Source organism: Thalassospira lucentensis MCCC 1A00383 = DSM 14000 (genome assembly GCF_000421265.1).
In the GTDB taxonomy this organism is placed as follows: Bacteria; Pseudomonadota; Alphaproteobacteria; order Rhodospirillales; family Thalassospiraceae; genus Thalassospira; species Thalassospira lucentensis.
Window position 1 is genome coordinate 230318 of the sequence record NZ_ATWN01000001.1, and the last position, 115343, is coordinate 345660.

The window sequence follows — 115343 nt, forward strand, 5'->3', positions numbered from 1 at the left end:
TTCTGCCGGTGTCTGCTCCTTTCCATTGCTCGTTGATGCAGCCAGCGGCTGATCGTATGGCCGAGGCCCTTGCCGAAGTGGCGATGAATGCGCCCGGTAAGCCGGTTGTTGCGAATGTTACGGCAGAAAAAACTGACAATCCGGAAACCATTCGTAAACTCCTTGTGGAGCAGGTTTGCGGGACCGTGCGCTGGCGCGAGTCTGTTCTTTATATGAAGACACAGGGTATTACCGATCTTGTCGAGATTGGCGCGGGCAAGGTTTTGACGGGAATGGTACGTCGTATCGACCGCGACCTGACCGGCACTTCGGTAAATGGACCGGCTGATATCGAAGCATTCCTCGGCACTTTGTAAAAGTGTCGTGACCACGACGAACCCAAAAAGGGAAAGAAAGTTTATGTTTGATCTTGCAGGGAAAACCGCACTTGTAACTGGTGCCACGGGTGGCATTGGTGGCGAAATCGCCAAGGTTTTGGCGCAGGCCGGTGCGAAGGTTGCTCTGTCGGGGACCCGTGCGGAACGTCTCGAAGCGGTTGCCGCCGAGATCGGTGAAAACGCCGTTGTTGTTCCAGCGAACCTTTCGGATACAGAATCGGTTGACGGTTTGATCAAGGCGGCTGAAGAAGCCCTTGGTGGTCAGCTGGATATTCTGGTCAATAATGCCGGCATTACCCGCGATCAGCTTGCGATGCGTCTGAAAGACGAAGACTGGCAGGCGGTTCTTGATGTGAACCTGACATCTGCATTCAAGCTTGCACGGAATTCTTTGCGTGGCATGATGAAGCGCCGTCATGGTCGTGTCATCAACATTACGTCGATTGTTGGCGTCACGGGGAATCCGGGACAGGCAAACTACGCGGCGGCGAAGGCAGGCATGATTGGCTGGTCAAAATCGATGGCACAGGAAGTTGCTGCGCGCGGTATTACGATTAACTGTGTTGCACCGGGGTTCATCACCACGGCAATGACCGAAGAGCTCGGTGATGCGCAGAAAGAGAAACTTTTGGCAGGCATTCCTGCCGGTCGCATGGGCGACAGCAAAGAGATCGCAGCAGCGGTTCTGTTTCTTGCCAGTGACGAAGCTTCATATGTCACAGGACAGACCTTGCATGTGAATGGCGGAATGGCGATGATTTAACCCGTTGCGGGTTGCTTGCTTTTCTGTTTAAAAGAGGCCGCTATAAAAAATCTTGAAACCGGCAATGGGTATTGTCGGTTTCCGGTCCCAGGAAGTTCCTTCAATAGGGGGAGCAGACCGGGACCACGCAAACGATAACTGACAGAAAACCTATTGAAGGATTTGAGCTATGAGTGATGTCGCAGATCGCGTGAAGAAGATCGTTGTCGAACACCTTGGTGTTGAAGAAGACAAGGTCACTGAAAACGCCAGCTTCATCGACGATCTGGGCGCAGACAGCCTGGACACTGTCGAGCTGGTTATGGCGTTTGAAGAAGAATTTGGTTGTGAAATCCCTGATGACGCAGCCGAGAAAATTCTGACCGTCAAAGACGCGATTGACTTCATCGAAAAAGCTAACAGCTAATTTTGCTGTGAGACATGGGCGCCAGAGGGCATCCTCAGGCGCCCTTTTCGTCTTTGCTGGATTCATAAAATAAAGGCGTAGTGCGGGATGAGACGCGTAGTTGTTACCGGTATTGGTGCTGTTACACCGCTTGCAAGCGGCGCACAGAACACGTGGCAGAAACTGCTGGCTGGCCAATCTGGAATCAAGAACATCGATACTTTCGATGTGTCCGATATCCCTGCAAAGATCGCGGGACTTGTGCCACGTGGTCAGGGTGACGGACTTTTCAACGCGGAAGATCATGTCTCAGTTAAAGACATGAAGAAAATGGACGATTTTATCGTCTATGGGATTGCTGCGGCCGATCAGGCTCTTGCCGATTCCGGTTGGAAACCCGAAACCGACGAAGATCAGGAAAATACTGGTGTTCTGATTGGTTCAGGTATCGGGGGTCTTCCAAAGATCTCTGAAGCCACCGAGTTGGTTAATAACGGCAAAACCCGCCGCGTCAGCCCATTCTTCATTCCGTCTTGCCTGATCAATCTGGTCTCTGGCCAGGTATCGATCAAACACGGTCTTAAAGGCCCGAACCACGCTGTTGTTACAGCATGTTCGACCGGTGCACACGCCATTGGCGACGCATCGCGCATGATCATGCTTGGTGATGCCGATGTGATGGTTGCTGGCGGTGCAGAAGCTGCAGTTTGCCGTCTTGGCATGGCTGGCTTTGCTGCTGCCCGTGCACTTTCAACCGGTTACAACGATACCCCGACCGAAGCGTCGCGTCCGTGGGACGAAGGACGCGACGGTTTCGTCATGGGCGAAGGTGCTGGTTGTGTGGTGCTTGAAGAATACGAGCACGCCAAGGCACGTGGTGCACGAATTTACGCCGAAGTCGGCGGTTACGGCATGTCGGGCGACGCCTATCACATCACGGCTCCGGCTGCGGATGGGAATGGTGGTTTCCGCTCGATGCGCAATGCGTTGCGCAATGCCGGTGTGAACCCGGAAGACGTCGACTATGTGAATGCTCATGGTACGTCGACTCCGTTGGGTGATGAAATTGAACTGGGTGCGGTCAAGCGTCTGTTTGGTGATCACTCATCGAAACTTTCGATGTCATCGACGAAATCGGCAACCGGTCACCTGCTGGGTGCGGCTGGCGCGATTGAAGCTGTGTTCTCGATCCTTGCGATCTACGAAGGTGTGGTTGCACCGACCCTGAACCTGCAAAATCCGTCTGAAGCCTGCAAAGGTATGGATCTGGTTCCGCTTGAGGCCAAGCAGCGTAAGGTAAACGTCGCATTGTCGAACTCGTTCGGCTTTGGCGGTACCAACGCATCGCTGGTGTTCAAGGGCGTCTAAAACAGCAGATCCAACCTTACCGGGAGCTATCCCTTGAAGCGTTTTCTGCTTGTTCTTGGCTTTTTATGCATCACCGCCGCTCTCACCATTGGTGGGGCGGCGGTGTATGTTTATGTGCAATACACGTCACCAAGCAAACTTGTGCAGGGCAGCGACATCATCATCCCGCAAGGGACGGGGGTGCGCGGTATTGCCGAAATTTTCCAACGTGAACAGATTGTCGAAGAACCTTTGATCTTTTTGGCCGGGGTGCGTGTCGCCGGGCTGGATCGTTCTTTGCGTGCGGGCGAATATCATTTTCCCGCCCGGGTCAGTCCCCGTCAGGCCGCGGAGATTCTGGCAAGTGGTGAGACCGTTCGACGGTTCGTTACCATCCCCGAAGGGTTGAGATCAGGAGAAATCATTGACCGGATCAATCTGGTCGATGGTCTGACCGGTGATATCGCCGATATCCCCAAGGACGGGACCCTGTTGCCCGAAACCTACCAGTTCTCATACGGTGATACGAAGCAAAGCATCATTGATCGGATGCGAGCTGCGCATGATGCGCTGGTCGATGAACTATGGCCGGGCCGGGATTCGGAGCTTCCATTCGATACCATTAACGAAGCGATTGTTCTGGCGTCGATTGTGGAACGCGAAACAGGAGTGGCGGCCGAACGTGGACGCGTGGCGGGGGTTTTTGTCAACCGCCTAAACCGCAACATGCGGCTTCAATCTGATCCGACGGTGGCCTATGCGGTTAGTCCGAAAAAACGTCTTGATCGCGCTTTGACCCGTAACGATCTTCGTTTTGAAAGCCCGTATAATACTTATGTCACCGCCGGGTTGCCGCCATCGCCGATTACCAACCCGGGCCGTGATGCGATTTATGCGGTTTTACATCCGTCGGAAACAGAAGATATTTATTTCGTGGCGGATGGCACAGGCGGTCATGCCTTTGCCCGCACCCTTGACGAGCATAATCGCAATGTTGCCAAATGGCGGCGCCTGCGTGACAGCCAGTAAGGTAATCTAGTCTAGTCTTCGTCAAACGATGTTCGATGCTGAAAATCGATAAAAAAAGGCGGTCTCTTAAAAAGACCGCCTTTGTCATTTTCGAATGGTTTTTGCATAAGTCTGCCGGGCGGGACTTAGTTTTCGATTTGCTTAATGCCTGACGTTTTCTTTGGGATGCGTGACGCTGCCAAATCAAGCACCCATTGCGGGGCCATTTTAAGCATGCCGATCAGAATATTCATCGGCCACGGGAATGCGATCATGCCTTTGTTTCTTTCCAGCCCGCGAACGATTTTACGTGCGGCTTTGTCTGCCTGCATGAAAAAGGGCATCGGAAAATCATTGGCATCGGTAATCCGGCTTTTAACGAACCCCGGACAAATGACGTTTACCTTGATGCCCGATGGGGCCAGTGCACCACGCAAGCCTTCGCCATAGGTGCGAATGGCGGCCTTACTGGCACAATATGCCGGGGCGGATGGCAATCCCCGCCAGGATGCCTGTGAGGCAACGACAGCGATTTGACCGTGCCCACGGATGCGCATCTTTTCAATCGCCGGATCAATGGTGTTAAGCACGCCGGCAACATTGGTAGCAAAGATATCGCGGACCTGTTCGGGGCTTTCGCCGTCGCCCCCTGTGCCGGCTGAGATGCCTGCATTAGCAATGACAAGGCTGAGTGCCGCGATCTCGTCGCATTGCGACACATAGGCCGCCATGGTTTCGCGCGCAGTGACATCAAGGACGTCTGCGAAGACGTTAGCACCGGCAGCACGGCATTCATTTTCAACCAGTCGCAGGCGTGTCTGATCACGGCCACTGATGAACAGGGTGACACCCGTACGGGCAAATTGACGGGCAAGGGCTGCACCGATACCGGAACTGGCACCGGTGATCAGGATGGCATGGTATTGAAATGACATGGTTGCTCGTATGCAGTTCGGATGTGTCGATGTGTTATTTTGGCGGAACATGCTGCAGCATTGGGGCAGCATTATGAAATACTGCTCAGACATACCATATTGTCGGGACCTGTTTGGTGTTATCTCAATCGGGGCCGTGTTCGACCTTGGCGTGGCTGGGGGCAACCGTTATAAACACGCAAACATGAAATCAGACTGGATGAAAATATGACCGTATCAAGCATGACCGGATTTGCGCGCACAGATGGTGCTGCGGACGGCTTTGGCTGGACCTGGGAACTGCGCAGTGTCAATGGCAAGGGCCTTGATGTCCGTGTGCGCTTGAATGGCGGTTTTGAACGCCTTGAAGCCAAGGTCCGCGATGCGGTGTCAAAGCGGTTCAAACGCGGCAATATGGGCGTTACCCTCAATGTTGTACGCGCGTCGGACGGAAGTACCTATCAGGTTAATCGGGAACTGCTTTCTGAACTGGTTTCCCTTGCCGAAGAATTTGACAACACCAGCAGCCTTTCAGCCGGAACAATTGCGGATTTGATGAACGTACGCGGCGTGCTTGAGACCGTTGAAACGCAGGAAGATGATGCAAGTCGGGACGCCCGTGATGGTGCGGTCCTTGCCAGCTTGAGCGATGCGATTGATCAGATGGATGCACATCGTGCAGAAGAGGGTGCCAAACTCGATGCGATGCTGCGTGGGCATGTCGATAATATCGAGGCGACTGTTACCCATGCGGAAAGCTGTGCATCGGCGCGCGGAGATGCGATCAAGGAACGACTGAAACGCCAGATCGACGAACTGATGGATGCTGGAAAATTTGACCTGGAACGCCTCCATCAGGAAGCGGCCCTTCTGGCGACCAAGGCCGACATTCGCGAAGAGATTGACCGTCTTAAGGCCCATATCATTGCCGCACGCGACATGTTGACCAAAGGTGGAGCCATTGGCCGTAAACTTGATTTCCTGTGTCAGGAATTCAATCGGGAAGCCAACACGCTGTGTTCCAAAGCCAATGACATCGAACTGACCAATTGCGGGATGGAGCTTAAAGTGATCATTGATCAGCTCCGCGAGCAGGTCCAGAACGTCGAATAAGCGGGTAGGGAAGGAAACGCGATATGACTGAACAGGCAAGCCGCCGTGGCCTTATGCTGGTCTTCTGTGCGCCGTCCGGGGCCGGGAAAACAACTATTACCCGCCAGCTCCTTGAAAAAGACCACAAGATTTCGCTGTCGGTTTCGGCGACTACCCGTGAATCACGGCCCGGTGAAGACGAAGGCACGCATTATTTCTTTAAATCGGTTGATGAATTTAAGCACATGATCGCCGATGACGAGCTTCTTGAGTGGGCCGAAGTGTTTGGCAACTACTATGGCACGCCGATGGCCCCGGTCGAAAAGGCGCTGTCAGAGGGGCACGACGTTCTTTTTGATATTGATTGGCAAGGTGCTCGTCAATTACGCGAAAAGGGCGGTGATGATGTTGTTTCGGTGTTTGTCCTACCACCGTCGTCAGGCGAACTCGAACGTCGTCTTCGCGATCGCGGACAAGATGCCGATGATGTGATTATGAAGCGCATGGCAAAGGCCGGTGCAGAAATCAGTCATTGGGAAGAATTCGACTACGTCCTGATCAATGATGACCTTGAACGCTGCCTTGCCGATGTGGAACATATCATTGGGGCAGAGCGCGTGAAACGGGCGCGGCAAACCGGGTTGCCGGGCTTTGTCAAAAAGCTTCTGACAGATTGATCTATGACCTGGAAAATGGCCGCCTTACGAAGCGGCCATTTCGTCATGGATTTGCGTTAGGCGCACGAAATCTGCAACGCTGAGTTCTTCGGCCCGTGATGTTTCCGTAATTTCGGCCTTTGCCAGCAATTCACCCACATTGATGTTGAGCGTTTTTAAGCTGGCGCGCAGCATTTTACGGCGTTGGCCAAATGCGGCTTGTGTGATCTTTGCCAGACTGGTCAGGTCTATTTTCGTTCCGCGATCTTCTTTGGGGCGCAATTGCACCACAGCGGACGTCACTTTTGGCGGTGGGGTAAAGGCACTACGATGAACATCAAACAGAATGTCACAATCACACAGATACTGACACAGTACCGAAAGGCGCCCGTAAGCTTTACTCTTGGGGCGGGCGACGACGCGTTCGGCAACTTCTTTCTGGAACATCAAGGTCAGGCTGGTGAACTGGTCAATCTGCATGAGCCAGTTAATCAAAAGCTGTGTTCCAACGTTATAGGGCAGGTTGGCGACGATCTTACGAGGGGCAGGGCCAAGTGTGGTGACATCTACATCCAACGCATCGCCGTCAATCACATGCAACGCATCGGGATAATGGTTGCTGATCTGTTCAAGAACCGGTTGGCAGCGTGGATCGCGCTCAATCACGGTCAGGTTGTTGGCACCATTGAACAGCAAGGCCCGTGTTAAGCCGCCGGGCCCCGGTCCGATTTCAATGACGGTCGCATCGTTAAGCGGTGCCGCAGCCCGGGCAATCCGGCCCGTCAGGTTAAGATCAAACAGGAAGTTCTGACCGAATTTCTTTTGCGCTGACAGATCATGGGTCGCAATGACCTCACGCAGCGGCGGTAAACCGTCATTGGCAAGTTTGCCAGATGGTGTGTTGTCTTCTGACACGTTTGGTCAGGCTCCTGTTGAAATACGTTTGTGCGCCATGTCAGACGCCATTTTAAGCGCCGCGATCAAGCTATCAGGACGTGCAATGCCCTTGCCTGCGATGTTAAGGGCGGTGCCATGATCGGGCGATGTTCTGATAAATGGCAATCCCAAGGTGACATTTACACCACCATGGAAATCAAGGGTCTTGACCGGAATAAGCGCCTGATCATGATACGGACAAAGTGCCACGTCGTATTGCGCGCGGGCTTCTTCATGAAACATGGTGTCCGCTGGCAGCGGGCCAATGACATCAAGGCCTTCGTCCCGTAGTTTTTTGATGGCGGGTATCATGATGGTTTGTTCTTCAATGCCCATGGTACCGTCTTCACCAGCGTGCGGGTTTAGTCCCGCAATCGCAAGGCGTGGGTGCATAATCGCGAAATCGCGTTGTAGCGCCTTTGCCGTGATGTGACAAAGGATACCAATCAAAGCGGCCGTCAATTGCTTGGGGACCTCTGCAAGTGCAATATGGATTGTCAGTGGCACGACACGCAGTTTTGCGTTCGCCAACATCATAACTGGGACCGTGCCCGGACCTGCGAGTTCCGCAAGAAATTCTGTGTGACCGGGATGTTTGAACCCGGCCGTATAAAGGGCACTTTTCTGGAGCGGGTTTGTCACAACGGCACTTGCCGCACCTGATCTTGTTAACTCTACCGCGCGCGTGATGCTGTCAATCACGATTTTTGCCGTCGCGGGCGACGCTGTGCCGGGAATGATTGACGCGTTTGTATCTTCAATATCAAGAACTGGTAGTGCGCTTGTAAACGCAGTGGTCGTTTCTGAAATGTCGGAAAGACGAACAAGCGGGATATCAATTCCTGTTTGATCTATCGCCTGTTTTAAGATTCTGATCGGGGTCAACACGCAAAACGGCGACAAGGCATCATCGGTTCGGCGTTGCCATGCCTTCAGGGCAAGCTCCGGGCCGATGCCACCGGGCTCGCCGATGGTTAAGGCAATCGGCGCGATCTTGCTCATTGAAATATATCCCAGAGACCAGATTATATCCGAATATCGATGAAGGCTTCACGACGAAGTTCGCGAAGTTTCCGACGTGCCAAGATATCAAGTCGTTCCATCAGCAGCCTGTTTTCGACACTTTTGCGATCCGGAAGGTTGCTTTTTTCGATCTTGTCGCAAACCATTACCAGAAGCGCACCACCGTCGACACGGATCACATCCGAAATTTGGCCTTTGTCTAGGCCACCAACCGCGCGGCTTACCGGACCGGAAAGGTCATTTGGTGAAATGCCTTTCATCTCGCCACTGAGATCAGAACCAAGATCAACAGCAACATTTGCCAAGGCCTGACAGCTGTCAGCAGTTTTTTTCGCATTATCCATGACTGCGAGTTTTGCATTCAATTGGTCTTGTGGTGTGTCGGCGGCAACCGGAACAAACAACTGGTAAAGATCAAGTCGGGTATCGGTAATGGCTGCGGCGTCACCGCGGCGGCGATCCAGAAGCTTGATGATGTAGTAGCCGCGTATGGTTTGGATCGGTGCGCTTACGTCACCGGGTTCAAGCTGATTGATGGCCAGTTGTAGTTCGCTTGCTACTTCACCGGCATACAGCCAACCCAAGTCACCACCTGCTGGCGCACTCGTGCTGGCGGAAATCTGTCGGGCAAGACCACCGAAATCAGCACCTTGATCCAGCGCCTTGAGGACTTCTTGTGCTGTTTGATAGACTTTGCTGCTGTCTTGCTGATTATCAACAGGAAGGAAAATCTCCTGTACCCGGTTGCGCGGCTTTCCCTGGTTGCTTTCGATGCGGGCAAGGTTCTCATCAATTTCAGCATCGGAAATCTGCACATCACGGCGCATCGTGCCCAGCAGTTTTTGCCACGCGACCTGCGGTTTGATCTGATCTTCGATGGTGCCTGCTGCGACCCGACGTTGTTCAAGGAATTTATCAAGCATCCCGCTTGCCAATCCGGCATTTTGCTCGATCGTTGATTTTGCAAGGTCGATATCGCTTTGCGTCACTTCAATGCCGCGACGTTCCGCCTCCTGCATTTGTAGCTTCTCATTGATCAGCTGTTGCAGAATTTGCGGAGCCATCTCATTGCTTTTTTGTGGCGTCATTTCGATGTTTGACGAAACGGCAATCAATTTAATGCGTTCGACAAGATCGATGATTGAAATCGGTTGGTCATTAACGACGGCAGCAACGCCAACTGGTGATTGGGCGCGTGCAATACCACCGGCAGACACCAGTATGACTGTGCTTAGAATGAAAAGGACGTTCTTGAATGCTACGGTCGAAAATTTTGAAATCATTCTATCTTACAATCCGGCTGCAGATGCAAATTCGCCCAGGGTCTTGAATACGAGGCGGAACAAAAATTCGTCGGACTCACCCAAGTCCTGATCCTGATAGAAGGTACGACGAACCCGACCATCAAAGATGAAGCATTCATCCTCGTACACAAAGCCGACACCGTACTCAAGTGGGTCATCCTGATCAATGTCATAACGGCTATAGGCCATGCCGGACCAGAATTCACTAAATTGGCGCTCTGCTTTGAAATACAGTTCTTCGCGCTCGTTGAACTCTTCACTGCCGGCATCGTCGGTGAAATGTACGTAGGTCGTGTTGAGGCGTAGTGTATCTATCGAGCCAACAGTGGCCGACACTTGATTACGTCTAGCAGAAAAATCATCGTTATCGAGACGATAGCGATAGGTGAGGTCAAGGTATTTACTCGGCGAGACGGTTACGCGGCCCACGTAGTCAGACAGATGTTCGTCAAGGCCAGACCCTGGGGCAAAGGTATTGTTGTCATTTGCGCGATAGCTTTGGCCAAACATGGCACTGGTGTAACCACCAGACTGACCATATACGCCCCATTCCAAGCCGTAACTTGCGCGGAAACCATCTTCTGCCCGGTCAAGTCCACCGAAACGGTCATGCGCCATCAGGTTAATATCGTCAAATTCAAACGACTGGGAATCTTCGTTTGAAATTTCGTCGGGGTTGCCGCCATTGGGCGACCATGCGGCCATGGCCATTGGTTTGATGATATGGTGGTATTCGCCCTGATCACTGACGAAAGGCATACTCCAGTCAATCGCAGCCAAGGGCAACAGCCGCCCAGTATATCCGCTATAGTCACTTTTTCCGTCTCGTTCGACGTCTGAGACAATATAGTTGTCGCTACGCACGGATAAGCTAAGTTTGGTGACGTCGCCCATTGATCCGATATACGGAAGAGCCCATCCAGCTTTGGCGGAGACACGGTGCGAATCTGCACCATCTTCGCGGGTCAGTGAAAGCCCATCAAGGTCCAATGTTGTGTAGCTGCCATATTTCGCGGGCTCCGTTTGGCCGTGGAACTCCATATGGGGCAAGATGATAGGCGTTGTATCGCGGTCATCATCTTCCTTCAGTCCCTGGAAATAATATCCGTCAATACGACTGTAACTGGCACCCCGGAATCCCTCCGTGAACAGGTTGGAGGTTAAGACAGACGGCGAATCAAATCCGTAACGTGACTGATATGTTTTGTTAGATGCCTGCTCTGCATCAAAGCCCCAGCGCCAAGTCTCATCAATGTCAAACCGGCCCTCGGCGTCGATATGGCCTTGGAAACGGTCATCGCTGTCACGTGTTACACTGCCATCAAATTCCATCTCACCACTGTCAAACCGTTGACGGTATTCTGTCGCCAGAACAGGACCTTCATCTGTGGTATAGATCGGTGTTAAAGTTACGTCTTTGCTTTTGTCTATGGCGACGTAGTAGGGCTGCGCAAAGAAAGAGCCAACATAGCTCGTGCTACCAAAGGATGGCGCAAGGAGGCCTGATTGGCGCTTTACTGTCGGGTCCGGATGCTGCAAATACGGGGTATAAAGGATCGGAATACCGCCCACTTCCAATCTGGCGTCTTCGTATTCAACAGTCTTTGCGTCGGCGTCGTGCATGACGCGCGCAGCGCGAATGCGCCAAAGAGGAGGGCTGTCGCTGTCGTCTTCGCATACCTTGCAAGGCGAATAGACGGCTTTGGCAATTTCAGTAAAGTTTCCGCCACTGCGCCGTGCGCCGGTGCCCGCAATGCGCGTGTTTTCATCCAGTAGAATGTAAATGTCTTTGACAATGCCGTTTTTAAAATCGCCGCTCAGCTCAACATAACTTGCAAACGTCACTTCGCCGTTTGGTTCTGTGATGCTGACGTTTCCTGAGGCGGTCATGACGTCTTGGGATTGATCATAGCTGACAGTATCAGCGAGAAGAATACGGCCTTCGCGCGATATTTCGACGTTGCCGCGTGCGGTTACAGTTTGAAGCTCGCGGTTATAATCTACTTCATCGGCACTAAACAGAAGTGCCGGTTCTTCCTCTCCTGCTTGGGAAGATGTCGCCTGCGCCTTGGCTGTGCTGATGCTGAACCCAACAAAAAACATTCCGCATCCCAATATGGTACCGGCGGCGAGTTTTTTGATCATTCCCCCTGTCATGGCCATTTAACTAGCCATCCTCAAGATGTAGCAATGTTGAAACCCCTAGCAACAAAGAAATACCGGCAGGTGCCCATGCCGATAAAATTGGTGGAATGCCGCCTGATACACCCAGTGCCGAAATGACATCCGTACAGAAATAAAGAATGAAGCCGGTAGCAACCCCCCCACCGATAACAAGAGACACACGCCGCCGTCGAGAAAATTTAAGGCAAAAGGCCGCTGCAATCAGGACCATAGCACATAAAAGTAGGGGGCGTGAGAGTAGGCTGTGGAAATGAATTCGGTGGCGGGTCGCATTGAAGCCTGCACGTTCCAGCAAATTGATGAACGGCTTTAAGTCCCAGAACGACATGGTTTCAGGTGATGCAAAACTATCTTGAATTTTACGTGCGGTAAGGTTTGTGGGCAGCATCAATTCACTGTTAAACGTACTTGCTTGTCCCGGATTAAACGTCCAGACATCATAAAAATGCCAAGTACCCGGCTCCAGCATCGCACGTTTCGCATCAAGGCGCGTTGTAAAGTCATCGGAATTTTCAAACCGGAAAACAGTCACATTACGCAGATCAATTTTGTCACCTTCCTGACTACGCACTTCGCGGGCATAGATCACAGCTTGGCCATCTTGAGTGCCTTGGCGCAACCAAAGCCCGCTTGATGACAGGTTCATCACGCTAACATTGTTCTGAAGGTAACGTGCCTCAAGCATCTCGTAGCGCTGCAGCAATATCGATGACAGCGGGTTAAGTGCCGCAACCTGCAGCGTACCAAGGATCAGTGCGCACATAAATGGTGGTAGTAGAAACTGCCACGCAGAAACACCTGCTGCGCGGGTGACGACAAGTTCCTGATTGCCCGTAAGTTTCCAGAACGAGAACATTGAGCCAAATAAAACCGCAAACGGCAAAACCTTTTCCGTCATGAACGGAATGCGGCTTGCTGCCATTTGAAAGACGATACTGACTGTTGCATCCGGCTTTCCACCCGCACGGCGCAGCAATTCGATGCTGTCGCCAATCATGATCAAACCGATCAGAAGGGCGAGGATCGCCAAAATCGAAAGCAGAACATGTTTGCCAAAATACCACGTCAGCGTTGGAGATATTCTCATGCCTTGGCCTCTTCACTGGCCGCGCGGCTGGCGCGAATTTGTGGTCCGCGGAATGTCCAGTAAAGCCCTAAAATAATTGGCAGCAGAGCGTTGGCATACATCAGTGGAATAAGTGCCGGGTTCTTTGCTGCCAAGTTTTTCATGGCAATGGCCACAGCCTGACTAAGAACCATAACCCCGATGGCGCCCAGTAGGCGCCCGCTTTGCCCGCGTCGCGAAAAACTACTCGAAACGAGAACAGCCAACGCAATACTGGCAAACCCGATAGCATAAAGCGGCGAAATCAAACGGTCATGACCTTCGGCACGGAATGCGCCAATATCGTTTGATGAAATGTTTGGCGGTACACCCGTCAGAAGATTGAATACATTGCGTTCGCGCGCTTCGCGATAGCGCAAGGCCGGATCTTCTGTACTATGGGCAATATCTACGGCATAGCGATCAAAATACAGGATCGACATTGTGCCGTCGTCCGGGTTTACTTCCTGCCGGTTACCGTCAAGGAGGACAATGCGGGGGCCTTCATCGGTGCGAACAAGCGCACCATGCTTTGCCATCATTGTCGTTTGTTTTTCGGGATCGCGGGAGTCATGGACAAGAATGCCAAGAAGCTCGTTATCACGGCCCACTTCACGGACATAGACAGTCAATCCATCAAGATCGGTGAAACTGCCTTCCTGCAACAGGACTGATGAAAAATCATTGCGGATCGAGAATTGCAGTTCCTTGAACTGTTGATAGCTGTAAGGCAAATAGAACAGTGTCAGGAAGTAACCAAATCCAGCGGTCATAACGGCAAGCATCAAGGTCGGCTTTACAAGCGCCCATTGGCTTAGACCTGCAGAGCGCATTACAATCAGCTCACGATCTTGAATAAGTTTGTTGTAGGTAAACACCACAACAAAAAACAACGAGATCGGCAGAATGATGGCCAGAAAACTTGGTAGCAGCAATGACGTCAGCTGCAAAAACACCGAGACGGATAGGCCCCGGTTCACAATCATTTCCACAAAACGCAGACTTTGCGACAGCCAAATGACACAGAGGAGCCCCAGTGTCACAAAGACCATCAAAATTAGCTGCTGTTTTAGCATATATCGGGTTAAGCGATTCATCGGGCGGATTATAGACAAGCAATCAGAAACCGAAACAGGAAATTGTTCTCAAATGCCTTCAAATCGTATGGAATTTCCGAATGCAGGCAATTTGTGTGCGGGGATGAATAGGCTGGGTGGAAACCAACGCGCCATCGTCATCTTGCAATAACGATGGTGCAGCTGACTCTGGGAAATGAGTTTGTCAAAATAGTGGCTGGGGTTCATGGAGTTCGCTTTCGCTGCAATTAGCGATTTGAGCTGCCATGAAAGCCGCTTCCGGCAAGAGTTGGGAAAAGAAGAACTGACAGGATTTGACCTTGCCCGACAGGAAATCAGTTGCCTCAGGGGAACTGTTGGCAGTCATCAACGCGCGCAACATCAACCAGCCAGAAACACAAAGGGCAGCTTGACGCAAATATGGCGATGCCAAAGCCTGAACCATGGCCGCATCACTGCTGCAGCGATCAAGAACAATGTTGGTGCTTTCTGAAAGTTGTTCAAGTGCGGTTTGCACTTGCCGCGCTGCTGTTTGTACTTTGCCGTTTTGATCACCGGAAAGCGCTGTTTTGACGGTATCATGTGCCTCAGCAATCAAGATGTTTAATGCGTTTGCCTGATCGCGCAAAACTTTTCTGCCGATAAAGTCAAGCGCCTGAATGCCATTGGTGCCCTCATAAATCGGGGCGATGCGCGCATCCCGTAAATGTTGGGCGGCACCGGTTTCTTCGATAAAGCCCATGCCTCCATGAACTTGCACCCCAAGTGATGCATTCTCGACACCAAGGTCAGTTGACCATGCCTTGACCAGCGGGATCAGAAGATCTGCGCGGGCCTGTGCCGCCGCGCGTTGGTTCTCATCAGGCTGGTGATGGGCAAGGTCAAGCTGAGCGGCTGCATACAGTGAAAGCGCGCGTGCTGCTTCGGTGGAGGATCGCATACGCATCAACATGCGCTGCACATCGCCATGCATGATGATTGGGGCATCGTCGATTGTTAGGGATTTGCCCTGCTTGCGTTGTTGGCTATAATCAACTGCTTGCTGATAGGCACGTTCTGAAATTGCCACACCTTGCTGGCCAACGGCCAAACGTGCGTTGTTCATCATGGTGAACATGCAGGCAAGGCCTTTGCCTTCTTCGCCGACAAGGTATCCGGTTGCACCACCTTGGTCCCCAAAGGATAAAACGGCTGTCGGGCTGGCATGAATGCCAAGTTTATGTTCAAGCGAGACACATGAAACATCGTTGCGTGGACCAATTTCGCCGGTTTCCGAGGCAAGGAATTTTGGAACGATAAACAGCGATATGCCTTTGACACCATCAGGCGCGTCAGGTGTTCTGGCCAAAACGAGATGAACTATATTTTCCGTCATCTCGTGATCGCCGTAGGTGATAAAGATTTTTTGGCCGGTGATGGCATAGGTGCCGTCCTTTTGGGGGACAGCAAGGCTGCGTACTTTTGAAAGATCCGAACCGGCCTGCGGTTCGGTCAGGTTCATCGTGCCTGTCCACTTGCCACTGACCATCCGCGATAGATAAAGCGCACGTTGCTGATCTGAACCATGAATTGTTAGGGCCTCAATCGCGCCTGCGGTCAACATCGGACATAGCGCAAAGGCCATATTCGAAGCATGCCACATTTCCGCAACTGCGGCGCTGAGCAAAATTGGCAGGCCCATGCCGCCTTCGGTCTCTGGCGCGGAAATACCTTGCCAGCCACCTTCACAAAACTGTGCATAGGCTTCTTTCCATCCGGTTGGCGTACGAACAGTGCCGTCATCAAGAAGTTTCGCACCTTCCTGATCGCCGATACGGTTCAGTGGTGCGAGGACCGATGACGCAAGTTTGGATGCTTCTTCAAGGATGGCATCGACAAGATCCGGGCTGATCTCCGCGAAAGCGGGCAGGTTTGCAACCGTATCAAGCCCGATCACGTCGTGGATTAGAAACCGAAAATCCTGAATTGGTGGCGTAAAGTCAGTCATGAAAAAAGACGTCTCCCTGAGATGTGAGCCGCCCGCTCGGAACAGTCAGCTTTTCGCCAACTTTGTTTGTTAGAAAGCAGCATAACGGGGCGAAGTCACAAGAGCGAGTCTGTTTCGCAAAGATGCATTAAAATGCGTCTCAGACATTGGTCGCAAAGGTATGTAAACGGTTGCCACTGGCAAAGAGAGTAAAAGCATCCGATATTAGGCTCAGACCCTAATCAGACGATAAAGCAAGTCGAGGGCTCGCCAATCTGAAAAAGGCAGGCTAGACTTGGAAATTATGAAATCGGATTTCGATCCGTAAACCAGATGATAAAAGACAGGAGTGGGCTGTTGCTGCGCAAAGGAATATTACCGATTTTGTTTGCGGTGCTGATTTCGTTCGCCGGGACAAGGTTGGTCGCCTGTGCAGGGCCTGCATGGCCCAGCGGTGAAGAGCGCGTGTTTCTTGACGCGTATCGCGATCACGTGACGGTCAATGCGACGGAAGATCAGTTTGCGCGCGCCGACAAACTCTATACCGAAGCGCTGCAGGTTCTTTCTGAAACCTATGTCGAAAACATTGATACGCCAGTCTTTGTCCAAAATAGCATTGCCGCACTTGATGGGCTGGAAGTCGATGATATGTCGCCGACCGGCATCGTTGGTGCTGTTCTTGATGACAGCTTGCATGAACTCGATCCACATAGCGCCTATATGACCGATGACATGTTCCGTCGTTTACAGGAAAGTACAGAAGGCAGCTTTGCCGGTGTTGGTATTGTGATTTCGCTTGATGACGATAAACGCATTCGGATCGTCTCGCCGATTGACGACACTCCGGCTGCACGCGCCGGGCTGCAACCCGATGACCGTATTACCCATATTGACGGTTATGAAATGAATGGCGAACCGATATCTGAGGCCGTGCGCCGCATGCGTGGCAGGATCGGGGATCCCGTGACCTTAACGATTTTGCGCACCAAGGACAGTTTCGATGTCACGGTAAAACGGGCCCGGATCGAGGTGCCATCCGTGACAGCCGGAACAATCGATAATGATATCGGGTACATCCGGGTTTCACGGTTCGATGCGACAACGCTTGAACAAACGCAGGACTATCTTTCGCAGCTCGAAGATAAAATCGCGTCACCGCGTGGGATCATTGTGGATCTACGTCGCAATCCGGGTGGGTTGCTTGATAGTGCTGCCGACATTGCCGATCAGTTCCTAAGCGACGGTTTGATTGTTGCGACAGAAGGTCGGGGCGAACGTAAATTGCGCCGCTACGAAGCGGATCGTTCAGACTTCTTTGATGGTGTGCCGATGGTGATCTTACTGGACCGTGGGTCCGCATCGGGGGCTGAGCTGATGGCGGCTGCGTTACGTGAAAACGGGCGGGGGGTGATCATCGGGGAGCGTTCATTTGGCAAGGGCTCGATGCAACGTATTATGCCGCTGACATCGGGTGGTGGTCTTAAAATCACCACTGGATATTACACCACGCCGGAAAACCACATTGTTCAGGGACACGGCGTTATTCCTGATATTGAAGTGCACCGCAAAGATGTCGAGGAATTTGAGCGCGAGATTGATCTTGCCCATGCCTTGCCATCCCGTCGTCGCGATCCACGTCAATCATTGGCTTCGATAGAAGCACAAACCTGTGAACGCGATATCAAAATTGATCGTTTTGGTGCACAGGCTGACCGTGAAAGCCTTGATGCGGAAAATGAAGACGATGAAACGCCAGCCGAAGCATTCAGGGACTCGGTCCTTGAATGTGCCGTTGGCTATTTCAGCAATGGGCCGCTTGCCAACTATCGTGATCAGGTTGAACCGCTTTTGCGTGCCGGGCTTTAGGTCCACGCAAAAGGTTCTGTCGATAAAGAAAAACGCGGCCCTTGGGCCGCGTTTTTTGTTTGGCGTCTGATTGGTCCAGTTACCCGCGTGAAAGCAGGTCAATCAAGCTTGACGTATCCCAACGCTGGCCGCCACGTTCCTGCACTTGGGCATAGAACTGATCGACCAGTGACGTCACCGGCAGGCGGGCGCCATTGCGTTTGGATTCTTCAAGGCAAATACCAAGGTCCTTGCGCATCCAGTCAACAGCAAAGCCGAAATCAAACTTGTTCTCGACCATGGTGCTGCCGCGATTTTCCATTTGCCAGCTGCCTGCCGCACCCTTGGAAATCACATCAAGAACTTTTTCCATATCAAGACCGGCTTTGACGCCGAAGTTAATCCCTTCGGAAAGTCCCTGAACAAGCCCGGCAATGCAAATCTGGTTGACCATTTTGGTCAATTGACCCGAACCGCTTTCGCCCATCAATTTACATGATTTGGCGAAGGCATCAATGACCGGGGCTGCGCGGTCAAATGCAGCCTGATCGCCCCCGCACATAACGGTTAAAACACCGTTTTCAGCACCCGCCTGACCACCTGATACCGGTGCATCGATCAGTGAAACGCCTTTTTCCTTGGCCGCAGCATGAAGTTCGCGGGCGACATCTGCGGATGCGGTGGTGTTATCAATCAGGATCGAACCACTTTCCATGGTTGATAGAATGCCATCACTGCCCGTGGTGACACTGCGTAGGTCATCATCATTGCCGACACAGGAAAAGACGAACTCGGCCCCGTTGGCGGCTTCTGCCGGGGTGGCTGCCGATGCGCCACCATATTCGGAAACCCATTTTTCTGCTTTTGCCGCAGTACGGTTATAGACGGTAACGTCGTGGCCCGCTTTCTGCAGGTGACCGGCCATAGGATATCCCATGACACCTAAACCGATAAATGCACATTTAGCCATTGTTTGCCTCCCAAATATTTGATGGTGCAAGTAAAGGTGGCAAGGCTTGTAATGTCAATGAGCGCAAATGTTACCGGGACAATGTTTTCACGATCTGGAAGGATTTTGCCCGAATACATCGTTTTGGGCTGAAATCACCCTTCTTCGAGCTCTTCGGCGACGTTGTGGATGATCCGGCGATCATAGGTCAAAAGTTCGGGGCGCTTCCCCGGATAATCAAAACCCGACAGGTAATATCTGATGGCGTTAATCCGCGCGCGTTTCTTGTCGTCGGATTTCACAATCACCCACGGGCTATCTGTGGTTGACGTATGATAGAACATGTCGCGTTTGGCTTCTGCGTAAGCATCCCAAAGATCCTGAGACGCCAAATCAACCGGGCTGAGCTTCCATTGTTTTAGCGGGTCGTTTTTGCGTTGCTTAAACCGTTTGGCCTGTTCTTTCTTACTGACCGAGAAGTAAAATTTGGTCATATGAATGTTTGACCGGATCAGCATGCGTTCAAGGTCCGGGGCAGAGCGCAGAAACTCTGTAACTTCAAACATATCACAGAACCCCATGACCCGTTCGACCATCGCACGGTTATACCAAGATCGGTCAAAAAGAACGATTTCGCCGCCACTTGGCAGATGTTCGATATACCGCTGGAAATACCATTGGGTGGCTTCGCTATCGTTGGGTTTGGCCAATGCGACAATCCGCGCACCACGCGGGTTGAGATGTTCGGTAAAACGCTTGATTGTACCGCCTTTACCCGCAGCATCACGACCTTCAAAAATGATCAATGATTTGACGTTTTGCTCTTTGATCCAGTTTTGAAGCCGCAACAATTGAATGTGCAGCGGCGTGATCAGTTGCAAATACTGTTTCGATGGCATTCTTGACGCGCGTTCTTGCGGGTCAAGGCTGACGTCAGGGGGAAGGTCAGCCGTTTCCGGCTGTGCAGAAAGCTGGGCCGCAATGCTTGATGGGAGGGTGCTTCCAGCATCTTTGCCGGGAGCACCGTCGTCCAATTTTGTGTCGTCTATTTTTTTGGATTTGTCATCCGATGCCATCGCGCCATGCCCCTGCAGCTTAATGATAAATTCCAGTAACAAGAGTGCGCGATGATTGCTGGTGGCGCAAGGGGCATCAAAACTCTTGCCGGGATGCTACAGGGGCAATGCGATGGATGGTGGGGTGAGCGCCTTTTGTCGGTATCTACAGCAGGGGGAAAGAATTGCGATATTCTTCTTCTGCTTGTGCGCGGGTAAGGCCGATATCTGCCAGTGCTGCATCGCTCAGGCGCATAAGAGCACGGCGTTGTGCGCGACGTTGCAGCACAAGTGCGAAGAAATTGGCAAAATTGTTGATCTGTTTCATCCAGTTTGTCTGATGTGGTGTGACACGTCGCTGCGTGGATGAAGACACTTCACAGGATGCTGACAGGCATTGGGTCGGATGTGGGGTATAAGACATTGCGACCTCCTTGATGTAATTTCGCTAATGCGTTGTTTCGTGTTGTCACCATAGTCCTTGTAAAATATCGCCGTGACAAACGAGTAATTCTGCAGTTATGTATTAGAAAATCTAATTCGTACCCTGTCAGGAAGGCCTCATGCGTTTACCCCCACTGCAATCTTTGCGCGCCTTTGATGCGGCGGCGCGCCATCTAAGTTTTACCCGCGCCGCCGAAGAATTGTTCGTGACCCAGGGCGCGATCAGTCAGCAGGTAAGGCAATTGGAAGAATATCTTGGGTTTCGGTTGTTTCACCGGTTGCCAAGGCAAATTCATCTGACCGAAGAAGGGGCCAGACTGTCGCACGCCACCAGTGCCGGGTTTTCCAAAATTGCTGATGAAATCGAACGGTTAAAGGCGGTGGAGGACACAGGCGTTGTGACGGTCAGTGTGCTGCAAAGCTTTGCGGTCAAATGGCTGGTGCCGCGTCTGGGGCATTTTCGCGAAGCTTACCCCGATATTGACGTGCGGATTCATGCCGATGACCGGTTGGTCGACCTGCATACAGAAAGTATTGATCTGGCGGTACGCTTTGGGAACGGGGAATATCCAAACCTGCATTGCGAGTTGCTGATGCATGATGAATCGTTTCCGGTGTGTAGTCCGGCATATCTGGCGGCTCATCCGCCATTGAATACCCCAACTGATATTGCAGGGCATCAGTTGCTGCACGACGCAACGGTGGTGATGGATCATCCCCATGCCGCGGACTGGGAATTCTGGCTTGATGCTGTTGACGTCACAGACGTCGATGTTAGCCGCGGGTTGCGGTTTAATTCCGGTGATATGGTCATTCAGGCGGCATTGATCGGGCAGGGGCTTGGCATGGCGAGAACAAGTCTGGCTGCCCTTGATCTTAAAGCAGGAAATCTTGTCCGACCCTTCGCGCAAAGTGTGGCGTCAAATGGTGCCTATTACCTTGTCTATCCCGAAGATCATCTAAAACGCCCACGGGTTCTCGCCTTTGTCAGCTGGCTTAAGAACGAAGTTGCTGCGACCTTAAAGGATATTGACGAGGACGGAACTGGCCCGGTGGCATAAGCCACGTTTTCGTGGAAATGTCAGATCAAGCCAAGATCGCGCAATTCATCTGCCATGTCATCGGGCAGGGTTTCTGTGCCGCCGCCCTGTTTATCGTCAGGCGGGCATTTATCCTCTTTCAGATAACGCCATCCCTGAAATGCGCGGTGGGGGTAAGGGCGCGTTTCGATCAGTTCGGGGTCAAGGACGATCCGGCAATATTTCGTGCCTTCTTCATTCACAAACTCTTCAAGGTCAAGAACCTCCTGCCGACAGCGTATTGCGCCTTTGAAAACCCAATAGATTGATCCGCCGTCCAGAATCTCGGCCTTGCGTTTCGGTGTCATGCGGGTGGTGTGATAGACCCGCCCGTAAGTCGCCTGAAAATAGGTCTGCCATTCGCGCAGACCTTCTGGCGTTTCGGTTCCAACGCTGAGTTTGATGATGTGAAGGGGCATTTCCAAGGCGGCTTTTTATTGCTGCGAAACAGTCAGTGCCCTGACCTAGAACCAGTACGTTCGCCGGTCAAGAGCGGATTAATTAAACACAATAAATTGTGTTGTTAAGTCTATTTAACAAAAAAACTTGACCAATAGGGGGTAATCAGCCAAATTCTGAAGCAGAAATGGTCCGCCCGCAGGACCAAACCCGAGAGATTTACAAGCTGAGAGAACCGAATGTCCCTGCAAGTTGTCACGGCAAACCGTCTGGATGACGGGCTGGTGGTGTTTCTGACTGCTGATGGCGGTTGGAGCGAAAACATCCACGATTCCCGCGTTGCCGATGGAAAAGAGGCTGCTGCTGTTCTTCTTAAAGAGGCAAGCGCACCTGAACTCGACGTCGTCATTGTCGGGCCGTATTTGATCGATGTTGAACAGGGCGACGGTGGACTGGTTCCGACAAAATACCGTGAAGTTCTGCGCACCAAAGGTCCAAGTGTGCGCGAAGACCTTGGTTATCAGGCGGTATAAGGAGAGACCCCATGTATCGTTACGACGATTTCGACCGCCAACTTGTTCAGGAACGTACCGAACAATTCCGTGAACAGGTAAAGCGCCGTCTGGCCGGTGACATCACCGAAGAACAGTTCCGCCCGTTGCGTCTGATGAACGGTGTGTATCTACAACTGCACGCCTACATGCTGCGCGTTGCCGTCCCATACGGTACGCTGCGCGCAGATCAGTTGCGTGAGCTTGGCGGCATTGCGCGTAAATATGACAAGGGCTATGGCCATTTCACCACGCGCCAGAATATTCAGTATAACTGGCCGAAGCTTGACGAAATTCCCGATGCCCTGCTTGATCTTGCCAATGTCGAGATGCACGCCATCCAGACATCGGGCAACTGCATTCGGAATACAACGACCGATCAGTATGCCGGTGCTGCGGCCGATGAAATCGAAGATCCGCGCCCTTATTGCGAACTGATCCGTCAGTGGTCGACATTCCATCCTGAATTCACCTATCTGCCGCGCAAATTCAAAATTGCCGTGACCGGTTCGCCCAATGACCGTGCGGCGGTCAAGGTCCATGATATCGGCCTTCGCATGCATCAGAACGATGCGGGTGAAACCGGGTTTGAAGTCATTGTGGGTGGGGGGCTTGGCCGCACACCTTTCGTTGGCAAGACTGTGCGTGACTTCATTGGCAAGAACGATTTGTTCTCCTATCTCGAAGCCATCCTGCGTGTGTATAACCGCTTTGGCCGTCGCGACAACAAATACAAGGCCCGCATTAAGATCCTTGTTCATGAAGAAGGTGTCGAAGAAATTCAACGCCTTGTCGAAGAAGAATGGGCGCAGATCAAGGATGGTTCGCTTCGTATTGGCGACGACGAAATTGCGCAGTACATCGAACAGTTCGCGCCACCTGCCTTTGAGCCGTTGTCTGACGATGATGCCGACTTTGAGCGTCATAAGGCTGAAAATCGTGGGTTTTCAAACTGGGTGCGTTCGAACGTTATCGAACACAAACAACCCGGTTATGCGATTGCCAGTGTGTCGCTCAAGCCGATTGGCGGTATTCCAGGGGATGCAACCGATGTTCAGATGGAACTGGTTGCCGATTTGTCGGAAAAATACAGCTTCTCGGATGTGCGTGTGACCCACGAACAGAACCTTGTTCTGCCGCACGTCAAAAAGGCTGATCTGTTCGCACTGTGGACGGAGCTGGACAAGGCCAATCTCGGGACGGCAAACCTTGGCTATGTGACCGATATTATTGCCTGCCCGGGACTTGATTACTGTGCGCTGGCAACTGCGCGCTCGATCCCGCTGTCACAGCGCATTTCGGAGCGTTTCGGTGATCTGGATCGTCAGCATGATATTGGCGAACTGAAAATCAAGATTTCCGGCTGCATCAATGCCTGTGGGCATCATCATGTCGGACATATTGGTATTCTTGGCCTCGATAAACGTGGCAAAGAGTTTTATCAGATTACCCTTGGTGGCGACGCCAGCGAGAACGCATCAATTGGTAAAATTGTTGGTGCCGGTTTCTCCGAGGCCGAAGTGGTTGATGCCATCGAAAGTCTGGTCACCAAATATATTGATATCCGCGATGCAGGCGAACGCTTCATCGACACGTACCGTCGTGTTGGCACGGACCCGTTCAAGGAGGTGCTTTATGGCGATCGTTAAGAATGACAGCGTGATCGAACAGGAATGGATTACGGTTGATGCCGAGGGTGGCCTTCCGGCCAGCGATGAAAACCTGATTGTGCCGTTGGCAAGGTTTAAGGATCAACGTGATGATCTGATCGGTCGCAATGGTGGGCTGGGGGTGCAACTTAATCCCGGTGACGCCCCCGAAGATCTGGCCGATGACCTTGATCGCCTTTCGATCATCACGGTCAACTTCCCGGCCTATACCGACGGTCGTGGTTATTCATATGGCCGGGTCCTGCGTGAACGCATGGGCTTTAAGGGTGAATTGCGTGCCATTGGGGACGTTTTGCGCGATCAGGTGCTTTATATGCACCGTTGCGGCTTTGATTCCTATGACCTTAATGTTGACGATGAAACGGCCCTGACAAAGGTCCGTGCCGCGCTCAAGGAAATGTCGGTTTATTACCAGCCGACTGGCGATGGCCGGGCAACGGCCGCATCGCTACGCGATCGTCGCCGTGTGGCACTGGATTAGTCAGCATACTGATGTACTCACATCCTATACAGTTGGACATATCTCTTATGATCTAATTGCCGGGCGCCCAATTGGGCGCCCTTTCTTTTGTCTGAACACCGCACGACACCATGGCTAACTATATGATCTATAATGTTTATCGCGTGGGTGTTTGTTAAGTTTCCCGTCACGCACCATCTTATTCTTAGGTAGCATGTCTCAGTGGGACTTTTGCCAAAGGAGTAGCCTTCGGTACGAAGAACCGCTATACACTTAATAGCTGTTTTGACTTGAACATAAGACAACCATAAAGTTGTCATGGTTGTCGGAGAATTTAATCCAATGCCGTCTGTGGTTCGTGCAGATCGGTGTTACCGACACGAAAAGTGGCTTTCACCTCGGCAACACATCAGGGGTACATATGTCGTCAGTTCTGCATTTGGCAAATACTGTAGATGGATGCGTCATCGCCCGGGATTTCACCCGGTATGATCGTGCCTATCACGACAAGGTACAGCGATATAACGACCATCTTGGTGTTATGGCAGCAATTTTGCGCCGGTTTAGCGAATATAGCCGAACCATGCTGGCATCCCAGCAGCTTTACATCTATGCAAAATGGCTGGCGCGCTATACAGCATATTGGCCACGCTTGGACGATCTTGTTGAAAAGCTTGAAAGCAGTTTTGACGAAACCGATCAAAGCTATGTCGCACGACAATCGGAAATCGATGGGTCGTGGGGCTGGCAGTATACCGAATTCCATCACAAATTTGATGCAACCATTGTGCGCCTGCATGAGCTTGCTTCTGAAAAACGCGCGCCACGATATCCGCTTCATTTTCTTGAGCCGGTCTCGACCATTCCTAAAATGCAGGCTTATCTTGAAAGCCTTTTGATCTCGGACGTTGCAGCAACCGGTCGCAATCAGCGCGATGAACTGGGCAGTGTTCTGTGCTGTTTGGCCCAGCTGTGTTTTAAGCCACGATTACGCAATTTTGCCCGTGAAAACGTTCAGGGCATTGCGCTTGATGATGCCTACATCGCGGCATTCACCGATTTTCTGGATGATATTCAGAACCCTGAAACCGGCTATTGGGGCCCGTGGTATTCATCCGATGGTGAGATCCACCGATTTGATGATTTGAGCTATACGTTTCACATTGTGTCCTATCGCAAGGGGAATGTGCGGCAATGGCCCCATATCATCCGTACAACCCTTGCCCGACGGGATGCGGAGTATCCTCTGGGCTGGCTTAGTCGGGGACAGTTTAACAACCATAACAATTATGATGTGGCAAAGCTGTTTCGCCACGGATGGCCGCATATGACACCGTCCGAGCAGGACTTTGCATCGGGCCAGCTCGACAAGATGCTCAGCTGGTGTCTCAAACATTCCATGCGACGGGATGGTAGCTTCGTCTTTGATGGGCAGTTTTATAACTCGCTTGAATCGTGCCACTATTTTGGTGTGTCGTTTCTTGATGAAGTCGGATATTTCCGCCCGCGCAAACGGTTCTGGACCGCTCAAACTTTCCCGGAAGCTGTAAAAACGCAGCACAGGGTGATTTCTCGGCTGAATGAATTTTGTGCCGATAACCCCAGTATCATTGCTGCGAAATGGAAGGCCGGTACGGACTTGCATCTGGTGGCCAAGCCATCCGTCGTGCCCGCAACCAAAACGTCGATGACATTGGATCGCCGCAATATGCCGCGTTGGCGCCGGTTTCCGGCGAGTGCGGATACGTTGGCCGGCTCATTTAAAAATGACTGACAGAAGCCTTTGGTAACGGTTTTGTCGGGCATTTCTTCTTTTCATGTCATTTGAACTGGACGAGACGGCGTAAGATGGCCTTGCAACCGCAATATTTCGTCAGTGGTTCGATGTTGCGCCATATTTTCAGTATGGCACACACCAGCATGTTTGCGCTGGTGGCACTGGTGTTGGTTGATGCGCTTGATCTGCTGTTCCTAAGTTTTCTTGATGACGTTGATGTTGTCGCAGGACTTGGTTTTGCCTGGCCGTTGATATTTTTTACTCTGGCGGTTTCGCTTGGCATCTCAACGGCGATGACGGCCCTTGTATCCCGCGCTGAGGGACGCGGGGATCGTGACCGTGCAAAGATATTTGCAACCCACATTCTGGTTTTCGGCGGTGGTATTTCGGCTGCGATGACAGTCGTGCTTTGGTTGTCGGCCCCCTATATGTTGTCGCTTTTGGGGGCGACCGGGCGCGCCCATGAACTTGGCACAAGCTATCTACAGATCGTCATGCTGTGCCTACCTGTCCTTGTTCTTAGCATGTCATCAGGCGCACTTCTGCGTGCCATTGGCGCAAGGCAGCTCTCAATGTGGGCCAAGATCGTCGGAGCGACTGTGAACGCCGTGCTTGATCCAATTTTTATTTTCGGGTTTGGCTGGGGTGTTGAGGGGGCGGCATGGGCGACTGTCCTGTCGCGCATCACCATCATGGCGATTGCTTTTTATGGGGTGTATCGCGTGCATCCAATGCTGGGCCGGTTTGATAGGGCGCTTTTTCGAGAGGATATTGGCGAAATTGCCAAGGTCACAGTGCCGGTCGGTCTTGCCAAAATGGGCCCGCCCATTGCAAGCGGCTTCATCATGGCCTCCATGGCGCAGTTTGGGGCGGACGCCGTGGCGGCCATGGCGATTATTGAACGTATCGCCCCGTTTGCCTTCGTTGGCTATATGGCGCTGCCACAGGCGATTGGCCCGATCATTGGGCAGAACTTTGCGGCCGGAAAATCTGCGCGCATTCGCGCCCTTTGGCACACGGTTTGGGGGCTGATCATTGCCTATGGACTGATCGTTTCCACGATCTTGTATCTTTTGTCAGACCAGTTGGCAGCACTTTTTCATGCGACGCCGGAAACATCGGCATTGCTTGCGGTGTTCTGTACCATGATCGCGCCGCTTTATATGTTTCTGGGCCTGCAATATTCATCGCATACGTTCTTTAACGTCACCGGGCGGCCCAATCTTGCCATGGTTGCTGATTTGACCAAGGAATTACTGGGGGTGATCCCGCTGGTTTGGCTGGGCAGCTTGTATTTTGGCGCGTCGGGCGTTTTGTATGGTCAGATCGCGGGAGTCGTACTGTTTGGCCTTGGCACAGGCATCGTATGTTACCGACTTGCCTGCCGCCCAATTCCACCTGCAAGAGAACACTCAGTCAAACCGCGCTCCAGATCGGAGGTTTAAGTGTAATAAAAATGCACGGCGAACGGTTTTCTATCCCTGCTTTTTGGGATCAAACGTCATCAAAAGGCAGGGGCCTTGACTGGTGTCATATTCACGATGTCCGATAAAACCGATTGCCTCATAACAGCGAATGGCGCGCTCATTTTTTGGATCGGGATCAATGGCGATCATGGGCGCGCCACGCTCAAATATCATTTGTATGAGGATTGATAAGAACATCTGACCATGCCCGCACCCCATCATGGCCGACACCCCGATAAAGCTATCCATACAGCGGGTGCCCGCCGGAAGATTTTCGAAATGGTCCTGTGGCCATTGATGGGCGTCGTAATGCTGAACAAACGCAAATGGCCGATTGCGATACGACACAATCAGCGTTGCCATTTCGGCCAGTTCAATGTCCTCGGTGATGATTTCGATCTGCTCGACAGGATCGCCCCACCAGCGGATGACTTCCGGCAAATAAAGCCAGCGGCGGATCATGGAAAGGTCGCTGGGGATGGCCCGTCGGAAGCTGTATGGTGACGGACCCTTCATGCGCTATCCCTCGTTCGTGCTGCGCTTTGCCCCAATCGCCAGATTGGCCTTTGATGCGCTTGATCGTCCGATTTGATCACAAATCCAGCTGCCTGTCGCGGCAAGCTTTTCAAGATCAATACCGGTTTTGATGCCAAGGCCGTTTAGCATATAAACAACGTCTTCGGTCGCTACATTGCCACTAGCACCTTTGGCATAGGGACAGCCGCCTAATCCGGCGACCGAACTGTCAACCGTTGCCACCCCCAATTCCAGAACTGCAAGAAGGTTGGCAAGTGCCTGACCATAGGTATCGTGGAAATGGGCAGCGATTTTTTCAATTGGGATATGTTCGGTAACCGCAGAAATCATCGTCTGCGCCTTGGCCGGGGTGCCGGTGCCAATGGTGTCACCCAGACTGATTTCATAACATCCCATGTCATAAAGCGCCTTGGCGACCTCGGCGACTTTTTCTGGCGCGATATCGCCTTCATACGGGCAGCCAAGAACACAGGATACATAACCACGTACAGAAAGACCCGCATCGCGGGCGGCAATAACCAACGGACGGAAACGATCCAGACTTTCGGCAATCGAACAATTGATGTTTTTTTGCGAGAAACTTTCCGATGCCGCACCAAAAACGGCGACCTCGGTCGCGCCCGCGGTAATGGCGGCCTCAAGCCCCTTGGTATTTGGGGTCAAAACGGGATAGGTCACGCCGGATTTACGGGTGATCTTTGCCATGACCTCGGACGCATCGGCCATTTGCGGGACCCATTTCGGGCTGACAAAGGCGGTGGCCTCGATCACCGACAGTCCTGCATCATTCAGGCGATTGATCAGTTCGACCTTGGTGGCGGTCGCAACCATCGTCTTTTCGTTCTGAAGTCCATCGCGCGGGCCGACTTCAACGATTTTAACGTTGGTGGGTAAACCGGAAAGAAGGGCCATTATTCGGCCTCCTCAATCGCGATCAGTTCCGCACCATCGGCGACCTGATCGCCAACGTCAAAGAACACCTCTTTGACGGAGCCGGTAACCGGGGCTGAAATCGTGTGTTCCATTTTCATGGCTTCCATGACCACAAGCTTGTCGCCCGCCGTCACAGCTTGTCCGGCCTTTGCCATGACGGCAATAATCTTGCCGGGCATCGGGGCGGTTAAGCCACCACCAGTCCCTTCGGCTGCACCGGCGGCGGCCAGTGGGTCGAATATTTCCAGCCGGTCGGTGCGACCATCGCGGAAAATCGTCAGACGATTGCCATCACGCAGCACGGTGGCGCGTTTGCGCACATTGTTCAGGCTGGCATGAATGGCTCCGTCCTGATCATGTTCGGCGCTGGCGATGATAGCGCTACCATCGGGCATATCCATGACATAGCCAAGATCACGGTAGTGGACTTTGACCGCAATATCATCACTATCATGGCGCAATATCAAATCATGATGATTGTCATCATTCAGCCGGAAACCCGCCGTGCTGTGCCACGGGGAATAGGGATCGTTACTTTGGGCCGCAAAACGGGCCGCCTCAGCATCACGGGCCCGCAGCACATCAAGGGCGGCAAAGGCCAGGGCCTCGTTATCCGGTGTCGTTGGGGCCGGGATCAGGTCGTCGTGATACATCGGGATGAAGCCGGTTTCGACTTCACCGCGCTCAAACGCCGGATGTCGGGCGATGTTGCCAAGGAAACCGGTATTGGTGGTAACCCCGACGATCTGCACATCATTTAAGGCGGATGCCATGCGGCGCAGGGCCGATGTGCGGTCCACATCCCATGTGATCAGCTTGGCGATCATCGGGTCATAATGGATTGAGACTTCGCCGCCTTCATAGACGCCGGTATCCACACGGACATGATCGCTTTCACGCGGCATGCGCATATGGACCAGTTTTCCGGTGGCGGGCAGGAAATCGTTCTGCGGGTCTTCGGCATAGATACGAACTTCGAACGCATGCCCGTTGATGGTCAGTTCGTCCTGTGATTTTGGAAGACGCTCGCCATCGGCAACGCGTAATTGCCATTCCACAAGGTCTTCGCCGGTGATTTTTTCGGTCACGGGATGTTCGACCTGAAGGCGGGTGTTCATTTCCATGAAGTAAAACGCACCCGAAGCATCAAGCAGGAATTCAACCGTACCCGCCCCCTGATAGCCAATTGCCTTGGCGGCATCGACGGCGGCCTTGCCCATTTGTGCGCGTAATTCTTCGCCCATATTGGGTGCAGGGGCTTCTTCGATCACCTTTTGATGGCGACGTTGCAGCGAACAGTCGCGTTCAAACAGATATACCGCATTGCCGTGGCTATCAGCAAAGACCTGAATTTCAACGTGACGCGGGGTGACAATCAGCTTTTCAATCAGGCAATGGTCATCGCCAAAGCTGCTTTGTGCTTCGCGTTTACAGCTGATCAGGGCATCTTTGAAATCAGCAGCCGTTTCAACCGCGCGCATGCCTTTGCCACCACCACCCGCCGATGCCTTGATCAAAACCGGATAACCGATCTTTTCGGCCTCAGCCGCAAGGAAATCAGGGTCCTGATCCGCCCCGTGATACCCCGTCACAAGCGGCACGCCAGCCTTGCCCATGATTTTCTTGGCTTCGGATTTTGATCCCATCGCACGGATGGCACTTGCCGGTGGGCCGACAAAGACACAGCCAGCTTTTTCAAGCGCGTCGGCAAATCCGGCATTTTCCGATAAAAAACCATAGCCCGGATGCACGGCATCGGCCCCAGATTGCGCGATCACGTCAAGCAACCGATCGGTGCGAAGGTAACTGTCTTTGGGGGCAGGGGCACCGATATGATACGCCTCATCGGCAGACTTAACGTGCAATGCATTGGAATCTGCATCGGAATAAACGGCAACGGTCTGGATGCCCATGCGACGGGCGGTTTTGATCACACGACAGGCGATCTCACCGCGATTGGCGATCAGAATTTTGCGCGGCATGTTATTTCTTGCTCCAGTTCGCGGGACGTTTTTCCAGAAAGGCACCGACACCTTCGCGGCCCTCGTCGCTGGCGCGCTGATCGGCAATGCGATGGGCGGTGTCGTCAATCACGGCATCAGAAATCGGTGTGTTGGCAACGGCGTAAATCAGGTTTTTGGCGGCATGCATCGCCTGTGGCCCATTCGCCAGCAGGATCTGCGCCATCTCATCGCCACGCGCCGTCAGGTCATCACCTGGTACCACTTCGTGCACCAGTCCGATGTCCTTGGCGGTTTGGGCATTAAATCGCTCCGCCGTCAGGAAGTATCGCCGCGCCTGATTAACCCCGATGGCCTCAACGACATAGGGCGAAATCACCGCCGGGATCAGACCGAGTTTGACTTCGGACAAACAGAAACTTGCGCGATCAGATGCGATCACAATATCGCAACACGCAGCTAAGCCAACCCCGCCGCCAAAGGCAGCCCCGTTGACCAGTGCGATGGTGGGCTTTGAGGTGAAGTTCAAAACCTTCATCAGCTTTGCCAATGCACGTGAATCGTCAAGGTTCTCCGCGTGGCTGTATGTCGCCATGCGCTTCATCCAGTTAAGGTCTGCCCCGGCTGAAAAGCTTTTGCCAGCACCGGTCAGGATCACGACACGTACAGCCGGATCGGCGTCAAGTGTTTCGATCTTTGCGGTCAGCTCAGCAATCAGTGCGTCGTCAAACGCATTGTGGATGTCCGGGCGGTTCAGGGTGATGCGTGCAACGCCGGTATCGGCAATTTCACAGATGGCTGCATCATCAATGTTGTTGGTGTTTACATTGGTCATGCTGGCCTCACATTCTAAACACGCCAAACCGGGTGTCTTCGACCGGTTTGTTGAGTGCTGCTGAAAGGCCAAGGCCAAGAACCATGCGGGTATCGGCTGGATCAATCACGCCATCATCCCAAAGGCGGGCCGATGCATAATAGGGGTGCCCCTGTGCTTCGTATTGATCACGGATCGGGCCTTTGAAGGCTTCCTGTTCGGACTCGAGCCATGTTTCGCCGCGTTTTTCCGCTGCATCGCTGCGAATTTGGGTCAAAACATTTGCTGCCTGTTCGCCGCCCATGACCGAGATGCGGGCATTGGGCCACATCCACAAGAAACGCGGGCTGTAGGCGCGGCCACACATGCCATAGTTGCCTGCGCCAAATGAGCCGCCAATCAGAACGGTGAATTTTGGAACATTGGCGGTGGCAACGGCGGTGACAAGTTTGGCCCCATCCTTTGCAATGCCGCCGGCTTCATACTTGCGGCCAATCATAAAACCGGTGATGTTTTGCAGGAATACCAATGGAATGCCGCGTTGTGCGCACAGTTCGATGAAATGCGCGCCCTTAAGCGCACTTTCGGAAAACAGAATGCCGTTATTTGCGATGATGCCAACCGGGTATCCAAAAATACGGGCAAAGCCGGTGACCAGCGTGGTGCCGTATTGCGCCTTGAACTCGTCAAACTCGGACCCGTCAACGATGCGGGCAATGATTTCGCGCACGTCATAGGGTTTCTTGGTGTCGGTTGGGACAACGCCGTAAATTTCGCGCGGATCGTATGCCGGTGCGCGCGGTTCGGTCAATGTCAGGCCGGGGTTCTTGTGCCAGTTCAGGTTTTTGACGATATTGCGCGCAATCGACAATGCGTGGCTGTCATCCTGTGCGTAATGATCCGTAACGCCAGATGTTTTGCAATGCACATCCGCACCGCCCAGATCCTCAGCCGAGACAACTTCGCCTGTGGCGGCCTTCACCAGCGGAGGTCCGCCCAAAAAGATCGTGCCCTGCTTGCGGACTATGATGCTTTCATCTGACATCGCCGGGACATAGGCACCGCCCGCGGTGCAGGAGCCCATGACAACCGCGATTTGCGGGATGGCCTTGGATGACATGGTGGCCTGATTAAAGAAAATCCGCCCGAAATGGTCGCGATCGGGAAAAACGTCATCCTGACGGGGCAGGTTGGCCCCACCACTATCGACCAGATAAATACACGGCAAATTGTTTTCCAGCGCGATTTCCTGCGCGCGAAGATGCTTCTTTACGGTCATGGGATAGTACGATCCACCCTTGACCGTCGCATCATTGGCAACAATCACGCATTCAACACCCGATACGCGCCCAATTCCGGTAATGATGCCTGCCGCAGGCACATCTTCGTCACCATACATGCCGTGTGCGGCCAGTTGCGATAGTTCCAGAAACGGGGAGCCGACATCAAGCAACTGGCGAATGCGTTCACGCGGTAGCAGCTTGCCGCGTCCCGTATGCCGGTCGCGTGCCCGTTCACCGCCGCCCAGTTTGACCTGCGATATTTGATCACGCAGGTCTTCAACCAGTTGTTCCATATGTTCGGCATTGGTGCGGAATTCTTCCGAACGGGAATTTACCGCAGATTTCAGTACCGTCATTGTCCAATTACACCATTTTGTTGCGGGTTTTGCGCCCGAGTTGAATGACGTTCTGGGTGTTGTTATGGGGGAAGCTTACGTAAGCGTCAATATTAAATAGGTATTTTAGTACCGGAATTGTCTATATACAATGATTTTGGCTTGAAGTCTAGGTTTTCAGCTGTTTGTGACTGTTGCGACAAGGGACGATTTTGGCTTTTGCCGACCGTTGTCAATGCCCTGAGGGTCGTGAAGTTAGGTCCGGTTCATCCGTCTCATGAGGCTTATTAAGAAAGCATGTGAAGATTAGCTGTCGTTTCGGGATTTGTGCAGTTTAATCCACTGCTCAAGCTGATCTATCCGGTCATTGCCAAAGAACGGTTCGCCTTCATAGAAAAAGAACGGTGATCCGAACGCGCCCATTTCGATTGCTTCGTCTGTGATGTCGCGGGTGTGACTTTTCCAGCGCTGTTCTTCGACAGCAGCACGCATTTCGCCCGGATTGATCGAGTGGCGTGTGGCGGCGGCCAGAACGTTTTCCGGGTTAGACATATCCAGTCCATCGGCGAAATAGCCGCGATAGATATCCTTGGCAAATTTACGCGCCAATGCGGGAGATCGCGATTCAAGCCAGTAGAAGGCGCGTGTTGGCATCAGGGCCGAGTATGGGAAGTTTTGGGGAATGCAGAACGGGGTGTTTTGTGCCCGTGCGCAGCGTTCCATGTCATGGCGGAAATAGTCGCCACGAATGGGTTGCTCAAGAAGAGGGCTTTGTCCGGTTTGTTTAAAGGCGGCACCAATCATAAAAGGGCGCCAGATGACTTTTACCCCGACACGCGATTCGAATTCTTCCATACGCTCGGCAGCGAGGTAGCCATACGGTGATGAGAAATCGAAGTAAAACCGGACTTCCGACATGTTTCCTGCACCTGATTGTTCTTAATTGTCATTTGGCAAAAGCCGGGCCGTACAGGTCTTGTGCCCATTTGGACCGAACCTGATTGTGCGCCATTGAACCAATACAAAGCAATTAAAAAACAGATGCTTAGGGGATTACGATACCGGGGCGGACTTTTACTTCTTCCATCACAACATATGTATGAGTCTGGCTGACTCCCTGAACCGAAGACAGACGTTCGAGGAATTCACGATAAGCATACATGTCTTCAACCCGAAGTTTGGCGAGATAGTCAAAGCCGCCAGCAACCATATGGCATTCTTCTATTTCGGGCAGTTTGCGGATCGCAGCGGCAAAGACGTCAAAGACATCCGGGGTCGTGCGATCAAGTGTGATTTCGACAAATACAACCAGTGACTGGTTCAACTTGCGCGGATCAATGGTCGCCATATAGCCGGTAATAAAGCCTTGTTGCTCAAGACGCCGGACACGTTCAAGGCACGGTGTCGGGCTCAGGTTAACGCGGCGCGACAATTCGACATTCGACATGCGCCCATCATTTTGCAGCTCGCGAAGGATCTGTGTGTCAATTTTGTCGAGATTTTTTTGATTCTTCTGCATTTTGGCTTTCTAACCAGTGTTTGTGACTATTCAATAAGGAAACTGATGGATGATATATCGTATTTTTTGTAAAAATGGCAGCACATTTTTCAGATAGAATATTATTCTCGGTCGTTATAGAGGTGTCATCAGGGTCTGAAGACGAAATCGCTGCATTTATCTTCTGACAGGCTGCAAGTGAACCGCAGGGAGAAAAAAGACAAAATGTTTCGTGCAGAGTTGCCCCAACCAAACGATATTCGTACTGAAATTCGCAACGCCTATCGCGCCGACGAGGAAGAAGCCGTCGCACGCCTGATAGAAGCAGCCCGGTTGTCGCCCGAGCAAACCGCCCGCGTTCAGGACCGCGCCTATCAATTGGTCGCACGTGTCCGTAAGGCCGATAACGGCAAAAGCGGGATTGATGCGCTGCTTCACGAGTATGAGCTGTCGAGCAAGGAAGGCGTCATTTTGATGTGCCTTGCAGAGGCCCTGTTGCGCGTTCCCGATGCGGTTACTGCTGACAAACTTATTCAGGACAAACTGTTTGATGCCAACTGGCAGAGCCACCTTGGTCATTCTGACAGTTTCTTTGTTAATGCCTCCACTTGGGGCTTGATGCTGACCGGGAAGGTCATCAAATTTGGCAAGGCGGAAAAAGCCGATCCGGGTCGGTTGCTCAAACGTATGATCGGACGGTCTGGTGAACCAGTTATCCGGAAGGCATTCAACCATGCCATGCGCATTATGGGCCGCCAGTTCGTCATGGGCCGCACGATTGACGAAGCATCCGTGCGCGCCAAGGCGAACGAAGAAAAAGGCTATCGCTATTCCTATGACATGTTGGGCGAGGCTGCCCGCACGATGGAAGACGCTGATCGCTATTACAAGGCATACGAAGATGCCATTCACGATATTGGCCGCGTTGCCAAAGGCCGTGGTCCGATCAACAGTCCGGGCATCTCGGTCAAGTTGTCGGCCATTCATCCGCGCTATGATTTTGCCAATTACGAACGGGTTGTCACCGAGCTGACCCCGCGTCTTAAGCAACTTGCCCTTCTGGCCAAGAAATATGACATCGGTTTCACTGTCGATGCCGAAGAGGCCAATCGCCTTGATCTGTCGCTTGACGTCATCGGCGATGTGTTTGCCGATCCCGACCTAAGCGGATGGGAAGGATATGGGCTTGCGGTTCAGGCCTATCAGAAGCGCGCTTATCATGTGCTTGAATGGCTTGCCGATCTGTCGACCAAGGTCGGCCGCAAGATGATGGTGCGTCTTGTCAAAGGGGCCTATTGGGACACCGAGGTTAAATTCAGTCAGGAAAACGGCTTTGACGGTTATCCGTGCTTTACCCGTAAGGCATCAACAGACGTTTCCTATCTGGCCTGTGCGAAATTGATGCTGTCGCGCCGCGATGCATTTTATTGCCAGTTCGCCAGCCACAATGCGCATACGGTTGCCTCCATCCTTGAGATGGCGGGCAACGATCGCGCGTTCGAATTCCAGCGTCTGCACGGCATGGGCGAGGCCCTTTATGAGCAGATCGTTGATAAGGCGGGTGAAAATGTACCTTGCCGCATCTATGCCCCGGTTGGCAGCCACGAAGACCTTTTGGCTTATCTGGTGCGGCGTCTTTTGGAAAACGGTGCCAATACAAGCTTTGTGAACCGTATTCAGGACGAACAACTGCCAATCGAGGAAATGATCGCTGATCCGGTTGAAAAGATGGCGGCCCTTCCGCGGAAAGCCCATCCGAAGATTCCGGCACCGGTTGATCTTTATGGTGCAGGGCGTGTGAATTCACGCGGTATTGATCTAACCGATACCAACAAGCTTCTGCCTCTGAATGAAAAGCTCGCCGCGATGCAGGGCAAAACCTGGAACGCAGCACCACTGATTGATGGCAAGCTGGTTTCGGGAACGCCAATTGATGTCATGAACCCGGCCAAACTTGGCGAAAAGGTCGGTGACCTTGTTCAGGCGACCGAGGCCGATGTTGAGGCGGCTATTGTTGCCGCCGTTAAGGGCTATCAAGCGTGGAATGCAACGTCTGGTGCGGATCGTGCTGTCGCATTGCGGCGTCTTGGTGATCTGCTTGAAGATCATATGGACGAGTTCATTGCCATTTGTCAGCGCGAAGCGGGCAAGCTTTATTCGGACGGTGTTGCCGAAGTTCGTGAAGCTGTTGATTTCTGTCGTTACTATGCCAACCGTGCCGAAGAAACCTTCCGCGAAGGTGGTCCACTTGAAGGCCGTGGGGTATTTGTCTGCATTAGTCCATGGAATTTCCCGCTTGCGATCTTCTTGGGTCAGGTGACCGCAGCCCTTGCCGCGGGGAATGCGGTTATTGCCAAACCGGCCGAGCAGACGTCGCTTGTAGCGGCGCGTGCCGCCGAACTGATCCTTGAGGCCGGTGTTCCGGGCTCTGCCTTCCAACTGGTGCCGGGACCGGGGCGTGTGATCGGCAATCAGTTGATCAATGATCCGCGTATTGCCGGTGTGGCCTTTACCGGCTCGACCGAGACCGCACAATTGATCAATCAGGCACTGGCAAAACGTCCGGGTGTTCCATTGCCGCTGATTGCCGAAACCGGTGGTCAGAACGCGATGATCGTTGACTCGACCGCATTGCCAGAGCAGGTGGTTCAGGATGCGGTGATTTCAGGTTTCCAGTCCGCTGGTCAACGGTGTTCGGCTTTGCGTGTTTTGTTTGTGCAAGAAGACATTGCCGACAAACTTTGTCATATGCTGGTCGGCGCGATGAAGGAACTTCGGGTCGGCGATCCGAAATTCCTTGATATCGATGTCGGGCCGGTGATTGACGAGAAATCGTGTAAAACTCTTGAAAAACATGCTGCGCGCATGAAGAAGGAAGCCAAATTGCTTCATGCCTGTGATGTGCTGCCTGAATGCAAGGACGGCACATTCTTTGCCCCGCATTGCTTTGAAATCCCGTCGATTGATGTGCTTGAACGCGAAGTCTTTGGTCCGGTTGTTCACGTTGTCCGCTTTAAGGCGCGTGATCTTGGTAAGGTTCTTGATCAGATCAACGCGTCTGGTTATGGGCTGACCCTTGGCATTCATTCACGCATCGACAGTACGGTGCGTGAAATCTCGCACAAGCTGCGGGTTGGTAACTGCTATGTGAACCGAAATCAGATCGGTGCAGTTGTCGGTGTTCAGCCGTTTGGCGGGCAGGGCAAATCAGGTACCGGTCCTAAGGCGGGCGGCCCGCATTATGTCGAGCGGTTTGCCAAGCCAGTTGCGACGGCAAGCAGCACACAGAATGCGGACATCCACGATGACCGTTCACCGATCATCGTCAAAGATGTCCTGTCCAAAACCCAATACGCCGACATGCTGTCAGCACAGGAAGAGTGGCAGTTTTTCGATGGCAATGAACGAGTTCGCATCCTTGAAAAACTGGCGTCAAAACTAAGTGACTCTTCAAAAGACGAATTGGTTTCTGGTGCCGACCACATTGCTGATTTTGCGGCTCTTTCGGAAAATGGATTTGTGGCACCAAAACGGATGCCCGGTCCAACCGGTGAAACCAACGATCTGTATTGCCTTGGTCGCGGCGTTTATCTGGTACAGGCAGACAAGGATGCTGACCCAGCCCGCGTGATCCGTCATTTGGGGGCGGCACTTGCTGCGGGCAATGCAGTTATTCTGGCTGGCGATCAGAAATGGTTTGCCGACCTTCCGAGCCTTGCATTTGCCGCGGGCATGCCGAAAAAGATTCTGACTGTGGTCAGTGCAAATACAGGCCTTGGCGCTATGTATGATGGTGATATTGCCGGTGTTTCGTGCGTGGCGTCGCTTGATCGTGTGACATCGTTCAAGCAACTGCTGGCAAAGCGCGATGGTGCGATCCTGTCGTTGATTTCTGATAGCGGTGCGGAAGATGACGGCGCACTGCCAGATCAGGCGTTCATGCACCGTTTCGCAACGGAAAAAACCATCACGATTAACACCACGGCTGCTGGGGGCAACGCGTCCCTGATGTCGATGGACGAGGGATGACTAGGCTCATTTGGCAGGTGCCAGACATTCTGGTAATACGCCTGCCTGATTGATGTATCGATATAATGGATCGGGAAGAAATTCCCGGTCCATTTTTTGTTGCTCATCAACTTTTCGCTAATGTGGCCCGGTTTAAAACTGTTTAGGGCTTTTTTTCGTCAAAATTCACTGCAATAGATACAGCTCGGAACAGAACACGCCATGCGGCGTTCATCTGGTAAGGATTAGAATGGCAGCATGAACGTTCGACTGTCCGAATAATAATTGAACATGCCCAATGGGTATAAAAGGAGTACCGAAATGATTCAGGTTTCCCGAGGCTGGCGGAGTGTTGTCAAAACGGTTTCGGTATGTGTGCTGTTGGCGGCTCCCATTGCTGCCTGTGGGCCATTACAGATGCCGCTCGAAGACCGCACAGGCAATGATCAGTGGCTCGATACCCAGATTAAATCCGGTATCCTTGGCGAGTTTTCCAAAGTCGACCACACCTATCTGATGGATGTGAATGTCGACATCTGGAAGCAGGAGGTCATGGTCACCGGCATGGTCGACTCAAAAGGAAAATATTATGACGTGATGTCCCTGATCAAACAGGATAACCGCATCAAAACAGTTCATGATCACCTTGAGATTGCCGATGCCGATTCCATTGAGGCCTATCGCGCGGCTGAAGACGAGTATGGCAAAAATGCCGTCCCAACCGATTCGGCCACCCAAACCGTGTCCGATGTCTGGATTGAAGGCCAGATCAAAGCCTTGTTATTGGCTGAAAAAGGCGTCAGTTCGGTGAACTACCGCTGGCAGTCGGTAAATAATGTTGTTTACATCATGGGCGAGGCGCAGACCGATCCGGAATTGCAAAAAGTGCTTTCGATCGTGCGTCGCATCAAAGGCGTTAAACGCGTAGTTAGCCATATCACGCTTGCCTGATCTCCTTCTGATTAAACAACTTTTTTTGAAATTCCCTGCAAATCTGGCGGTTTGCGGGGAATTTTTTTGTCCGTGGCGCATTAAAAGTGTTTGAAAACTATTCGCATTTACCGTACAGATTTGGTTCTGTAACTAATAACTGATTGCATTTGCACCATGTATGTTTGCGTTTGTAATGCGCTTAGAGAAAAAGACGTTAGACGAGCTGCCGAAGAAGGCGGTGCGACGCGTCCGGCTGAGGTGTTCCGTTTTCATGGCTGTGCGCCGCAATGCGGTAAATGCGCCTGTCATATGCGGGCAGAACTGATTAGCTCAAACACCTGCGGCAATTGCGATTGCGATGATGCTGCAGCAGTTACAGCAAACTACGAGCCGATAGCCGCGGAATAACGCTGCAAAGGCCGTTTTCCAAATCTACATCTGAATGCAAAAAAGGCGGAGCCGTTATAGGCCTCGCCTTTTGTCGTTTTGGGTTCATGTCTGCATGATAGGGGCGATCATGCTGCGAGTTGGCGCAGACCAAACCGTTCTTCGGCCAGCCGGTCAGCAACGAAACTGGTCGATAGGTTTTGCAGTTTGGCGCGGTCAAAGATCTCGCGCACGGTCGCACCGATGCCTTCGATGTGTTTGTTGGTGTCGCTCAACGGTTTGCCTTCACGGCAATAATGGACCTCAACAACACCGCCAGCATTAATGACGTAATCAGGGGCATACAAAATGCCTGCTTCGCGCAGCATGTTACCATGACGTGCGTGTTCAAGCTGGTTGTTGGCTGCCCCGGCAATGATCCCGACGTGAAGTTTTTCAAGGGTTCGATCATTGATCACGCCCCCCAATGCACAAGGAGCAAGGATATCGGCATCCACAGACAGGATGCTCTCAACTGAAACCGCGATGGCGCCAAATTCATCAACCGCCTTGGTTACACTGGCCTGATTAAGATCGGCGACCACAAGTTTTGCACCGGCATCATAAAGCATCTGACACAAATGATAGCCGACATGGCCAAGCCCCTGAACAGCAACGCGCATGCCCGTCAGGTCATCGTGCCCGTTTTTAAACCGCGCGGCTTCTTTCAGTCCGATGAATACACCGTAGGCGGTAAAGGGTGACGGGTCTCCGGTACGGGCCGGGTCTTTGCCATCGCTGATCCCGCCGACATGTTCTGTCTGACTGGCGATCTGTTCCATATCTGCCGGGCTGGTGCCGACATCTTCGGCAACAATATAACGACCGCCAACCTGTTCGACGGCACGGCCCATGGCACGGAACAGTTCAGGTGTTTTCTGGCTGCGTGGATCACCGATGATGACGGACTTGCCACCACCAAGGGGCAAGTTTGCAAGGGCCGACTTATACGTCATGCCGCGCGACAGGCGCAGCGCATCGTGGATGGCTTCCTGTTCACTGGCATAGGGCCACATTCGGCATCCACCAAGCGATGGCCCAAGATTGGTATTGTGAACGGCGATAATGGTTTTCAATCCGCTGGCGGTGTCACTGGCAAAAACAACCTGTTCGTGGCCGTCAAATGCGGTATCGGAAAAAACGTTCATCCTCGGCAGCCTCCTGGCAGCATGTTTGTTCTGGTACAAGACGGGCTTGCTTATCCTTGTATGTTTGATGCATTGGTCCTTTGATCAATTTTAAATTCAGACAAGATTGAAAAAAGATCGTTTCGGTTGGGTATGGTGATCGTCGATGGAATTTTATGATCTCTGCAGAACGGCTTTGAAATATTATTGCGTGAAGTGTGCGCCGCACAATCGCAAGCAAAGGGCGTTTCATGTGAAAACCCCCGAAAAAATGATTCTTTTTTGTCGATTTCCCATCGGTGTGAAACAGCACCCCTGCGGGTATCAGCCCCATATTTTGGCGTTTTCTTTTCTCAAGTGGCACATTTGACGGGATAAATACTGAAACGCACTGTTGCTGGCGTTTGAGGTGATGCCGCTATGACAAATTGGGACTTGAAACCGGATCGATTTGTGTTGAAATGCAAAACAACCGGATAATTTACGGCTCGTTAAGGTACGAAACGTAGAGTGATGGTTGGGTATCTTGTGGTTGAGATTCCCAGTTCAGGACACGACGGCGTCTGGGCGGCGCCGCCGGACAAAAAAGTAAGGAGATCGGCGGAAATGTCTGCGTTCACAGACCATCGCCAGACCGTATTCGAGGTTGAACTGCACAATCAGGCCGTTCGCGAATGCGTCAAAGAGAACCGTTCCCACGAAATCTTTGATGATCGCTGGGCCGACGTGCAAATCCACGAAGTTGCCGCAAGCAACGAGGGTAAGGCTCTTGCCATGATCGAAAACACCTATCCGTCATCAGATGGGTTTGTTGTCGATCACGTCAAACGCCTTGCCTGAGGGGAAGATGAATTCTGGCCGGTAAAGGCCATATACAAACCGGGCGGGATGTTTTTCCCGCCCGGTTTGTTTTTTTTAAGGAGTGGTGGGGCAAGCGGATGCCAGCCTAAGATAGGGCGCGGTCCACAAAGTCAAGCCGGTCCTGGCCCCAAAACAGCTCGGAGCCGACCACATAGCTTGGGACACCAAATATATTGTGATCTCGTGCGGCTTGACAGTTGGCGTCATAAATTCCGGCAATGGCGGGCAAATCGGCATTTTCCAGATACTCGGCCGACAGGTCACATTTGATCAGGGCATCGCGCACGGTTTGCGGTTCTGCGATATCGCGTTCGTGCAGCCAGACATCTCCCATCAACGTCTCAATCAATGCGGACGCATCTTTACCGTCATCCTGCACGGCAATGATGGTCCGTGCGGCCAGTGTCTCATCAACGGGAAAGAATTTCGGTTGCAGGTTAATTGGAATGCCCAGATGTGCTGACCAGCGTTTAAGTTCTGCCATCCGGTATTCCTGCCGGGCTTTGGGGCGCTTTGCCAATGGCACGCCTCCGCCATGTTCCCATACATCCGCCGCCCGGCATGGTTTATGGATGATTCCCACGCCGTGTTTTCTGGCAATTTCAACTGCCGGGCGGAATCCGAAAAACGACCATGGGGACTGAACAAAGAAATAATGAATGATTGGATCGGGCAAGTTGGCCTCCTTTTGCTGTGCTTGCAGCATGTGTTCTTAACTGTATGCAACAGTGCCCAACGCAACCGGGCGCGTCAAATGCCGTCGCGCTTTTAAGGACAGTTCAGGTGATTGTGATCAGTAATCCTGCCACCAGGCATATTCACCAAGCCCACCAAGCACCACACCATCAAAGCCAAGTTTCATGATTCCGCCAAGATAGCTGCCTTCGCTCCCGAAAATCAGGCGTTGCCATTCAGGTGACCAGTAATGAACGTGATGTTCCTGTCCCCAGCGGGCCATCATGTTGCCTTCGCTGATGAAATCAGGCGATCCGGCGCGCCAGTTGCTTTGCCAGTAATAACGATATGTCTCGGCTGTCGCGACATTGATATAGGCCATGATGGTGCGCGGTGTTCCAACCCTTTTATACCGCAGACGTTTCATGTCCTCATAGGTCAGCGAGATGGTACCGCGGTGGAACGGATCAATGATCAACGTGTCGTAATTGGTTGCGGTCAAGGCATCAAGATAGGCCGTCTTGGTGCCATAAGGTGAACTGTCGAGCACCATGGCAAAATTTTTAGCCGACCTGATGTTGTCGATAATGTGTGGATTGGACCCGATTGGCGTGCGCGGTACCGATGCCAGAGATGACAGTTGCATGCCCGGCGGTGGAGCCGCGTAATACAGGGCATCAAGGCCGCTTACTTGTTGACGTGCCTTTTGCATGTCGTCGACCTTATTGGTGTAATCAACCAACAGATATTGAAGGCCTTCAAGTTTCAAGCGTTCGAGATAACCAAGAATATATTTGGTTTCCTCGGTATTGGTCGGCTCGCCATATTTGTCATAGCCGTAAAACGGGGCTTCGATAAGCATGCCATCAAGTGCACGCAGATAATCTCTTGCGGGTTCAGCGGTGCCGCGCGTGGCAAATAGCGTTGTTTCAAGAAACTCGGTCAGTTCAAGTGCATTCATCGCGATGATCGAGAAGTCACTGCGATATCCCTTGGCCCAGCGACTGAGATCGACCACGTAATCGCGCATGCTTTCCGTGAAATCAATTTTCGGTTTGTTGTTCTGCGCGCCTTGGGTATTTGGCGCGCTTAAGCTGTTGGGGACGGGCGTAAAGGGTTCGAGCTGCTGCGCCTGAGCCAGTAACGGGGTATTTGAGACCAGTGCTGCGCCCAATCCTGCTATACTGCCTTCAATGAACCGGCGCCGTGACACTCCTTTGTCAGCAGGATGCATTGCTGATCTGTTTTGGACATCCTTGCTGTTTTGTGCCGTCATCTGGCGTTCCTTGCCCATTTTTGCTTCTCGTATCTACTATCAGATATTTATCGCGTCTGACGCGTCGTGGTTTGGCATTTTAGGCCGTCGCAGGGCGACCATCCGGATGCGACACGTATGTCGCTCTGGCGCGTTATGCGGTCACAGACCAATGCGCCAATTGCAAGCGATGCGGTCAATCCCGGCGATTCAATACCATAGAGCATTACAAGACCATTAAGGCCGTGCGATTTTACATCGGCAATCATGAAGTCATGGGCTGCTTCATCCGGGGCCTGAATTTTCGGCCGCACGCCTGCGTAACCTGCCTGAAGGGCGTTTTCTTCAAGATCAGGATAATATTTATGGATGGCTTCGGCAAAATCGTGGCGCCGTTCTTCCGGTACGTCGTAGTTCGGCGCATCAACCCACGTGACGTCTGGGCCAAAGCGCGCCTGTCCTCCCATATCAAGGGTAAGATGAATGCCAAGCCCGGCTTGTTCCGGGGCAGGGTAGATCAAGGTTGAAAATGGCGCCTTGCCCGACAGAGTAAAATAACAGCCGCGCGCGTAATGCTGTGCGGGAACAGTGTTTTTGTTCATGCCGGTAAAATTACGCCCTAGCGTCTGGCTGTGCAATCCGCCTGCAACAATCAGTTCGGCGCAGGTCAGGCTCATTTCTTCGCCGTCAGCATCACGGGTATTGACCGTATAGACACCCGTATCGTGATTGACCGAAATCACATCAGTATTTAACGCCAGTGTCGCACGGTGATTTTCCGCATCCCCCAAAAGGGTGACCATCAACTGATGAGAATCGACAATGCCGGTCGATGGGCTGTGCAGTGCGCCAACGCATTTCAGGGCCGGTTCACGATTAAGGGTTTCGGCCTTGCTCAGCCAGACAAGGTCATTAACCCCGTTTTCTTGCGCCTTTTTTTCAATGCTGCGCAGGGCATCAATCTGATCATCTTTCGTGGCGACGATCAATTTTCCTGTGCGTTTGTGGTCGATGCCGTTTTCGGCGCAGTAGCGATATAAAAGGTCGCGTCCTTCGACGCACAGCTGTGCTTTCAGGCTTCCTTTCGGATAATAGATCCCGGCGTGAATGACTTCGCTGTTGCGTGCGCTGGTTTCCGTACCGATGGCATCGTGGCGCTCGAGGATCAGGACTTCACGGCCTGCACGGGCGAGAGAGCGGGCACAGGCCAGCCCAACAACACCGGCGCCAATGACAATGGTTTGAATATCTGTGGTCATATTGGGTAATTCTTCTTTGGGGCGATACGATATGGGTGGGGCGACCGTAGCCTAACTTAACCCTGGTTTTGCTGGCGAAAATAAACCGCCTGTCCATTGTTGTCTTGACCGTCACCGGTGACCGATGCCGGGCCCTCGCTGGTGTAATTTCCGCGCGCGAAGCTGCCGTCATTACAATAAACATACCAGCTGCCAAATGGCAGGGTGCCGGTTTGATACGCGCCGCCTTCATGGCGCCAGATGCCCTCGCAATGACGCTGATCGTCATCAACAATCATCGTACCTTCGCCCGATGGCTGATCAAATTTCAAGGTCCCAACACCCCGTGCACCTTGCCAATTGGTGGTGATTGGAATGCCATCTTCCGGCGGGGTGGTGACCGATCCTTCGGGTTGCTGTGCAGGGGGGGCTACCGCCACCGCAGGCTTGGCGACATTGTCGGGGATTTGCACTGTGAACCGGTTCATAAAGCCCGCAGCAAACTCCTGGGCATCAATCATGCTGATTGGTGTGGATTGGGTGAGTGGACCTGTCACGGCCTGCTGCATCATTGGTGTACAGTAATAGCCAAGAATACGGCTGCCACGCTGGGTTTGGATTTGCGGATTCCATTGTCCGACAAAGGAAATGCATTGTGATTGGCTGCGCGCAAACGGCACCATCGAAATCGGACCAATCCGGGTTTCTTGCGTGAAACTGGCTCCATTAACCTTGCTTCCGGATTTGAGTGAATCAAACATGTCTAAAAGCTGGTTCGGGGCCATGGCCGTACTAAACGTGAAACCGGCAGAAGATGTGGTGAAGACGGTTTCCAAATACAGGTCACTTGCCGATTGTGGTGGTTCTTCTGCCGTGCGCGGAGCAAACCAGCGACCGACAAAGACGGTGCTGTTGTCACGGTACTGGCGCAGGAAGACGTTTTTCCCATCCGTTTTTGACGCAAATTCCATCGGGCTCTGATCTTCGGGAATCTGTTCAAAACCACCAATTTGCTGTGCCGATGCACATTGCATGGTTGCGATCAGAAAGCCGCCCAAAACGCCGCCAATCAAAGCCGCCCGATACTGCACTTTGCGTCCTTTCAAGATGTTTTTCAGGCGCATCTATGTTTTGCGCTACCCTTATCTTTACCTTTGTGTTGTTAAGTTGGCTAGGGTCAAGACTCATTGATGTGATTGCATCGACAGCCGGTATGACCGTGAAATACAAGCAAAAGTACTAACAACAGGGTGTTTCACCGGTTAAGATGGGTATGCAAAGCATTTCCTCAAGATATCCAGACGATGCGTGCGATGATGTGAATGAGTTTTGTGCTGACGACCAGTCCAAGGATGTCATGCTGACAGGTTTCTTTTATCCTTGATTTTTGGGGACAAAGTGGCTCTTTGGGAAGACTGGACTTGGGGACAATATTAAGATGCCTGAATAACGGAGCAAACAGCCATGACGGTGCAAGAGACCAGCGCAGGCGGGGACAGCGCAGGCCAGCAGACTGCGACGGATAAACAACCGCAGTCCAACCGCGCCCATGTAATTGTTATCGGCAATGAAAAAGGGGGATCGGGCAAATCGACAACAGCGATGCATTTGATCGTTTCCCTGATGAAAATGGGCTTTACGGTCGGATCACTTGATATCGATGCGCGTCAGGGAACATTGACCCGCTATATCGAGAACCGCACAGCGTTCAATGCCAAAAAAGGTTTGAAACTGCCCACGCCCGAACATCGCCCGATTTATCGCAGCGAAGTTTCCGATGGTAACGAGGCCAAACTTGATGAGCGCGACCGGTTTACCAGCGCCTTGGGCGAGATGGTTGTCGGATGCAACTTTGTCGTGATGGATTGCCCGGGCAGTGACAATTACCTGTCACGTCTTGCGCATGCCTGTGCCGATACGTTGATTACACCTATCAATGACAGTTTTATCGACCTTGATATGCTTGCACGGATTGATCCGGATACATTGGATATCAAGGGGCCAAGCATCTATGCCGAAATGGTCTGGGATGCCCGTAAACGTCGTGCTGGTATTGACGGTGGGACCATTGACTGGATCGTTATGCGCAACCGTCTTTCACATCTTGATGCGCGCAACAAACGCGATATTGCGGAAATTGTTGAAAAGCTCGCAGGGCGCATTCGGTTCCGTCCGGCACCGGGCTTTGGCGAACGTGTAATTTATCGTGAATTGTTCCTCAAAGGGTTGACCCTTCTAGATCTGCGCGAAAAGGGTGTGGGTATCCCGATGAGCATGTCGCACATGGCCGCCCGTCAGGAAGTCCGTTCCTTGCTTGAAGTGATCGGGTTCAAACCGTCTGATGGTGAAGAGTTGCCGATCTGACCGGTTGCAACCTATATCTTTAGGGGCACATCATGGTGTCTGATCAAAAAGCTGAACGGATGAATTTTACTTGGCACGCAAAAACATCGTCGCGGAAACATCCAATAAGCAGGACGTCGCGGACTTTCTGAACAAGGCGCGTGGTCTTTCTGTGCAGGCCCCTGCGTCCGGTCCGGCACAGGGGCGGCTGATCTTTGCCATGGATGCAACCGCCAGTCGCCAGCCGAGCTGGGACAGTGCCACGATGCTGCAGGCAGAAATGTTTGACGCCGTATCGGGGCTTGGTGCGCTTGATATCCAGCTTGTTTTCTTTCGCGGACTTTCTGAATGTAAGGCAAGTGGCTGGTGCCGCGACGCGGCAGTATTTGGCAACTACATGACCAAAGTCAGCTGTCGCGCCGGGCATACCCAGATCGAGCGTGTATTGGCTCATGTTGAACGTGAAGCCGCGAACAAGAAGATCGATGCCTTGATATATGTCGGTGACTGTATCGAAGAAAACCCCGATGATCTGGCCCCAATTGCCGGTAAGCTGGCGCTTAAGGGGGTAAAGGCATTCATGTTTCAGGAAGGCTTTGATCGTAAGGCGCAATTTGCGTTTGGGGAAATAGCGCGGATTACCGATGGGGCTTTTATGCAGTTTGACGCCAGTGCCGTCCAAAAACTGCGAGATTTACTTGGTGCGGTGGCAAGTTATGCCGTTGGCGGGCAAGACGGACTTGCTGTTTATCAGAAAAAAACCAGATCAAATGACGTGCTGTTGCTGGGCAATCAATTGCGGAAAAAACCATAATGCAATGGTTGTTGGTCGGTATTGCGCTGTTTGTCGGGGGTGGGTTTTTCATTCGTTGGATGACCGAGGCGGAACCAAAAGAAATTCGCAAAATTGGCATGATTGTGACCATCACTTTGCTGGTGGTTTTGGCGGGCTGGATGCTGCTGACAGGCAAGATGGCTGCGATGGTCGCGGCTTTGGCCGCCGCCGTTCCGTTCCTGATTAGGGTGATGAAACTAGGCTTTTTATTGCCACTTTTACGCAAGATATTTGCGTCGTCGCGCCGGACTGCGCGTCCAGGTGGCTTTGGCCAGCATGGGCGTGGTGCCGGCAGAACGTCAGAAATCAGAACGGATTATCTTTATATGCTGCTTGATCTCGAAACCGGCCAAATGCAAGGCTCCGTGCATAACGGCACCTACGCCGGAGCAGATCTTGATAGCTTGGGGCTTGACGACCTGCGGTTGCTTTATGTTCAATGTTGCGGTGCAACTGATCAAAGCCAAGCTGTTTTGGAAGCCTATTTTGAACGTCGTCCCGATTGCTCGGGATGGCAAGGTTGGTCCAAAACAGACAATGGTAACAATGGCACATATACTGGGGGAAGCGGCCACAACGAAAACGAGAGTGGCCAATATGACAACAGGCGTTCTAGTGCCGATGATATGACTGCTGATGAGGCCTGTAAAATCCTTGATGTTACCAAAGACGCAACCCGCGAGGAGATCAATCGGGCTTATAAAAAACAGATCAAGACGGTCCATCCCGATCATGGTGGGTCAGATTATCTAGCATCGCAGCTCAATGCGGCACGAAGCCTTTTGTTACGGCTATGTAAAGATTAGCGTCAATTATGCTTACGCTTGCTTGATCCCCGTTCTGGAATCGTGGCAAAAGCATACATGCAGACAGTTCTTGATAGGGCTGGCCTGCAGCGGTTGAAAAAGGAAATTTTTGAATGTCGAAACGAATCAAAAAGGCTGTTTTCCCGGTCGCAGGCATGGGCACCCGGTTTTTGCCTGCAACCAAGGCAATGCCCAAAGAAATGTTGCCAGTCGTTGACAAGCCGCTGATTCAATACGCCGTCGAAGAGGCAATCGCAGCGGGTATCGAAGAATTCATCTTTGTGACAGGCCGTGGTAAAAGTGCGATCGAAGATCACTTTGACCGGTCTGCCGAACTTGAAGCCATCCTCAAAGAGCGCGGGAAAGAAGACGCGCTGGCCAAGGCACTTGAGATGATCCCGGATAATGGTCGCGTCACCTATACCCGTCAGGGCAATCCTTTGGGCCTTGGGCACGCTGTATTGTGTGCAAAATCGTTGGTGGGTGATGAGCCATTTGTTGTTCTGCTGGCAGATGACCTTATCCAGTCGAAAACGCCGTGCATGAAGCAAATGGTCGAAAGTTATGGCCGCACGGGCGGAAATATGGTTGCCGTCATGGATGTGCCGCGCGAAGAAACCGCGCGTTATGGTGTGTTGGAAGTCGAAGGTACGAATGGCCGTCTGGTTAGTGCATGTGGCATGGTTGAAAAACCAAAGCCCGAAGAAGCACCGTCAACATTATCGGCAATTGGTCGTTACATCCTTGATCCGGGTATTTTCGAAGTCCTTGAAAACATTCCGCGCGGGGCTGGTAACGAAATCCAGCTTACCGACGCATTGGCGGCAATGATCGGAAAAGTACCTTTTTATGGATATCGCTTCGAAGGTCAGCGGTTTGATTGCGGGAACAAGATTGGCTTCCTGAAAGCCACCATGTCATTTGCCTTGGCGCGTGAAGACATGCGCGATGACGTTCGTCAGCTTATTCATGATTTTGCTTCAGGCGAAGCAGCCGAATAATCATTTCATTTCAATTATAACCGGCCGGGATCGTCTGTTGAATTGTTCCGGCCGGCAATAACTTTACTAGGGTAAAACATCCATGCGCGTAGCAATGATCGGGACCGGATATGTTGGACTTGTGTCCGGTGCCTGTTTCTCCGAATTCGGTACTGACGTCATCTGTGTCGACAAAGATGTGGAAAAAATCGCCCGTCTTGAAGATGGCATCATGCCGATCTACGAACCTGGTCTGGATGTTTTGGTTGAAAACAACGTCAAAGCAGGGCGTCTGACATTTACCACGGACCTTAAGGTTGGCGTAAAAGATGCCGATGCAGTGTTTATTGCTGTTGGCACGCCGACCCGCCGTGGTGATGGCCATGCTGATCTCAGCTATGTCTATGCCGCAGCCGAAGAAATCGCCGAGGCGATGGATGGCTTTACGGTGATTGTGACCAAATCAACCGTACCGGTTGGCACGGGCCGCGAAGTAGAACGCATTATCCGTGAAAAACGCCCGGATGCGGAATTTGCTGTGGTGTCAAACCCCGAGTTCCTGCGGGAAGGTTCGGCGATTGGTGATTTTATGCGCCCGGATCGTGTCGTGATCGGTACCAGTGATGAACGGGCCCGCGAAGTCATGTCGGACTTGTATCGTCCGCTGTATCTGATCGAAACACCGATTGTGTTTACGTCACGCGAAACCTCGGAAATGATCAAATATGCCGCCAATACGTTTTTGGCTGCAAAGATCACGTTTATCAACGAAATTGCCGATCTTTGTGAAAAGGTTGGTGCGGACGTCCATGACGTTGCGCGCGGTATTGGTCTTGATGGCCGGATTGGTAAAAAATTCCTGCATCCCGGGCCGGGCTATGGTGGGTCCTGTTTCCCCAAGGATACGCTGGCCCTTGTGCGGACCGCTCAGGAATATGATAGCCCGCTTCGGATCATCGAAACGGTGGTCAATGTGAATACGGCACGTAAAAAGGCGATGGCCAATCGCATTGTTTCTGCATGCGGTGGTTCGGTTGCAGGCAAAACGATCGGCATTCTGGGGTTGGCGTTTAAACCAAACACCGATGACATGCGTGACGCGCCCAGCCTTGATATTGTACCGGCCCTCATTGCGGCCGGGGCGACGGTCAAAGCCTATGATCCAGAGGCAATGGAAGAAGCCAAAAAGCTTCTGGAAGGCGTGAGCTATTGCGAAAATGCTTATGAAACCATCGATGGGGCTGATGCGATGGTTGTTCTGACCGAATGGAACGAGTTCCGTGGCATGGACCTTGACCGTGTCAAAGACGCGCTGAAACACCCGACCGTTGTGGATTTGCGAAACGTTTATGATCCGGCTGAAATGGCCGAAAACGGCTTTAGATATTCCTGTGTCGGGCGCGCATCAATTGGAGGCTAATACCAATATGACTTTATCTGCTGGATACACGTTTGACAGTTCGGTACTCCGCGAATATGACGTGCGCGGCATTGTCGGAGAAACCCTGCATGCGGCGGACGCTAACGCGCTTGGCAAGGCCTTTGGGACAAAAGTACGTCGGTCAGGTGGCAAGAAAGTTGCTGTCGGACGCGACGGACGGATCAGTTCGCCCGAAATGGCAGCAGCCCTGATCGAAGGGATCCTTTCGACCGGGTGTGACGTTGTACGGATCGCCCGTGGGCCAACGCCAATGCTGTATTTTACTGTATATGACGAAAAAACCGATGCTGGCATCATGGTGACCGGATCGCACAATCCGTCAAACTACAACGGGTTCAAAATGCTCAATGCTGGCAAATCGGTGTTTGGCGAAGCCATTCAGGAACTTGGACAGATTGCCGCAAACGGTGATTTTGAAGTCGGGGCCGGGTCGGTTACCGACATTGATATCGAAGACCGGTATGTAACACGTCTTGTTGCCGAGCTTGATTGCGACGTCGCAAAGCCAATGACCATTGTCTGGGATTGCGGGAATGGTGCGTCTGGCGACGTTGTTCGTAAGTTAACCGCCCAATTGCCCGGCACGCATCATCTTCTATTTGATGAAGTTGACGGCACGTTCCCCAACCATCATCCGGATCCGACGGTTGAGGCTAATCTGGTGGACCTTAAGGCCGCCGTTGCCAAACACAATGCCGACTGGGGTGTTGCATTTGATGGCGATGGTGACCGTATTGGCGTGATTGATGGCAAGGGCAATGTGCTTTGGGGCGATCAGCTGTTGCAGATCTATGCTGCAGACGTTTTAGCACGCCAACCCGGGGCTGCGATCATCGCCGACGTTAAAGCCAGCCAGACCCTGTTCGATGAGGTCAGCCGACTTGGTGGCAAGGCAATCATGTGGAAAACCGGTCATTCCCTTATCAAAACCAAAATGATCGAGGAAAAAGCACCGATTGCCGGTGAAATGAGTGGCCATATCTTCTTTGCCGAACGGTATTACGGTTATGACGATGCGACATACGCGGCTGTGCGCCTGTACCGCATTCTGGTGCAAAGTGGCAAAAGCCTTGCCGTATGGCGGGCTGCGATGCCGGTTGCCGTCAACACACCGGAAACGCGGATTGATTGCCCGGATGATCGCAAGTTTGACCTGATCGAAGAAGTTCGCGGGCGTCTGGCCGAGGCGGGTGCCGAAGTTAGTGGCATTGATGGTGTGCGTGTCAGTACCGATGATGGCTGGTGGTTGCTGCGTGCATCCAACACGCAGCCCGCCATTGTCGCACGCTGCGAAGCTGCTGATGATGCCGGACTTGTGCGTTTGAAGGCGCAAGTCACCGATCAACTGGTGAAAAGCGGATTGTCGTCAGATGATTTCTTTGCACTTGGCGGCGGTCACTAATCGTATCGCTTCTGATACGCGCTAAGTGTGCCCTATTTAAAAAGGCCGTCAGAATGTTCTGACGGCCTTTTTGGTGTTTGGGGTTGGGACGCGAGCTGGTCTGAACTAACTTCAGCCCGCACTACCGGCATTTACCGGGATACATGCAACCTTTTCACGGCGAAGTGCCGCACAGGCGGCACGCGCCGCTGTTTCACCTTCAAAGCCAAGCAGGCGGGCACGATAGACAACGCCAGTTCCGCTGGTCTGTTGTTCAACAGCTGCACGGGTCAGGCGCAGAACATCCGGTGCAGTGCGTGCCGCTGCAAGCACCGCTTCCTGCGCACGCCGCTGGTCGCTGAAGGCGCCAACTTGAATGGCCCAGCCATCTGTTGCTGTTTCGGGCTTAATACGGCTGACAACGGTTTGGGTGTCAACACGACCGGGCTGTTCTGCTTCACGTTGCGATTCAAGTTTGGCGATCAGAAGTTGCGCATCCGCAGGCAGGATTTTCTCATCCGGGCTGAAACGTGGGCGCGGCGGCATGATTTCGCCGTCTTCTTTCAATTTCAGGTACGCCCGGTCCAGAAGCTTTTTCATCTGATCATCACGGGTACGTGCAGTACGCCCGCCAAAGACTGCCGCGATCAGGCGTTTTCCGTTGCGGTTGACCGAGGCCACCAGATTAAAGCCCGATGCATTGATATAGCCGGTCTTGATCCCGTCAGTGCCGTAATATGACGCCAGAAGATTGTTGTGGTTGCCATAAGTACGATTGCCAAAGCGGAATTTCTGGGTCGAGAAATAGTGATAGTAATCACCGTAATTTTTGCGAAGGGCGACGGCCATCGTGATCATATCGCGTGCTGTGGTCATCTGGCCGCGGTTGGGGAGGCCGGATGCATTGCGAAACGTCGTACGCGTCATGCCAATGCGACGCGCTTCCGACGTCATCATCTGCGCAAATTTGATCTCCGTACCACCAAGGTGTTCTGCGACAACCACGGCAATGTCATTTGCCGATTTGGTTACAAGGGCAAGAATCGCGTCTTTGACCGAAATGCTTTCACCCGGCTTAAGGCCAAGTTTGGACGGCGCCTGTCCCCATGCACGCTTGGACACTTTCATCGGTGTCGAAAGCGATACCTTGCCGTGATCGAGTGCATCAAACAGCATATAAAGCGTCATGATCTTGGTCAGCGACGCTGGATACACTTTGTGATCGGCGCGGTATTCATGAAGAACTTCGCCAGTGTCACCATCAATGACCATTGCCGTATACGTTCGGGCAACGGCACTTGCAGGCGCAAGAACAGTCGCACACAAAAGCACCGTCAGGCACATAAGTGCGACGGCAAAGCTACGCATGCGGTCACTGCTGCGCGACGAAGTTGATTTGGCCATTGCTGTTGGCCCTGGCAGGGTCATAAAACGCATTGTATCGGGCTCAGCTTTCGGTAATCCCCAAGATCTAAATACGAACAGTCTCGCACCGGAGGCTTAAACAAACGTTTAACGAGTCAGGATTGCGTGACATTCCATATGTGGCCTTGCATTGGCCTTATTTTCACATCAGTCTCAAGTTATATCCGCAGAACGGGAAAAAATCGAGGATCGAATGCGTAAAATAATTCTCCCATTTGTCAGTAAGATAGCTTTTAGATCCGCAGTTTTCAGCCGTATCGCCGGTGTGACCTTGGCCACATCCTTGATGGCTGGCTGTGCTTTTACACAAGGGAGCGATATCTCAAACCCTCTGACTCGCAAGGCATCCTGGTTCTCATACCTTAATGCCGATGATCTGCGCGTTGCATGTTCTGCCGGTGATGCAGAAGGTCGCATCAGGCTTGTTTACAACGCCGATTATTATAAAGAAGTCCGCAGCTTTGAAATCCAGCCGCAAGTTGGTTTTGATCAATTTAACATGGTGTCGCGCGTGTTTGGTCCGGCAGAAGTTAGTCAGATCAACGTGGATGTGAATGCTCCGCTTGGTGCGTTTGGCGGCGATGAAGCGACAGACAGACTGGATCGGGAGTCGTATGTGCGGCTGACCGATGCGCTTCAGTCAGATGGTTTTGGCTATCAGGAGCGCGATGGGTTGCGCCTTCATTCCGATGATTACTATTGGATTGCAATCGGGTGTTCGTCCAAGCAGATCACATTGGCGGCTTGGACATCGGCAAAAGATAACCTGAATGCGCTGCGATTCCCCACGGTCCTCGCCAACCTTTCAGGTATTGAGCGCGCGTTGCCACAGCCGCCAGCGGCGGACGAACCCAAATTGCCCGATCCGTTTTACAGCAAGAGTGACCGAGATGCAGACTCGCGGAATTTTTATCGTACTGTGCGAGGCAACACGTTGCGATGAACAAAGCTTGACGTCAAAATTCCGCAGATTTTGACCAAGTCCTGATGTCGGGACACAATATTTTTAAAGGCGCGTCATGTTTTGGCGCGCCTTTTGTTTTTGCATCAGGCTTGGGGGTGGGGCGCTAAGGGTTTGCAAACAGAAATGTTTTACAAAACTTCGCGGTACTTGGCGTTTCAAGGTGACTTGGTTAGGACCGTTTTCACGAAGACCTTTCGTGGAACTGTCACCAAACTGTTCTTGACGTTGGAGGGTTGTTCCATCTAGGGTTATGTTGCAATGCAACATGACATTGGGTAGTAAAGCCCAATAAGCAGGAGGTTGGTGCAATGGCTGTTTCCAAACCGAAGGCTTCTGGAAAATCACAGAAAACATCTGTCGCCGCGAAAAAAAATGCGTCGACGCCAAGTACGCAGACGTCCGGGAATCCGAACGATGTTGTGACCAAACGTGTGGTCATGACCTCGTCCGAGATCGAAGCGGCTGCAAAGAAACCCGATGACATCTCGTCGACAGGGGCAAGTGCTGCAAAACCCGATGCGTCGGCATCAAAGGACAAGGCTCACTCTGCGGAGGATGTGAAACTGATTAGTTCTGCGTCATCTTCTGAGAAAGCAGACCAAATGTCGGTTGCGAATACGCCTGACTCTGCGTCGGTGGTAAAGGTAGATGCAGACACCGGTGCTGAGGTTAAAGCCAGCCCCGCTGAGGCGTCGACGACCGCTACCCGCGCCAAGGCACCTGCGACATCATCTCCCGCTTCAAAGCAGAGCAAGCCAGTTAAATCTGCGCCAAAACCGGCCGCGAAGTCTGGTGCGGCACGAAGTGCTGCGGCTAAAAAGCCGGCGTCAAAAAAAATGGCTGCATCCAAACCGTCCCCCAAAGCAGAAAAGGTCAGTACCGTGACACAGACAACCAAATCTGCGGCGGCGGCCAAGCCGGCCGATGCCAAGGTAACCGTGCCCAAGAAAACGGCTGCGCCCGCGAAGGCCCAAGCCAGCGCATCTAAATCGTCAACGACACAGAAAACGGTAGCACCAAGCTCACCACCAAAGTTAGTGCCCCAAAAAGAATCGCAGGCACCTGCAACGGCATCCTCGCCCAAGCCCGCGGCAAAAGAGGCCCCCGAAGGTGCACCAAGCGATGTTTTTGGCATGGGTGTGATGTTTATGGATACCAATGCGATGGAAAAGTTTTTCGATATGTGGAAAACCCCCGAAGTCGATGCGATTTTCACGGCCAGCAATGACGCCTTTGAAGGCAGTATTTCGGCGGCAAATGAGGCCTTTTCGAAAATGTTTGAAACAATGACCGGTCAGTCTGATGTTTTTTCCGGTGCCGGGTCGCGGGTTGTTGCCCAGTACGAAGAGCTGATCGAAACACAGCAGAAAAACCTTGAAGAAATCTGGCACGCATCAGCCGCACTGATGGAAAAAAGTGGTGGTGTTGGGACTGAGCTGGTTGCATGGGCTCAGCGCGAGATGGATGCATCGCAGGCTGATATTGAGGCACTTTCAAAAGCTGAAAGCCTGTCAGATATTCAAGAGGTCAATGCGCGTATCCTCAACCGTTGCGTTGAAAGTGGTTTGGCCGAGGGTGAGAAAGTTCAGGAAATGATGTTTTCAGCACTTTCGGATAGCTTTTCGGCAATGAACAAGGCTGCAAATGTTGGCATGAAATAATCTAGATCTTTCTATTCGCCGGAAAAGGTGGGCATGGCAGTTGGCTGTGCCCGCCTTTTTATTTGCCAAGAATGAGATCTTTTGGCCGTTTTGCGCCGTATTATCCAATATAAAATCAGGAAGTTTGTTTCTTGATCTTGCAGCGGAACATTCACGGCTTACATGAATTCTGGATGGACAATAAATTAGTCGCCACAAAATGTGCTGCGGCCTTTGAAAGAGACAGGCAATGACCTATCATGGAGTTCATGCAGGAAATAAGGGTTCCGGTAATTAGACGATGACTGAACAGGATAATGACGGCACTGATCTGCCGAATACAGGGATCGTTACCAAAACGCGGCCTAAAACGAAAAAGCCGTCGTTGTACAAGGTACTGTTGTTAAACGACGATTATACTCCGATGGAGTTTGTTGTTCACGTGCTGGAACGGTTTTTCGAGAAGGGTCGGGAAGAAGCCACCGCAATCATGCTTCAAGTCCACCAAAAGGGTGTCGGGGTCTGTGGTGTTTTCACCTACGAAATTGCGGAAACCAAGGTCAATCAGGTCATGGATCTGGCGCGTCAGAACCAGCATCCATTACAGTGCACCTTAGAGAAGGAGTGACGTATGCTATCGCGCAATCTTGAGGAAAGCCTGCATCGTGCGCTCGCCTATGCGTCTGAGCGTCGGCACGAGTATGCAACGCTCGAACATCTTCTTCTGTCCTTGACCGAGGATCAGGATGCACTTGCCGTTTTAAAAGCCTGCCGGGTTGATGTCGATCGCCTGCGCGCCGATCTTTTGGAGTTCGCCGACAGTGAACTTTCAGGTCTGATCAGTGCGCGCCTTGTCGATCCGAAACCCACAGCCGGGTTCCAGCGTGTTATTCAGCGCGCCGCCATTCATGTTCAATCTTCGGGGCGCGAAGAAGTCACCGGCGCAAATGTACTTGTCGCGCTGTTTTCCGAACGTGAATCGCATGCTGTTTACTACCTGCAGCTTCAGGATATGACGCGGCTTGATGCGGTCAATTACATTTCTCACGGCATCGCCAAGGCGTCTGAGCTCAATGAGCGTCGCATCCCGCGTGGTGCTGACGAAGAAGCCGTATCCGGCCTGTCGCCAGAAGGCGATGAATCCGGACCGCCCGAGGGCGAAGCGCTTAAGGCCTATTGCGTGAACTTGAACGTCAAAGCGCAAAACGGGAAAATCGACCCGCTGATCGGTCGCCAAAGCGAGATCGAACGAACCATTCAGGTGTTGTGCCGTCGTACGAAAAACAATCCACTTTATGTCGGGGATCCCGGCGTTGGCAAAACGGCCATCGCAGAAGGTTTGGCGCGTCGGATCAATGATGGTGACGTGCCCGAAGTTCTGGCCGATGCGACGATTTTCTCCCTTGATATGGGCGCGCTTCTTGCCGGAACGCGTTATCGCGGTGATTTTGAAGAGCGTCTGAAGGCCGTTGTCAAAGAGCTCGAAGATTACGACGGTGCCGTGCTGTTTATTGATGAAATTCACACTGTCATCGGTGCCGGTGCAACGTCAGGCGGGGCGATGGATGCATCCAATCTACTTAAGCCTGCATTGGCCAGCGGGACGTTGCGGTGCATCGGATCAACGACCTATAAGGAATTCCGGGGGCATTTTGAAAAGGACCGAGCTCTTGTGCGCCGGTTCCAGAAAATTGATGTCGAAGAACCATCCCCGGAAGACACGATCAAAATCCTTAAGGGCCTCAAGCCCTATTACGAGGAGCATCACAAGGTTAAATACACCAACGAAGCCATTCGCTCTGCGGTGGAGTTGGCGTCGCGCTATATCAACGACCGTAAGCGTCCCGACAGTGCGATTGATGTGATTGACGAGGTTGGTGCGTCGCGGATGCTGGTTGCGCCGAGCAAGCGCAAAAAAACCGTCAGCAAACGCGACGTTGAAGAAATCGTCGCCAAGATCGCCCGCATCCCGCCAAAATCGGTTTCGACCGATGATCGCAAGGCGCTTGCCAATCTTGAACGTGATCTTAAAACCGTGGTGTTTGGTCAGGACGGCGCGATTGAATCGGTTGCCAGTGCGATCAAGCTGGCCCGTGCCGGTCTGCGTGAACCTGAAAAGCCGATTGGCAGTTACCTGTTCTCTGGTCCAACCGGTGTTGGTAAGACCGAGGTGACCAAGCAGCTTGCCAATGTCATGGGGATTGAGTTCATTCGCTTTGATATGTCGGAATATATGGAGCGCCACAGCGTATCGCGTCTGATTGGGGCGCCTCCGGGCTATGTCGGCTTTGATCAGGGTGGTTTGTTGACCGATTCTGTTGATCAACATCCGCATGCCGTTGTGCTTCTTGATGAAATCGAAAAAGCCCATCCTGATTTGTTTAACATCCTCCTGCAGGTCATGGACCATGGGAAGCTAACCGATAATAATGGCAAAACCGTTGATTTCCGGAATGTCGTTCTGGTCATGACAACCAATGCTGGCGCATCCGATATGGCCAAGCCGCCGATCGGGTTTAAGCGTGAAATGCGTATTGGTGAGGATGAAGAGGCAATCAAGCGCACCTTCAGCCCGGAATTCCGCAACCGTCTTGATGCGGTCATTCCATTCGCCAATCTGAAAGCCGATGTCGTCAAAATGGTGGTCGATAAATTCATTCTGCAGCTTGAAGTTCAGCTTGAAGACCGGAATGTTTCCATCGAACTTACCGAAGCCGCCCGTACATGGCTGGCTGAACGTGGCTATGACATTGCCTTTGGTGCGCGCCCACTTGGTCGGGTTATTCAGGAGCATGTCAAGAAACCACTGGCTGAGGAGCTTCTGTTTGGCAAGCTTTCAAAAGGCGGGGCTGTGTTGGTTGATATTGAAGATGATGCTGTTATCTTTAAGTATCCGGAGCCTGCGCCGGGTAGCAATATTCAGGAAAAAGACCCTGAATTGGCTGGTTGATGAACGAGTTAAGTCTTTTTGTGCTTGTTGTTAATGAATGACGGGTTACGTTGGTGTCCGGGATACGAGCCCGGGCACCAATTTATAAAGACGCCAAAATAAAATGAACCAATCTACCCAAAGAAAATATCGCGAGCAGGTCGAAGAGTTTCTGTCACGGCTTGAGCACCGTGCACGCGTACTGGTTGCGTTGGCTGATGAGCTTGAACGCCAGGCAACCAAATCTGATGTTACGGGGTATCGTCCGTTTCGCGAAGAGGTTGATAATTTCAAGGCCTTGTCGTTGGTTATCTCGGAGCGGTTTGCCAAGCTTGAAAAGCATCCAAAAAAAGAAGAGCTGGAAGAGCAGTTTCATAAGCTTCAGGTCGTGATGCTGCGCATTGTGATTAAGACCAGTCTGAAATTCTTCTTTGTTATGAGTGCAAAGACAGTGTTGCCTCTCGGGGCGCGCGAAATGTTTCAAAGCGAACTTCGAACGCTTTATGAGGCAGAACGCATGATTTCTGATCCGCGTTACATCAGTCAGCTTGATGAGTCAGCGCGCGATGACTTGGAAATGGCCAAGGAAATTCTCGAAGAAATCATTGAGCACGCGCCAGCTTTGCTCAATTTCGGCGATAGAAAGAAAAAGCGGAAGAAGTAATGGGGGATTTTTATCGGGCCATTTGACTCTTCAGAAATTGATTTTTGCAAAATGCAAAGATTTGATATTGCATAATGCGAATTTATTTTTTGCAAAATGGGAATGTGGCGTTTGGTTGACGTATCAAGGGAGCGTAGATCTGGTTGAAAACCGCTTAAATAAGGAGTTTCCTGGGTACGACAAAAGTTGGCACGCTTCATGCTTTGTCTGTATCGGACAGTTGTTCTTTGCAGGGGCGCGTTTCGTGCCTGGAACAACGTAATCTTCTGCAGTTTGCTCGTGTCCCAACCAAACTCAGCGGCGGTTTTACCCGCCGCTTTTTTCTTGCCGAATTTCAAAATTATACCCGCTTCTGGTTGTTCTGATTGCCCGGAATAACATATGTTTAATGTGGAATGCTGTCTGTTACGCTTCCATTGACCGGCCTTTTCGCAAAAAAGTTGTAGATACTCCATTTCTTTAGTATATATACCTATACTTTGAGTTAGTATCTTTCATGCGCTGGCGATTTTGGTTTAGGAGTGGGGTCGATGCAGTCTCTAAAAAATGTGTTTTGCTCGGGAATTCTTGCCGCAGGGTTTCTGTGTCTGCCGCAAGTTTCCTTTGCCAAATCGGAACTCCCCGGCGATCCATCGGAACTTATTACGGACAAGTTTATTCAGGACGCGCGTGAATGGCTTGCCAACCCGGTTGTCTCTTTATCGATCAACTCTCAGAACCGCCTACGAAAAGATTTGACGCAGGAAAAGATCGATGCTGCCGACAAGCAATGGCGTGAAGAGCGTGAAGCCGAAGATCAACCTCTCGTCGCAGCAATCGTTACCAATCCGCTCTCTGGTTATCTGACACAGGTCCAAGCAAGATCTGGCGGCTTGCTTGCTGAAATTTTTGTCATGGATGCTGTCGGTCTGAATGTGGGGCAGAGCTCCATCACCTCAGATTTTTGGCAGGGTGACGAAGCGAAGTTCCAGAACACATTCCCGAATGGACCTGACGCCGTCTTTATTGATGAAGCGGAATATAACGAAGACTCTGACACGTGGCGTTCACAGCTCAGCATGACCATGAGCAATGAAGAGCGTCAACCAATCGGGGCTGTGACCATTGAAGTCAATTTGAACGAACTTGCACGTCGCAGTGGCCAGTAGGGAGAAGTGTGATGAATTTTTTCAAGAACCTTTCCATTCCAGCAAAACTGACAACCTGTTTTGCCGTGATGATTGCAGTTATTCTAATGGTTGCTGCTGCGGGCATATTTGCGACCATGAAGGTCCAGGGCGCAAACGAACAGCGTGATTACTTGTCTGAGTTCGAACGCGATTATCGCGGCCTTGATCTTTCATATCTTCAAGCGCGTCAGGAGCTTATTTACTTTCTGACCACTGGTGACCGTGAAGGTTTGAAAGGCTACGAGGAATCGCTTCAGGAAATCGATATCCGTACAGATGTTCTCAAAGGGTATGGAACCATAAACCCTGAAATCGCCGACTTGATAGAACAGATGGATGGCGCAATTGATCGGTGGGAAGAAATCGCTGCCGAGCAGGCCAAGCTGATGCGCCATTATTTAACCGTCAACCATGCGCGCGCAATTGAGGCATCCGGTGAGCCCCGTGCTTTGGCAGACGAGGTCAGTATGCTTGCTGATGAGTTGGCAAAGAACATTGATCAACTTGTCCTCGACGTTGAAGCACAGGTCGCACAGGCGATGAATATTTTCCAGATCACATTGGGCGTCGGGGTCATTTTGTTGATTGCGATGGCCGGTCTGTTTGGCGGGACATTGTCACGCATGATTGCAACGCCAATCCGTAAAATGACAGACGCCATGGGCAGTTTGGCATCCGGTAATCTTGATATCGAAATTCTGGATATGAAACGGGCCGACGAAGTCGGGGCGATGGCCAAATCTCTCGAAGTGTTCCGTGAAAATGCCCGCGAACGGGCGCGTATGGCCGAGCAGGAAAAAGTCGAAGCCGAACGTCAAATTGAACGCAGCAAGCGCATGGGCGTTTTGGCTGCTGGCTTTGACGAGAAAATCCAAGACGTCCTGACGTCGGTGAATAAAGCACTGGATGAAGTACGCTCTGCGTCCGAAACCTTGTCGTCCCATGCTGTGCGGGCCAATCATGATGCCCAGAATGTCTCTGAACAGGCAGAGGAATCCTCAACCAATCTTGAAACGGTTGCATCTGCAACCGCACAGCTTTCGGCCTCCATCTCCGAAATTTCGGCGCAAATTGCGCGTGTTACTGAAATCACGCAGATGGCCGTTGAAGAAACCGAACTCACCAACGAACGGGTCGCGAAGCTCAACGATGCCGCGCAAAGTGTGGGTGAGGTGGTCAATCTGATTAGCGATATTGCTGACCAAACCAATCTCCTTGCCTTGAACGCAACAATCGAGTCCGCCCGTGCCGGTGAGGCTGGCAAAGGATTTGCCGTTGTCGCTGGTGAGGTCAAAAACCTCGCATCACAAACCGTCAAGGCAACAGAACAAATCACGGCAAAAATTTCGGAAATGCAAAGTGAAACTGGTGCCGCATCCGACGCCGTGCGTGGATTTGCCGATACCATTCACAAAATCGATGAACTGATGTCGGTGGTTGCCAGTGCCGTCGAAGAACAAGGGGCTGCAACAGAGGAAATCTCACGCAGTGTCGAAGGGGCTGCCAATGGCAATAATGCAATCACTGATGCTGTTAAAAACGTTGCAGATGCCACAACGGAAAGCGGGGACCTATCCAACGGTCAGCTTGACAGTGTCGGTCGATTGGCTGCTGCTAACGACGAGTTGCGAAGCCATGTGACCGGTTTCCTCGACGACGTTCGAACCGTTTAACGATTCATCTGTTTAATGCAATGACGGCCAGAAAAGCTTGATGAATAGACTGCTGGTCAAGGCTTCTTACAACCCCCGTCATATTTTGGCGGGGGTTGTTTTTCCCCTTCTACTAGGTGTTAAGTACGGTTGAAGTGGAGGTTTTCGCACACATTCTACCTTTAATCTTGCCTCTATCCAGAACCACGACTTATGGTCGTGTGGTGGCCCAATCCATAATACGAGTCTCTTCGAGAACAAAAAAACAGTCCCCGGAAATGAGGACTGTTTTTCTGATCATTGATTTGATCGATACGCAGGCACTGTCATAGCAACAGGGAGCGGTGCTGACGAAGGGCCCGTTAAAGCATGTCGCGTTTGGTGTGTGAATTTGCCACTTCGTGGGTGCCGACCAGTTCGGCCTGATGCCGGGTAAGGATATCCTTGGCCCGGTTTTCCGTTGGTTCATCAGGTGTTTTGGCCCAAAGCAACAACCCGCCCTGATCAAGGGCATCTTGCAATTCAGTGGAATATCGTTTCCCGATGATTGCGGCAATGACACCGCCTGCAGCGGCACCAACACCACCGGCACCGATGATGGCTGAAATGGTCATAGCAATCGGTCCACCTGCTGCAATCACAGCCCCCGCGGCGCCAAATGCCGCGGCATACATTGGGGCGCCAACAAGGGCACCTTCGGCATTGCCGATCGGGGTCGGTGTCGTATAGGCCAGCGGCGGCATGTTCGGGTCGGTGTCTATGTCTTCGGCCTTACGGTAAATGTGGCCGAGTTTATCTTCGATGGTGTGTTCGGTTGTCAGCAGGCTGAGATCTGTTTGCGCGAAGCCCGCAGAACCAAGGTCTTCTGCTGCATGTTGCAGAGCAGAGAGATCGTGAAAAACACCAACGGTTTCCCGACGGGGATTGAGAATGGTCATCGTGGCCTCCTTTATTCTGAAAGGCTCCTTTGTGACCAACGTGCTGGTGTGTCGATTGGTTCCAAGATTTTTCTACGACGTAAAACGGCCTAAAAACGAAAACGGCACCCACATAGGGTGCCGTTGATGGAGTGTTTTGCTGGACTACCTATCGTTCGGTGATCTTGAACTCGATACGCCGATTGCGGCGATAGGCGATTTCGTCATCGCGGTTATCAAGGGGTTGGTACTCCCCGAACCCGGCTGCGACCAAACGGTTGGGTGGAACACCCTGGTCGATCAGGAATTTTACCACCGAAATCGCACGTGCGGCTGACAGTTCCCAGTTCGATGCGAATTGCAGGTTGCGGATTGGCACTTTGTCGGTGTGACCATCGACCCGCATGACCCAATCAATATCGTCTGGGATGTCAGCGGATATGGTCTTAAGCGTCTCGCCAAGTTTCGCCAGCTGTTCCTGACCGCCTTCGCCAAGATCAGCTGAGCCAGAACCAAACAGGACCTCGGACTGGAACACAAACCGGTCGCCGACAACCCGGATATCCTGACGATCGCCCAGAACTTCGCGCAGGCGGCCAAAGAATTCCGAACGATAGCGCTGCAATTCGGCGACCTTGGTTGCAAGTGCCGCGTTCAGGCGCTGCCCAAGGTTTACAATCTGGGCTTCCTTATCGGCGTTTTCGACTTCGGCGGCCTCAAGGGCGGCTTCGATTTTTTGCAACTGCTGACGCAGGGCTAGCATCTGCTGATTAAGGGCGGCGACCTGTGCCTTTGCCTCGGTGCTGAGTTTCTTTTCCGTTTCAAGGGCGGCGGCACGCGATGCCAGAAGGGCGGAAAGTTCGGCGATCCGGGCATCCTGATCTTTGATCTCTTCGTTTTTATTTTCGCGGATCTCGGTCAGCTCGGCGTCCTTGTCTTCAATCGATGCCAGTGCTGCGAGCAGTTTCTTTTCAATGTCGTCAGCTGAAAGCTGGGCATCGGCAAGTTGGCTGGCAAGAGTTGCTGCACGTGATTTCAGGTCATCGCGCTGGTCACTGGTGTTGGAAAGCTCGGTTGTGAGCTGGGTCAACTCCAGTTCCATGCGCTGATTGTTGCCACGCTCAAGCGACAGAAGGTTGGTAAGCTCGTTGACCTGTGCGGTAAGGTCACTGAGCGCCTCATCACGTCCTGATAGGGCTGCACCAAGGTACACCTGCGCAATAACAAAGATCATCAGAAGGAAGATGATCACCATCAGAAGCGTTGCCAGCGCATCAACAAAGCCCGGCCAGGTGTTTACATCGCGATTACGACGGCGTGAAAGCCCGATCATGCGATCAGCCCTCCTCGGCGATGGCGGCGATGGTACGGGCCAGAAGTTTGATTTCGCTTCTGATTTCCTGTGTCGATTGCTGACGGCCCATGGTCAGTTCTTCGCCAATACGGCCAAGCTGGCTATCAAGCGAACGAATGTGGGCGCGGGTATTATCATCAATGCCAAAGCTACCCATTTTCATCGAATCTGCCAGTTGATCGAGAACCGGTTTGAGGTGCATCTGGTTTTCCGCCAGTTTAACCATCAATTGCTGTTCGGCTTTCATCTGATCGGTGAGCGTTGACAACTTGTCGGCCAGATCAATCAGGGTGTTATGGCTTTTGATCTGTGAGCTTTCCGAGCGCTGGATCGAGTTTTGCAACCCCTCCATATTGTCGGCCATCTGTTCGATCAGGGCTGAAAGATACGCCGGAACAGACTGCTCACCATCACCAACAGCACTTCCCGATCCAAGACGGGTAAAGCTTGAAAGCCATTCTTCAAGATCGTTGAAGAAACGGTTTTGCGCCTGACCGGCCTGCATGTCCAAAAGACCAAGGGCAAGCGATCCGGCAAGACCAAACAGCGAAGATGAAAAGGCTGTGCCCATGCCGCCAAGTGGCTCAGCAAGACCATTTTTAAGTTCGGAGAACCAAAGATCCATGTTGGACCCGCCGCCGACATTGACGTCACTGATGACGCCGGCAACCGAATTCACTGTTTGCAGAAGGCCCCAGAAGGTGCCGAGCAGGCCAAGGAAAACAAGCAAGCCGACGATATAACGCGACAGTTCACGGCTTTCATCCAGACGCGAACGGATGGAATCAAGGATGGTCCGGGTCGACATGGTAGAGAGTTGCGGGCGATCACGGCGTTGTTCGGTCATCATGCTGGCCATCGGGGCGAGCAGTTTGGGCGGAACTTGCGATGTCAGGCCAGGGCGGTTGCGGCGGAAATCTTCGATCCAGGTGACTTCCGGGGCCAGACTTGCGGCCATGCGGAATGTATAGATAACACCCACGAAAAAGACGCCGATAATCAGGCCGTTCAGAACAATATTGGCCATAAAGGCATCAGACAGGGCAGGGTAAAGCAGGGCGCCAACCCCGACAATAATGGCCACAAAAACGGCCATACGTGTCAGATAACTTCCGGGTTTGGTAATGGGCGTAACTGTGCCGGTACCATTGGCCGAATGATTGCTCATAGCGGATTAATCCTAGCGTTGAACTGTTTTGATATCGACGCGGTCTGCCGGGCCGGACGGAACATTCGCACCCAAGGCGCGAACGTCAATGCGTGTGGAACGCACACCCTTGTCGATAAGATAGGAACGAACCTGAAGCGCACGCGAAAGCGACAGTCGGCGCGCCTTAGAGGCATTTGCACTGTCGCCTTCGGCGTATGCCTGCAACTGAATGCGCAGGCTGTCGTCGTTGCTCATGGCGGCAATGACCTGATTAAGCTCGCTTTGGGCGGCACTGGTCAGTTCAAAGCTGTCACTGGCAAAGCCAAGGCTGTATTCGCCTGCACCGGTTGAGGTGCTCGCAGCAGGTGCTTTGGAGGCTGGTGGAAGCGATGCTTCCTCAGCCGCCGGTGCGGCAGCGGGTGCAGGTTTTGGTTCAGGCTTGGGTGCTGCCGGTGCGACTTCTGCCATTTGGGCTGGCTGAGACGTCGTATCGGGCGCAGATGTCGGTGCAACCGGAATTTCTGATCCACTGCCAATCGGTTCAACCACCGGTGCTGCGGGGGCTTCGGATGCCTTGCTTTCGGCACTCGGAAGCGGCGGCGCCTTTGGCGGTTCAACCATGGTGGTCTCTGTCGCCGGTGCGGTCGATGCGCTTGCTGTCTCGGTCATGGTCGAAGCCGCCGGAGCAGGCGCAGGTTTGGTCAGTGGCGTTGGTGCAGTGCCAGAAGATGAGGTGGGTGAAGAGGGGGCTGTTGCTGCGACTGTTGTCGGCGCTGCGGGTTTGGTTCGCGGGGCTGCGGTTGCCTCGGGCTGGCGCAGGGCGATTGTCTGGTTCGCACCGTCATCCATTGACGGCGGCATGGCGGTATCAGACACACCGGGCACACCATAGAACTGTGACTGACTTGGGACGGCATTACCGCCAGCACCGTCAATCACAACAGTTTCAAAACCACCGTCATATGAACCATTCCCTGCGGATGAGAACTGGTCTTTGGCAAGGAAAGCTGACTGCGGGCGGGTTTCGGGATAGATCAAATCACCGCCCGGCATGACAATATGCTCACGCGATACCGTGGGGGACAAATATTGCGGAACGGTTGTCTGTCCGCCATATCCGTCGGCAACGTCCCAATTGACCTGTACGTTGCTGTCTACAGAAACGGGGGAGTATTGTTGTGCGGAAGCATTGCCGCCGAAGAACGCGCTGGTTCCGAGTGCAGTCATTAATGCCAGCACCGAAATCTTGGAATACCCCATCAAATCGCAGGCCCCTTAATACCCTGTGTTTGAAACCGTCTTGTATAACGTTTTTCTATTTCACACAGTTTTGTGTCGATCGTTAGGCACCCGATAATTCTTATCGAATACCCCCCCTGTTGTCTGGTTGCCTCGCATTGGGCGACGGCGTGCAGTACCAAGCACCATAGCTTAGAGCCAGGTAATGGACAACCGCTTTGACGGCAAAAGAAAAAGGGCCCCTTCGACAAAATGCGAAGGGGCCCTTTCAAAAAACGGTAATAAAAGCCGACAGTTAGTCGGTAACTGCTTTTTTTAGCGCCTTGGCCAGAACCGGCTGGATATAGTCGTTAGCAGCGACGACACTGCCCGTACCCAGCATGTTGGTGCCACCTTTGGCATCGCGGACATAGCCACCGGCTTCTGAAATCAGAATAAGACCAGCCGCGATATCCCACGCATTGATGTGCGATTCCCAATAACCGTCATAACGGCCAGCTGCGACATATGCCATATCAAGCGATGCGGCACCCATGCGGCGCACGCCAGCGCAACGGTCCATGACCGTGTGCAGCTGTTTTTCGAAAACGGCATGGTCGCCGTGTCCAATATGAGGAACACCACACGCCAAAACGCATTCATTCAGGCGACGACGGCCCGAAACACGCAGGCGACGGTTATCAAGAAACGCACCAACGCCTTTTTCCGCCCAGAAGAATTCATCCTTGGCGACGTCATAAATGATGCCGGCAATGATTTCATCACCCTTCTGAAGGGCAACAGAAATGGCAAAATGCGGAATGCCATGCAGGAAGTTGGTGGTGCCATCAAGCGGATCAATGATCCAGCGATGTTCAGGGTCGGACCCCTTGATTTCACCGCCTTCTTCAAGCAGGAAGCCGTATCCGGGGCGGGAGCGTTCAAGCTCTTCGCGCAGGCGTTTTTCGGCACGAAGATCAGCCGAAGATACGAAATCTGCCGGGCCTTTCATCGAAACCTGAAGGTTCTCGACTTCACCGAAGTCGCGTTTTAGTCCATAGGCAGCCTTTTCGACGGCCTTGAACATGACGTTGATATTTGCTGAACGACGGGCGGCGCCTCGCACGGCATATCTCCCGGAATTTGAATTAAAAGGAGGGTCGGGACCCATTCCATTCATATGGATGGGCCCAATCCTTAAACCAGAGGACGGGAAAAGTCCTTAATCCTTGGCACGCTCAAGATAGGTGCCTTCGACAGTGTTCACGACGATGCGCGTACCCGATTCAATATGCGGGGGCACCATCACACGAACACCGTTTTCAAGGACGGCTGGTTTGAAAGAAGAAGACTGGGTCTGACCTTTGACCACGGCATCTGCTTCAACAATTTTGAAGACAACATGCTCGGGCAGGGTTACGGCAAGCGGCTCATCTTCAAACGATTCGATGGTAACAACCATGTTATCCTGAAGATAAACAGCAGGCTCGCCAACAAGGTCGGCGTTTACTGTGATCTGTTCGAACGTTTCGCTGTCCATAAAGGTGATCATGTCACCATCAGCGAACAGATAGGTGTATTCTTTCTGCTCAAGACGAACGCGCTCAACGGTTTCCGATGCTCGGAAACGCTCGTTCAGCTTGGTGCCGCTACGAATATCTTTAAGTTCAACCTGGTTAAAAGCACCGCCTTTACCTGGTTTGACAGCCTGACATTTTACCGCACGCCACAGGGCACCTTTATGTTCGATAAGGTTACCCGGACGGATTTCGTTGCCGTTGATTTTCATGGCACCAACCGTTCTTTCAGATCACAGATTCACAATGTAATAGGGGGGCACTTGCCCCATTTAAGAGGCGTTAACTACCAGTTTGCTGTCTGTGCTGCAAGCAGATTGAGCATGGGGATCGTGCATAACTCCCCATCGTTCACGCATGGCTACCGGCAAACATTTGTCCGCCCAGCCGTTTTTACGGTTCGCGGATTATTCGATGTCGGTTGCGATGATTGCTGCCTTGATCGCACGTGCACCGGCCTCAGGGCCATCGGGGTGATTCCAGACACCGCCCGTGACCGCGACAAAGTCTGCGCCAGCCAGAACGATTGGCGCCAGATTTTCCGCCGTAATACCGCCAATCGCAACGCAGGGCACGGTGGTAAATGTCGTCCAGATTTCAAGGATTTCCGGCGTGACGCTAGTTTTGGCTTCTTTGGTCTGGGTCGGGTAAAACGCGCCAAAGGCAACGTAATCAGCCCCTTTTTCACCAAGTTCCATGGCACGATGGCGACTGTCATAGCACGACACACCAACAATGTGTTCTTCGCCCATGATGGCGCGCGCCTCGTCATAACTGACGTCGTCCTCGCCGACATGCACACCGTCACATCCCGACTTTTTAGCAATGTCGGGCCGATCATTGAGAATAAGCGGAATGTCCAGGCCGTTACACAAGGGCAAAATCGCATCAATTGCCTTGCGGATTTCGTCATCGCCAACATCTTTCAGGCGCAATTGCAGGCAATCGACCGCACCGGTATCAAGAACCGACTTCAGCTTTTCCGTAAAGCTGGGAAGTTCGATTTTCGGCGGGGTCAGAAGGTAAAGACCGGCATGTTCGTCTGCGTTCACGATGATAATTCCTGATGATTTCCTGTCAGTTATGTAACCCCTGACACGGCGTTTGGCAATGATACTAGTCCGTCAGATGTAGCCGTAATCGACGGTCCAATTCATGATCGGGCAGGACGTCATCACCCATCTCATAGATCGAACTGTCTTTGGGAAGGTCGAGGGCGACGTGGCAATTTGACTGTGCGGCAAGGTCTGACAAGCGGTCAAATTGCGAAGGTGTATCCGGCTCGACAATCACACCATCAAGGCCAATTTCAATGGCCGTCAAGGCACCCGATACCCGTCCACGGCAATCAAGAATTGCCTTGAAATCCGAGTTTGGAAATTCCTGACGCACCTGATCAATAACAGCGCCAAACCAACCAGCCCCAAGCGACATTGCGGCATTTAACGGCGACAGCAGCGTAAAGGGTACGCTTGCCATCCCCCGGCAGGCCGCACGGGCACCGGCAATACCGTGAATGCGAATGATCAGATCAGCGTGTGATGATGTCATGGCGATATGGTTTTAAGGCCGCCTTATGAAGATGTGCGCGCGATATAGACCGTATTGATGTCTTCGCGGTCTATAACCGGATGTTTGAAGGTAATCACCTCGGCCCGGACGCTGTCAAAGGCGGATTTAAGGTTCGCTTCAAACCATGCTTCGGGCATTTCGGTTGACCACAGGGCAAAAATCCCGCCCGGCACAAGGTGACGTGCCAGTCGTTTTAACCCGTCTTCGGTATAAAGCCGCGCATGATCGGGATGCAGGACATTGGAAGGTGAATGATCAACATCCAACAGGATGGCGTCATGTTTAACGTTCGGCTCGGCCGGGTTCATGCCCGGCGTGTCGGCAAAGGAGGCGGCAAAGAAATCACCATGCACCAGCGCACAGCGCGGATCATGTGCAAGTTGCTCACCAAGGGGCAGTAAGCCTTCCTGATGCCATTCGATAACTTCGTTTAACGTATCAAGAACCGCAAGTTTGCCGGTTTTCGGGTTATCAAGGGCTGCCTTGGCGGTATAGCCCAGACCAAGCCCCCCAACCACGACATTCAAATTATTTCGGTCAAGCTCGGCCAACCCAAGGTCGGCGAGTGCCACCTCGGCATCGGTGAACAGGCTCGACATCAGATATTCGTCATCCAGCTTGATTTCATAAACATCGATCTCAAGGCTGAGTTCACGCCGCCTGCGCAGGCTGAGCACCCCCATCGGGGTTGGCCGGTAATCAAGTTCTTTGAACAAAAGGCTCACGATTGACTCCTGTGCGCTTGGTCGAGCGTTGTCATTTTGGACGGGCAGGGATGGGCTCAACTGTGCCGTACTGCCCAGGAAAAGAAAAGTGCCCGAAGCGATACATACTTCGGGCACTTTGCAAAATCATCAATCAGATAATCTGACCAGAGATGCTTACAGGAACTTCGCCATGGCGACAGCAGTGTCGCTCATACGGTTCGAGAAGCCCCACTCGTTGTCATACCACGACAGGATACGCACAAAGTTGCCACCGATGACCTGAGTCTGGGTAACGTCAAAGGTCGAGCTGTTCGGGTTGTGATTGAAATCAATCGAAACCAGCGGTTCGTCGCAGACGCCAAGAACGCCTTTGAGCGGGCCGTTTGCGGCTTCTTTGATCGCAGCATTGATTTCATCAACGGTGGTGTCGCGACCTGCAACAAAGGTCAGATCGATCATCGAGACATTCGGGGTCGGAACACGCACCGAAGTACCGTCAAGTTTGCCGTTCAGTTCCGGCAGAACAAGACCAACAGCCTTGGCCGCACCGGTCGAGGTCGGGATCATCGAAAGCGATGCTGAACGAGCACGGCGCATGTCTTTATGCAGGCTATCAACCGTGTTCTGGTCACCGGTAAATGCGTGAACAGTGGTCATGAAGCCCTTGGTGATGCCAACGGTTTTATTGAGAACATCTGCAACAGGTGCAAGGCAGTTGGTGGTGCAGGATGCGTTCGAAACAATCACGTCACTGGCAGACAGGCTGTCGCTGTTAACGCCGTAAACAACGGTTTTGATATCACCCTTTGCAGGGGCGGAAATCAGAACGCGTTTGGCACCCGCCGTCAGGTGTTTGCCAGCACCGGCTTCGTCAAGGAAGATACCGGTGCACTCAAAGGCAATATCAACATTCAGTGCTGCCCATGGCAGGTTCGCCGGATCACGTTCAGAGCAAACCTTGATCGCCTTGCCGTCGATGACGAGGTTTTCGCCTTCGGCTTTGACGTCATTGGCAAGAACGCCATGAACAGAATCATATTTCAGAAGATGTGCGTTGGTGGACACGTCGCCCAGGTCGTTGATGGCAACCACTTCAACATCGGTGCGGCCGCTTTCAACGATTGAACGCAGAACAAGACGGCCGATACGACCAAAACCATTAATCGCTACGCGAATAGCCATTCATCCCTCCAAAATTATACTGATTGCTACCTGGGGAGTATCAATCACGACTTGGGGCTTAAACCCAAAGAAAAAAGGCCGGATCGGCATATTACCGATCCGGCCCTCTGAATTAAACCAGTTCCTTGGCCGCTTTGACCAATGCCTCGGCAGTGATGCCGAAATGCTCATACAGAACCGGAGCCGGTGCAGAAGCACCAAATCCATGCATGCCGATAACCTTGCCGGTATCGCCAACATATTTTTCCCAACCAAACACCGAAAGGGCTTCGATGGCAACGCGCGGTGCGCTGCCCAGAACGCCCTTGCGATATTCCGGTGACTGGGTGTCAAACAGTTCCCAGCTTGGCAGCGAAACCACAGCAGCATTAACGCCGTCGGCTTTCAGCTTGACCTGTGCGTCAACTGCGATTTCAACTTCCGAACCGGTCGCGATCAGCGTGACCTGACGATCACCGTCACAATCGGAAATCACATAACCGCCACGTGCGACAAGGTTGTCTTCGCGGTATTCGGTACGAAGGGTCGGCAGGTTCTGACGGGTAAGGGCCAGAACGGTCGGGCCGGTTTCGTTGGTGATTGCCATTGCCCATGCTTCTGCGGTCTCAACCGCGTCACCCGGACGGATGACAGTGACGTTCGGCATTGCGCGCAGCGAAGCAACGTGTTCGACCGGCTGATGGGTCGGGCCGTCTTCGCCAAGACCGATGGAATCGTGGGTCATGACGTAAACAACGCGCTGGTTCATAAGAGCCGACAGACGGATTGCCGGACGGCAGTAATCGGTAAAGACCAAGAAGGTCCCACCATAGGGCAGGACGCCGCCATGCAGGGCCAAACCGTTCATGGCCGCAGCCATGCCGTGTTCACGGATACCGTAATAGATGTAGCCACCTTCATAACCACCGTCGGCGGTGATCGGGGCCTGAACACTGGTCTTGGTGTTGTTCGAACCGGTCAGGTCGGCAGAGCCGCCGATCATTTCCGGGATTGCCTTGGTCAGCACTTCAAGAACGTTCTCGGACGCCTTGCGGGTGGCGACCTTTGGCTGATCTGCTGTGATCTGTTTTTTGTAGTCGTTAAAGGCTTCGATCCAGTTTTCCGGAAGCTTGCCTTCGATGCGGCGCTCGAACTCGTCTTTCAAAGCGGCATCAAGACCTTCGAAGCGACCACCCCAAGCATTGAAGTCGTCCGCACCGCGTGCACCAGCAGCGGTCCATGCGTCACGCACGTCAGCAGGGATATCAAACGGCTCAGACGTCCAGCCGAGTTTTTTGCGTGCACCAGCAAGTTCTTCGGCACCGAGTGGGGAGCCGTGCGTTGCCGAGGTGCCACCCTTGGTCGGCGCGCCAAAACCGATTTCGGTTTTGCAGGCGATCATCGACGGGGTGTTGGTGTTTTTTGCTTTGGCAATCGCTGCTTCGATGGCGGCCGGATCGTGACCGTCAATCGACTGAATATCCCAGCCAGCAGCTTCAAAGCGCTTGGTGTGATCTTCAGACGTCGAAAGCGACGTCGGGCCATCAATGGAAATGCCGTTGTCGTCAAACAGGACGATCAGTTTCGACAGTTTCATGTGGCCAGCCATCGAAATGGCTTCCTGCGAAATACCTTCCATCAGGCAACCGTCGCCCGCGATCACATAGGTAAAGTGATCGACAACGTCATTGCCATAACGGGCATTCATGATGCGTTCGCCAAGGGCGAAACCAACCGAGGTCGCAATGCCCTGACCCAGCGGGCCAGTGGTGGTTTCAATGCCTTCACCGTGGCCAAATTCAGGGTGACCAGCAGTGCGCGAGCCCATCTGACGGAAATTCTTGATCTGATCAAGATCGAAATCTTCGTACCCGGTCAGGTGCAGAAGCGAATACAGAAGCATCGAACCGTGACCTGCAGACAGGATGAAACGGTCGCGGTCTGGCCAGTTCGGGTGCTTTGGATCGAACTTCAAGAATTTGGTGTAAAGAACAGTCGCAACATCTGCCATGCCCATCGGCATGCCTGGATGTCCCGAGTTTGCTTTTTCGACAGCGTCGGCCGAAAGGAAGCGGATGGCATTGGCCATGCGATTGTGTTCTGCTTGCGTCGTCATGTGATGCGGTTCCTGGGGGTTTCGCGGTCGGGCGATGAAAACACTTAAATACGGTTATTCAAACATTAACGGAATTCGCGCGGAAGATGCCCTTATGGGCGCCATTCGTCAACCGCTTCTGTCAAAAAACGACGCCGATTACCTTAAATCCGGCTAATGGATATTCTCGTGGTACATTGCTTTCGTGCAGCATGTTGACGTTGGCGCGATTGAGGCACTATGTTTTCAGAGGTTTACCGTCATTGTGTTGGAATGATTGATTTTGCGTTCGCATGTTCTTGGTGGCGCAGAAAAGTTGATCACTGCAATGGTAACGGATACTTCGGCCATTTTCATGACATCATCGGTTGGCTTTATGGTCGATTATGATGATTCGCCGCAGATCATATCGGTCTGTGGCCCTCGAAACGTATAATATCGGGTAGGAATTTATGTCGCGGTTGCAACAGGCAAGTGATCGGCTGAAGACAGCATTGGACAGTCTTAATACCGCCGTGGAGTCGGTGCTGGATCAGGATGCACAGGACCAGTCATCTGACGTGCAGGAAGTCGAAGCATTGCGCAGTCAGCTTTCAGCGCTGCGTGCGGATTACGACAAGCTTACCCACACCACAGAAACCGTTTCGGCACGGCTTGATGGCGCGGTTGACCAGCTAAAATTCGTTCTTTCAGAAGAACCCGTCAAGGAGCAGGCATAACCCATGGCACAGGTTTCCATTCGCATTAACGGTCGCAGTTATGACATCGCGTGCGATGACGGTCAGGAAGAACGCATCCATTCTTTGGCAAATTATGTCGATGAACGGGTTAAGGAAATCTCTGGCGCGGTCGGCCAGATCGGTGAACAGCGTTTGCTGGTGATGACAAGTTTGTTGATTGCCGATGAACTGGGTGATGCCCATGAGCAGCTGCGTGCGCCAAAACCAGAACAGCCAACCGCTGCCGAGCCGGGAAGTCTTTCGGCTGCTGAAAGCGACGCGCTGGCGGAAAATATTGAAAATATGGCCGGTCGGATCGAAGGCATCGCCGCAAAGCTGATCAGGGATTAATTAGTCTGTTACGGGCAGGGCTGCGCCATTGTTGTGCTTTGTAAATTGCCAAAGTGTGGTGCAAAGGCCGGGCATGGACCTGACAAAGACGGGGCCTTGGCAAGGGACGAATTCTCAAGGTACTTGAAATTACCCCAATCGAGGACTAAGTTCCGTTCGCTGACCCGTTTGCGATGCGCCGTTCGCGGTGATCAAGAACGACAGCATTAAGGGAGCTGCCCTGTGCGTCAGGTTCGCTAATTCCCGGGGCCGATGCTCATTTCTCTAGGGAGCTGTCCCTGTCGAGGCCGTGGTCTCGTTAAACGGCGCCCACCTGCACACGCAGGTCACGAGGAATTACCATATGACCAACGGCAGTGTGGCTCCCGCTTTATTTATTGAAGATATCTGAACATATCCCGTCTCCTTTACGTAATGCAGTTGCGGTGCGTCCCGGGTTTGGGTGCTGCCCCTAAAAAGCATGTCCGCATTCTGGTCATGTGAAGAAACACAGGAAATAATATGCGTTTACTCCATCTCGGCGATGTTCTGGGTCAGAGCGGTCGTATAGCTGCCTTGGAAGCATTGCCGATGCTCCGCGATCGTTTGTCTGTTGATGTCGCGGTGGTGAATGTCGAAAACGCAGCCCATGGCTTTGGCGTTACGGCCAAAATCTGCAAGGAATTCTATGATGCTGGCGCGGATGTTCTGACCACAGGCAACCATGTCTGGGATCAGCGCGAAATTATTGCCTATATCGACGAAGATGAAAAACTTCTGCGTCCCTGGAACTTCCCTGATGGCACACCGGGGAAGGGGGATTACGTTGTTAAAACCCGTTCGGGCAAGAAAGCCTGCGTGATCAACATGATGGGCCGTTTGTTTATGGACCCGCTTTCTTGCCCGTTTCTGGGCGCGAACAAGCTGTTTTCCAAGTATAAGCTTGGCAAAAACGTTGATGCCATCATCCTTGATTTTCATGCGGAAACCACATCGGAGAAGATGGCGTTTGGGCATCATTGTGACGGGCGTGCATCACTCGTTTTGGGCACGCATACGCATGTGCCAACTGCTGATGCGCAAATCCTACCAAATGGCACGGGCTATCAAACCGATGTTGGTATGTGCGGCGATTTTGATTCGGTCATCGGCATGAAAAAAGAAACCTCGGTCCGGAAATTCCTGACCAAAATGCCATCCGGCCGGTTTGAACCCGCAGAAGGCCCGGCGACGGTTTGCGGTGTTTTTGTTGAAACTGACAATAACACCGGATTGGCCAAGCGTATTGAATCAGTGCGGATCGGCGGACGCCTTAAGGGCAGCTGGCCAAGCGCCTAGCCATCAATGTTAGATTGACCTGAGAATCACAAAGGCCCGCCAAATCGGCGGGCCTTTGTTTTTGGTGTTTGACGCCTTATCAAATGATCAGGCAGCGCGGTCGCGGGCCTGCTGACGCAGATCTTCAAGAATGTTGGTGATGCGGTTGCGCATTTCACTGACTTTCTCGGATGCGACCTTGGATGTTGTCAGAACTTCGCCAGACAACTGACCGGTTTTACCCGTCTCGTTGGCAACCTCGGTGATGGATGCTGATACCGAACGGGTTCTGTCCGCTGCACCACGCACATTTCGCGTGATCTCATCGGTTGCTGCACCCTGTTCTTCGACGGCTGCTGAAATTGTGGTGGCGATTTCATTGAGGCTGGCAATGATCGTTCCGATATCACCGATGGCTGTCACAGACTCACCTGTTGCCTTCTGGATACCCGAAATCTGACCGGCGATTTCTTCGGTCGCTTTTTCGGTCTGATTGGCAAGGTTTTTAACCTCGGCGGCGACAACGGCAAAGCCTTTGCCCGCGTCACCCGCACGGGCGGCCTCAATCGTTGCGTTCAGTGCCAGAAGGTTAGTTTGTTCGGCAATGTCGGTGATCAGCGCGATAACCTCGCCAATACGACCGGCCGATTGCGACAGGCTGTGTACCAGTTCGTTGGTATGCTGAGCACGTTGAGACGCCTCGTTAGAGATACGTGTCGTCTCTGCCATCTGACGATTAATCTCGGCGTTGGATGCCGAAAGTTGCTCGGTTGCGGCCGCAACCGTTTCAACGTTGCCGGTGGCTTCCTGTGCCGATGTTGCGACATCTTCGCTCTGGGTTGATACCAGTTCGGCACTGTGGGTCATCTGACCCGAAACACCCTGAAGCTGATCGGCAAGGGTGGCGATTTCATTGACCGCTGTTTCGACTTCATCCTGAAGTGTATCAGCCAGACCAAGAAGCTCGTCGCGCAGCGCTTCATTGCGTTCACGGTTAAGGTGCTCTTCTTCGGCCTGCATATCGCGGACCTTGATCGCATTTTCCTTAAACACATCAACAGCACGTCCCATGGCGGAAATCTCGTCATGCCCTTTGGACGGAACATCGACGTCAAGATCACCATCCGCCAGCGAAACCATGGTTTTTTGCAAACCGGCCAAACGACGCAAAAGGTTGCCACGCACATAGACGACAAAGATCAGTAACGGGATAAGGATTGCTGCGGCACCAACCCCATACATGACATAGGTACTTTGGGTGTTGAGTGTGTTTGCATCACCCGCAGCCCGGTCTACACCGGTTTGAAGGGCTTCGACCATCGCATTGACGCCATTTTCCATGGCGGTTGCGTATTCTGCAGTATGGACAACGGCAGCGGCCTGTTCTTCGGACAGTTCAAGTTCGCGCATCCGTAATGCTGGGATGCTTGCATCCCCAACCGTCAGCTCACGAATATCCTTGATCAGACCAAGGTAAAACTTCTGAAGTTTCTTGTTTTCAAGGCCATTGATGGTTTTTTCGGCTTGATCAATTGTGCCACGGATCTGAACACTGGTGATTTTTAGGCGCGTCGAATCACTTGATGACGCGGTGCTCAAAATTGTGTTGGTGATTTCCCCGCCAAGACGTGCCAATTCGAGAATCGGGGCACGGTCGCTGAGCGTTGTATCAAGCGTAAACAGCAGATCTTTGCTTTGAGTCAGCTGATCAGGTGTCAGATAATTGCCGCTTTTGCGCAGTTCTTCGACCTGGGCTGCAACAGTGGAAATTTGATTTTGTGACATCGATGTCAATGGTTTGATCATTGATGCAAAGCGACCGCTCAACTGTTGGAACTGATCAAGTTTCTCGGAAATTTCAGCGGAAATTTCAAAGCGGTTCAGAGTTTTTTGGTGAAGCTCCTCCAAGCCACCGGCAAGGTCCTGACCGCTTTTTTCGATATGCGACAGGGATTCAGGTGACATCCCCGATTGCGCCAGTTGTTCAAGCTTTTCGCGCAAGCCATCGAGCAACATGTCGAGTTCGATTTTGACAACCTGCTCTTCGGAAAGTGTTGATGCCGCGACAATCCGCGGTGCGGATGCGACGATCTTTACGCTTTCGGTTGCCAGTTGCTGTGCGGTGAACATTGGTGGCAGTTGTTCATAGGCAATCTCGTCAAGCCGAGTGCCAAATTTATTAAATGAAAATACGGAAACGGCTGCTGCCAATACAGCAATAAGGCCAACGAGGAAAAAGGCGCCGGCCAGCTTTTCGCGTACGCCAAACCCCGATTTTCCCGCCGCTTTCGACGCAGACGGCTTGTTGTCGCGTTTTATATTCAATCCCATTATTTGGTATCCCCATAGACGAATAAGCCGGGTGCCGACACATTTCTGTATCGACGCACGTTGTACGGGTCTCTCAGATGAAACTTCCCGGGAATGCCGCTTTCGGAGGACATCTGTTCTGCCAGTGTGTGGGGCGGCAGTTCAGATGAGGAAAGGTGGCTTATGTTATTGTTATTAGACAAAGCTATAGCATAGCCTTTGCAACACAAGCACGAATTTTTCCCCTTAGTCCTACGTATAGGTTGTTTGTGCGCTGCCGCTCAATGCCAAGAGTAGGGGGGAACAAACTGGCCATAAAAAAAGGCCCGCCTGATGGCGGGCCTTTCGTCAGGATCACAAAGCAGTTTTGGATCAGGAAGCTGCACGATCATGTGCCTGTTGGCGCAGATCGTCGAGGATTGTATTGATCCGTGACCGCAGGTTTTCGACCTTTTGCGAGGCTTCTTGTGCCGTCGACAGAACCTGGCTTGAAAGTTCGCCAGTCTTGCTGGTTTCCGCGGAAACCTCGGTAATCGACGACGATACCGAACGGGTCCGATCCGCCGCACCGCGAACGTTGCGGGTGATTTCGTCGGTCGCAGCACCCTGTTCCTCGACCGCAGCCGAAATGGTGGTTGCGATTTCATTGAGGTTCTCAATGATCCGACCAATATCACCTATGGCCGTCACCGATTCACCGGTTGCCTTCTGAATGCCGGAAATTTGCCCCGAAATTTCTTCGGTTGCTTTTTCCGTCTGGTTGGCAAGGTTTTTGACCTCGGCGGCGACAACGGCAAAGCCTTTGCCAGCATCACCGGCACGGGCGGCCTCAATCGTTGCGTTGAGTGCCAGAAGGTTGGTCTGTTCGGCAATGTCGGTAATCAACGCAATGACTTCGCCAATGCGATCTGCCGACTGTGACAGGCTGACTACCAATTCGTTGGTTTCCTGTGCACGGGTCGATGCTTCGCCGGAAATCCGGGTTGATTCCGCCATTTGACGGTTGATTTCCGCGTTCGATGCCGACAGCTGTTCGGTCGCTGCGGCAACTGTTTCAACGTTGCCGGTGGCTTCTTGTGCCGAGTTGGCGACTTCTTCGGTTTGACCCGAAACCAGTTCGGCACTTGAGGTCATCTGTCCCGACACACCTTGCAACTGATCACCAAGGGCGGCGATTTCATTCACAGCACTTTCGACTTCGTTCTGAAGCGTATCGGCAAGGCCAAGAAGTTCATCGCGCAGCGCTTCGTTGCGTTCATGATTAAGGCGTTCTTCTTCGGCCTGCATGTCGCGGACCTTGATCGCATTATCTTTGAACACGTCAACCGCACGGCCCATGGCGCTGATTTCATCGTTGCCTTTGGACGGTATCACAACTTCAAGGTTGCCGTCCGCCAGTTGAACCATCGATTTCTGAAGTTCTGAGAGACGACGCAGCAGATTGCCACGAACATAGACAAAATAGATCAGAAACGGGATCAGTATTGCGGCAGCACCAACCCCATACATCACGACTGATCTTTGCTGTGTTAGTGTGTTTGCCGCATCTGCAGATGTATTAACATCGTTTTGCAGGCTGTCGACGATCTCCGACACAACACCTTCCATCGCGGCGGCAAACTCGGCACTTTCCTCTACGATATCAAGTTGCTCATCGGCAAGTTTAAGCTCCTTGGACCGAAGAGAAGGGATGCTTCTGCGCCCCATTGCAAGCTTCTTGATGTCACCGATCAGGCCTTCATAGAACTTTTTGAGTTTGGCATTCTCAAGCTCTTTGACGGTGTTGCCGACAACGCCGACCGCACCACGTACCTGAACGCCCATGATCCGAAGTTGCATCCGGTCATCAGACGATGCTGCTGAAAGGACGGTGTTGGTGATTTCTGCTCCGCTGTTGGAAAGAGCAAGGATCGGTGCCCTGGCAGCCATCAGCTCGTCAAGTTCGAACAACAGACCTTTGGTCGATGCTTCCTGTGCTGCGGTTAAGGAAGGCCCGCTTTGACGGAGTTCCTGAACCTGCGCCGTGACACCGGTAATTTGGGTCTGCGAAGCCGAAAGGATTGGCTGGATCATTGAGTTGAAGCGACCGGAAACCTGTTGAAACTGGCTTAGCGAGTTTGAAAGCTCGTCGGCAACTTCAAACCGCTCAATCGTGGTTTCATGAAGTTCGGTAAGCGCTTCAGCAAGGCTTTGTGCATTACTTTCAACAAGTGCCAGCGTTTCTTCTGGGAGCCCGGCTTGTCGTAACTCGGCCAAATTGTCGTTAAGTCTAGCTAGAAGTGTATCGACTTCGGCTTTGACGGCTTGCTCTTCTTCAAGCTTGGAAGCTGCAAGGAAACGTGGCGCAGATGCGACGATTTTAGCACTGCTAGAGGCCAATTGCTGGGCTGCAAACATTGGGGGTAATTGCTCATGGGCAATTTTACCTAACTGTTTGCCAAATTGTGTGAAGGAGAAAACAGACGTAGCGGCTGCAAGGACTGCAATGAACCCGACCAGCAAGAAGGCTCCCGCCAACTTCCCGCGAACGCCAAATCCTGATTTTTTGTTGTTTTTTGACAAAGAAGGCTTAACGCCGCGCCTGATGTTTAAAGCCATATCTTATCTACCTCTTAGACCTAAGAGCCGAGCACCGACACCTCATCGTGCCGACGCTGTTATATGCGTCGTCCGGACGTCGTTTCCCGCTCAAGCCAATCCAAGAAGATACCCGCCTGTCGCCGTGAAACAGTTCAGATGGGAATGAGTATGGGGCTTGCATTATTGTTCTTGTGATCAGACATACCACAGCATCTATAGGACGATCATGAATTTTCCAGCTGTAGTGTGCGCCGGTATAGTCTGTTTGCGCCTTTTGGCCGGGAAATATGCGGCATGTCGAACGCACAGGTAAATTACATCCGAGGTTGGCGAAAGTCACAAAAAAGGCCCGCCGGATGGCGGGCCTTTTCGTCAGGATCACAAAGCAGTTTTGGATCAGGAAGCCGCGCGATCGTGTGCCTGCTGGCGCAGATCGTCGAGGATTGTATTGATCCGTGACCGCAGGTTTTCGACCTTTTGCGAGGCTTCTTGTGCCGTCGACAGAACCTGGCTTGAAAGTTCGCCAGTCTTGCTGGTTTCCGCGGAAACCTCGGTAATCGACGACGATACCGAACGGGTCCGATCCGCTGCACCGCGAACGTTGCGGGTGATTTCGTCGGTCGCAGCACCCTGTTCCTCGACCGCAGCCGAAATGGTGGTTGCGATTTCATTGAGGTTCTCAATGATCCGACCAATATCACCGATAGCCGTCACCGATTCACCGGTTGCCTTCTGAATGCCGGAAATCTGCCCCGAAATTTCTTCGGTTGCTTTTTCCGTCTGGTTGGCAAGGTTTTTGACCTCGGCCGCGACAACGGCAAAGCCTTTGCCGGCATCACCGGCACGGGCGGCCTCAATCGTTGCGTTGAGGGCGAGAAGGTTGGTCTGTTCGGCAATGTCGGTAATCAACGCGATAACTTCGCCAATGCGATCTGCCGACTGTGACAGGCTGACCACCAGTTCGTTGGTTTCCTGTGCACGGGTCGATGCTTCGCCGGAAATCCGGGTTGATTCCGCCATCTGACGGTTGATTTCGGCATTCGATGCCGACAGCTGTTCGGTCGCTGCGGCAACTGTTTCAACGTTGCCGGTGGCTTCCTGTGCCGAGTTGGCGACTTCTTCGGTCTGACCCGAAACAAGTTCGGCACTTGAGGTCATCTGTCCCGACACACCCTGCAACTGATCACCAAGGGCGGCGATTTCATTCACGGCACTTTCGACTTCGTTCTGAAGCGTATCGGCAAGGCCAAGAAGTTCATCACGCAGCGCTTCGTTGCGTTCATGGTTAAGGCGTTCTTCTTCGGCCTGCATGTCGCGGACCTTGATCGCATTATCTTTGAACACGTCAACTGCACGGCCCATGGCACTGATTTCATCGTTGCCTTTGGAGGGTACCGCAACTTCAAGGTTGCCGTCCGCCAGTTGAACCATGGTTTTCTGCAACCCGCCAAGACGGCGCAGTACGTTGCCACGAACATAGAGCACATAAATCGCAAGCGAAATCAGGATCGCAGCAATTGCAACCACGAACAACGCGGTCAGGCCTTGCTTTTGGACAACATTTGCCTCGGCAGCAGCAGCGTCGACTTCGGCGTTCAGGGCCGTGACCAGCTCATTTACGCTATTGCGCATCGCGGTGGCATATTCGGCACTTTGAACAACCAGTGCCTGACTGCTTTCGGTCGCGGCAAGTTCACGTTTGCGAAGATCGGGAAGGCTGTCGTCGCCAATCGAAAGCGCCTGCATCTTGTTGATCAGATCGACATAGAATGTCTTGAGACGGTCGTTGTCGAGCGCCTCCAGCTTGTCGAGTGCATCAGTATAAACACCACGAATACGCACAGGAATGATCGAAAGACGAACAGCCTGTGTTTCCGTCGTGCTGGCAATAATCATGTTTGACGCAGCAGAGCCAAGACGCTCGATCTCAAGGATCGGCGTGCGCGTATCAATCGCAGATGCCAGTTTCAGGAAGGTCTCAAGGATTTGCTCCTTGCTCTCGCTATACTGGCGCGAGGAGTCCTCCGCGAATGACGCCGCATATTGCCCACCTTGGGAAATATCGTTCTGGGTATAGGACAGAACCGGCTTCAAAGTATCGGCATATCGCTTTGCCAGGTTTTGGAATTCTGTCAGCTTCTCGGTTTTTTCGTTGGAGACGGAAAACCGTTCCTGAGTAACTGTATGAAGCTGCTCAAGCGTACCCTGAAGAAGGTTGCGACTGTCATTGATGCTGGCGATGACTTCTGGCATGAAGCCGGTGGCTTCAATTTCGTTGATGTCAGTCACCAGTGCCGAAAGACGAACAGCAAGTTCATCATTGATGGCAATTTCTTCTTCGGTATTTGCCGCGGCAACGATACGTGGTGCGATGGCAACAATTTCTGCGCTACCGGTTGCCAGTCGCTGTGCGGCGGCAATTGGTGGAAGTTTTTCCTCGGTGATGGTCGTAAGCGCATCACCGAATTTGGTAAATGATACGCCACCGACAATAGCCGAAACGACAGCCATCAATCCAACCACAGCAAACGAAATCAATAATTTGCTTTGGACCCCGAATTTAGTTCCCATTCTTTCTACCTTTTTGTTTCCTGACTTTTCCCTGACAGCTTCTGCGTCCGTCGAGGTTCTTGTAACCGCCCGGGTGGGTGAACCCATTGATTTTGTGGGCAGTCGTACAATCCCTAAGAGTTCTTTTTTGTTTATTGCCTAAGCGATACCCATTAATGGAAGAATATTATCGCGACTGCAACATTTAACCTTTAGTCGCATAAAAAACTCAATGGAAATTTGTGTGTGCGAGCCGGTGCAACATCGTTATCTGATGGCAAACATGGTTTTCGACCTGTCGTTTCGCTAAGCATGGCTGGACCTTGCAGGGTAAACAGGCTATAGGAGCGGTCGAAATTTTCGTTCGCGCGTTTTGCAGATGCCGCACTTTATTGTATCTGCAAATGCCCGGACAGGCTGGCCTGAATGGGGCATGCTCATAGGGCCAGCGTGGTGCCAATCGGCACCGATCCACATGAAGTTCAATGAATACAGGTTGTAGGTTATGGCCGGCCATTCCCAATTTAAGAACATTATGCACCGCAAAGGTGCCCAGGATAAAAAACGCGCCAAGATCTTCACCAAGATTGCGCGCGAAATTACCGTTGCTGCAAAAATCAGTGACGATATCGATAGCAACCCGCGTCTTCGTGCGGCAATTTCCGCAGGGCGTGCTCAAAACATGCCCAAGGACAACATCGAACGTGCCATTAAAAAGGCGACCGGTGCTGGTGAAGGCGATAACTACGAAGAAGTCCGCTACGAAGGATACGGCACCGCAGGTGTTGCGGTCATCGTCGAAGCGTTGACCGATAACCGTAACCGTACCGCATCCGAGGTCCGTGCTGCTTTCACCAAAAGCGGTGGTAACCTTGGTGAAACCGGTTCGGTTGGCTTCATGTTCAACCGCCTTGGCGAAATCGTTTATCCGGCAAATGTTGCGGGTGCTGACGAAATCTTTGAAGCCGCACTTGAAGCGGGCGCTGCCAATGTTGAGTCTGACGATGACAGCCATATCGTTGATACCGAACTCGAAGACCTCAACACGGTACGCGAAGCTTTGACCGAAAAATTCGGTGACCCGGAAAGTGCGAAAATGGTGTTCCGTGCCGTCACCGAGGCGGATGTCACAATCGATCAGGCCCAAAGCATCATGAAACTTGTTGATGTTCTTGAAGACAACGATGACGTTCAGAATGTCTGGACCAACGTTGCCTGGACCGACGAAATTGTCGCTGGCCTCGATAACTAATTAGTATTTGCCAACACCCGCCTTTCGCTTTTGAATGGCGGGTGTTTTGTATCTAATCGGTAAATTATAGGGTGACACTGTGGTCAGAGTCCTCGGGATTGATCCCGGTCTTCAACGTACTGGCTGGGGGGTGATAGACCTTCAGGACAACCGCATGCGTCATGTTGCCAACGGGGTTGTGAGCTCGACCCAGTCGCTGTCGCTTGCCGAACGTCTTGATCAGCTCCATACCGGGTTGATGGAAGTGATCGAAACATGGACCCCTGACGAGGCCGCGGTCGAAGAAACCTTTGTGAACAAGAACCCTGTTTCAACGCTAAAACTTGGTCAGGCACGTGGCGTTGCCTTGCTTGCCCCGGCGCGAAGTGGCATCCCGGTAACGGAATATACACCCAATGCAGTCAAAAAGACGGTGGTCGGTGCCGGTCACGCAGCCAAACAACAGGTTGAAATGATGGTGTCGACCTTGCTGCCGGGATGTGAAATTGCCGGGGCCGATGCCGCCGATGCGCTTGCCGTTGCTATCTGTCACGCGCAACATGCCGGAAATCGCACCCTTGCCGCAACCATGGCAGCCAAACCGGCAAGCAACGGCAGACCAACAGGGAATGGGAGAAAATACAGGTGATCGCGAAACTGCGTGGAATTATCGATTTCATTGGCGAAGACAGCGTCATTATAGATGTGAATGGCGTTGGCTATCTTGTTTTTGCATCCCGCCGGACCCTGTCGATGCTGCCTGCAAAGGGGGGCGAGGCTGGGCTTATGATCGAAACCCATGTCCGTGAAGATCATATTCATCTGTATGGATTTGCCGATAACGCCGAAAAGCAGTGGTTTTCGCTTTTGACCACGGTGCAAGGTGTTGGCGCAAAAGTCGCCTTGGCCCTTTTGTCTGTTTTGAGCCCGACCGATCTTTTGCGCGCCTTGGCCGCACAGGATACAACGGCACTCTGTCGTGCGCCGGGCATTGGCCCGAAGGTTGCCACACGTATTGTCGGTGAACTTAAAGACAAGGCTGCCAGGCTGAACCTTGGCCCGGTTGCCGCCCCGGCACCTGTTACAGAGGCCGCTGCACCAGCCAAAGCAGCTTCAAAATCAAAGAAAACGCCAAAATCATCCGATGATGCGAGTGCCAACACAGAAAGTGTTGAGCCGATTGTTGATGATGGTGTGGTGTTGGCCGATGCCGTATCCGCCCTTGTCAATCTTGGCTATGGCCGGTCCGAGGCCTTTGGTGCGGTCGGCAAGGCCGCCCAGTTGGCCGGTGACGACAAGTCGATTGATACTTTGATCCGCTTGGGACTAAAGGAGCTTAGCGCGTGAGCGAGGAAGAAGACCGTCTGCTCAGTGGCGAGCGTCGCGACGAAGATCAACAGGATGGATCGTTGCGTCCGCGTCGGTTGGACGATTTTACCGGCCAGAAAGAAGTACGCGAAAACCTTGATGTCTTTATTCGAGCTGCCCGGGCCCGTGAAGAAGCCATGGACCATGTTCTGTTCTTTGGTCCGCCCGGTCTTGGTAAAACCACCTTGTCGCAAATTGTTGCCAGTGAACTAGGTGTTGGCTTTCGCGCAACGTCGGGGCCGGTCATTTCCAAGGCCGGTGATCTTGCCGCCTTGCTGACAAACCTTCAGCCACGTGATGTTCTGTTCATTGATGAAATTCACCGTCTGAACCCGGCCGTCGAAGAAATTCTGTATCCGGCGATGGAAGATTTCCAGCTTGATCTGATCATTGGCGAAGGTCCGGCCGCACGGTCAGTACGGATTGATTTACCCCCCTTTACCCTTGTCGGGGCAACAACACGTTCGGGGCTTTTGACCACACCGCTGCGTGATCGGTTTGGTATTCCGCTGCGTCTTCGATTCTACGAACCCGAAGAACTCGTCACCATCGTTGCCCGTGGTGCGAAACTTTTGAATTTCGATATGACCCGCGAAGGGGCCATGGAAATCGCACGCCGGTCGCGCGGAACACCGCGTATTGCCGGACGTTTGTTGCGCCGGGTGCGCGATTTTGCATCTGTGGCAGAAAAATCACCGGTTGATAAATTTATTGCCGATGCAGCTTTGATCCGGCTTGAGGTCGATAACCTTGGTCTGGACAGTCAGGATCGACGCTATCTTAATTGTATCGCCGGAAACTATGGCGGCGGCCCTGTCGGGGTCGATACGCTTGCTGCTGCCCTGTCTGAAGAACGCGATACAATCGAAGACGTGATCGAACCTTATTTGCTGCAACAAGGGTTGATCCAGCGCACGCCACGTGGCCGTATGCTTGGGATTAAGGGGTTTAAACACCTTGGTCTTACACCGCCACGCGAAGCGGGGGGCGTACCACTTTCTGATCTGTTTGATGGTCAGGTTGATGGCCCGTCGGGGGATCAATCGGAATGACACAAAACGATCATGACGCGTTGCGGGGCTATCTTGATGGCAACCGGCATATCTATCCGTTGATTGTATTTTACGAGGATACGGATGCGGGCGGTATTGTCTATCACGCCAACTATCTTGCATTTGCCGAGCGCGCACGTTCAGCGATGCTTAACCTGTTGGGCTTTACCAATCGTAATGTTGCAGAACGCCACAAAGTTGCCATAGCCGTTCGACACTGTACGCTCGATTTTCGTCGTGCGGCCCGGTTGGAAGACCGCCTTACGGTGGAAAGCCGTGTGATAAAGCTTGGGGGCGCGTCGCTCGGTTTTGAACAAAAGGTGATGCGCGACGATGAAGAACTTGTGGTGATCGAGATATATCTCGCCTGCATGTCGCTTGAAGAACTTCGGGCACAAAGATTGCCTGATGAACTGAGAACGGCGTTCAATCGCTATCTGGATGTGGACAAGGACTAAAGAGAATATGGAAAATCAAGTGGTCGACGCGGTAACGCTGGGGCAGTCGGTCATGTCGCATGACATGTCTCTGTGGGGGCTTTTCATGCAGGCTGGGCTGGTCGTCAAAGTCGTGATGATCGGACTGTTAATGGCTTCGGTCTGGGTATGGGCTATCGTTATTGAAAAAATGCTGCGCCTTCGCAAGTTGCGCGCGCAGGCTGGTACTTTTGAAGAAGCCTTTTGGTCGGGCGGTTCGCTCGAAGATCTGTATGACCGGATTGCCGATAAGCCGCGCGATCCGATGTCAGCGATTTTTGTCTCGGCCATGCGCGAATGGCGCCGGTCGAATGCCCGTGGGATCAAGGGCGATACAATGCGCGCACGTTTGCAGCAGCGCCTTGAAAGAACCATGGAAACGACGCTTGGTCGTGAAATGGACCGGGTGGAACGTTATATGACGTTCCTGGCATCGGTCGGCTCAACCGCACCGTTTGTCGGTCTGTTCGGAACCGTTTGGGGCATCATGGTATCGTTCCAGGCGATTGCCGCGTCGAAAAATACATCGCTTGCGGTGGTTGCGCCGGGGATTGCCGAAGCGCTTCTGGCAACCGCAATGGGCCTTGTTGCTGCTATCCCTGCGGTGGTGGCCTACAACAAGATTTCCAGCGACCTGAACCGGTATAACAACCGTCTCGAAGCATTCGTTGATGAGTTTACTTCGATCCTGTCGCGCCAACTTGACGACGCGAGAGACTGATCATGGGCGCACAGCTTTCATCCCGATCAGGTGGCAGCGGACGTCGCGGGCGTCGTAACAACCGCCGTGCTGCCATGAGCGATATCAACGTCACGCCGATGGTGGACGTGATGCTGGTTCTGCTGGTGATCTTTATGGTCGCGGCACCGCTGATGACGGTTGGTGTCGACGTCGACCTGCCTGAAACCAGTGCGGCCCCGATGACCGGGCAGGATGAGCCGCTTGTGGTATCGGTTTCGCGCGAAGGCACCATCTATATTATGGACAGTGAAATCGCACAGGAAACCCTGACCGAAAAACTTGATGCCATCACTGACAACAAACAGGAAACCCGCATTTTCGTGCGCGGTGACAAGGCCATTGATTACGGCCGTGTGATGGAAGTGATGGGACTGATCAAGGATGCCGGCTTTACCAAGGTCGCCCTGATCGCTGAATTGCCCAAAAAGGGTTCGTAACCAGACATGCTGCGCTACGCTCTCATATCGTTTGGTTTGCATTTTGTGCTGTTTTTGATCGCATGGTTCGGTTTGCCGGACCTGTTCGAAGAAACGCCAATGGATTTGCAATCGATCTCGGTCGAAGTTGTAACGGTGGATGAATTTTCCGCCGCCCCGACCAAGGCCTTGCCAAAGCCCGAGCCGAAAGAAAAGCCAAAACCTAAACCGGTGGCAAAGCCAGAACCCAAGCCAGAGCCAAAACCGGTGGCGAAACCAGAACCGAAGCCGGAACCGAAACCAGAGCCAAAACCGGAACCGAAGCCTGAGCCCAAACCCGAGCCGAAACCAGAACCGAAACCAGAACCGAAACCGGTTCCCAAGCCCGAGCCGGTTCCGACGCCCGAGGTAAAAAAACAGCCGGAACCGACACCGGAACCTCAACCCGTTAAGGAGTTGGCCGAAGTAACGCCGCAAAGCAAACCGACGCCACCTAAACCTGAACCGGTCAAAAAGACCGAACCGAAAAAGGAAGAGCCCAAAAAGCGCCTTCTGGACAATATCCTAAAGGACGTTCGCAAGCTTAAGGAAACATCAGAAGCCAGCCCAACAGAGCCGCAGCCCGAGGAAACCCCGGAGGAAAATGCGAGCGAAGTGGTGGCAACCCGGCTTGATGCGAATCTGACCATGAGCGAACTTGATGCGGTCAAACGTCAGATTGAAAAATGCTGGAGCCCACCGGCTGGGGCGAAGGAAGCAGGCGCGTTTGCGGTGGAAATCCATGTCAGCGCAAACCCGGACGGGACTGTTCGACAGGCGCGAATCAGCAACCTGAACGATATTCAGGGTGATGCATCACGTCGAACAATTGCGGAAAGTGCACTTCGAGCTGTGCTAAATCCGCAATGCAGCCCTCTGAAACTGCCGCTGGATAAATACGAAATGTGGCGCACATTCACGTTCAATTTTGACATGCGTGAAATGCTGGGCCTTTGAGTTATAAGTTCTTGAACACGCGTGGAAAATAGCGAGGCAGGATGACGATCAAGACCAACGTACGAACACAACATATGGTGAGCCGCGGCCTGGCAGGGCTGTGCGCGCTTGCTGTCGTCGCTGGCCTGAATTTTGGTTTCATTGCGCCGGCACAGGCAGAACTTCGGATTGATATCACCAGAGGTGAGCTTAAACCGATGCCGATTGCTGTTGCCCGGTTCCCGGGCGACGGGGTTGCCGAAACGGAAATCGGTCAGAACATGACGCAGGTCATCAGTGCTGATCTGGAACGTTCGGGACTGTTTTCGCCGATCAATGAAAAGGCGTTTATCCAAAGTGCCGCGTCGCTTGCGGTGAACCCGAACTTTGCCGAATGGCGCGCGATCAATGCGCAGGCCTTGGTGAACGGACGGGTGGTCACCGAAGCAAACGGTCTTCTACGTGTTGAATTCCGCCTGTGGGACGTGTTGGCTGAAAACCAGATGGCGGGTGTTGCGTATCGCACACAACCCAATAACTGGCGCCGCATTGCCCATAAGATCGCTGATGAAATCTATAAGCGGATCACAGGCGAAAGCGGTTATTTCGATACCCGTATTGTTTATGTTTCGGAAACAGGTCCGGCTGACAACCGCAATAAGCGGTTGGCAATCATGGATCAAGATGGTGCAAACCACCGGTTCCTGTCCGATGGTCGGTTCCTTGTGCTGAACCCGCGGTTCTCGCCGACAGCACAGGAAGTGGTCTATATGTCGTACTTTAACGACAAGCCACGCGTGTATGTTTTGGATATTGATACCGGCGAGTTGGAATTACTGGGCGATTTTCCGGGGATGACTTTCGCGCCCCGATTCGCACCAGACGGCAACTCGGTTGTGATGTCGCAGGCGTTAGACGGTAACAGCGAAGTTTATGAACTTGACCTTCGCACCCGTGAAAAACGTCAGCTTACGCGACATCCTGCCGTGGATACGTCGCCATCCTACTCGCCAGATGGGTCGCGCATTGCGTTCAACTCCGATCGCAGCGGCGCACAACAAATCTATGTGATGAATGCTGACGGTAGCGGCGTACAGCGCATCAGTTTCGGTGGTGGACTTTATTCCACCCCGGTCTGGTCGCCACGCGGAGACCTGATTGCATTCACGAAATCGCAAGGAGGAAGGTTCTATATCGGCGTAATGCGGCCAGACGGTAGTGGAGAAAGACTGCTGGCCGAAGGGTTCCTCGTAGAGGGCCCAACATGGGCGCCGAACGGCCGGGTGTTGATGTATCATCGCCAGCATCCGTCCAAGGACGGAACCAAGGATCGCTTTCGTTTGTATTCGATTGATCTGACAGGTTATAACGAGCGAGAGATCGTTACACCTGCGGATGGGTCGGATCCTGCATGGTCGCCCTTGATTCCCTGATATCTCAAGAGTATAGTCATCGTGAAGCACTGAATGCGATTCGCTTAAATCGCGGGCATTTTCGGTGTCGCGAGACATGGAAAACACCAACTCGGGCGAATGCGTCCGGTGTTAAGGGGAAATTTTAGAATGAAACTTCGTATTCTCAGCGTCTTTGCTGCTGCCGCCCTTCTGGCTGCATGTGAAACTGCTCCTGATAGCTCAGCTACCACTGGTGGCGAAGGTGTATCGACTGTAAACCAGCCGTCTACCAGCACCTCGCTTTCCGAAAGCAGCCCTGAGTGGTTTGCTGTTAACGTTGGTGACCGCGTATTCTTTGGCCTGGACAAATACGACCTGGCCGGTGAAGCACGTCGCACCCTCGAACTGCAGGCTGCTTGGTTGAAAAAATACCCGCAGTACAAAGTTGTTGTTGAAGGTCATGCCGACGAACGCGGCACCCGTGAATACAACCTTGCACTCGGCGAACGTCGCGCAAGCTCGGTCAAAGATTATCTGATCGCTCTGGGCATTGACCCGTCGCGCGTTGAAACCATTTCCTATGGCAAAGAGCGCCCTGTTGCTCTTGGCCATGACGAAGAAAGCTGGGCCAAAAACCGCCGCTCTGTATCGGTTATCCGTTAAGCGCGTGTGGGCTAAAGCCTGACTGAATATCAAGGCGCCTGTCCCATTTGGGGCAGGCGCCTTATTTTTGCCGCCTGAAAATGTTTGAAAATGTAGTCGTGCCCTGTTCAAATCGGCATTTGGTAATATTGCATTGACGACAAAGGACCGAGAGGTTGTTGCATTTAATGTGTCTCTTTTTGCCAGACGCATCCTGCGACACTGCAAGGATAAGGTCCGTAGAAGCGCAGCGTGACTATGGTTACAAGGGGTGACATACCAATGCAGAGAGACATCCCGATCCGAAGGGTTTGCTTTTCGCGGCGTTTCGCTGCGTTATATTGTTTCGCCGATGCGCCGCATCATCCTGCACGCAGTGCTTTGCCAAACGACACGCCAAAAAACAAACAAAATGGAGCAGATTAAATGCACCAGGCTCTGATGATGATCCGAGTTCGCTCAACCACTGAAACACAGGAAATCGTGGAGTCGGCAAATTGTGCTGAAGCCGTTTCCCGCCCAACCGGCCGTGGAAAAGTGGCTGAATCTGTTCGCAAAGGTCCTGGCTTGTTGGTCGCTTTGACGATTGGCGCTCTGGTGGGGATGACGTCCCTCGGATCGGTTTCGGCCTTTGCTCAGGATGCAAACGTTGGCCGGCAGGTCGAACAGCTGCGCAAGGATCTCGATTTGCTGCAGCGTTATGTTTACCGCGAAGGCCCGCCCGCAGGTGATGCCGCCTCGGCGGTAACCGGTGGGGATCCATCGACCCCGGCGGCTGCCCGTCAGCAAGTACAGATCAATGATCTGCAACGCTCTGCAACCCAGTTGACCGGACAGATCGAACAGTTTGATTTTCGAATCCGCAAAATGGAAGACCGCCTTGAACGGCTGGTCTCCGACATCGATTTTCGCCTGACACAGCTTGAAAACGGTTCGGGTGCCGGTTCTGGTGCGCCACTTGCCAATAATGGCAACGGCGCATCGGCAGAACCGCTTGCGGATAGTGCTGCGGGCCAGACCGCAGAATCCACAGGTGGCGCCGCTGGTAACGGTTCGGCCGGTTCTGGCGAACCTCTTAATGATCGTGGTACCAAACTGTTTGGTGTAATCGAAAACGAGGGTCAGCCACCACAAGTTCCATCTGGTGCTGCCGCGGGTGCATCTGCCGGGGGGGCTGCGACCGCGACGCAAAGTGCGGCTGTTGGCGTGACGCCAGAAGAACAATATCGCAATGCCTTTGGCTTGCTGCGCCGTCAGGAGTTTTCCGAAGCCGAAAGCGCGCTTTCGACCTTTGTTAAAGATCATCCCAACGATCCGCTGGCCGGTAATGCGCAATATTGGTTAGGTGAAACCTATTATGTGCGCGGCGAATTTGAAAATGCTGCCATCGCCTTTACCGAAGGTTTCCAAACCTATCCCGACAGCACGAAGGCCCCTGATAACCTTCTCAAGCTCGGCATGTCGCTGGCCAATCTTGGCAAGAATGAAGATGCCTGCACGACCTTTGGGCACCTGATCGATAACTTCCCGAATGCATCGGCGGTTGTCCTTGATCGTGCGCGTCAGGAACGCAAAAGTCGTGGGTGTTCATAAGGTTCAACCCCCAAGAATGCGGCATTATGAGCAATCCCGATAAGCCAACGACAGATGATCGCGCGGCGTCCGATGGTACACCATTGGACGCCGTTGCTTTTGCGCATCTGATAGATGGTTTCGCGCCATTTGAAACCGCCCCTGTTTTGGCGGTTGCGGTGTCTGGCGGGGCTGACAGCATGGCCTTGGCACTGTTGGCGCATGAATGGGCGCAAACGCGGGGCGGGAAAATTGTCGCAATGACAGTGGATCACGGCCTGCGGTCAGATTCTGCGCATGAAGCCATATGGGTCGGGCAGGCATTGCGCACACACGGGATTGACCACATTGTTCTGCCGTGGCTTGGCGATAAGCCACGCGGCGCGGTGCAAGAACGCGCACGTATTGCCCGCTATGATTTGCTTGATCAGGCCTGTGCCATACGTGACATTCTTCATCTTTTGGTCGCCCACCATCTCGATGATCAAATCGAAACCATTGCCATGCGCGATTCCCACGGGACGAAACCGATGGGACGTGCGGGCATGTCTTCGCGTCGTTTCCTAAAATCCGTGCGGCTGCTGCGTCCGTTTTTGTCCGTGGCAAAAAACGATTTGATTGCGACGCTGAAGGCACGCGGGCAGGACTGGGTCGAAGATCCGTCCAACCAGAACCCGAAATTCGAACGCGTGCGGATTCGTAAAGATACAAAGATCACGGTTGCCGCGGATCAGAAAAACATCCCATCTGATGCGGTGCAGACCCGTCTTGTGCTCGAAGAAACGATTGCCAATGTTCTGGCACGGTCTGTAATGATCCTGCCGGTTGGGGTTGCGGTTGTTGATACGGCGGAAATATACCGCTGTCAGGACCGCGATGTCCGCTGCTATGGCCTTGGCCAGATCATTCGAACCATCGGTGGGGCGTCGTATATGCCGTCTTTTGATGCCTTAGCCAACCTGCTCGACGCCGCATATAAAGATGCGTCACACCGCAGCAGTTTGGGCGGATGTGTCATTCATCGCAAATCAGATCGGATTTATATCTTCCGCGAAGTTGGCCGTATGGATAAAACTCCGATGGTCATTGACCCCAACGTTTTGCGTTCCGGTGGATGTGTGCGGTGGGATAATCGCTTTGAATGGGCCGCTTTATCGCCTGTTTTGCCCCCGGTGGCAGGGATATGGATTGGCCCGCTTGTGCTTTGTGATGTGTTTCACACGAAGGCATTTCGGGCCGCATTTGGGGAAATAGTCGGATTTATTGCTGATTTACCCCGCGCAGCCCTTGCATCCATGCCTGCTCTCTACGATAAAGAAGGCTTGCGATCCGTTGGCGGGCTTGAGGTTTTGACACTTTCCGACGTATTATCCGCCGCCGGTTGTGTGACGTCCCAGAGTAGGGGGGGAAATGCAATTGATGGACGATGGCGGTTTGCACCACGCACCCCTTTGTGGGAAAGTGGGTTCAAATCGTTACCGAAACCCGTCAGCCTACTTGCGTAGCCGAGGCTTTTGACTATTTGTTAGCCATGCCTTGCGCAGGAGTATTGTGCGCGACGGTAAAAATATTTTGCGACCAGTAGCTTGGAATGAATATGGGAAAAAATCTCGCACTGTGGGTTATCATTGCCATCCTTTTGGTGGCCTTGTTTAACCTGTTTCAGTCGCCTTCTGGACAGTCCGGTCAATCGTCGATGGCGTTTTCGGACTTCCTGGCAGAAGTTGATACCGGCCAGATTTCAGAAGTCACAATTCAGGGCAATACCCTGAGTGCGCAAACGCGCGATGGTCGCTCTGTTAATGTTTACACCCCCGATTACCCGAACCTTGTTGAAAGACTCAACGAAAAGGGCGTTCGGATTATCGCAAAACCGGAAGAAAGCCTGTCGCCGCTGATGAGTGCGCTGATCAGCTGGTTACCGATGCTGCTGATCATCGGGGTCTGGATTTTCTTCATGCGTCAGATGCAGGGCGGTGGCGGCAAAGCCATGGGCTTTGGCAAGTCAAAGGCGAAAATGCTGACCGAAAAATCCGGTCGGGTTACCTTTGAAGACGTCGCAGGCATCGAAGAAGCCAAAAACGAACTTGAAGAAGTTGTCGACTTCCTGCGCGATCCGCAGAAGTTCCAGCGTCTTGGCGGTAAAATCCCCAAAGGCATGTTGCTGGTCGGTCCTCCGGGCACGGGTAAAACGCTTCTGGCACGTGCGATTGCGGGCGAAGCAAACGTACCGTTCTTCACCATTTCGGGTTCGGACTTTGTCGAAATGTTTGTTGGTGTTGGTGCATCTCGTGTGCGCGACATGTTCGAACAGGGCAAAAAGAATGCTCCCTGCATCATCTTTATCGATGAGATCGATGCTGTCGGTCGTCATCGTGGTGCCGGTCTTGGTGGCGGTAACGATGAACGTGAACAGACGCTCAACCAGCTTCTGGTCGAGATGGATGGTTTTGAGGCCAACGAAGGTGTGATCCTTGTTGCCGCAACCAACCGTCCGGATGTTCTCGATCCGGCATTGTTGCGTCCGGGCCGTTTTGACCGTCAGGTTGTTGTGCCGAACCCCGATCTTGAAGGCCGTGAACGCATTCTTGGTGTGCACGCGCGTAAAGTTCCATTGGGGCCAGATGTCGATCTGCGCACGGTTGCACGTGGCACTCCGGGCTTCTCGGGTGCTGATCTTGCAAACCTTGTCAATGAGGCTGCCCTTCTTGCCGCCCGTCTTGGCAAGCGCGTAGTCACCATGGCCGACTTTGAAAATGCCAAGGATAAAGTCATGATGGGGGCGGAACGCCGTTCCATGATCATGACGGATGACGAGAAAAAGCTGACAGCCTATCACGAAGGTGGTCACGCACTTGTCGCACTCCATACCCCGGCATCCGATCCGATCCATAAGGCAACCATCATTCCGCGCGGTCGTGCGTTGGGGATGGTGATGCGTTTGCCAGAACGTGATCAGGTTTCGAAATCCTATGAACAGCTGATTTCTGATCTGGCTGTTGCCATGGGGGGCCGTGTTGCCGAGGAACTTATCTTTGGCAAGGACAAGGTCACAACCGGTGCGTCTTCGGACATCAATATGGTGACGCAATATGCGCGCAAGATGGTGACCGAATGGGGCTTCTCGGATGTTCTTGGTAACGTCAAATATGCCGACAACCAGGAAGAAGTGTTCCTTGGCCATAGTGTTGCACAGCACAAGAATGTTTCGGAAAAAACCGCTCAGCTGATTGATGACGAAGTCCGTCGTTATTCTGATGAGGCCTATGAATTCGCCAAGCGGGTTCTGACCGAATATCTTGATGATTTGCACATTCTTGCCAAAGGGCTTTTGGAATACGAAACCCTGTCGGGCAAAGAAATCGACGCTCTTCTGCGTGGCGAGGAAATCAACCGTTCTGGCCATTCAAGTGGCAGTAACGGCAAGGATTCTGGTGGACGTCGCTCCACCGTGCCAAGCTCGGGCGCTGCACGTAAAGACAGCCCGGATGAAGGTGGCGGGGATATGTCCCCTGAGCCGCAGCCGGGCAGCTAACAGAAAGAGACTGATGGACAAGATCACCCGATCGGTCCTGCGAAGCCCCGCCGATGTGCGGGGCTTCGCTGATTTTGACGGACCGCTATACTACGCACCTACCGGTTTCATCGACCATGCCGATGATCCCAATACACTCCCGCTGGCCGGATCGCGCCGCGGCTTTTCGGCCCTTGAAATTATTCGTCGCCGTGAAGATGGCGGTGCCGAAAGCATGATCCTGCCGCTCCTTGCCCTTGAAGGCTGGGTTCAAAATAGCGGGCGTGTTGATGAAATTAACAATGTGCTTGATCGTTTGATGACCAAGCGCGCCGATTTTGCCGGACTTGATATGGCATCATGCCACGTCATGGGCATTGTCAATGTGACACCTGACAGCTTTTCCGATGGCGGGGATTACAACACGACCGAGCAGGCGACTGCCCGGGGTCGGGAACTGGCCGACTTTGGCGCATCAATCCTTGATATCGGCGGGGAATCCACCCGTCCGGGGGCGGATGACGTTACCGAGGTTGAGGAAATCGACCGTGTCGTGCCCGTGATCCGTGCTTTGGCCGAGAAGGGCCATGTGGTTTCAATCGATACACGCCACGCCAATGTGATGGAAGCCGCCATGGCGGCCGGTGCTGCCATCATCAATGACGTCACCGGGCTCGAAGGCGATGAACGGTCGCTCGAGGTGGCCGCACGTTTGGGGGCACCTATAATGCTGATGCATATGCAGGGCGAACCCGGCACCATGCAGGTCGATCCGCAATATGATTGTGCCGTTCTTGATGTGTACGACTATCTGCTCGATCGCATCGAAAGTTGCGAACGGGCCGGGATATCGCGCGACAAGATTTGTATTGATCCGGGTATCGGATTTGGCAAGACACTGTCACATAACCTTGAGTTACTGTCACGGCTGGCGATTTTCCACGGTTTGGGATGCCCGATTTTGCTTGGAACGTCGCGCAAGTCGTTTATCGGGAAAATTGACCCCAAAGCAGATCCAAAACAAAGGCTCGGTGGATCAATTGCATCTGCCGTCAATGGATGGCGGCACGGGGCGCAGATAATGCGCGTTCACGATGTTCAGGAAACTGTTCAGGCCATCTCGGTCGCAAGTTCGACATCTCTTGTATAGGAAGCTCAGCGGGCCTTCGCTTCCTGTATAGGTTGTCATTTTCGCCCGATTGATTAAAAGCAAGACCATTCAACATTTTGGGGATGTATATCCTTTTGGTTGGGTCTTGCTTTTTTTATATTTGGAATCTGGCATTTTCTGACCTTTTGCGGTTGAGGCTTGCGCATTTGCAAGCCGCACCACATACCAAAGAGTGAAATAAACAAAGTGGCGCAAAGTCACGCTTATTGGTTGAATAAACGAGCAGCTGCAAAGGTCTGTATATGAACGGAATTGTTGACCTGACCGAGGTCGGAAACAAAAGTATGGCATCAAGTCGAAGTCTGACGACGCAATGTGTGTTTGTCGTCGAAGACAACACCGATCTTAATAAGGATCTGTGCGAGTATCTTGAGATGTGTGGCTTTGCCGTGATTGGTTGCGAAACTGGTGCGAGCTTTTTTCGCGCGCTTAAAACCAAACAGCCGGATGCGGTCATCCTTGATATTATGCTGCCCGATGCTGATGGCTATGATCTTGCCAAATACGTCCGCCAGAACATTGATTGTGGCATCATGATGCTGACGTCCCTGTCAGGCATGGATCATCATCTGACAGGCTACAAGTCAGGTGCAGACGTTTATCTGACCAAAGATAGCCCTTTGTCGGTAATCGAAGCCGCTTTGCAGCCGTTATTGCGCCGTTCCTCGCGTGCAGACAGTGACGCTGATGAGGGGGCTGATGCCGCTGGTATGGAAGCGGGCTGGGTTCTTGATCTGCTCAATTGGACATTGGTTAACCCGCTTGGAAAGTCGGCATCCTTGACCGCAACCGAACGGACAATCATCAAGTTATTGATTGACGCGAACGGGGCATGGTTGACCCGGCCGGAAATCGTTATCGCCTTGGGTAAGGCCGATACGGCTGAAAACTGCCGCAACCTTGATACGGCAATCCGACGTGTGCGCCAGAAGGTTCTCAAGGAAATTGGTGAAGAGCTTCCGGTACGCACAGCATATGGTCGTGGCTATGCCTTCACATCGCTTGGCGCCGTTTCCGGTGAAACAGAAAACCTTTGACGTTTGGTGCGCTATCACGCAAGTGGTGCAGCGCTGTCCTGATTGGAAGTTTCACACGGTAGCAGCACACACAGCGCAATTCCCATCGGCCCCAGATCACGTAATTTGATCGAGCCGCCGTGCGCGTCAACAATGCGTTGTGAAATATGCAGGCCAAGCGCACTGCGCAGAGCCTTTGTTTCCATCTCGCGGCGAAACAGCGCATTTCCAATCAAGCGGATTTCATCGCTATCAAGTCCTTCGCCCTGACAGGGTATTGATATTTCCGCCAGCCAGTTACTTTGTGCGCGCGCGGTAATATGGATTGCTTGTCCATGGGCAAAACGCCGTGACGTTTCGACCAGGTTGGTCATCGCCAGACCGATCAGTGTTTCATCGATATAGGCTTCAACACCGTTGGTTCCCGTACAGGTCACCAGAATTTCGGCATCATCGCGTGTCGTATTGGCGACGAAATCATTCATGAAATGATCCAGCCCGACAAGTTCGCGCGCCAACGAGAACTCCTTGTCGTCAATACCATCCTTGCTTAGGAAAATATCAACCAGACGGGCAAGTTTTCGGGCCTGAAGCTCAATGCGTTTTAGCCGGTTCTGAATATCATCGCTGTGATCTCGTAAACGGAGCATCAGCATTTCTGACGAACGTTGAATAACCGCAAGCGGGGTTCGGAATTCATGCGACAGCATTGAAATCAACTTGCGCTGTTCACCGACAAGCGATGTTGTTTCTTCGGCTCTGGTCGATGCGAAGACCTGTTCCCTGTCCATTTGGGTCAGACGTATGGCCATCAATATGCCCATCGCGATGATGTGGAAAATGAAGGTGAATTGATGGAGGCCGATGCGTATCGGGGTGACCTCGATAAGTCCCGCATGGGCCAATTGCAACATGATGACAGGGCCGCAAGGCAAGGCAAGGGCTATCAAATACGCCCAAAGCGTCTTGTTTCTGATATCTGCGGCAAGCCTTTTGACAAGAACCAAACAGGCGCAGGCCATGAAAAGTGCGACAGACGGAACGATATAGGTGCCAAACACGGTATAGAGTTCATTGGTCGTACCAATGAGAAAACTTAAAATGACGATGCAGTAGGCACATCCGAGCCAAAACAAAATTGGTGTGCGTTGGCGAAATTCAAGAATATGTATCCATAAAAAGACAACGGCAGCCTGTGAAACGATGTTGGTGGTCCCAATGAGAAAATCATTCATCCACGGGATTTCCGAGCGCAGCTGACTTAATCCGACACCATTTACAAGTGAAATGAGCATGCCAGCACACGCAATCCCGATGCCATAGCTGACAACAACCGCATCGCGGGCGATAAGCCCAAGGCTGAAATATGTAATGCCAAGGGTGAGAAACACCCCAAAGAAGATGTTTGTTGCCAGATTGCGAAGCGTCATTGATGAAATAAGGTCTTGGGCCTGCCAAAGGGTGACAGTTAGCAAGTTCGTACTGTTACTTTGTACCCGGATAAACAGGTGATAGGCACCCGCATCAAGTTTCGGCCAGGATGCGACATGCGTGCCGCTGGTAAAGGGACGCTTGCGCGCAGGAACGCGGTCGCCCAAGCTTTCCTGCCAAATGGCATCGGAAAGCTTGGCCGTTGTGACATCCTCAAAAAGATACAGATCTATATGGTTAAGATAGCTTGGATTGGCCTCAATGTATGGGGGGGCGGTCAGCATCTGATCGACGCCGAAATCGATCCTGTACCAGATGATATCTGACGTATACCCAAACGATGGGATTGATGCGCTTTGCTGAAAGTCGTCAAACGGCAGTTGGCGAACATCATCAAGTGACATCTGCTGGCTTTGGTCGACATACCATGAAAGATAGGGTGTCAGATCAAGCTTGCCGGGAAGATCACCGTTTAAAACAATTTTATCGGTGTGCCCGGTGGTTGATGGCGTAGTCCCATGTGCCCGCGCACCATTGTGCCCACCAATCGTTGCGACGATCAGGGCGACGAACAAGATGAACAAAATGCGCGGTAACTTGGTGCGTATCAAGGTGGCCACGGGCGTTCGGCCCACGTTTTGACGTGCGGTTAAGACGGTCCACATATGACGGCGGAATGATGCAAAGGAGGTCATGACGGCGCACCATCGTCATCTTGTGTTCGGGGCTTTTTTCGCGATACATGGGGGTCGGCCAAACCAAAGAAGTTTTGACGGGACGCTTTGATCGTTTCTTCCCGGTTATGGGGAATTTTGATCATTACCGTTGTGCCGGATGTCTCGCCGACACTGATCGACATTGATCCGTTATGGGATTGCACAATGCGGTTGGTGATATGCAGGCCCAGACCGACACCTTGTGTGACGCCTGCGTCGCGTCCACGGTAAAACGCGTTGGATACATTCGTCAGATCGTCAATGGGAATGCCCGGTCCGGCATCGATAACACGGATATAGACAAATCCGTTCGACGACCGATTGCATGCGACCCAGACTGGAGCGTCGGGGGCGTATTTACGGGCATTGTCGATCAAGTTGATGATCGCGCGTTCAAACAGAATGCGGTCAATATCGACAATGGCAAAATCGATATTTTTCAAGCTGACTTTCTGGTCCGGGATTTCACGGTTCCGTCGATTGATCAAATCACGTAGCAACTGATCAATGTTGGTCGGCTGCAAGGATGTTGTGAAATTCGCACTGTCGAGCGTCTCCTTGGTCAAAAAGGCATCGACCAATCCCGAAAGCTGACCGGCATTCCCACGAATGGTGGCAAGACGGCTGTGAACAGGGGCAGGCTCATTGCGCAGATGCAGGCCGAGAATTTCTGCTGATCGCTGAATGATCGCAAGTGGTGTTCGAAATTCGTACGACAGCATGGTTATGAAAGTCCGCTGTTCGCCAGCAAGCTGATCGGCCCGCGCATTGGTTTGATGCGCATCAGTCCAACTGTAGGTCAGTCTCTGGGTGCGATAGGCCATCGCAATTGCAACCATCACAAGATGTATCGACGAGCTAAGCGGGTACACCTTGGTTGTGAAGGCCGTGATCGGCAGGATACCCAGCAGTGTCAAAACATGGATGTTGGCCGCAAGGGTTGGCAAAACAAGTGCGATCAAAAAGAAGCTGTTTGATGCCAGACGCCTTTCACGATAGCTGACGTAAATCAGATACATCAAAAGCGTGAACAGCAAAATCACATTGGGAACAAAGAATATCTGCGTGAAATAGATATAGGCATCCGATATCGCAGTGACCGAACCGATCATCGCCAATATGGAAAAGGCCATCATCACCCGAAACAGAACCGGGTTATAGTGATCAAGTCTGACGATATGGGTCCACATCGCGACACTGGCGCCCAAGGCAAACGCGGTTCCTGTTCCGGTAATAAGGTCGCTGGCAAGTGGCCAAATCCCCTTTAGCAGAAGCTGGGCATATCCTGACGTACCAAGGTTGAACAGAAAGACAGATAAAACATATCCGCTGTACCACAGCACCGATTTGTCGCGTGATATGATGCCAAAGGTCAGGTAGACACCAAACCCGATCAACAGGACACCCAGAAAACTGCTTTCAACAAGGTTATGTTCCTCGGTGTCGGAAACAAGCTCCGCCTCGGGGTATAGTTTGGCATGGAAAACATGGGCGCTGTTGGTGCGCACACCGATCATCAACCAATAGTGTCCTGATGGTAAATCCGGCCATTCTGATAAATGCCGGAGGCTGATCAAACTGTCTTTCGTGTTGGGGATCCGGTCACCAACAACATTTTTCCAGATGACATTGCGCGTCTCATCGTCAATCACGGTCAGACGGATCTCGTTGAGATAGGGCTCGCCCAATTCGATGAAGGCCCGCGAAATGTCATTGCCTTGCGGCGCGGTAAGCGAAAAGGCCAGCCGATACCAAATAACGCGTGGGGTGTAACCGGGCCCTGCGGTGCTGGCAACGGGTTCAAATTCAGAAGACGGAATATCAATCAGTTGGGCAGGATCGGTGACGTTGCGATCAGATGTCAGGCGCTCCATAAACCGGTTTAGATCGATACTTGTTGTCGCGCCATTTGCCGGCAATACAAGGTGTGCCATGTCGGTCCGTGCCGATGCAGGCGGCGAAAACCATGTGATGGATGCGATAAGGGCAATCGTCAGGACACTTATGACGTCGCGCCAAGTCAACATCTGGCGAAAATCGCGCAAAGCGCCCCCAATTTCAGACAATTAAACAAGTCTATTTTTGATAGCGGTTTTTTTTGGTCAGGTCATCGGTTTTATCAGAATAGTCTGATGGGCGCGTGTTAACCGAATGGTCGCCAACGAGGCGTTAAAATGTGTCACTTGCCGGTAGCATTGAAACGTCACTTTGATATAACCGGCAGTCAGGATTTATGGACCGGGCGTTAAAAACCGGCACACAGACAGAGAACACAAGCATGAGCCGCAAATATTTTGGCACCGACGGCATTCGCGGAACCGCCAACACCGCACCCATGACCGCCGAAGTTGCACTAAAGGTCGGTATGGCCGCGGGCAACTACTTCACCCGTGGTGATCATCGCCACAAAGTTGTGATCGGCAAGGACACGCGTCTGTCTGGCTACATGCTTGAACCAGCGTTGGTGGCGGGCTTTACGTCCATGGGCATGGACGTGATGTTGGTCGGGCCAATGCCGACCCCCGCTGTTGCCATGCTGACCAAATCGATGCGTGCAGATATCGGTGTGATGATTTCAGCATCCCACAATCCGTTTCAGGATAATGGCATTAAGCTATTTGGCCCGGATGGTTTCAAACTGTCTGACGAGGTGGAGCTTGAAATCGAAGCGCTGATGGACAGTGATCTGTCGCATAAGCTCGTTCCGGCAAATGCGCTTGGCCGTGCGCAGCGTATTGACGATGCCCCCGGGCGCTATATCGAAGCTGTGAAATCTTCGCTTCCGGGCAGTGTCACGCTTGAAGGTCTTCGTATCGTTCTTGATTGCGCCAATGGTGCGGCTTATTCCGTCGCGCCAAAGGTGCTGCGCGAACTTGGTGCCGAAGTGATTGAAATCGGTACGAAACCCAACGGTCTGAACATCAATGACCAATGTGGTTCGACCCACACCAAAACCATGTGTGATCGGGTCCTGTCTGAAAAGGCCGACGTCGGGATTGCCCTTGACGGGGATGCGGATCGTATTCAGATGTGCGATGAAAAAGGCCATCTGATTGACGGTGATCAGTTGATGGGGCTTGTGACCACGCACTGGAAACGCACCGGTCAGCTGCGCGGCAATGCGCTGGTGGCGACCGTGATGTCCAATCTTGGTCTTGAACGCTATCTTGAAAAAAATGGCTTGCGTCTGATCCGCACCAAGGTCGGTGACCGCTATGTGGTTGAGCAGATGCGTGCGCTTGATTGCAATGTCGGCGGTGAACAGTCGGGCCATATTGTGTTGTCTGATTTTGCCTCAACCGGTGATGGTCTTCTGGCCGGGCTGCAGGTCTTGGCCGTTCTGGCATCGCGGAGCGGACCGGTGTCTGAAATGAGCCGCGTGTTCGAACCATTGCCGCAAATTCTTAAAAACGTGCGCTATACCGCCGGGGCAGATCCATTGTCGCAAAGCCGCGTGATTGACGCTATTTCCTCGGCGGAGAAGGCCTTTAAAGGTGATGGACGGGTCTTGATCCGTAAATCTGGGACAGAACCGCTGATCCGTGTCATGGCCGAGGGCGATGATGCGGTAAAAGTCGAACAGATTGTCGATGGTATCGTGGCTGAAATCACCGCTGTTGCGGGCTGATCAACAGCGAATTCTGCAAGATACTTAACTTTGGCTGTATTGCGTTGGGGAGGATGATTATGAAGGGTCGTGTCTTGATTATAGCCGGATCGGACTGCTCCGGCGGGGCTGGCATTCAGGCTGATATTAAATCGGTGACAGCCCTTGGTGGCTATGCCGCGACCGCGATCACGGCCCTGACAATTCAAAACACGACCGGTGTCTTTGATGTGTTGGGAATTTCGCCTGAGATGATTGTTCATCAGGCAACCGTAACAATTGATGATATTGGTGCAGACGCGGTTAAGACAGGTATGCTTCATAGTGTGCCTGTGATCGAAGCGGTGGCGGAATTTATCAAGTCAAAATGCATTGATATTCCGATTGTCATTGATCCTGTGATGATATCTCAAAGCGGCGCGAGATTGCTCGAAGAAGACGCGGTTGACGCCTTGATAACCCATATGGTCCCGCTTGCGACCGTCCTTACCCCGAATATTCCCGAAGCAGAAGTGCTATCGGGGATGAAAATTTCCAGCGAAGGTGATATGATTGCTGCGGCGCACAAAATCGGAGAGTTGGGCGCAGAGGCGGTGTTGATCAAAGGTGGTCACGCCGAGGGCGATAAGATTGTTGATATTCTTTGGCGTCGCGACGGGGACATCGAAGGGTTCGAAGGTGATCGCATCCCGTCTGAAAATAATCATGGTACGGGCTGCTCGCTTGCAAGTTCGATTGCAACCGGGCTGGCACAGGACATGGGACTGAGTGACGCGGTGGCGCGTGCACGGGCCTATGTTCGCGAAGCCATCCGCACCGCCCCGAATTACGGCAAAGGAAACGGTCCGCTAAACCACGCGCACCCTGTCACCGGATAAAAACGCGGCAGGACGCGCCAATCCAGGATGTCGTGGTATGCCGGGAACGTCGTTTTTCCATCAGGCCTGCAACAACGCCTGGTCTAATCATCGCCTGTTGGGGGCGTGTCAAGAACTCACCACCACAGAACTTCGTGCGCGCCGTGCGTCTCTCATGCCATCAATCTTGCAAACCCTTAATCACAGCCTGATTGTCGATTGGTATTATCTGGATGCCCTGATCAAAGGTGGGCGCGGGCAGGATTGTTTTGTCAACCAGATGCCGTTTATCACCATCGAGACGTTTGGCACGGCTCAGCGCAATGCCGATGTCAGGCTGATGGCCTTTTGTGAAAAACTCGATGACAAGGATGTGGTGCGCGACGTAACCCTCGTTAGACCCGACGATGTGATGGTCAGTGAAAGCATTTCAGCGGTTTTGTCACATCTGTTTGTTCATCAAACCCATCATCGTGGGCAGATTCATGCGATGCTATGCGAAACCACACAATCGCCACCGCAACTTGACGAATATCACCTTGAATCCGGTGCAGAATTTCGCAAAAGTGACTTCGCTGTATTAGGTTGGAATGTCGCCGGATTATCGGCTGCTATGGTCTATAAGGATAACTATGAATAAAACAATGATCCGCCGTGCTGTCCTTGCTGGCGGGATCGCGATCTTGGCCGCGGCAACTTATGGCAGCCCGGAACGCTACATTGCCGACATGATCTGGACCGATGATGCCGCACCGTGGGAAAAGGTGACGGCTGTTTACGTGCCCGATACATCAAAGCCAAACAATGTCCTGGTTTCAGATGCGCAATTTGCCGATCTTGAAGCCTGTCGTGCCCATATCCACAATCTGGCTGTCGAGCACGACGACCCCGACCTTAAAAAAGGTCGCTACGATTGCGCAATCGGATTCTATGCGCAGCAAGAAGACAAGGGCATCACGGGCGATTATCGCCTGACACTGCAATAGATCCCTTAAAGCACATACCAAAGCAAGGCGGGCAGGGCGATGGCCGCAAGGAAGCTTGAGCTGATGACAACACCTGCGACTTCTTCAGGATCGCGGTTATACAGCTGGGCAAACAGATAGCAAAATACTGCAACCGGCATTGAACATTGCAAGATCACAACGCCGCGTTCGACCCCGGTCAGGCCCATCACTTCTGACAATCCAAGACCAACCCCGAACCCCATACCAAGACGCAAAGCACTCAATGCCGTGCTACGCGCCAGACTGACCGGGCGCAGTTTCGCAAGCGACACGCCAAGGGTAAACAGCATCAACGGAATGGTCAGCTGACCAATCAGGTTGGTGGTATTGTAAAGCCAGTCGGGAACGGTGGTGTCGGTGGCAAGAAAGCCCGTCGCAATCAGGGTCGCGGGGATAATCGGCATTTTGGCCAAAGACCGAAGCGAAAAACTGCCCGATACAAATGCCACCCCGATCGTTAACTGGATCACGACGTAGGTGGCAAAAAACGCAACCGATAATGCCAGTCCTTCGGGGCCATATGCCAGCATGCAAAGCGGCAAGCCGACGTTGCCAACATTTGGCCAGGTAAGCGATTGCAAATAAGTGCGCGGGGAAAGTTTAAACACCTTAAGGATCGGCCAGCCGATCAGGGCGAAAATGACGTTGGCAGCAAGTGCGGCGGTCCCCATCGAGATCAGGGTATCACCACCAAGCTCCACCGTCGCAAGGGCGGCGAACGTCAGACAAGGTGTCGCAAAGTATGTGACAATCGATGTGACCAGATTGGTGTCAAAATGCTTGCCGGCACGGGCCCAGAAATAGCCAAGCCCGGTGGTGATGAAAACAGGTGCCAAAATGGCAAAAATATCGGCAAACATTGATCAAACGGTCCCCAAGAAAGCGATTTGCGCCCAAATTGTCATGTGACGCAGTAATTCTGCAAGAAAATAATGGTAATACCAATTTTTCGGTATGTGCATAAAGTCGCAGTTTGCGTGTTGCCGCGCTTGTCTTTGGTCATGCGGATACGGCATTGTTGTTACACGCGCATAATCAGCAGGTCCCGCATGAACGATACGTCAACAGAACCCGTCAAACGTCACTTCATTGATCCGGCTCCGCGTTTTCGCGACCAGCGCAATCTGCTTCCTGCGGTGTTTCTGGATCGTGACGGGGTGATCAACGAAGAAGTTCATTATCTGTCGCGGATTGAAGACCTGAAACTCATTCCCGGTTCGGCGCGTGCCATTGCGCGCTTAAACGATGCCGGTATTCCGGTCATTGTCGTGACAAACCAGTCGGGTGTTGCGCGCAGCTACCTTACCGAAGATCAGCTTTGCGATATCCATCAGGAAATGATTGCCATGCTTGCGCGCGAACATGCCGCCTTGCAGGGCATTTACTATTGCCCGTTTCATAAGGATGGTGACGGCGAATACCGCCGCGAAAGCCCCTATCGCAAACCAAAACCCGGCATGCTTTTGGCAGCCGCGGCGGAGTTTGCAATTTCCCTGACCGATAGCGTCATGGTCGGGGACCGGATCAATGATCTGCGTGCGGGACATGCGGCGGGCACGCGAACCATTATGGTGCGCACCGGGCACGGCGCGAACGAAGCAGCACTTCCCGATGCGACCAAGGCCGATCTGATCGTCGATGATCTGGCGGCTGCCGTTGACTATATTTTGACATCCGTCATTGGCCGTTAAGTAAGTCGATCTTACGGTTGCTTGATGCACCAGTTCTGCCACATCTCGCGGCAGGCATCTTCAAATTCGCGCGCAACAGCGGGTGCATGCAGGGCTTTGCTGTTTTGCAGGCGCTCGCGCATGTTTTCACGAATGCTGCCAAGTGCAGAAAGGTCTGCTGTCAGCATGATGCATTTATCGACATAGCCCTTTTGTGTGTGGGCACAAAGTGCACCAAGCCCGATATCGCTCAAAAGGCCAAGACCCATCCGTGATCCGGTCAACTCACCGGCCAATGACACAAACGGAACCCCGTGCCACAGCATCTCGAAATGGTTTTCAAGGCAGATGGCCGGGAATGGTGCCAATCCAACGTCAATCTGGGCATAAAGGGTGGCGCGGTCTTGCTGTTCAATGCGCCCGGCAAGATCAAGCTTGTCGCGTTTAATCCCGGCCTGTCGTGCACGATCCAGAAACGTCTTGGCCGCATAGGCATCTTCAAGAACTTCGTCCTGTACAACAATGCGGCTGTTTTTGACCTTGTTAAGAATCCGCGCAAAGCACATCAGCGTCTCGTCACTGATATGAGAAAGCCGGTCAATACAGCCAAATCGGATCACATTGCCAAACGCCGCGGGCAGGGGCGACACTGGTATTGTGTCATCAAACTCACCGGGCAGGTACGGCCCGAATGACAAGATTTGTGGCTGCTCAGAAAGCAATTTGTTGGCCGCAAGCTTACCGCTGAATAATTCCTTGTGCCCGATCAGATAATCAATCTGCGACATGCCGGTGCTGTTTGCCGCCATGCTGGCCTGCACCGGCGCACTGTGCAGCGCGAAAACCTCAATCGGTTGGGCCGGATGCGGGCCGCACAGATCAATCAGGATATCGATCTTGTCCTTACGAATGCGGTTGGCGATATGCATCGGGTCCTGACCATATACCTCGCGCCAGCCATCGGCCATCACCTGCCATGCATGGGTTACCTGATCGGGGCGTGGTGTTGCCGAATATAAAAACAGTTCAACGTCGTTACGGTTCAAATGCCGTGCAAGTGCGCCCAGAAGCTTGAACGACGGATGGTCACAAAAGAACGGCGAAATCCAGCCGATGCGCAATCGTTTATCGGTTTGCTTGCTGTTGGTAAATTCGGGTTGGGCTGCGATGGGCATGTGATGTTTGGCCCAGCTTTTCGCGGCCTTGCTTAAGGTCACACCATCCGTGGTCGACTGTTTGGCCAGTGACCGCAAAAGAATGCTATCAGCATTAACATTGTCGGGATGCTTTTTAAGAACCGCCTCAAGGATTGCGATGGTTTTGGGTAAATCACCACATTTCAGCATGATATCGGCCAGCACAAGGTCAATATCGACGGTATCCTTGGTCAATTGCCGTGCGGTTCTAAGAAGGGCAATCGCCTTGGCATATTGTCCCCGATGGGCAAGTGCCTGCCCCAATCCACGCAGACCTGGAACGAACTTCGCATCAATGCTAAGGGCGCGTTGATACAGGTCCTGTGCCGGTTTGGGATAGCCAAGTCGCAATAACATTGCCCCGACACGGGCAATCATGATCGGCGTAATGCCTGCGGCCTCGGCGGCGTGTTCAAGCGACTTTAACGCCGCTTCCTCCTGACCAAGCGCATGTAGCGCCTCGCCAAACAAAAGCAGTCCTTCAAAATGATCTGGCTGAAGCCCCAGCAATCGCCCCAAAAGATCAACTGACTGGCCAAGATGGCCGCGCGGTAATTCCAGACGGGCCAGATGATAAAGGGCGGTGGGGAAATCACCGTGATAGCTAATGGCCTGTTTGAACTGATCAATCGCCTTTTCAAGCTGTCCGGCACTTTCAAGCGCGATGGCATAATTGCACCGCGCTGCCGGATTGGCACCAAACCGGGCAAGGCAGCTTTCAAACAGATCAAGTGCTTCGCCGTACCGTCCGACACTTGTCAGAAGTGTTGCCAGAAGGTGTTCGGCCTCTGGATTGCCCGGCGCGATATCAAGAACCTGCCGATAGATTTCTTCTGCTTCTTCGGCGCGGTTGCCTTCGTGCGCACTCAGTCCGCGTCGCAACAGTGTCTTGAGTTGGTCGGACATGGGTGGGGGCTGCTCCGCCTTGCTTTGATCGTAAAATAATCTATGTGAAGAGAGTAGGCGCTCACGCACTACTGCTCCGTAATGGTATAAACATTAAATGGTTCGGGATCGCCTTTAAAGTATTGAGTTTTAAGCTGTGCGACCGAGGTTCTTGGATTTAGGGCAAAAAAAAGCCCCGAACCGTGAACCGGCCCGGGGCGAGAATGGGAGTGGGAGAATCGCCTGGCGGCGATAATCACCTACTAAGATATGGTGTGATGGCGCAGAGGTCGCCTATCTAATAGGATAGTATTTAGGGTCTTTAGGATAGGTTTTGCCGGTGGCTACGCTTCAGGTATTCGCACATCAAATGCACGCCGGTTCTGATGAATGATATGGCTGGTGGTCTGGCACTTGGGTATCAATCGTGCCATATGATGGAATATGGCGAAATTTTCGGGCAAAAAACTGTCAAAATGCGCGAAGACTGTGCTAGAACGCACCCATATCACGAAAACGCAATCCGCGAATAAGAGAGGTTCCTTCCATGCCGGAATATCGGTCCCGTACAACAACACATGGCCGCAATATGGCTGGTGCGCGCGGCCTTTGGCGCGCCACTGGTATGAAAGACGAAGATTTCGACAAGCCAATCATCGCGGTCGTCAATAGCTTCACCCAGTTTGTGCCCGGTCACGTGCACCTCAAAGACCTCGGTCAGATGGTCGCGCGTGAGATTGAGGCCGCTGGTGGTGTTGCCAAGGAATTCAATACCATTGCCGTTGATGATGGCATCGCGATGGGCCATGATGGCATGCTTTATAGCTTGCCATCACGCGAAATCATTGCTGATTCCGTTGAATATATGGTCAATGCCCATTGCGCCGATGCCATGGTTTGCATTTCCAACTGTGACAAGATCACGCCCGGCATGTTGATGGCGGCAATGCGTCTTAACGTTCCCGCCGTGTTTGTATCGGGTGGCCCGATGGAGGCCGGCAAGGTCACCATTGATGGCAAGGAACGACATCTTGATCTGGTTGATGCCATGGTTGAGGCCGCCGATCCGAATGTTTCGGATGAACAGCTTGGCGTTGTTGAGCGATCTGCCTGCCCGACCTGCGGGTCGTGCTCGGGCATGTTTACCGCAAACTCGATGAACTGTTTGGCTGAGGCCCTTGGCCTTGCGCTTCCTGGCAATGGCTCGGTGCTGGCAACACACGCGGCTCGTAAGGAACTTTTCCTTGAAGCGGCCCGTACCTCGGTCAAGCTTGCACGTCGTTATTACGAAGAAGAAGACATCGGTGCGACCCCGCGCGGAATCGCAACGTTTGAGGCGTTCGAAAATGCCATGGCGCTTGATATTGCGATGGGGGGCTCGACCAACACCGTGCTTCATCTGCTGGCAATCGCCAAGGAAGCCGAAGTTGATTTCACCATGACGGACATGGATCGTTTGTCGCGCAAGATTCCGTATCTTTCCAAAGTTGCCCCGAACCACCCGATGTTCCATATGGAAGACGTCCATCGTGCCGGTGGCATCATGCGTATTTTAGGTGAACTTGAACGCGCTGGTTTGCTCCATACCGACGTTTCGACGGTTCATGCCAAAACCATGGCCGATGCCCTTGAAAAATGGGACATCAAGCGCACGACGAATGACGCCGTTCACAAGTTCTTCCGTGCGATGCCCGGTGGCGTGCCGTCCCAGACAGCGTTCAGTCAGGAACGTTATTGGGATGACTTGGACCTTGATGAAAAAGAAGGTTGCATTCGTGACGTTGAGCACGCCTACAGTCAGGATGGTGGGCTTGCCGTTCTGTTTGGCAATATGGCGGTCAATGGTTGCGTCGTTAAGACTGGTGGCGTGGATGAAAGCATTCTGAAATTCACCGGCCCGGCCGTGATCTGCGAAAGTCAGGACGAAGCCGTCGCCAAGGTTCTTGGTGGTGAGGTCAAGGAAGGCGACGTTGTCGTCATCCGTTACGAAGGCCCCAAAGGCGGTCCGGGCATGCAGGAAATGCTCTATCCGACCAGCTATCTTAAATCGATGGGCTTGGGCAAGGCGTGCGCACTGATTACCGATGGTCGTTTTTCGGGCGGGACGTCGGGGCTGTCGATTGGTCACGTTTCCCCCGAAGCAGCCGCTGGTGGGGACATCGCACTGGTCGAGCCGGGCGATACCATTGAAATCGACATTCCCAACCGCACGATCAAAATCGCGGTCGATGATGCGGAACTGGCTGCCCGTCGCAAGGCGATGGAGGCCAAAGGCCCCGAAGCATGGCGTCCGGCCAAGCCGCGAAAACGCAAAGTTACAACCGCCCTTCGCGCCTATGCCGCCATGGCAACCAGCGCTGATCAGGGTGCCGTACGCGACGTCACACAGGTCGAATTTTGATCTGAGATAAAGTTTCGACCCTTCTTCGGGACGTAAAAGCAAAGCGGGGCACCATTGGTGCCCCGCTTTGTTGGTTAATGGATCTTTGTGATCAGGAAAGCGCGCTTTCCAATGGCAGGTGTTTGTATCCCAGCGCATCGGCAACCGCCTGATAGGTTATCTGACCGGCATGGACATTCAGCCCAGCCGCCAAATGCGAATCATCCTGACAGGCCTGTTTCCATCCCTTGTTGGCAAGGGCCAGCGTAAAGGGCAGGGTGGCGTTGTTTAGGGCGAACGTCGATGTGCGTGCCACCGCACCGGGCATATTGGCGACGCAATAATGCACAACATCATCAACGATATAGGTTGGATCGGCATGGGTGGTGGCTTTGGATGTTTCAAAGCACCCGCCCTGATCAATGGCGACGTCAACAATCACCGAGCCCGGTTTCATTTTTGAAAGTTGATCACGGTGGATCAGTTTCGGCGCGGCGGCACCGGGGATCAGCACGGCACCAACC

The 115343-nt window shown here is 52.7% G+C and carries 99 protein-coding genes and 1 other RNA gene (2 of these 100 running past the window's edge); 56 read left to right on the top strand and 44 right to left on the bottom strand.

Going from position 1 to position 115343, the window contains the following annotated elements; all coding sequences use genetic code 11:
* From fabD to mltG, 5 genes are all read left to right on the top strand, one after another.
* A protein-coding gene (gene fabD, locus K355_RS0101095; RefSeq protein ID WP_022730265.1) for an ACP S-malonyltransferase crosses the window boundary here: on the top strand, positions 1 to 356 show its end. It extends 586 nt beyond the left edge of the window; 356 of the gene's 942 nt are visible here — the last part of the coding sequence; its start codon lies off the left edge, out of view; its stop codon occupies positions 354 to 356.
* A gap of 43 nt (positions 357 to 399) precedes the next feature.
* Positions 400 to 1140 carry a 3-oxoacyl-[acyl-carrier-protein] reductase gene (gene fabG, locus K355_RS0101100; protein ID WP_022730266.1) on the top strand — a complete coding sequence of 247 codons (741 nt, stop codon included), beginning with the start codon at positions 400 to 402 and terminating at the stop codon, positions 1138 to 1140.
* Positions 1141 to 1309: 169 nt separating this feature from the next.
* On the top strand, positions 1310 to 1546 hold the full coding sequence (locus tag K355_RS0101105; RefSeq protein WP_022730267.1) for an acyl carrier protein: 237 nt from the start codon (positions 1310 to 1312) through the stop codon (positions 1544 to 1546).
* 87 nt (positions 1547 to 1633) lie between these two features.
* Positions 1634 to 2893, top strand: a complete 1260-nt coding sequence (gene fabF / locus K355_RS0101110; RefSeq protein WP_022730268.1) for a beta-ketoacyl-ACP synthase II — start codon at positions 1634 to 1636, stop codon at positions 2891 to 2893.
* Between the two features lie 33 nt (positions 2894 to 2926).
* On the top strand, positions 2927 to 3901 hold the full coding sequence (mltG, locus tag K355_RS0101115) for an endolytic transglycosylase MltG (protein WP_022730269.1): 975 nt from the start codon (positions 2927 to 2929) through the stop codon (positions 3899 to 3901).
* 125 nt (positions 3902 to 4026) lie between these two features.
* Here the strand turns inward: mltG and K355_RS0101120 are convergent, their stop codons facing one another.
* A complete protein-coding gene (locus K355_RS0101120) occupies positions 4027 to 4815 on the bottom strand; it encodes an SDR family NAD(P)-dependent oxidoreductase (RefSeq protein ID WP_022730270.1) in 789 nt (262 codons plus the stop codon).
* Between the two features lie 207 nt (positions 4816 to 5022).
* Here K355_RS0101120 and K355_RS0101130 point away from each other — a divergent pair, with 207 nt between their 5' ends.
* Positions 5023 to 5907, top strand: coding sequence for a YicC/YloC family endoribonuclease (locus K355_RS0101130; RefSeq protein WP_022730272.1), 885 nt, complete (start codon positions 5023 to 5025; stop codon positions 5905 to 5907).
* A 23-nt stretch (positions 5908 to 5930) separates the two neighbouring features.
* Positions 5931 to 6563, top strand: a complete 633-nt coding sequence (gene gmk, locus K355_RS0101135) for a guanylate kinase (RefSeq protein WP_022730273.1) — start codon at positions 5931 to 5933, stop codon at positions 6561 to 6563.
* A gap of 24 nt (positions 6564 to 6587) precedes the next feature.
* Here gmk and rsmA read toward each other — a convergent pair whose 3' ends face one another.
* From rsmA to K355_RS0101170, 7 genes are all read right to left on the bottom strand, one after another.
* Positions 6588 to 7457, bottom strand: a complete 870-nt coding sequence (gene rsmA / locus K355_RS0101140) for a 16S rRNA (adenine(1518)-N(6)/adenine(1519)-N(6))-dimethyltransferase RsmA (protein WP_022730274.1) — start codon at positions 7455 to 7457, stop codon at positions 6588 to 6590.
* A gap of 6 nt (positions 7458 to 7463) precedes the next feature.
* Entirely contained in the window at positions 7464 to 8480 is a 1017-nt protein-coding gene (pdxA, locus tag K355_RS0101145) for a 4-hydroxythreonine-4-phosphate dehydrogenase PdxA (RefSeq protein ID WP_022730275.1), read from the bottom strand.
* A 23-nt stretch (positions 8481 to 8503) separates the two neighbouring features.
* Positions 8504 to 9784, bottom strand: a complete 1281-nt coding sequence (locus K355_RS0101150) for a peptidylprolyl isomerase (RefSeq protein WP_022730276.1) — start codon at positions 9782 to 9784, stop codon at positions 8504 to 8506.
* Positions 9785 to 9790: 6 nt separating this feature from the next.
* On the bottom strand, positions 9791 to 11908 hold the full coding sequence (locus tag K355_RS0101155; RefSeq protein WP_245562879.1) for an LPS-assembly protein LptD: 2118 nt from the start codon (positions 11906 to 11908) through the stop codon (positions 9791 to 9793).
* A gap of 64 nt (positions 11909 to 11972) precedes the next feature.
* Positions 11973 to 13076, bottom strand: a complete 1104-nt coding sequence (lptG, locus tag K355_RS0101160; RefSeq protein ID WP_022730278.1) for an LPS export ABC transporter permease LptG — start codon at positions 13074 to 13076, stop codon at positions 11973 to 11975.
* Complete coding sequence (lptF, locus tag K355_RS0101165; protein WP_342664627.1) at positions 13073 to 14191, bottom strand: LPS export ABC transporter permease LptF; 1119 nt, start codon at positions 14189 to 14191, stop codon at positions 13073 to 13075. Before lptF ends, lptG begins: the two co-directional genes overlap by 4 nt.
* Before the next feature lie 184 nt (positions 14192 to 14375).
* Positions 14376 to 16157, bottom strand: coding sequence for an acyl-CoA dehydrogenase (locus tag K355_RS0101170; protein ID WP_022730280.1), 1782 nt, complete (start codon positions 16155 to 16157; stop codon positions 14376 to 14378).
* Positions 16158 to 16493: 336 nt separating this feature from the next.
* On the opposite strand from K355_RS0101170, the gene K355_RS0101175 reads away from it, so the two are divergent.
* Entirely contained in the window at positions 16494 to 18002 is a 1509-nt protein-coding gene (locus tag K355_RS0101175; protein ID WP_022730281.1) for a S41 family peptidase, read from the top strand.
* Positions 18003 to 18081: 79 nt separating this feature from the next.
* Here K355_RS0101175 and K355_RS0101180 read toward each other — a convergent pair whose 3' ends face one another.
* The 3 genes from K355_RS0101180 to K355_RS25705 all read right to left on the bottom strand — a co-directional run bounded on the left by K355_RS0101180 (position 18082) and on the right by K355_RS25705 (position 20409).
* Entirely contained in the window at positions 18082 to 18981 is a 900-nt protein-coding gene (locus K355_RS0101180; RefSeq protein WP_258548875.1) for an NAD(P)-dependent oxidoreductase, read from the bottom strand.
* Between the two features lie 104 nt (positions 18982 to 19085).
* Entirely contained in the window at positions 19086 to 19964 is an 879-nt protein-coding gene (gene ppk2 / locus K355_RS22830; protein WP_245562880.1) for a polyphosphate kinase 2, read from the bottom strand.
* A gap of 187 nt (positions 19965 to 20151) precedes the next feature.
* A complete protein-coding gene (locus K355_RS25705) occupies positions 20152 to 20409 on the bottom strand; it encodes a DUF1127 domain-containing protein (protein ID WP_022730284.1) in 258 nt (85 codons plus the stop codon).
* Between the two features lie 139 nt (positions 20410 to 20548).
* Between K355_RS25705 and gcvA the strand changes: the two genes are divergently transcribed.
* Positions 20549 to 21490, top strand: a complete 942-nt coding sequence (gene gcvA / locus K355_RS0101195; RefSeq protein ID WP_022730285.1) for a transcriptional regulator GcvA — start codon at positions 20549 to 20551, stop codon at positions 21488 to 21490.
* A gap of 20 nt (positions 21491 to 21510) precedes the next feature.
* On the opposite strand, the gene K355_RS0101200 is transcribed toward gcvA, so the two are convergent.
* Complete coding sequence (locus K355_RS0101200) at positions 21511 to 21927, bottom strand: DUF1489 family protein (protein WP_022730286.1); 417 nt, start codon at positions 21925 to 21927, stop codon at positions 21511 to 21513.
* Positions 21928 to 22146: 219 nt separating this feature from the next.
* Between K355_RS0101200 and K355_RS0101205 the strand changes: the two genes are divergently transcribed.
* The 5 genes from K355_RS0101205 (at position 22147) to K355_RS22840 (ending at position 27810) form a co-directional block, all read left to right on the top strand.
* The gene (locus K355_RS0101205; protein ID WP_022730287.1) at positions 22147 to 22440 is read left to right on the top strand and encodes a DUF2849 domain-containing protein; all 294 of its coding nucleotides are present in this window, start codon (positions 22147 to 22149) and stop codon (positions 22438 to 22440) included.
* Positions 22441 to 22451: 11 nt separating this feature from the next.
* The gene (locus tag K355_RS0101210; RefSeq protein ID WP_022730288.1) at positions 22452 to 24107 is read left to right on the top strand and encodes a nitrite/sulfite reductase; all 1656 of its coding nucleotides are present in this window, start codon (positions 22452 to 22454) and stop codon (positions 24105 to 24107) included.
* Complete coding sequence (locus K355_RS0101215; RefSeq protein WP_022730289.1) at positions 24094 to 24609, top strand: DUF934 domain-containing protein; 516 nt, start codon at positions 24094 to 24096, stop codon at positions 24607 to 24609. Before K355_RS0101210 ends, K355_RS0101215 begins: the two co-directional genes overlap by 14 nt.
* 400 nt (positions 24610 to 25009) lie before the next feature.
* Positions 25010 to 26362 (top strand): hypothetical protein, encoded by a 1353-nt coding sequence (locus K355_RS0101220; RefSeq protein ID WP_028791197.1) that lies wholly within the window; start codon positions 25010 to 25012, stop codon positions 26360 to 26362.
* Between the two features lie 74 nt (positions 26363 to 26436).
* The gene (locus tag K355_RS22840) at positions 26437 to 27810 is read left to right on the top strand and encodes an MATE family efflux transporter (protein ID WP_022730291.1); all 1374 of its coding nucleotides are present in this window, start codon (positions 26437 to 26439) and stop codon (positions 27808 to 27810) included.
* 30 nt (positions 27811 to 27840) lie between these two features.
* Here the strand turns inward: K355_RS22840 and K355_RS0101230 are convergent, their stop codons facing one another.
* The 7 genes from K355_RS0101230 to K355_RS0101260 all read right to left on the bottom strand — a co-directional run bounded on the left by K355_RS0101230 (position 27841) and on the right by K355_RS0101260 (position 35213).
* A complete protein-coding gene (locus tag K355_RS0101230; protein WP_022730292.1) occupies positions 27841 to 28347 on the bottom strand; it encodes a GNAT family N-acetyltransferase in 507 nt (168 codons plus the stop codon).
* 3 nt (positions 28348 to 28350) lie between these two features.
* Complete coding sequence (locus tag K355_RS0101235) at positions 28351 to 29280, bottom strand: hydroxymethylglutaryl-CoA lyase (protein ID WP_022730293.1); 930 nt, start codon at positions 29278 to 29280, stop codon at positions 28351 to 28353.
* Complete coding sequence (locus tag K355_RS0101240; RefSeq protein ID WP_022730294.1) at positions 29280 to 31283, bottom strand: acetyl/propionyl/methylcrotonyl-CoA carboxylase subunit alpha; 2004 nt, start codon at positions 31281 to 31283, stop codon at positions 29280 to 29282. Before K355_RS0101240 ends, K355_RS0101235 begins: the two co-directional genes overlap by 1 nt.
* 1 nt (position 31284) lies before the next feature.
* Positions 31285 to 32097, bottom strand: coding sequence for an enoyl-CoA hydratase/isomerase family protein (locus tag K355_RS0101245; RefSeq protein ID WP_022730295.1), 813 nt, complete (start codon positions 32095 to 32097; stop codon positions 31285 to 31287).
* A gap of 7 nt (positions 32098 to 32104) precedes the next feature.
* Positions 32105 to 33715, bottom strand: a complete 1611-nt coding sequence (locus tag K355_RS0101250) for a carboxyl transferase domain-containing protein (RefSeq protein ID WP_022730296.1) — start codon at positions 33713 to 33715, stop codon at positions 32105 to 32107.
* Positions 33716 to 34000: 285 nt separating this feature from the next.
* Positions 34001 to 34612, bottom strand: coding sequence for a 2-hydroxychromene-2-carboxylate isomerase (locus K355_RS0101255; protein ID WP_022730297.1), 612 nt, complete (start codon positions 34610 to 34612; stop codon positions 34001 to 34003).
* Between the two features lie 127 nt (positions 34613 to 34739).
* Positions 34740 to 35213 carry an Lrp/AsnC ligand binding domain-containing protein gene (locus K355_RS0101260; protein ID WP_022730298.1) on the bottom strand — a complete coding sequence of 158 codons (474 nt, stop codon included), beginning with the start codon at positions 35211 to 35213 and terminating at the stop codon, positions 34740 to 34742.
* A gap of 204 nt (positions 35214 to 35417) precedes the next feature.
* On the opposite strand from K355_RS0101260, the gene putA reads away from it, so the two are divergent.
* The 3 genes from putA (at position 35418) to K355_RS25315 (ending at position 40541) form a co-directional block, all read left to right on the top strand.
* The gene (gene putA, locus K355_RS0101265) at positions 35418 to 39221 is read left to right on the top strand and encodes a bifunctional proline dehydrogenase/L-glutamate gamma-semialdehyde dehydrogenase PutA (RefSeq protein WP_022730299.1); all 3804 of its coding nucleotides are present in this window, start codon (positions 35418 to 35420) and stop codon (positions 39219 to 39221) included.
* 300 nt (positions 39222 to 39521) lie between these two features.
* Positions 39522 to 40151, top strand: coding sequence for a BON domain-containing protein (locus tag K355_RS0101270; RefSeq protein WP_022730300.1), 630 nt, complete (start codon positions 39522 to 39524; stop codon positions 40149 to 40151).
* A 156-nt stretch (positions 40152 to 40307) separates the two neighbouring features.
* Positions 40308 to 40541, top strand: a complete 234-nt coding sequence (locus K355_RS25315; protein ID WP_081649435.1) for a (2Fe-2S)-binding protein — start codon at positions 40308 to 40310, stop codon at positions 40539 to 40541.
* Positions 40542 to 40648: 107 nt separating this feature from the next.
* On the opposite strand, the gene K355_RS0101275 is transcribed toward K355_RS25315, so the two are convergent.
* Complete coding sequence (locus tag K355_RS0101275) at positions 40649 to 41707, bottom strand: Glu/Leu/Phe/Val dehydrogenase dimerization domain-containing protein (RefSeq protein WP_022730301.1); 1059 nt, start codon at positions 41705 to 41707, stop codon at positions 40649 to 40651.
* A 585-nt stretch (positions 41708 to 42292) separates the two neighbouring features.
* Here K355_RS0101275 and K355_RS0101285 point away from each other — a divergent pair.
* Entirely contained in the window at positions 42293 to 42526 is a 234-nt protein-coding gene (locus K355_RS0101285) for a hypothetical protein (protein WP_022730303.1), read from the top strand.
* A 106-nt stretch (positions 42527 to 42632) separates the two neighbouring features.
* On the opposite strand, the gene K355_RS0101290 is transcribed toward K355_RS0101285, so the two are convergent.
* The 4 genes from K355_RS0101290 to K355_RS0101305 all read right to left on the bottom strand — a co-directional run bounded on the left by K355_RS0101290 (position 42633) and on the right by K355_RS0101305 (position 46821).
* Positions 42633 to 43223, bottom strand: coding sequence for a 2-hydroxychromene-2-carboxylate isomerase (locus tag K355_RS0101290; protein ID WP_081649449.1), 591 nt, complete (start codon positions 43221 to 43223; stop codon positions 42633 to 42635).
* Between the two features lie 117 nt (positions 43224 to 43340).
* Positions 43341 to 44516, bottom strand: coding sequence for a hypothetical protein (locus tag K355_RS0101295; protein ID WP_022730305.1), 1176 nt, complete (start codon positions 44514 to 44516; stop codon positions 43341 to 43343).
* A 29-nt stretch (positions 44517 to 44545) separates the two neighbouring features.
* The gene (locus K355_RS22845; RefSeq protein ID WP_022730306.1) at positions 44546 to 45736 is read right to left on the bottom strand and encodes an NAD(P)/FAD-dependent oxidoreductase; all 1191 of its coding nucleotides are present in this window, start codon (positions 45734 to 45736) and stop codon (positions 44546 to 44548) included.
* Positions 45737 to 45792: 56 nt separating this feature from the next.
* Complete coding sequence (locus K355_RS0101305; RefSeq protein WP_028791199.1) at positions 45793 to 46821, bottom strand: hypothetical protein; 1029 nt, start codon at positions 46819 to 46821, stop codon at positions 45793 to 45795.
* A gap of 358 nt (positions 46822 to 47179) precedes the next feature.
* Between K355_RS0101305 and K355_RS0101310 the strand changes: the two genes are divergently transcribed.
* The 6 genes from K355_RS0101310 to pgmG all read left to right on the top strand — a co-directional run bounded on the left by K355_RS0101310 (position 47180) and on the right by pgmG (position 53522).
* The gene (locus tag K355_RS0101310) at positions 47180 to 48079 is read left to right on the top strand and encodes a division plane positioning ATPase MipZ (protein WP_022730308.1); all 900 of its coding nucleotides are present in this window, start codon (positions 47180 to 47182) and stop codon (positions 48077 to 48079) included.
* A gap of 70 nt (positions 48080 to 48149) precedes the next feature.
* Positions 48150 to 48872 carry a hypothetical protein gene (locus K355_RS0101315; protein ID WP_022730309.1) on the top strand — a complete coding sequence of 241 codons (723 nt, stop codon included), beginning with the start codon at positions 48150 to 48152 and terminating at the stop codon, positions 48870 to 48872.
* Entirely contained in the window at positions 48872 to 49699 is an 828-nt protein-coding gene (locus tag K355_RS0101320; RefSeq protein WP_022730310.1) for a DnaJ domain-containing protein, read from the top strand. Before K355_RS0101315 ends, K355_RS0101320 begins: the two co-directional genes overlap by 1 nt.
* A 113-nt stretch (positions 49700 to 49812) precedes the next feature.
* Positions 49813 to 50700, top strand: coding sequence for a UTP--glucose-1-phosphate uridylyltransferase GalU (galU, locus tag K355_RS0101325; RefSeq protein ID WP_022730311.1), 888 nt, complete (start codon positions 49813 to 49815; stop codon positions 50698 to 50700).
* 82 nt (positions 50701 to 50782) lie between these two features.
* Positions 50783 to 52099, top strand: a complete 1317-nt coding sequence (locus tag K355_RS0101330) for a UDP-glucose dehydrogenase family protein (RefSeq protein ID WP_022730312.1) — start codon at positions 50783 to 50785, stop codon at positions 52097 to 52099.
* Positions 52100 to 52106: 7 nt separating this feature from the next.
* The gene (gene pgmG, locus K355_RS0101335; protein ID WP_022730313.1) at positions 52107 to 53522 is read left to right on the top strand and encodes a phosphoglucomutase/phosphomannomutase PgmG; all 1416 of its coding nucleotides are present in this window, start codon (positions 52107 to 52109) and stop codon (positions 53520 to 53522) included.
* Between the two features lie 111 nt (positions 53523 to 53633).
* Here the strand turns inward: pgmG and K355_RS0101340 are convergent, their stop codons facing one another.
* Positions 53634 to 54905, bottom strand: a complete 1272-nt coding sequence (locus K355_RS0101340) for a D-alanyl-D-alanine carboxypeptidase family protein (protein WP_028791200.1) — start codon at positions 54903 to 54905, stop codon at positions 53634 to 53636.
* A gap of 307 nt (positions 54906 to 55212) precedes the next feature.
* Here K355_RS0101340 and K355_RS0101345 point away from each other — a divergent pair, with 307 nt between their 5' ends.
* From K355_RS0101345 to K355_RS0101380, 7 genes are all read left to right on the top strand, one after another.
* Positions 55213 to 55869, top strand: a complete 657-nt coding sequence (locus K355_RS0101345) for a hypothetical protein (RefSeq protein WP_081649450.1) — start codon at positions 55213 to 55215, stop codon at positions 55867 to 55869.
* A 329-nt stretch (positions 55870 to 56198) separates the two neighbouring features.
* Complete coding sequence (locus K355_RS24925) at positions 56199 to 57551, top strand: phasin family protein (RefSeq protein ID WP_022730316.1); 1353 nt, start codon at positions 56199 to 56201, stop codon at positions 57549 to 57551.
* Between the two features lie 280 nt (positions 57552 to 57831).
* Positions 57832 to 58158, top strand: coding sequence for an ATP-dependent Clp protease adapter ClpS (gene clpS / locus K355_RS0101355; RefSeq protein ID WP_022730317.1), 327 nt, complete (start codon positions 57832 to 57834; stop codon positions 58156 to 58158).
* A 3-nt stretch (positions 58159 to 58161) separates the two neighbouring features.
* Positions 58162 to 60480, top strand: coding sequence for an ATP-dependent Clp protease ATP-binding subunit ClpA (gene clpA / locus K355_RS0101360; protein ID WP_022730318.1), 2319 nt, complete (start codon positions 58162 to 58164; stop codon positions 60478 to 60480).
* 103 nt (positions 60481 to 60583) lie between these two features.
* Positions 60584 to 61123: a hypothetical protein gene (locus K355_RS0101365; RefSeq protein WP_022730319.1), complete on the top strand. Its 540-nt coding sequence runs from the start codon at positions 60584 to 60586 to the stop codon at positions 61121 to 61123.
* A gap of 530 nt (positions 61124 to 61653) precedes the next feature.
* Positions 61654 to 62271, top strand: coding sequence for a hypothetical protein (locus tag K355_RS0101375; RefSeq protein ID WP_022730321.1), 618 nt, complete (start codon positions 61654 to 61656; stop codon positions 62269 to 62271).
* 11 nt (positions 62272 to 62282) lie between these two features.
* A complete protein-coding gene (locus K355_RS0101380) occupies positions 62283 to 63965 on the top strand; it encodes a methyl-accepting chemotaxis protein (RefSeq protein WP_022730322.1) in 1683 nt (560 codons plus the stop codon).
* Positions 63966 to 64306: 341 nt separating this feature from the next.
* Here the strand turns inward: K355_RS0101380 and K355_RS22855 are convergent, their stop codons facing one another.
* The 11 genes from K355_RS22855 to tkt form a co-directional block, all read right to left on the bottom strand.
* Positions 64307 to 64882, bottom strand: coding sequence for a hypothetical protein (locus tag K355_RS22855; RefSeq protein ID WP_022730323.1), 576 nt, complete (start codon positions 64880 to 64882; stop codon positions 64307 to 64309).
* 148 nt (positions 64883 to 65030) lie between these two features.
* Positions 65031 to 66194, bottom strand: a complete 1164-nt coding sequence (locus K355_RS0101390; protein ID WP_022730324.1) for a peptidoglycan -binding protein — start codon at positions 66192 to 66194, stop codon at positions 65031 to 65033.
* Between the two features lie 4 nt (positions 66195 to 66198).
* Positions 66199 to 67383, bottom strand: coding sequence for a hypothetical protein (locus tag K355_RS0101395; RefSeq protein WP_022730325.1), 1185 nt, complete (start codon positions 67381 to 67383; stop codon positions 66199 to 66201).
* 12 nt (positions 67384 to 67395) lie between these two features.
* Positions 67396 to 68625 carry an OmpA family protein gene (locus tag K355_RS0101400; RefSeq protein ID WP_245562881.1) on the bottom strand — a complete coding sequence of 410 codons (1230 nt, stop codon included), beginning with the start codon at positions 68623 to 68625 and terminating at the stop codon, positions 67396 to 67398.
* Positions 68626 to 68899: 274 nt separating this feature from the next.
* Positions 68900 to 69709, bottom strand: coding sequence for an inositol monophosphatase family protein (locus K355_RS0101405; RefSeq protein WP_022730327.1), 810 nt, complete (start codon positions 69707 to 69709; stop codon positions 68900 to 68902).
* A gap of 96 nt (positions 69710 to 69805) precedes the next feature.
* The gene (gene efp / locus K355_RS0101410; RefSeq protein WP_022730328.1) at positions 69806 to 70372 is read right to left on the bottom strand and encodes an elongation factor P; all 567 of its coding nucleotides are present in this window, start codon (positions 70370 to 70372) and stop codon (positions 69806 to 69808) included.
* Positions 70373 to 70567: 195 nt separating this feature from the next.
* Positions 70568 to 71212, bottom strand: coding sequence for a thiamine phosphate synthase (thiE, locus tag K355_RS0101415; protein WP_022730329.1), 645 nt, complete (start codon positions 71210 to 71212; stop codon positions 70568 to 70570).
* 64 nt (positions 71213 to 71276) lie between these two features.
* Complete coding sequence (locus tag K355_RS0101420) at positions 71277 to 71711, bottom strand: hypothetical protein (RefSeq protein WP_022730330.1); 435 nt, start codon at positions 71709 to 71711, stop codon at positions 71277 to 71279.
* Positions 71712 to 71734: 23 nt separating this feature from the next.
* Positions 71735 to 72457 carry a polyamine aminopropyltransferase gene (locus K355_RS0101425; protein WP_022730331.1) on the bottom strand — a complete coding sequence of 241 codons (723 nt, stop codon included), beginning with the start codon at positions 72455 to 72457 and terminating at the stop codon, positions 71735 to 71737.
* A gap of 156 nt (positions 72458 to 72613) precedes the next feature.
* Complete coding sequence (gene gap / locus K355_RS0101430) at positions 72614 to 73621, bottom strand: type I glyceraldehyde-3-phosphate dehydrogenase (RefSeq protein WP_022730332.1); 1008 nt, start codon at positions 73619 to 73621, stop codon at positions 72614 to 72616.
* Between the two features lie 112 nt (positions 73622 to 73733).
* On the bottom strand, positions 73734 to 75716 hold the full coding sequence (gene tkt / locus K355_RS0101435) for a transketolase (RefSeq protein WP_022730333.1): 1983 nt from the start codon (positions 75714 to 75716) through the stop codon (positions 73734 to 73736).
* A gap of 431 nt (positions 75717 to 76147) precedes the next feature.
* Here tkt and K355_RS0101450 point away from each other — a divergent pair, with 431 nt between their 5' ends.
* The 4 genes from K355_RS0101450 (at position 76148) to K355_RS0101460 (ending at position 78082) form a co-directional block, all read left to right on the top strand.
* Positions 76148 to 76414: a DUF4164 family protein gene (locus K355_RS0101450; protein WP_022730336.1), complete on the top strand. Its 267-nt coding sequence runs from the start codon at positions 76148 to 76150 to the stop codon at positions 76412 to 76414.
* A 3-nt stretch (positions 76415 to 76417) separates the two neighbouring features.
* Entirely contained in the window at positions 76418 to 76765 is a 348-nt protein-coding gene (locus K355_RS0101455; protein WP_022730337.1) for a cell division protein ZapA, read from the top strand.
* Between the two features lie 209 nt (positions 76766 to 76974).
* Positions 76975 to 77134: non-coding RNA, 6S RNA (gene ssrS / locus K355_RS25320), on the top strand.
* A gap of 132 nt (positions 77135 to 77266) precedes the next feature.
* Positions 77267 to 78082 (top strand): TIGR00282 family metallophosphoesterase, encoded by an 816-nt coding sequence (locus K355_RS0101460; protein ID WP_022730338.1) that lies wholly within the window; start codon positions 77267 to 77269, stop codon positions 78080 to 78082.
* Between the two features lie 87 nt (positions 78083 to 78169).
* On the opposite strand, the gene K355_RS24930 is transcribed toward K355_RS0101460, so the two are convergent.
* The 3 genes from K355_RS24930 to K355_RS24935 form a co-directional block, all read right to left on the bottom strand.
* Entirely contained in the window at positions 78170 to 80392 is a 2223-nt protein-coding gene (locus tag K355_RS24930; protein ID WP_022730339.1) for a methyl-accepting chemotaxis protein, read from the bottom strand.
* Positions 80393 to 80743: 351 nt separating this feature from the next.
* On the bottom strand, positions 80744 to 82768 hold the full coding sequence (locus K355_RS0101470; RefSeq protein ID WP_342664628.1) for a methyl-accepting chemotaxis protein: 2025 nt from the start codon (positions 82766 to 82768) through the stop codon (positions 80744 to 80746).
* Between the two features lie 579 nt (positions 82769 to 83347).
* Entirely contained in the window at positions 83348 to 85609 is a 2262-nt protein-coding gene (locus K355_RS24935) for a HAMP domain-containing methyl-accepting chemotaxis protein (RefSeq protein ID WP_425425730.1), read from the bottom strand.
* A gap of 397 nt (positions 85610 to 86006) precedes the next feature.
* Here K355_RS24935 and K355_RS0101480 point away from each other — a divergent pair, with 397 nt between their 5' ends.
* The 15 genes from K355_RS0101480 (at position 86007) to K355_RS0101550 (ending at position 101091) form a co-directional block, all read left to right on the top strand.
* Positions 86007 to 86753, top strand: coding sequence for a YebC/PmpR family DNA-binding transcriptional regulator (locus K355_RS0101480; protein WP_022730342.1), 747 nt, complete (start codon positions 86007 to 86009; stop codon positions 86751 to 86753).
* A 79-nt stretch (positions 86754 to 86832) separates the two neighbouring features.
* Positions 86833 to 87381, top strand: a complete 549-nt coding sequence (ruvC, locus tag K355_RS22870) for a crossover junction endodeoxyribonuclease RuvC (RefSeq protein ID WP_022730343.1) — start codon at positions 86833 to 86835, stop codon at positions 87379 to 87381.
* Entirely contained in the window at positions 87378 to 88079 is a 702-nt protein-coding gene (gene ruvA, locus K355_RS0101490; RefSeq protein ID WP_022730344.1) for a Holliday junction branch migration protein RuvA, read from the top strand. The genes ruvC and ruvA overlap by 4 nt, the downstream gene beginning before the upstream one ends.
* Entirely contained in the window at positions 88076 to 89152 is a 1077-nt protein-coding gene (gene ruvB, locus K355_RS0101495) for a Holliday junction branch migration DNA helicase RuvB (protein WP_022730345.1), read from the top strand. Before ruvA ends, ruvB begins: the two co-directional genes overlap by 4 nt.
* The gene (locus K355_RS0101500) at positions 89149 to 89610 is read left to right on the top strand and encodes a YbgC/FadM family acyl-CoA thioesterase (RefSeq protein WP_022730346.1); all 462 of its coding nucleotides are present in this window, start codon (positions 89149 to 89151) and stop codon (positions 89608 to 89610) included. Before ruvB ends, K355_RS0101500 begins: the two co-directional genes overlap by 4 nt.
* A 7-nt stretch (positions 89611 to 89617) precedes the next feature.
* Positions 89618 to 90349 carry a protein TolQ gene (tolQ, locus tag K355_RS0101505; protein ID WP_022730347.1) on the top strand — a complete coding sequence of 244 codons (732 nt, stop codon included), beginning with the start codon at positions 89618 to 89620 and terminating at the stop codon, positions 90347 to 90349.
* A 2-nt stretch (positions 90350 to 90351) separates the two neighbouring features.
* Complete coding sequence (tolR, locus tag K355_RS0101510) at positions 90352 to 90807, top strand: protein TolR (protein WP_022730348.1); 456 nt, start codon at positions 90352 to 90354, stop codon at positions 90805 to 90807.
* A gap of 6 nt (positions 90808 to 90813) precedes the next feature.
* Positions 90814 to 91782, top strand: a complete 969-nt coding sequence (locus K355_RS0101515) for an energy transducer TonB (protein WP_022730349.1) — start codon at positions 90814 to 90816, stop codon at positions 91780 to 91782.
* A gap of 74 nt (positions 91783 to 91856) precedes the next feature.
* Entirely contained in the window at positions 91857 to 93194 is a 1338-nt protein-coding gene (tolB, locus tag K355_RS0101520) for a Tol-Pal system beta propeller repeat protein TolB (protein ID WP_028791204.1), read from the top strand.
* Positions 93195 to 93323: 129 nt separating this feature from the next.
* Entirely contained in the window at positions 93324 to 93818 is a 495-nt protein-coding gene (pal, locus tag K355_RS0101525; protein WP_022730351.1) for a peptidoglycan-associated lipoprotein Pal, read from the top strand.
* Between the two features lie 405 nt (positions 93819 to 94223).
* Positions 94224 to 95390 carry a tol-pal system protein YbgF gene (ybgF, locus tag K355_RS0101530; protein ID WP_022730352.1) on the top strand — a complete coding sequence of 389 codons (1167 nt, stop codon included), beginning with the start codon at positions 94224 to 94226 and terminating at the stop codon, positions 95388 to 95390.
* 26 nt (positions 95391 to 95416) lie between these two features.
* Complete coding sequence (gene tilS, locus K355_RS22875; protein WP_022730353.1) at positions 95417 to 96874, top strand: tRNA lysidine(34) synthetase TilS; 1458 nt, start codon at positions 95417 to 95419, stop codon at positions 96872 to 96874.
* Positions 96875 to 96960: 86 nt separating this feature from the next.
* Positions 96961 to 98904 (top strand): ATP-dependent zinc metalloprotease FtsH, encoded by a 1944-nt coding sequence (ftsH, locus tag K355_RS0101540; RefSeq protein ID WP_022730354.1) that lies wholly within the window; start codon positions 96961 to 96963, stop codon positions 98902 to 98904.
* Between the two features lie 13 nt (positions 98905 to 98917).
* Complete coding sequence (gene folP / locus K355_RS0101545) at positions 98918 to 100033, top strand: dihydropteroate synthase (protein ID WP_022730355.1); 1116 nt, start codon at positions 98918 to 98920, stop codon at positions 100031 to 100033.
* 305 nt (positions 100034 to 100338) lie between these two features.
* Positions 100339 to 101091: a response regulator transcription factor gene (locus tag K355_RS0101550; RefSeq protein ID WP_245562883.1), complete on the top strand. Its 753-nt coding sequence runs from the start codon at positions 100339 to 100341 to the stop codon at positions 101089 to 101091.
* 14 nt (positions 101092 to 101105) lie between these two features.
* Here the strand turns inward: K355_RS0101550 and K355_RS0101555 are convergent, their stop codons facing one another.
* On the bottom strand, positions 101106 to 103121 hold the full coding sequence (locus K355_RS0101555) for a sensor histidine kinase (protein WP_162142271.1): 2016 nt from the start codon (positions 103119 to 103121) through the stop codon (positions 101106 to 101108).
* A gap of 71 nt (positions 103122 to 103192) precedes the next feature.
* A complete protein-coding gene (locus tag K355_RS0101560; RefSeq protein WP_033368363.1) occupies positions 103193 to 105283 on the bottom strand; it encodes a sensor histidine kinase in 2091 nt (696 codons plus the stop codon).
* A gap of 212 nt (positions 105284 to 105495) precedes the next feature.
* Here K355_RS0101560 and glmM point away from each other — a divergent pair, with 212 nt between their 5' ends.
* From glmM to K355_RS0101580, 4 genes are read left to right on the top strand one after another with little or no spacing between them, the layout of a single operon-like run.
* Positions 105496 to 106845 (top strand): phosphoglucosamine mutase, encoded by a 1350-nt coding sequence (gene glmM, locus K355_RS0101565; RefSeq protein WP_022730359.1) that lies wholly within the window; start codon positions 105496 to 105498, stop codon positions 106843 to 106845.
* 59 nt (positions 106846 to 106904) lie between these two features.
* Positions 106905 to 107702, top strand: coding sequence for a bifunctional hydroxymethylpyrimidine kinase/phosphomethylpyrimidine kinase (thiD, locus tag K355_RS0101570; RefSeq protein ID WP_022730360.1), 798 nt, complete (start codon positions 106905 to 106907; stop codon positions 107700 to 107702).
* Between the two features lie 37 nt (positions 107703 to 107739).
* On the top strand, positions 107740 to 108321 hold the full coding sequence (locus K355_RS22880; protein WP_022730361.1) for a DinB family protein: 582 nt from the start codon (positions 107740 to 107742) through the stop codon (positions 108319 to 108321).
* Complete coding sequence (locus tag K355_RS0101580) at positions 108314 to 108667, top strand: hypothetical protein (protein ID WP_022730362.1); 354 nt, start codon at positions 108314 to 108316, stop codon at positions 108665 to 108667. The genes K355_RS22880 and K355_RS0101580 overlap by 8 nt, the downstream gene beginning before the upstream one ends.
* 5 nt (positions 108668 to 108672) lie before the next feature.
* Here the strand turns inward: K355_RS0101580 and K355_RS0101585 are convergent, their stop codons facing one another.
* Positions 108673 to 109548, bottom strand: a complete 876-nt coding sequence (locus K355_RS0101585; protein ID WP_022730363.1) for an AEC family transporter — start codon at positions 109546 to 109548, stop codon at positions 108673 to 108675.
* Between the two features lie 189 nt (positions 109549 to 109737).
* Between K355_RS0101585 and K355_RS0101590 the strand changes: the two genes are divergently transcribed.
* Complete coding sequence (locus tag K355_RS0101590) at positions 109738 to 110379, top strand: D-glycero-alpha-D-manno-heptose-1,7-bisphosphate 7-phosphatase (RefSeq protein WP_022730364.1); 642 nt, start codon at positions 109738 to 109740, stop codon at positions 110377 to 110379.
* An 11-nt stretch (positions 110380 to 110390) separates the two neighbouring features.
* On the opposite strand, the gene K355_RS0101595 is transcribed toward K355_RS0101590, so the two are convergent.
* Positions 110391 to 112460: a tetratricopeptide repeat protein gene (locus tag K355_RS0101595; protein ID WP_022730365.1), complete on the bottom strand. Its 2070-nt coding sequence runs from the start codon at positions 112458 to 112460 to the stop codon at positions 110391 to 110393.
* Between the two features lie 526 nt (positions 112461 to 112986).
* Between K355_RS0101595 and ilvD the strand changes: the two genes are divergently transcribed.
* Entirely contained in the window at positions 112987 to 114840 is a 1854-nt protein-coding gene (ilvD, locus tag K355_RS0101605) for a dihydroxy-acid dehydratase (RefSeq protein ID WP_022730367.1), read from the top strand.
* A gap of 91 nt (positions 114841 to 114931) precedes the next feature.
* On the opposite strand, the gene ald is transcribed toward ilvD, so the two are convergent.
* Positions 114932 to 115343, bottom strand: partial view of an alanine dehydrogenase gene (ald, locus tag K355_RS0101610; RefSeq protein WP_022730368.1) — the final stretch only. 704 nt of this gene lie beyond the right edge of the window; the window shows 412 of its 1116 coding nt (coding positions 705–1116); its start codon lies beyond the right edge, outside the window; it ends in the stop codon at positions 114932 to 114934.

Coding starts and splice junctions, on each gene's coding strand:
- fabG (WP_022730266.1), top strand. CDS start 400: ATGTTTGATCTTGCAGGGAAAACCGCACTTGTAACTGGTGCCACGGGT.
- K355_RS0101105 (WP_022730267.1), top strand. CDS start 1,310: ATGAGTGATGTCGCAGATCGCGTGAAGAAGATCGTTGTCGAACACCTT.
- fabF (WP_022730268.1), top strand. CDS start 1,634: ATGAGACGCGTAGTTGTTACCGGTATTGGTGCTGTTACACCGCTTGCA.
- K355_RS0101120 (WP_022730270.1), bottom strand. CDS start 4,815: ATGTCATTTCAATACCATGCCATCCTGATCACCGGTGCCAGTTCCGGT.
- K355_RS0101130 (WP_022730272.1), top strand. CDS start 5,023: ATGACCGTATCAAGCATGACCGGATTTGCGCGCACAGATGGTGCTGCG.
- gmk (WP_022730273.1), top strand. CDS start 5,931: ATGACTGAACAGGCAAGCCGCCGTGGCCTTATGCTGGTCTTCTGTGCG.
- pdxA (WP_022730275.1), bottom strand. CDS start 8,480: ATGAGCAAGATCGCGCCGATTGCCTTAACCATCGGCGAGCCCGGTGGC.
- K355_RS0101150 (WP_022730276.1), bottom strand. CDS start 9,784: ATGATTTCAAAATTTTCGACCGTAGCATTCAAGAACGTCCTTTTCATT.
- K355_RS0101155 (WP_245562879.1), bottom strand. CDS start 11,908: ATGTTTTTTGTTGGGTTCAGCATCAGCACAGCCAAGGCGCAGGCGACA.
- lptG (WP_022730278.1), bottom strand. CDS start 13,076: ATGAGAATATCTCCAACGCTGACGTGGTATTTTGGCAAACATGTTCTG.
- lptF (WP_342664627.1), bottom strand. CDS start 14,191: ATGAATCGCTTAACCCGATATATGCTAAAACAGCAGCTAATTTTGATG.
- K355_RS0101170 (WP_022730280.1), bottom strand. CDS start 16,157: ATGACTGACTTTACGCCACCAATTCAGGATTTTCGGTTTCTAATCCAC.
- K355_RS25705 (WP_022730284.1), bottom strand. CDS start 20,409: ATGTCTTATACCCCACATCCGACCCAATGCCTGTCAGCATCCTGTGAA.
- gcvA (WP_022730285.1), top strand. CDS start 20,549: ATGCGTTTACCCCCACTGCAATCTTTGCGCGCCTTTGATGCGGCGGCG.
- K355_RS0101200 (WP_022730286.1), bottom strand. CDS start 21,927: ATGCCCCTTCACATCATCAAACTCAGCGTTGGAACCGAAACGCCAGAA.
- K355_RS0101205 (WP_022730287.1), top strand. CDS start 22,147: ATGTCCCTGCAAGTTGTCACGGCAAACCGTCTGGATGACGGGCTGGTG.
- K355_RS0101210 (WP_022730288.1), top strand. CDS start 22,452: ATGTATCGTTACGACGATTTCGACCGCCAACTTGTTCAGGAACGTACC.
- K355_RS0101215 (WP_022730289.1), top strand. CDS start 24,094: ATGGCGATCGTTAAGAATGACAGCGTGATCGAACAGGAATGGATTACG.
- K355_RS0101220 (WP_028791197.1), top strand. CDS start 25,010: ATGTCGTCAGTTCTGCATTTGGCAAATACTGTAGATGGATGCGTCATC.
- K355_RS22840 (WP_022730291.1), top strand. CDS start 26,437: ATGGCCTTGCAACCGCAATATTTCGTCAGTGGTTCGATGTTGCGCCAT.
- K355_RS0101230 (WP_022730292.1), bottom strand. CDS start 28,347: ATGAAGGGTCCGTCACCATACAGCTTCCGACGGGCCATCCCCAGCGAC.
- K355_RS0101235 (WP_022730293.1), bottom strand. CDS start 29,280: ATGGCCCTTCTTTCCGGTTTACCCACCAACGTTAAAATCGTTGAAGTC.
- K355_RS0101240 (WP_022730294.1), bottom strand. CDS start 31,283: ATGCCGCGCAAAATTCTGATCGCCAATCGCGGTGAGATCGCCTGTCGT.
- K355_RS0101245 (WP_022730295.1), bottom strand. CDS start 32,097: ATGACCAATGTAAACACCAACAACATTGATGATGCAGCCATCTGTGAA.
- K355_RS0101250 (WP_022730296.1), bottom strand. CDS start 33,715: ATGACGGTACTGAAATCTGCGGTAAATTCCCGTTCGGAAGAATTCCGC.
- K355_RS0101255 (WP_022730297.1), bottom strand. CDS start 34,612: ATGTCGGAAGTCCGGTTTTACTTCGATTTCTCATCACCGTATGGCTAC.
- K355_RS0101260 (WP_022730298.1), bottom strand. CDS start 35,213: ATGCAGAAGAATCAAAAAAATCTCGACAAAATTGACACACAGATCCTT.
- putA (WP_022730299.1), top strand. CDS start 35,418: ATGTTTCGTGCAGAGTTGCCCCAACCAAACGATATTCGTACTGAAATT.
- K355_RS0101270 (WP_022730300.1), top strand. CDS start 39,522: ATGATTCAGGTTTCCCGAGGCTGGCGGAGTGTTGTCAAAACGGTTTCG.
- K355_RS25315 (WP_081649435.1), top strand. CDS start 40,308: ATGTATGTTTGCGTTTGTAATGCGCTTAGAGAAAAAGACGTTAGACGA.
- K355_RS0101275 (WP_022730301.1), bottom strand. CDS start 41,707: ATGAACGTTTTTTCCGATACCGCATTTGACGGCCACGAACAGGTTGTT.
- K355_RS0101285 (WP_022730303.1), top strand. CDS start 42,293: ATGTCTGCGTTCACAGACCATCGCCAGACCGTATTCGAGGTTGAACTG.
- K355_RS0101295 (WP_022730305.1), bottom strand. CDS start 44,516: ATGGGCAAGGAACGCCAGATGACGGCACAAAACAGCAAGGATGTCCAA.
- K355_RS22845 (WP_022730306.1), bottom strand. CDS start 45,736: ATGACCACAGATATTCAAACCATTGTCATTGGCGCCGGTGTTGTTGGG.
- K355_RS0101310 (WP_022730308.1), top strand. CDS start 47,180: ATGACGGTGCAAGAGACCAGCGCAGGCGGGGACAGCGCAGGCCAGCAG.
- K355_RS0101320 (WP_022730310.1), top strand. CDS start 48,872: ATGCAATGGTTGTTGGTCGGTATTGCGCTGTTTGTCGGGGGTGGGTTT.
- galU (WP_022730311.1), top strand. CDS start 49,813: ATGTCGAAACGAATCAAAAAGGCTGTTTTCCCGGTCGCAGGCATGGGC.
- K355_RS0101330 (WP_022730312.1), top strand. CDS start 50,783: ATGCGCGTAGCAATGATCGGGACCGGATATGTTGGACTTGTGTCCGGT.
- pgmG (WP_022730313.1), top strand. CDS start 52,107: ATGACTTTATCTGCTGGATACACGTTTGACAGTTCGGTACTCCGCGAA.
- K355_RS0101340 (WP_028791200.1), bottom strand. CDS start 54,905: ATGGCCAAATCAACTTCGTCGCGCAGCAGTGACCGCATGCGTAGCTTT.
- K355_RS0101345 (WP_081649450.1), top strand. CDS start 55,213: ATGGCTGGCTGTGCTTTTACACAAGGGAGCGATATCTCAAACCCTCTG.
- K355_RS24925 (WP_022730316.1), top strand. CDS start 56,199: ATGGCTGTTTCCAAACCGAAGGCTTCTGGAAAATCACAGAAAACATCT.
- clpS (WP_022730317.1), top strand. CDS start 57,832: ATGACTGAACAGGATAATGACGGCACTGATCTGCCGAATACAGGGATC.
- clpA (WP_022730318.1), top strand. CDS start 58,162: ATGCTATCGCGCAATCTTGAGGAAAGCCTGCATCGTGCGCTCGCCTAT.
- K355_RS0101365 (WP_022730319.1), top strand. CDS start 60,584: ATGAACCAATCTACCCAAAGAAAATATCGCGAGCAGGTCGAAGAGTTT.
- K355_RS0101375 (WP_022730321.1), top strand. CDS start 61,654: ATGCAGTCTCTAAAAAATGTGTTTTGCTCGGGAATTCTTGCCGCAGGG.
- K355_RS0101380 (WP_022730322.1), top strand. CDS start 62,283: ATGAATTTTTTCAAGAACCTTTCCATTCCAGCAAAACTGACAACCTGT.
- K355_RS22855 (WP_022730323.1), bottom strand. CDS start 64,882: ATGACCATTCTCAATCCCCGTCGGGAAACCGTTGGTGTTTTTCACGAT.
- K355_RS0101390 (WP_022730324.1), bottom strand. CDS start 66,194: ATGATCGGGCTTTCACGCCGTCGTAATCGCGATGTAAACACCTGGCCG.
- K355_RS0101395 (WP_022730325.1), bottom strand. CDS start 67,383: ATGAGCAATCATTCGGCCAATGGTACCGGCACAGTTACGCCCATTACC.
- K355_RS0101400 (WP_245562881.1), bottom strand. CDS start 68,625: ATGGGGTATTCCAAGATTTCGGTGCTGGCATTAATGACTGCACTCGGA.
- efp (WP_022730328.1), bottom strand. CDS start 70,372: ATGAAAATCAACGGCAACGAAATCCGTCCGGGTAACCTTATCGAACAT.
- K355_RS0101420 (WP_022730330.1), bottom strand. CDS start 71,711: ATGACATCATCACACGCTGATCTGATCATTCGCATTCACGGTATTGCC.
- gap (WP_022730332.1), bottom strand. CDS start 73,621: ATGGCTATTCGCGTAGCGATTAATGGTTTTGGTCGTATCGGCCGTCTT.
- tkt (WP_022730333.1), bottom strand. CDS start 75,716: ATGACGACGCAAGCAGAACACAATCGCATGGCCAATGCCATCCGCTTC.
- K355_RS0101450 (WP_022730336.1), top strand. CDS start 76,148: ATGTCGCGGTTGCAACAGGCAAGTGATCGGCTGAAGACAGCATTGGAC.
- K355_RS0101455 (WP_022730337.1), top strand. CDS start 76,418: ATGGCACAGGTTTCCATTCGCATTAACGGTCGCAGTTATGACATCGCG.
- K355_RS0101460 (WP_022730338.1), top strand. CDS start 77,267: ATGCGTTTACTCCATCTCGGCGATGTTCTGGGTCAGAGCGGTCGTATA.
- K355_RS24930 (WP_022730339.1), bottom strand. CDS start 80,392: ATGGGATTGAATATAAAACGCGACAACAAGCCGTCTGCGTCGAAAGCG.
- K355_RS0101470 (WP_342664628.1), bottom strand. CDS start 82,768: ATGTTTGCAGCCCAGCAATTGGCCTCTAGCAGTGCTAAAATCGTCGCA.
- K355_RS24935 (WP_425425730.1), bottom strand. CDS start 85,609: ATGGGTTCACCCACCCGGGCGGTTACAAGAACCTCGACGGACGCAGAA.
- K355_RS0101480 (WP_022730342.1), top strand. CDS start 86,007: ATGGCCGGCCATTCCCAATTTAAGAACATTATGCACCGCAAAGGTGCC.
- K355_RS0101500 (WP_022730346.1), top strand. CDS start 89,149: ATGACACAAAACGATCATGACGCGTTGCGGGGCTATCTTGATGGCAAC.
- tolQ (WP_022730347.1), top strand. CDS start 89,618: ATGGAAAATCAAGTGGTCGACGCGGTAACGCTGGGGCAGTCGGTCATG.
- tolR (WP_022730348.1), top strand. CDS start 90,352: ATGGGCGCACAGCTTTCATCCCGATCAGGTGGCAGCGGACGTCGCGGG.
- K355_RS0101515 (WP_022730349.1), top strand. CDS start 90,814: ATGCTGCGCTACGCTCTCATATCGTTTGGTTTGCATTTTGTGCTGTTT.
- tolB (WP_028791204.1), top strand. CDS start 91,857: ATGGTGAGCCGCGGCCTGGCAGGGCTGTGCGCGCTTGCTGTCGTCGCT.
- pal (WP_022730351.1), top strand. CDS start 93,324: ATGAAACTTCGTATTCTCAGCGTCTTTGCTGCTGCCGCCCTTCTGGCT.
- ybgF (WP_022730352.1), top strand. CDS start 94,224: ATGCACCAGGCTCTGATGATGATCCGAGTTCGCTCAACCACTGAAACA.
- tilS (WP_022730353.1), top strand. CDS start 95,417: ATGAGCAATCCCGATAAGCCAACGACAGATGATCGCGCGGCGTCCGAT.
- ftsH (WP_022730354.1), top strand. CDS start 96,961: ATGAATATGGGAAAAAATCTCGCACTGTGGGTTATCATTGCCATCCTT.
- folP (WP_022730355.1), top strand. CDS start 98,918: ATGGACAAGATCACCCGATCGGTCCTGCGAAGCCCCGCCGATGTGCGG.
- K355_RS0101550 (WP_245562883.1), top strand. CDS start 100,339: ATGGCATCAAGTCGAAGTCTGACGACGCAATGTGTGTTTGTCGTCGAA.
- glmM (WP_022730359.1), top strand. CDS start 105,496: ATGAGCCGCAAATATTTTGGCACCGACGGCATTCGCGGAACCGCCAAC.
- thiD (WP_022730360.1), top strand. CDS start 106,905: ATGAAGGGTCGTGTCTTGATTATAGCCGGATCGGACTGCTCCGGCGGG.
- K355_RS22880 (WP_022730361.1), top strand. CDS start 107,740: ATGCCGGGAACGTCGTTTTTCCATCAGGCCTGCAACAACGCCTGGTCT.
- K355_RS0101580 (WP_022730362.1), top strand. CDS start 108,314: ATGAATAAAACAATGATCCGCCGTGCTGTCCTTGCTGGCGGGATCGCG.
- K355_RS0101585 (WP_022730363.1), bottom strand. CDS start 109,548: ATGTTTGCCGATATTTTTGCCATTTTGGCACCTGTTTTCATCACCACC.
- K355_RS0101590 (WP_022730364.1), top strand. CDS start 109,738: ATGAACGATACGTCAACAGAACCCGTCAAACGTCACTTCATTGATCCG.
- K355_RS0101595 (WP_022730365.1), bottom strand. CDS start 112,460: ATGTCCGACCAACTCAAGACACTGTTGCGACGCGGACTGAGTGCGCAC.
- ilvD (WP_022730367.1), top strand. CDS start 112,987: ATGCCGGAATATCGGTCCCGTACAACAACACATGGCCGCAATATGGCT.